This is a genomic window from Gordonia sp. VNK1 (genome assembly GCF_040049135.1).
Classification (GTDB): Bacteria; Actinomycetota; Actinomycetes; order Mycobacteriales; family Mycobacteriaceae; genus Gordonia; species Gordonia oleivorans.
The window spans coordinates 1-106093 of the sequence record NZ_JBDZDJ010000021.1 but is presented as its reverse complement, the minus strand read 5'-3'; the positions used below and the strand labels follow the sequence as shown (position 1 = coordinate 106093).

Here is a 106093-nt window from a genome sequence, read left to right as displayed (position 1 = left end):
GCGGCAACTCCAGATACTCCCGGACATAGGCTGTGATCTCAGCGATCGTGTAACCAGCACTAATACTCATGTTGTGAACCTCCTCCTCGGAAGTGACTCACACCCAGATTGGCATACAACGGACAGCGCTCTCCTCATCGTTGACAGCGCTCTCGTCGTCACTGACAGCGCCCTGGTCGTCACTGACAGCGCTCTCGTCGTCACTGACAGCGCCCTGGTCGTCACTGACAGCGCTCTCCGCATCGTTGACAGCGCCCGCAGACATCCGGGTGCGCCATCCCGCGGGGTACGGCGGGTGTCCGACGGGCGGTACGGTCATAGAACTTTCCGACACGCCGAGCTTCCCGACACGCCGCGCCCGCAGAGGAGTGATCACCGCCGATGACCGATCCGAGCCCGAATCCCACCCTCGTCTACGCCGACGATCTCTCCGTCGGCACCCGATACGAGTTCGACCCACATCACGTCACCGAGGCCGCCATCGTCGAGTACGCCTCGGCGTGGGACCCGCAGTCGTTCCACATCGACCGCGCCGCCGCCGATGCGGGCGCGTTCAGGGGCCTGATCGCCAGCGGAATCCACACCCTGGCCGTCGCACAGCGCCTGTCGGTCGACGCGGCGCTGCACACCTGGGAGGTGATCGCCGGACGTCGGCTCACCGAGGTGGAGTTCCTCGCCCCGGTCCGCCCCGACGACGATCTGGGCGGATTCCTCGAGATCGAGGGCGTCGACTTCGATGACCGTGGGCGCGCGCTGGTCACCCATCGATGCGATCTGATCAATCAGGCCAGCGTCACCGTGCTCCGGATACGCGTGCAGGCCTACGTTCGGGCGCGTCCGACGACCCGGTGATATGCCAGGATCGGTGAGGTGACCCGCCGCGACGACACCTCCACCGCGCAACATCGGCGGGACCTGGAGCGATTGCGCAGGGTCCGCGATCGGATCGACCGTGACTACGCGCAACCTCTCGACGTCGAGGCTCTCGCCCGGGGTGCGCACATGTCGGCCGGCCACCTGAGCCGCGAGTTCCGACGCGCTTACGGGGAGTCGCCGTATTCCTACCTGATGACCCGGCGGATCGAGCGGGCCATGTCCCTGCTCCGCCGCGGAGACGTGTCGGTCACCGAGTCCTGCTTCACCGTCGGTTGCTCATCGCTGGGTACCTTCAGCACCCGGTTCACCGAACTGGTCGGAATGTCACCGAGTGAGTACCGCCGGCGTGCCGCCGACCTCGCGGCCGGGGTATCCACCGAGGGCATCCCCGCATGTGTCGCCAAACAGGTCACCAAACCGATCAGGAATCGAGAAGTCCCCGGCCCCGCGAGTCACTAGCGTGAGCGACATGACCATCACCATCCACTACGCGTTCCTGCCACAGACCGATCCCGACGCCGCGTTGGGCTTCTACCGCGACACACTCGGATTCGAGGTCCGCAACGACGTCGGCTACCACGGCATGCGCTGGATCACCGTGGGCCCACCGAACCAACCGCAGACCTCGATCGTGTTGCAGCCACCGGCCGCCGACCCGGGTATCACCGACGACGAACGCCAGACCATCCTCGACCTGATCGCCAAGGGCACCTACGGCGCCGGCCTGACGTTGGCCACCGACGACCTCGACGGCCTCTTCGCCCGACTCGAGGCCGCCGGCGCCGAGGTGGTCCAGGAACCGATGGACCAGCCCTACGGCGTCCGTGATTGCGCATTCCGCGACCCGACCGGCAACCTCCTGCGCATCAATCAGGCATCCTGAATCCCACCCCCGAACAGACGGAGATCCGATGAGCCGGACGCCCCGCGCGTCGACACCCCATCCCGCCGACACCCACGACATCATTCGTGTGCACGGCGCCCGCGAGAACAATCTCCGGAACGTCGACGTCGAGATCCCCAAGCGCCGGCTGACCGTCTTCACCGGAGTGTCCGGGTCGGGGAAGAGTTCACTGGTCTTCGCGACGATCGCCGCCGAATCCCAGCGGATGATCAACGAGACCTACAGCGCGTTCGTGCAGGGGTTCATGCCGACGTTGGGTCGGCCCGACGTCGACGTGCTCGAGGGACTGACCACCGCGATCATCGTCGATCAGGAACGGATGGGCGCCAATCCGCGGTCGACCGTCGGCACCGCCACCGACGCCAACGCCATGCTGCGGATCCTGTTCAGCCGGTTGGGAACACCGACGATCGGTTCGCCGCAGGCTTTCTCGTTCAATGTCGCCTCGGTGTCCGGGGCGGGTGCGGTGGAGATCGAACGCGGTGGACGAAAGGTGAAGGAACGCAAGGAGTTCAGCGTCACCGGAGGCATGTGCCCGACGTGTGAGGGACGCGGCGATGTCTCCGACTTCGACCTCGGGGCACTCTACGACGACACGAAGTCCCTCAACGAGGGAGCCCTGACCATCCCGGGCTATTCGATGGACGGGTGGTACGGGCGGATCTATCGCGAGTCCGGGTTCTTCGACCCGGACAAACCCATCGCGAAGTTCACCAAGCGCCAACTCGACATCCTGCTGTACTCCGAACCCAAGCGGATCAAGGTCGAGGGCATCAACGTCACGTTCGAGGGTCTCATCCCGAAAATCCAGAAGTCGTTCCTCGCCAAGGACCGCGAGGCGATGCAGCCGCACATCCGTGCCTTCGTCGACCGTGCGATCACCTTCACCGTCTGTCCGGACTGCCAGGGCACCCGACTGAGCGAGTTGGCCCGATCCTCGACGATCGACGGCGTCAGCATCGCCGACGCCTGCGCCATGCAGATCACCGACCTGGCGCAGTGGGTGGGCGGACTCGACGAACCCGGTGTCGCACCGCTGCTGACCTCGCTGACCGAATTGCTCGACTCCTTCGTCGACATCGGCCTCGGCTACCTATCGCTGGACCGACCCTCGGGCACACTCTCGGGTGGAGAGTCGCAGCGCACCAAGCTGATCCGGCATCTCGGTTCATCGCTGACCGATGTGACCTACGTGTTCGACGAGCCGACGATCGGACTGCATCCGCACGACATCACCCGGATGAACGATCTGCTGATCCAGTTGCGCGACAAGGGCAACACCGTCCTGGTGGTCGAGCACAAACCCGAGGCGATCGCCATCGCCGACCACGTCGTCGACATCGGCCCCGGCGCCGGAAAGGACGGCGGCACCATCGTTTTCGAGGGCAGCGTCGAGGAGCTGCGCCACAGCGACACCCTCACCGGACGTCACCTCGACGACCGGTCGGCGTGCAAGGACGTGGTGCGCCAACCGACCGGCGCGGTCGAGATCCGCGGCGCCGACACCCACAACCTGCGAGAGGTCGACGTCGACATCCCGCTCGGCGTGCTCGTCGTGCTCACCGGTGTCGCGGGATCGGGCAAGAGTTCCCTCATCGGCGGTTCGGTCGCCTCCCGCGACGGCGTGGTCACCATCGACCAGGGCGCGATCAAGGGATCGCGACGCAGCAACCCGGCCACCTACACCGGCCTCCTCGAACCCATCCGGAAGGCCTTCGCCAAGGCCAACGGCGTCAAACCCGCACTCTTCAGCGCCAATTCCGAGGGTGCGTGTCCCAACTGCAAGGGGGCCGGCGTCGTCTACTCCGACCTCGCGATGATGGCCGGCGTGTCGACCATCTGCGAGGTCTGCGAGGGCAAGCGGTTCCTCGCCGAGGTCCTCGACTACACCTTCGGCGACCGCAACATCGACGAGGTACTCGGCATGTCGGTGGCCACGGCGCACACGTTCTTCGCCGACGGCGACGCGAAAGTTCCGGCCGCACACAAGATCCTGACGCGGCTGGTCGACGTGGGTCTGGGATACCTCACCATCGGGCAGCCGCTGACCACCTTGTCCGGTGGTGAACGGCAACGCCTGAAGCTCGCCTCCCAGATGGGGGACAAGGGCGACATCTACGTCCTCGACGAACCCACCTCGGGACTGCATCTCGCCGACGTCGAGGCGCTGCTGGGTCTCCTCGATCGGCTGGTCGATTCCGGGAAGTCGGTGATCGTGATCGAACACCACCAGGCGGTGATGGCCCACGCCGACTGGATCATCGACCTGGGCCCCGGCGCCGGCCACGACGGCGGGCAGGTCGTGTTCGAGGGCACCCCGGCCGATCTCGTCGCCGATCGATCCACCCTCACCGGCCGGCACCTGGCCGACTACGTCGGGGCCTGACCCGCAACCGGTCCGGCCGTCCGGTCAGCCCTGGGCGTCGATGATGGTGAGGACGAAAACGAGGGTGTCGCCGGCATCGATCCCGGCGTCGGCGTTGCCGGTCGTGTACCCGTCGGCCGGCGCGATCGCCACCGCGACCGTCGACCCGACCTTCTGTCCGCCGATGGCCTTGGCGAACCCGGGGATCACCCGGTCCAGCGAGAAACTGGCCGGCCTGCCGCGCTGATAGCTGCTGTCGAACTGGATGCCGGTCCGGCCGTTCACGCCGACATAGCTGACCTCGACGATCGCGGTCTGCGACACGGTCTCGCCGCTGCCCTCGGTGAGCACGTGCACCTGCGTTTGATCGACCGCGAACGGGGTGGTGACCTTGACGGTCGGTGGGGTGCTCGCGTTCTGCGATGCGGTCACCGTCACACTGCCGGTGGTCCCATCGAGGGTCCATGTCGCACCCGGTGCCGAGCTGCCGCCCCCGTTCGATCCGACGCCATCCGATCCGCCATCATCGGAGCCACACCCGCTCACCACCAGAACAGCGAGAACGGCCAGGATCCCGAGGACTCCACGTACTGTGCGCATGGTGCTCGACGCTACCGGGTGCGCACCGGCCGGCCGGTCGGCGGCACCCGCAGGCCGGTCAGCTCGACTGCACCAGCGACGCCAACTGTTCCACCTCGGCGACGCTGCCCGGCGAGACGAGCATCGTCGTCACGCCCGCCTTCTCCCAGATCGCGATCTGCTCGCGGACGTGGTCGCGGTCACCGACGATGGCCGAATCGTCGACCACCGCGTCGGGGATGATGTTCGCCGCCTCGTCCTTGCGTCCGGATCGGAACAGTGCGGTCACCTCGTCGACGACCTCGCCGTACCCCATGCGGCGATACACCTCGGCGTGGAAGTTGGTGTCCTCGCTGCCCATTCCGCCCATGTAGAGCGCCAGGAAGGGTTTGATCGCCGCGTAGGTGGCCGCCCGGTCGTCGGTGATCACGATCTGTGCGGTGGCACAGATCTCGAAGTCCGCGCGGCTGCGGCGGGCGCCCGCTCGCGCGAATCCCTCGTCGAGCCAGGCGTTGTAGGTGTCGGCCATGCGGGGTGTGTAGAACAGCGGCAGCCAGCCGTCGGCGATCTCGGCGGCCAGCGCGATGTTCTTCGGTCCCTCCGCGCCGAGCATCACCGGGATGTCGGCGCGCAACGGATGGGTGATCGGCTTGAGGGATTTGCCGAGTCCGGTCGAACCGGGACCGGTGTAGGGCAGCGAATAGTGCGGGCCGGCGCTCGCGACCGGCGCCTCACGGGCCCACACCTGCCGCATGATGTCGACGTATTCGCGGGTTCGGGCCAGCGGTTTCTCGAATTTCTGGCCGTACCAGCCCTCCACCACCTGCGGGCCGGACACACCGAGTCCGACGATGTGCCGGCCGCCGGAGAGATGATCGAGGGTCAGGGCCGCCATCGCGCACGCCGTCGGCGTGCGCGCCGACATCTGCAGCACCGACGTGCCCAGGCGTACCCGCTCGGTGGACGAACCCCACCACGCCAACGGCGTGTAGGCATCCGAACCCCAGGCCTCCGCGGTGAAGATCGCGTCGAACCCGGCGGATTCGGCCGCGGCCACCAGTTCCTTGTGGGCGGGCACGGGTTGCGCGCCCCAATACCCCAGTTGCAGACCGAGTTTCATTTCTCGCGGGTCCTTTCCTCGACCATCGGCGATGAGGCGATGCATCGAACCTATACCGCCCGGTCTACCAACCTCAAGGGATCGGCAGTCAATTCCTTTACCATGGGTGCGTCGCCGCCAAACGCCCCCGGCGGCAGCGCCGACCGAGGAGGGGATCGTCATGTCATTGCGTCACGCGATTCTGGCCGAGTTGATCAACGGCGAGGCGTCGGGCTACCAACTCGCCAAGACCTTCGATGTCGCGGTCGCGAGCTTCTGGTTCGCCACCCCGCAACAGTTGTACGCGGAGTTGCCCCGCCTCGAGGCCGCCGGCCTGATCAGCGGCCGCGAGGTCATCCAGCACCCTCGTCCCAACAAGCGGGTCTACGCGATCACCGACGACGGTAGGGAAGTGTTGCGGAGGTTCGTCGAGGGCGCCTCGAAACCGACCTTCATGCGTGATGAACTCCTCGTGCGTGTGCGGGCCTGCGACATCGGCGACACCCCCGCACTGATCGACGACCTGCGCGGACGCGCAGAGTCGGCACTGGCCAAGGCCCGTCTCATCGAGGGATTGTTGCGCAAGGTGCGCGGCGACGTCTCCGAAGATCGCTTTCTCGCCGAAAGTCCGTCCGTGGGACCGTATCTCACCGGACTGCGTGGCATCGCCTTCGAACGGGAGAACGCCGCATGGTGTCGACGCGCCGCCGACGTCCTGTCCACCCGGATGGCCGCGACGGCGCAGGCCGACCGGGCCGACACGCCCTGACTCAGCCCCGACTCCCGCCGGCGGCCGCCGCGGCCTCGGCTGCCTCGGCGCGGATCCGGTCGAACTGCGCGCCCATCGCCTCGGCCACCGCGGTGGCCCCGGACAGTGGACGCACCATCACCATCAGGTCATCGATCCGGCCATCGGCGTCGACGTGGATGAAGTCGCAGCCGGTGATCGATTTCCCGCTCACGGTGGCGGTGAACATCAACGCAGTGTCGGCGCCGCCGGCCGATCCGAACTCGCGGATGTAGCGGAAGTCCTCGAACACCCGCATCACGCCGCGCAGGATCGCCGCGGTGATCGCCTTGCCCTCGTACGGCGCGAACGCCACCGGACTGGTGAACACCACATCGTCGGCGAGCAACGCCTCGATGGCCGTCGTGTCGCCCCGTTCGACCGCCTCACGGAATTCCTTCATCGAACACTCCTGGTCATGAAACATCCATGGTCATGTAATTGAGTATGACGGAGATGGTAGACGGAATCGTTCGGGTGGGCAGCCGTTTGGCGGCCTTTCGCCGGGTTCGCCGGTGATCAGCCCGATGCGGATTCCGATCGGCGGTGATCGTCGAGGCGGCCGACGACGTCGACGAGGTCGGCGACCAACGGATCGGTGGCCGCTCGCCGTTCCCGCCACGCCGCCACCGTGCTGATGTGCGCCCTGCTGTGGCGCAGCGGAATCACCTGCACCGGCTCACCGGCAAACAGGCGGCCGGTCATTCCGTCACCCAAGGCGACGAGGGTGAACGCCTGCCCGGTCGCCACCAGATGCGCCAGACCCCCGAAGTTGCCGTCGCTCAGCGTGATCCGTTTGTGCACGCCGTGCCGGGTCAGCAGGTTGTCGAGGTTCGCGTAGATCTCCGGTGCCGCATCGTGATTGATCGAGGCGAACGGGATCTCGGCCAGTTCGGCCAGCGCGATCGTCTCCGGCGTGCCGTCGACGATCATCGAACCGACCGCCACCCCGACGGGCTGCCGATCGAGCAGCAGGGACTCCACACCGTCGGTGCCCACCGGCCCGTGGACGAGGACGAGGTCGGCGGCTCCGCCTCGTAGATCCCGCAGCAGCGGAGCGGTGCTGGCCGGTAGTAGTTGGGGACGGACGTCCGGATACCGTTGTGCCAGAACGTCGAGGAATGCGTCACGGATCGACGGCGACACCTCCGGGGCGATGCCGATGACCGCGCGGCGCTGCTGCCCGGTCTGCGCCGCCGCGAGAAGATCGGGAATCGCGTCGACCCGTTCGACGATGTCACCCGCCTGGGGGAGCAGCGCGCGTCCGGCGTCGGTCAACTCGACCCGACGGTGCGCGCGGATGAACAGATCCATGCCGAGTTCGCGTTCGAGATCCTTGATGCGCTGACTCAACGGCGACGCGGCCATGTGCAGTCGCGCCGCCGCCCGCGTGAAACTGCGTTCCTCGGCGACCGCGACGAAGTACCGCAGATGAAGCACATCCACAGCGATCACTGTAGGCCACCGCCACCGGCGGCTCTCCGCGTTCGCGACCGATTCGGTCATCGTGGGCTTCGCCGATCGATCCTGGTCACCGCCGACGGTCGGTCGATAGCCTGCCCACATGGCAGTACCCGACCCCACACGACCCATCCGCATCGCGAACTTCTCCGGATATCTCGGTGATCGCCCCACCGCCATCACCGAGGCACTCGACGGTGACCCGATCGACGTTCTGATGGGTGACTACCTCGCCGAGATCACCCTCGCCTCGTTGTCCGCGGCCTATATCCGCAACCCCGATCGCGGTTACGTCGAATACTTCGTGCGCCAGATTCGGCCACATCTGGCCACCATCGCCGATCGTGGGATCGCCGTGGTGACCAACGCCGGCGGATTCCATCCGGCCCGGCTCGCCCAGGTACTTCGCGACGAGATCGCCGCTGCCGGAGTCGCTCTCGAGGTCGCCTACATCGAGGGCGACAACATCCTCGGTGACCTCGCCGACCTGCGCGCCGGAGGCCATCTCCTCGATCACCTCGACAGCGGTGCGCCGTTGTCACAGTGGACGGCCGAGCCGATCGCGGCCAACGCCTACCTGGGCGGGTGGGGGATCGCCGCCGCACTGGAGGCCGGGGCCGACATCGTCGTGTGTGGCCGCGTCACCGACGCCTCGCTGACCCTCGGCCCGGCGGCGTGGTGGCATGGCTGGTCCACCGACGAGTGGGACGCACTCGCCGGGGCCGTGGTCGCCGGACACATCATCGAATGCGGATCCCACGCGGTGGGCGGTAACTTCTCCGGTTTCCTCGACATTCCCGATCGCCTGGTGCCCGGATTCCCGATCGCCGAGATCGCCGCCGACGGCTCCGCTGTCATCACCAAACACGCCCGGGATGGGGGAGCGGTCACCGTCGACACCGTCACCGCCCAGTTGGTCTATGAGATCCAGGGACCGGTCTACCTCAACCCGGATGTCACCGTTCGTCTCGATCATGTGCGCGTCGATGCGGTCGGGTCCGACCGCGTGGCCGTCACCGGTGCCGTCGGCTCGCCGCCGCCGCCGACCACCAAGGTGGCCCTGTTCGGCAAGGTCGGCCACAGCGTCGTCAACACGGTCTTCGTCACCTCGCCACACGTGGAGGAGAAGATCGCGCTGATCCGCGATCAACTGTCGCTGGATCTGCCCGACGGCGTCGAGATCGACCTCACGGCGATCGGTACGGCCGCCGATGATCCCGAATCACAGTGGGCCGCAACGGTGTCGTTGCGCGTGATGGCCACCGCCGACGATGCCGACACGCTCGGTGCCGCCGCTCTCGGTGCCCGACTGGGGAGCCTGTATCTGCAGGGAATCCCGGGCTATTTCCACGACGGGGCGGCCGGTCTGCACTCACGGCCGTCACCGCGGATCGACTACTGGCCCGGTGTCCTGGACCAGTCGGCGCTGCGCCATCGGGCCGTCGTCGGAGACGGCCGCACCGTCGACGCACCGCGACCGCCCGCATTCGAGATCGTCTCGCAGCCACAGCATCCCGAACCCTCGGGCGCGCCGCTGGCGGAGCGGGTGACCCGTGTCGCACTGGGTACCGTGGTCCATGCCCGCAGCGGCGACAAGGGCGGCAACTCGAATGTCGGTGTGTGGACCCCGGATCCGCGAGTGTGGCTGTGGCTGCGCCGATTCCTCGACACCGACGAGATCCGTCGCCTCATCCCGGAGACCAAGGACCTCGACATCGTCCGACACGAGTTCCCCGAGTTGCGGGCCGTGCACTTCGTCTTCCGCGGACTGCTCGGTACCGGCGGGTCGTCGAATCTGCGTGTCGATCAGGTCGGCAAGGCGATCGGCGAATACCTGCGGTCGCGCCAGGTCCTCCTTCCCGACGATCTGCTCAGCGCGGCCGCCGACGGCAACGACGTCGACGATGCCGAGGTGACCGCATGACGTCGCTGACCGAACGACTCCGCACCGCCGCGGCCACGCCGGCCACCGACGACATCTTCGATGCCGGTGCCGAATTCGAGGGCGTGCTGTCCGGGCTGGGCATGTCGCCCGCCGACACCGGTGGCGAGGTGAGGTTCATCGGTGCCGATCCGGTGGTGCCGAGCACCCTGCGACTCGGCGCGGCGGCGGGCATCGCGCTGGCCACCAAGTCCGCCGCGGTCGCCAAGCTCCACCGTCTGAGAGGTGGAGCCGGACAGGACATCTCGGTCGACCTGCGCAGCGCACCACACCGGCTGTGCCCGTTCTACGACCAGAAGTGGGAGTTGCTCAACGGGTATCCGCCGTCGACCCCGGCGAATCCGTCGAATGCGTTGGGATTCCGTTTCTACCGGACCGGCGACGATCGCTGGATGATGCCGCTCAATCCCTATCCCAAGATCAAGATCGGCGCCCAGCGACTCCTCGGTGTCCCCGACGATTCGCGGGCGGTCGCCGCCGCCATCGCCACCTGGAAGGGACGTGAACTCGAGGCTGCCGGCACCGAGGCCGGGGTGGTGATGCCGATGCTGCGCACCATCACCGAACTGCTCGACGAGCCCCACTACCGTGACGTCCTCGCCGATATGCCGTTGATCGAGATCACCCGCATCGGCGACGGTGACCCGATTCCGCTGTCCGGTGGGACCGACCAGCCCCTCGACGGCATCCGCGCGCTCGGGATGGGCCACGTCATCGCCGGTGCGGGCGTCGGGCGGTCGCTGGCGTTGCACGGCGCCGACGTCCTCAACATCTGGCGACCCAACGAACTCGAACACGACGCCACCTACGCCACCGCCAACGTCGGGGTCCGCTCATCGGTGATCGATCCGCGTTCGGAGTCGGGGAGCGCACTCCTCGGCGGTCTGGTGGCCGGCGCCGACGTCCTCTACGCCAACCGACGGCCGGGTTACCTCGCCGAGATCGGACTCGACGCCGCGACCGCCACCGCCGGGCACCGAGGTCTGATCCACGCGACGGCGTCCCTCAACGGCGAATCGGGACCGTGGAGCGATCAGGTGGGGTTCGATCAGACGGCGGGCAGCCTGGCCGGGATGATGCTGAGCGAGGGCGGCGGCGACACACCCTCGCTACCACCGATTCTCGTCGTCAACGATTACATCGTGTCGTGGTTGCTGGCCGCCGGGGTCACCGAGGCGCTGGCCCGTCGGGCAGAGCACGGCGGCAGTTATCGGGTGCATGTCTCGCTGACCCGGGCGGCGCTGTGGATCGTCGGCATGGGGGTCTTCGACCGCGGATACGCCCACGAGATCGCCGGTACCGACGCCGGCGGCGGTGCGCACCGCTACCTCGATCCGGAGACGTTCACCGCCGACACCGCACTCGGTGCCTATCAGGGCGTCACCGATCAGGTCCGGATGAGCGGCACGCCCGGTGCGTACCGCACCATCCTGGTGCCGCGGGGTTCCTGCCGCCCGGAGTGGCTGCCGATCTGAGTCCGGAGTCCGGTGCCGGTCGGTACGCCGGGTCAGTATGCCGAGGCGGGGCCCGTCGGGGTGATCCCGTGATGACGTTGTGCGACATCGGGATGCGCCCGGGTACGCGACTTCCACGCGTTCTCCCCGTAGGTGGCATAGATCGGGTTGGCCGGATCGGCTTCGACGCCGCGCGAGCGGGCGGCGAGTTCCGGAGGCAGGTCGATGATCGGTATCACCGCATCGAGGGCGGGATTGAGGAAGAACGGGATCGAGATGCGATCGGTTCCCGGTTTCGGTGCGCGCACCCGGTGACGGGTGGCTCGCAGATATCCTCCGGTCGCGACTTCGAGCAGTTCACCGACATTGACGATGAACGCGTCGGCCACCGGTGGCACATCGATCCACTCACCACCGGTGGTCTCGACCTGCAGTCCCGCCGATCCCGGCTCGACGAGCAGAAGCGTCAGGACACCCGAATCCTTGTGCGCCCCAACGCCTTGCTCACGTTCGGCGGTGCCCGGGTAGCGCACCACCTTCAGCAAGGTGGCGGGCGCGTGGGCGAACGCCTCGTCGAAGTGGTCCTCCGAGGCACCCAGCGACAACGACCACTGCCGCAGCAGCCGCAGCCCGACCTCGGACAGGGAGTCACTCCACGATCCGAACACCTCACGAAACCGCGAGGGTCGAGTCGGCCACAGATTCGGGCCCTGAAGGTTCCAATAGCCGTCCGCGTTGTCGATGACCGGTCGATCCGGACCCAGATCGATCTGTTCACGCCAGTCGATCCGCCCGTTGGTGAGTTCTCCGCCCAGTCGCGAGTAGCCGCGGAAATGCGGGCTGTCCAGCTGACTGATCTCGTCCTTCTCCGCATCGTCGAGGGCGAAGAACTCGCGGGCCACCGCCACCGCGGCCGACATCTGTTCGGCGGGTATCCCGTGGCCGATCAGGTAGAAGAATCCGTGCACATGCGTGGCCTCGCGCAGCGCGAGCCGAAACCCCTCCGGATCGGTGTCGGCGTCGGCGAGATCCAGGATCGGCAGCATGTGCTCCACTCTGGCACCGCCGTCGGAACCACGCCAGGCCGCCGACCCCTTCGACCCACCGCGGCGTCAACACCGCTTCACCGACAGCGCCCTGCCGATCGTTGACAGCGCTCTGTTCCTCACTGACAGCGCTCGTCACTCCACTCACAGCGCCCCTATCCTCACCGACGGCGCTCTGTGCGTCGTCGGCTTCTGTCATCGGGGCGCCGTCGACGTCCGGCTGAGCGCTGTCAATGCGGGCGAGAGCGCCGTCAACGCGGGCGAGAGCGCCGTCAACGTCCAGCAGAGCGCTGTCAACGACGTGCGCGGGCATCGCCCCCAGCCGATCGACCTGCGGATATCGCCATCGCTCCACACGTGCCACCGGGCGACGCGGGCGAGGCGACCCGGCCGTGGGACACTACCTCGGGTCCGAATGTCCCTGACGAAGTGTCCCTGAAGAAGTGACACCGACGAACTGTTTCCCGACGAACCCACGAGGCGGCCATGGAGAGTGTGCAACAGCCGGCGCTGGCGCAGGCGTGGGAGGCCAATCGCTCGATCCAGAAGTCGGCAGCCGTGCGCCTCTTCGCGGCCACCAACTCCGCCCTCTACGTCACCCTGATGGAGCGCCACCTCGACTTCGGCTCGCGACGGTCGGAGACAGACCTGGCGGTCCGCCTCGATCGCGACATCTCCGACCTCGGTCTCATCGACCAGCCCCAGGGACTCGACCTCATCAAACTGTGGGCCAAGAACGGGTGGCTGCACCGGATGCCCGATCCTGCGGTCACCGGGCAGAACCTGTGCCACCTGACGCCCGAGGCGCGCTCGGTCCTCGACTACACCCGCCGGCTTCGCCGTGAGGACTCGGTGGCCACCGGTGGGTCCATCAACGGCATCGCCGCGGGCCTGCGACGCGTCGCCGGACAGGTGAGCGACGACGCCGACGCACTGCGTGAGGACCTCACCCAACAGATCGAGGAACTCGACGCCGAACTGGCCGACCTCGATGCTGGTCGTCGGCGCGAGCCCGACCTGGCCGCCGCCGAGGACGAGGCCCGGGCCATCGCCTATCAGATGGAACAGATCATCTCCGACATCGGTCAGTACGGCAGCATGCTCGATCGCATCACCACCGCGCTGCTCGACGATCCCGGCGATTCCGACCTCGCCTACCGGGATCGGCAACGGCAGATGTTCGACGACTACGAATCGCTGCTGGAGTCGTCACAGAGCGCCTCGTACCACGCATTCACGACGATGATCGGCGACCCCGCACAACGCGCGAAGCTGATCGCCGACATCGACACCGTCATCGCCCGTCTCCCCGGTATCGATCCGGCGCTGCGGTCGGTGATGGACAACTTCTTCGTCCTCGTCACCCAGCAGATCGGTGAGGTCGGCCGGATCCGTCGGCGCTGCGCCCGCCGCATCCGCCGATTCGTCGCCTCCGGCACCCTCGAACAGAGCCGCGGCATCGCCCGCCAGCTCAACGACGCGTTGTCGACGGCGAACGAGTTGCTGTCGACATCGCTGTCGGATCGTCGCCTCGGCTACGAATTACCGCTGGCCACAACGTCATTGACCTCCATCGGTCGACTGGCGTTCGAGATCCGCAATCCCGAACCACCGATCCCGGCGCTCATCGCCGACGGACAGGCCGATCTCGACTCGTTCGTGTCGCTGGCCGGCCAGGTCGACACCGTCGAACTCACCGAGCGCGTCAACGACGCCCTGCACACCGGTCCGGTCACCCTCGCCGAGGCCATCGACTCGCTCGACGAACCGTATCTGGCCCATGTGATCGTGTTGTGGTCGTGGGCGTTGCGCCAGCCCGGGGCGTCGGCGTCATCCCCGTCCGCGTCCACGCCGACCTCGGTTCTCCGCTTCCGGTCGCTCGATGGCGACGACCGCTTCATCGAGGTACCGAGCCTCACCTTCACCGAACCGATTCCGACCGCGGAGGCCGACACCCTGTGACCGACAATCGCGACCACGGCACCGCCGTCGACCCTGCCACCACCGACGAGTTCCGCGGCTACGACGACCTGCCCGCCGTCGCCCGGACCGCCACCGTCGACGACAGCCCGAAGGTGCCGCGTTTCGACGGCGACCTCAGCGAGATGCCCGACCGCGCGTGCTGGGCGTTGCAGAACCTGGTGACCCGCCGCTACGTCAGCGCCGATCGCACCCCGCAGCTGTGGTCGTGGGTCCTCGAGTATCAGGATCGGCTGCGTGTGCGGCTGTCCGAACTCGATCTGCGCCTGCGGCTGGTCACCGAACTCGAGGTCGCCTTCGTCGAGCAGGTGGGCTATGACTCACGTTGGGGGAGAAGGCTTCTCAAACGAGAGACCATCCAGACCTATGATGCGATCCTGGCTCTGCATCTGGCCAAACACATGCGGGCCGCGCGCGAGGAACAGGTGCTGATCACCCACGAGGAGATCCACGAATTGTTCGCGGGCGTGTCGAATACGATCGACCGGGACCTGACACTGTTCGACAAGCGCATCGACAAGGCCATCGACAAACTCGAGGAACTCGAGTTCCTGCGTCGTCACCGCGACGACCCCGACACCTTCACCGTCAGCCCGGTGATCACCGCGGTGATGACCGCCTCGGTCATCACCGATCTGCAACACCAGTTCGAGGTGTTCATCGGTTCCGGCGAGGTCGGTGATGACGACGCGGAGGACACGCCGTCGGATCACGACGGCGCCGAGTCGGTGGATCTCGATGCCGACGATACCGACGACGAGGGGGATGACCAGTGGTGAGCAGCAGCGTCGACCAGTTCCACCTCTCCCGGCTGCAACTGATCAACTGGGGTGTCTTCGACGGGTACCACTCGATTCCGTTCAGCGTCAACGGGTCTCTGGTCACCGGCTCGTCCGGCAGCGGTAAGTCGTCACTGCTGGACGCGATCTCGCTGGCCTTCCTGCCCGATCATCGGCGCAACTTCAACGCCTCCGGGGACGCGACGGCCGCCGGTTCGGCCAGTGGCAAACGCACGGTCGGCAAGTACGTCCGCGGCGCGTGGGGTGAGCGCCGCGACGGGGTCAACTCCACCCGCGAGGTGATGTACCTGCGCGGCACGGGTCCGGCATGGGCGGCCATCGCCGTCACCTACACCTCCGATTCGGGTGCCGCGATCACCGGGCTGGTGCTCAAATGGCTTGCCGCGGGCAAGATGACCGATGCGCACAGCGCCTACTTCCTGACCGAGGGCGACGCCGACATCGTCGAGGCCTGCAACGAGTGGGCGCAGGGCAATCACAACGCCGCCCGACTCCGTGAGCGCGGCTGGCGCGGTGGTCCCGGGGAGGGCAAGTACCTCGCGTCCCTGTACTCGCTGATCGGCATCCGCGGATCCGATGCGGCCCAACAACTTCTCGGAAAGGCCAAGTCGCTCAAGAGCGTCGGTGGCCTGGCACAGTTCGTCCGCGAGTTCATGCTCGACGAGCCGACGAGCATCGTCGGCATCAAGGACGCTCTCGAGCAGATCGATCCGTTGGTCGACGCGCGTGAACTCCTCGACATCGCCCGGCGTAAACGCACCATTCTCGGCGACATCGAGGCGATCCAGGAACGTTATGCGACCGAGGCGGCGAAGTTCTCGGTGCTCGACACCATCGACACCGCCGCCGTACGCGCCTACCTGACCAATCTGCGAATCCGGCACGCACAACCGGAGATCGCCGACCTCGACGATCAGATCGAACGCCTCGACGGCGACCTCGAGGCGCTGACCGCCCAACACGATCAGCTACGGACCGATCATAGTCACCTGCTGTCCCGGATCGCTTCGAGCACAGCGGATCTCGCCCCGCTGTCCGAGCAGCTCACCGCCGCCCAGAAGGCCGCCAACGAGGTGTCGATCCGGTTCTCCTCGTATGAGGCCAAACTGTCCGCGCTCGACGTCGAGATCCCGGACACCGCAGAGGATTTCTGGGAATCACGCGAGTTCCTGATCGAGGAGGCCACCCGGATCGACGGGCTCCTCGACGCCGGAAAGGGGCACTACGCCGAGGTGCTCGCCCAGGAGGTGGCCGCCCGGACCCGGCGTGACGCCGCGAGGGACGAACTCACCCGCGTCGAGAACGCCGGTTCGGCCCTGCCGCGCTCCGAGCACGAGATGCGCCGGGTGATCGCCGACGCCCTGCAGGTCGACGACACCGAACTGCGCTACGTCGCCGAACTCGTCGAACTCGATCCCGATCAGGAACGGTGGCGACCCGCCGTCGAGAAGGTACTGCGCACCGCAGGATTACGACTCCTGGTGCCCGACAGGCACTTTCATGCCGCACTGCGTTTCGTCAACACCCACGACATGCGTGGCCGGATCCAGTTGCACCAGGTCCAGGCCCGGGAGGCCGGCGCCGCCGAGCCCGGTACGCTCGCCGCGACGCTGCGTCCGGTCGAGGACACCCATCCCAGTTCCGCGGAGGCCCTGACCATCCTCAACCGGTTGGGCAACTACGTCTGCGTCGACGATCCCGCCGAGTTCTCCCGGCACACCAAGGCGGTCACCGATCGCGGGCTGCGCAAGGATTCGGCCAGACTCGCCATCAAGGATGACCGTCAGACCCTGCGGGCATCGCAGTTCATCTTCGTCGGCAACGTCGATGCCAAACTCGCCGCCCTGCGCGACGAACTCGATCAGCACGAGAGCAACTACGAGTCGGCCCGCGCGGCGACCGCGTCGATCGAGGCCGACCGATCCGACAAACAACGGCGACGCGACGCGTATCGCAGTGTCTGCGAACAGTTCACCCAGTGGACCGAGATCGACGTGGAGTCGGCCGAGGACCGCGCCGAACGCCTGTCCGACCAGTACGAACTGCTGATGGAGGAGCATCCCGACGTCGAGGCCCTGCAACGCAAGGCCGAGGAGATCTGGGAACAGGTGCGCGCGGCGATCTCCAAGGCGGCGCTGGTGCGCGACCGCATCGCCACCCACGACGAGCGCCGCACCCAGTTGCTCGACCTCACCGATCGGCTCACGCCCGAACAGGTCGGTGAGGGCATCGAGGTGGCGCTCGACGGTTTCCGGGAGGAGTCACCGGCCATCCTCGACGTCCTCGCACCCGAGCCCTACCGCGCGGAACTGGTGAAGGCGGTCGGCCGGGACCGTGACCGCATGCGCGCCGATGCCCGGCGCTCCCGGGACGAACTCGCGCGGATCGTGCGGACCTACGACGAGGAGTTCCCCGACGCCATCCCGAACGACAGCGACGACCTCGACGAGCGGGTGTACGACTACGTGGCGATGTGCCGCCGCATCGATGAACGGGAACTCCCGTCGGCCTATGAACGGATGCGTCGACTGATCACCGAGCAGGCGCCGGGAGCGATCCTCAACCTGCACATGGCCGCCGACGCCGAGGAACGCCGCATCGTCGAACAGATCGAACGTGTCAACACCGGCCTCGGGGCCGTCGCGTTCAACCGCGGTACCCGGCTGCGTCTGCAGCCCGGGCGCAAACACCTCGCCGCCGCGGCCGAACTGACCGAGAAGGCCCGTCAGATCTCCCGGCGGTCGACCGCGGTCGCCTTCGGCGACGAGCAGGCGATCCTCGAGCAGTACGCCGACATCCTGCTGCTGCGCGAACGTCTCGCGGGCGCCACCCCGGAGGATCGCCAGTGGACCCGCGATGCCCTCGACGTGCGCAATCGTTTCGACTTCTACTGCGAGGAGCACGACGCCGCCACCGGCGAGACGATCCGGACCTACAGCAACGCCGGCGACAACTCCGGTGGTGAGCAGGAGAAACTGATGGCGTTCTGTCTGGCCGGAGCGCTCAGCTTCAACCTCGCGAGTCCCGACGGGGACGACAACCGGCCGATCTTCGCGCAGCTGATGCTCGACGAGGCGTTCTCCAAATCCGATCCGCAGTTCGCCCAGCAGGCTCTCTCGGCGTTCCGCAAGTTCGGGTTCCAGCTGATCATCGTGGCCACCGTGCAGAACACCAGCACCATCCAGCCCTACATCGACAACGTGATCATGGTGTCGAAGACCGAGACGGGTGGGCGGCCGGTCGCCACCGCGACCTCGACGTCGATCGGCGCGTTCACCGAACTGCGGCGGTCCTCGGGCCGCAACCGGCTGATCTGACACGGCTGACCTGACACAGGGCCGACCGACAAAACAGCCGACCGACGAAACGACAGAAGTGGGGGAAGACGAATCTTCCCCCACTTCGTGGGCCGGGATTGCGCTGGAGCGCCGGGCTCAGTGGCCGGTGCCGCGGTACTTGCGCCGGTACTCGTCGTAGAGGTCGGCGTTCTTCTCGCGTTCGAGCTTGTTGACGAGATCCGGATCGAGTCCGTGCTGGGTCAGCCGGAAACGTCGGTACACCCGGTTCAACGCGATCGAGAAGAAGATGTACGGGATGAGGATCGGCACCGTCATGTTGGCGCGCACCAGCCAATCGGCCGGTGTGAACAGCAGCGGGACGAGAACGACGATGCACGGGATCGCCCAGCGCGCGACCATCCGGGTCGCCGCGCCGGGGCCGGCGAGATCATTGGTCACCCAGTCGCGCATCGAATCGGGCAGGCGACCGCCGTAGCAATACTTCACGTACTGCCAGCCGTGCGGGCGCTCGGTGGCCGTGCTGGTCGTGGTGACCGTGGACGTCTTGCTCATCGGGATCTTCCTTGTCTCGGCTGGGGTGTATGGCTCTGGGGTGTACGGCTCGGGTGTCGGCTACCCGCGTACACCGGGCGATCCACCCGGCGCCGATAAGTAGTGCACGATTTAATTGTATTCACTTTGATGCGCAAGCGCTACCCCTGGTCGGCACGATCAGCGTGCGAGCGGACTGTAGAACACCAGTCCGTTGCCCTTGTTGTCGTAGACCACGGCGCGACGTTCATGCGCATCGTCGTAGGGACCCTTGACGATGCCGCCGCCACTCGCCTCGATGGCCTTGGCGGCCGCGTCGACGTCGTCGGTCTTGATCCCGACCACCACCTGTCCCGGGATCGGGTGATCGACCTCGGTGGCCAGCGCCAGGGTGACGGCCCCGCCGTTCAATGCCGCGAAATGCGCACCGTCACGGAACTTCAGCGCGAAACCCAGGGTCTCGCTGTAGAACTCGATGGATGCGTCGAGATCATCGGTCGACAGCACGATCATCTTGACCTCATGCTCACTCACCACTGACTCCTTTTCTCGCAGGCACCCCCAGCATAGGCCTCCGACTTCATTCGCAGGCACCTCCACCATAGGCCTCCGACGCGGGGACAGGAACCTCGCCTGTCCCCGGACCGGCGACGAGAAGCGCTGCCGGACATGGCTTGTCATTTCGATGCAATCGGCCCATGCGACGCGGGATGATGACGGGATCCCCGTGGTGGCTCTGTGCCCCACCAGCGAGCCCGTCACCGCGCCCACCACGAAACTGCAGTGCGCCGAGCAGTGCCGCCGCCGCGCCGGCGCGTTCGGGATGGCGTATCAATGCCAGGGCGGTGACGCTCGGCCGATCACACCCCACAACGCTGCGATGACCGCACAGCCGACGAGCAGCCGCCAGGCCATCTGTTCCCGCGGCCACGACCAGAAGCGCCGAACCGGCTACGAGAAACGCAGCACCACAGGCGATCTGGTGGAGCGCTCGGGAGAATCGCACCCACCGTGCACACGCCATCAGGCACAGACCGTCGACCGCGAACACCACCGCGAACTCCGAGGGGCTCAGTCCGTGCACCTCCTGGAATGCGAAGGGGGAGCCGGTGATGTAGGCGAACAGCGCCCCGAAACCGACGGCGCCGGTGGTGATGACCAGCAGGTACGGCCATCGCTGAGCAGCCGCCCATACGACGCCGAGGCGCCGGCCAGCACCCCGCCGGACACTCGGTGTCCCGGCGGCAGCGTTTCCGGGATCCACATCGCGGTGGCCACGACGAGGAGCGCACCGATGACGGCGAGCACGGCGAAGATCGTGCGCCACGAACCGACCAGCTGGATGGCGCTACCCAGCAGCGGGGCCAGTACCGGGCCGAGCCCTACGACGACGGTGAGCAGCGCAAAGACCGACACCAGTGCCGATCCCGAACACCGATCGGCCCACGATGGCCCGGGGGAGCGCCGGAAGGTAGAGATCGGTGGAGATCGGGCCGAATGCCGACAGCGCACCGAGAATCACCAGGACGCGCCTGCCGACACCGGACTCCGACTCGTCCGGATCGTCCCGCACAACCACGGCGGACGTTCAGTCCGCGGCCGGTGCGAGCAGCCGAACCCAACTGTCGACGAGTTCGGTGATCATCTGTTCCTCTTCGAGTTTCCAGTCGGAGCTGCCCCAGTTCTGGGCGACGTAGTCGAGTTCGGCGATGGCCAGGACGCCCCGGAAGTGGCGTTGGTGTTTCTCGAACCGGCCGGCCCGCTCGAGTCCCTCCTCGATGTCGGCCACGGCCTCCTCCATCCACCGTTCGACGATGTCACCGAGATCGGGATCTACCCCGGCCGCCTGCCGGGCGATGCGGATGATCGGCCGGATCTCCGGCCAGATGGTCACGCGTTCACGCATCCACGCCTCGATGCTGTCGCGAGTCCCCGCCGCCACCACCGCGACCAGATCGGTGGCGGTCGACCCGTGGTCATCGGACCGATCGCGCTGCAATGACTCGTTGAGCTGTTCGTCGACGAGGGCACTCATCAGATCGCTGCGGTTGGGGAAGTAGGCATAGAACGTCACCCGAGTGGTGCCGGCCGCCTTGGCGATGTCATCGACCGTGGTGGCTGCGTATCCCTTGGCCTGGAAGGTCTCCAGCGCGGCCGTCAGGAGTCGACGGCGGGTGAGTTGCTTCTGGGCCTCGCGCAGACTGGTCATGGGCATTACTGTATTGGCCCGGTGACCATCGGGGTCCTGGGCACGCGTCCTGCTCAGTCCACCGGCGCGGCCCCGCGAGGACGCGCACAGTCGACGCAGACGCGGAATCGGTGTCCGGGTCCCCGTCGAGACGCTCGGGTTCGCCGACGAAGGGAAGATCACCGACCGCCTTGAGTGACAGCCCGAACTGTTCGGTCCAGAAGTACGGCCGATGCACCAGCGCGGGCGCATCCGCGCCGAGCAGCAACGTCGTCGCGGCCACCTTCGCCTGTTCGATAGCGCTGTTCCACAACGGGATCCCCACCTGGTGACCGGTGGTGTCCAACGAGGAGATGCGCGAACTCGGCGATCTTCGATGCCGGCGAACTCGCCAACGCACTGCGTGACGCGGCGTCCGTCCCGGCCGCGCTGGCGCAGTATCAGGCCGTCCGCAAGCCCGGCACCGATGAGCTGCAACGTATTTCGCGGTCCGGCTGGACCGAGGGTGAACTCAACGACGCCTTCCCGGGTCAGAAGCCGGCAGCACAGTCGACATCCCAGACCGCGGGGGCATGAGCGATGACATTGCATCCCGAGATCGCCAAGGTGCTGGTGAACATGCCGGCACCGCCGCCGGGACGTTGAATCCCACGGCGGCGACGAGCCGCTGGTCGACGACCACAACTCGCTGCTGCCACCGGATGCCTTCCACCTGCCGGTCGGCCGTCCGGTCACCCATAAGGTGTTCCGCGACGCCGCCCACCCCTCGCGGTTGGTGTTGCCGTTCACCACGACCGGCCGAGAGTAGACGGCATACTGGGTCGGGTGTCGTTCTCCCTGATGCCGCCAACTGCCCGTCGCACACCACTGACCGCCCGCCTCGCAATGCTGTCGGCCGTCCTCGGGGCGCTGGCCCTGCTCTGGTCGGGGACCGCGGCCCCGGCACACGCAGAGTCGGGCACCGCCGGCCTCGACCCGGTCCTGGCGACCGCGTACGCGCAGGCCGCCGCGGCCGCACACGACGACGGGGTTCCGCTGCACATCACCTCCGGCGCCCGCACCCGGGCCGAGCAGCAGCAACTGTGGCGGGACGCGATCGGCACCTACGGCAGCCCCGAGGCGGCACGCCGCTGGGTGCTACCGCCGGATGAGTCCACCCACGTCGGCGGTCACGCGATCGACGTCGGGCCGCAGGCCGGGGCGGCCTGGCTCGAGCGCAACGGCAACCGGTGGGGGCTGTGCCGCACATTCGCCAACGAGTGGTGGCACTTCGAGGTCGCGACCATCCCGGGCACGCCATGTCCCCGGATGTGGCCGGACGCGGCTGCCCGCGCCGACGCGCACGGCAGGCACTGACCACGCTTGTTGACCCTGATCGCCCCCGAGTTCGGTGAGATTTGCCACCATGGAGAGATGCCAGAGCTGACGTACGAGGAGTTCGGCCGCCGCTTCTTCGAGGTGGCGGTCACCGAGGACCGCGTGGCCAGCGCATTCTCCACGCTGACGGGTGATTCCTTCGAGGTCGGACCGATCCCGTCGGGCCCCGGCGGTATCGCCAAGGTCCGCGCCCGGGTGCGCATTGACGAACCCCACATCGTGCGTGAGGTCTCCGACGTCATCACCTTTGCCGTCCAGATACCGCTGAGTATCCGATTGCTGGTCGATCTGAAGGTCGATCGCATCCGCTACGACGTCGACGGCTCGGTGGCCCTCGCCCTGACCGCTCGGGCGATCGAGCCATTGGAACTGCACATCGACGTCGCCGAACCACGTCCGCGGGACGTGACAGTGGGTGTGGCGGCCCGCAACCTGCGCGGCGAGATCATCCGGATGGTGGGCCAGGTCGACGACGAGATCCGCCGGTTCATCGCCGCCGACGTCGCCGTGCGCATCAACGATCCGGCCATCACCAAGGCACGCATCATCGACGTCGCCACCGAGCTGGGCCGCGCCTTCGAATCGATGTAGCCCCGCCACACCGACAGCGCCCGAACACGACGAAGGGCCGCCACCGGTGCTTGTCGCATCCGGCGACGACCCCTGATCGTTGTGACCGGCGGTCAGCCGCTGACGGCAGCCAAGGCGTCGTTGAACGTGGCGCTGGGGCGCATCACCTTGTCGGTCAGCTCGAAATCCGGTGCATAGTAGCCACCGATGTCGACGGCACCGCCCTGAGCGTCGTTCAGCTCGGCGACAATGGCGTCCTCGTTCTCGGCGAGCGACTTCGCCAGCGGCGCAAAGTGTTTCGCCAACTCGGCGTCGTCGGTCTGGTTGGCGAGTTCCTGCGCCCAGTACATGGCGAGATAGAACTGGCTTCCGCGGTTGTCGAGCTCACCGGTCGACCGCGACGGACCCTTGCTGTTCTCCAGGAGCTTGCCGGTGGCCGCGTCGAGCGTCTTGGCGAGAATCGTCGCCTTCGCATTGTCATTCTTGCGGCCCAGATCCTCCAGGCTCACCGCCAGCGCGAGGAACTCACCCAGTGAATCCCAGCGCAGGTGATTCTCTTCCAGCAGCTGCTTCACGTGCTTGGGCGCAGACCCACCGGCACCGGTCTCGTAGAGACCACCGCCGGCCATCAACGGCACGATCGACAGCATCTTGGCACTGGTGCCGAGTTCCAGGATGGGGAAGAGGTCGGTGAGGTAGTCACGCAGGATGTTGCCGGTTGCCGAGATGGTGTCCAGACCCCGGATCAGGCGTTCCATCGTGTACCGGATCGCGCGCACCTGCGACATGATCTGGATGTCGAGACCCTCGGTGTCATGATCCTTCAGGTAGGTCCGCACCTTGCCGATCAGCTCGTTCTCGTGCGGGCGGTACGGATCGAGCCAGAACACCACCGGCATGCCGGAATCACGGGAGCGGGTGACCGCGAGCTTCACCCAATCCCGGATCGGGGCGTCCTTGACGATGCACAGACGGAAGATGTCGCCCTCTTCGACATCCTGGGACAGCAGGATCTCGCCGGTGGCCACGTCGACGATGTTGGCGGAACCGGCCTCGGGGATCTCGAAGGTCTTGTCGTGGGAGCCGTACTCCTCGGCCTGCTGCGCCATCAGGCCGACGTTGGGGACCGTTCCCATCGTCGTCGGATCGAAGGCGCCGTTGGTCTTACAGAAGTTGACCATCTCCTGGTAGATCCGCGAGAAGGTGGATTCCGGGTTGACCGCCTTGGTGTCCTTGGGCCGGCCGTCGGCGCCGTACATCTTGCCACCGGCGCGGATCATCGCGGGCATCGACGCGTCGACGATGACATCGCTGGGGGAGTGGAAGTTGGAGATGCCGCGCGCCGAGTCGACCATCGCCAGCTCCGGGCGATGCTCGTGGCACTTGTGCAGGTCGTCGATGATCTCTTCCTTCTTCGACGCCGGCAGCGACTCGATCTTCGCGTACAGATCCGAGAGCCCGTTGTTGACGTTGACGCCGAGTTCGTCGAAGAGGTCACCGTGTTTGGCGAAGGCATCCTTGTAGAAGGTGCGCACGGCGTGGCCGAACACGATCGGGTGACTGACCCGCATCATCGTGGCCTTGACGTGCAGCGAGAACATCACGCCCGTCTTGTAGGCGTCCTCCATCTGCTCCTCGTAGAAGTCGATGAGGGCCTTCTTGCTCATGAACATGGCGTCGATGACGTCGCCGTCGGTGAGCGACACCTTCGGCTTGAGGACGATCGTCTCGCCGCCGGTGGTCACCAGTTCCATCTTGACGTCACGATCACCGTCGACGGTCATCGACTTCTCGCCGTGATAGAAGTCGCCGTGGCGCATGTGCGCGACGTGGGTGCGCGACGCCATCGACCAGTCACCCATCGAATGCGGGTGCTTCCGGGCGTACTCCTTGACCGCCTTCGGGGCGCGTCGATCCGAATTTCCCTCACGCAGAACGGGGTTGACGGCGCTACCCAGACACTTGGTGTAGCGGTCGCGGATCGCCTTCTCCTCGTCGGTCTTCGGGCTGCCCGGGAAGTCGGGGATCTTGTATCCCTTGGCCTGCAGTTCCTTGATCGCGGCCAGCAGCTGCGGCACCGACGCGGAGATGTTCGGCAGCTTGATGATGTTGGTGCTGGGGTCCTGGGTGAGCTTGCCCAGTTCGGCGAGGTTGTCGGGAACCTTCTGCTCGTCGGTGAGGTAGTCGGGGAACTCGGCCAGGATGCGGGCTGCGACGGAGATGTCAGACGTCGCGACGTTGATGTCGGCGGCATCGGCGAACGCTCGGATCACCGGCAGAAAAGCGTGGGTCGCCAGCATGGGCGCTTCGTCGGTCAGCGTGTAGATGATGGTCGGTTTTTCCGCGCTCATAATCCGCCTTACTCTCCAGTCGTGGTCACGCAGCACCGGGATTCGTGTTGTCTCGGCGCTACCAGTATCGCGGTCGCGGCGACATCGTGCGTGTTGATGCGTTGTCTTGCTGTCGCCGCATCCGCGGCCCGCGGGTCGGGGTCCTCTCCGAGCTTACGACCCCGGCTCCGGCCACCGACACGTCACACGGATCTGATCGGGCGACATGGATCACACCACCGGATGGGTTCTTCAGAAGCCGCAATCGCCCGCCCGTCGACGGCGCTCTTGCTCACATGGACGGCGCCCGTCTCCGCGTTCACAGCGCTCGGCGTCTCACTGACAGCGCTCGGCTTCTCATTGACAGCGCTCGATGTTGTGCGCCCAACACCCCAGCACGTTCCAGCCTCACCCCACCAGGCCTCGACACCTCCTCGGCTGGCGCCTCGTCGGGCTCGACCAGCGATTGAGAGAGCGCCGTCAACGTGGGACAGAGCGCCGTCAACGCGGGACACAGCGCTGTCCGACTACGGCCGCAGTCTCGCCGCCACCTCGTCGGCGAGCGCGAGGCTCGACGTCAGTCCGGGCGATTCGATACCGAACAGGTGGACCAGGCCCGGTACCCCGTGATCCGAGGGTCCCCGGACCGCGAAGTCCGCGTCCGGTTCACCGGGACCACTGATCTTGGGGCGGACGCCGGAGTAATCGGGGTGCAGTGCGTCGTCGGGGAGTCCGGGCCAGTACCACCGGATCTCTTCGGTGAATGCATCGACGCGGTGGGGATCGACGGACAAGTCGATGTGCGCGGGATCGACGTCCCCCAGCCACTCGACGTCAGGGCCGAATCGCGCCCGGCCGTCGAGGTCGAGCGTCAGGTGGATACCGAGGCCGCCGGCCACCGGCACCGGGTAGATCAGGTGGGTGAACGGCGCGGTGCCGTGGTCCAGGCCGAAGTAGTTGCCCTTGGCAAAACGGCGCGACGGGATCTGTCCGGGCGGGAACCCGTCCAGTGCGGCGGCGACATCCCACGCCCCCAGCCCGGCGCAGTTGACGAGCGTCGCGCACCGGACCCGGAATGAGTCGCCGAGTTCCACCGTGATCGTCGCGTCGGCGCCGATCTCGCCGGCGACGAGCGGGCTGTGCACGACCACCGACGCTCCGGCGTCCTCGGCGTCGCGGCGCAGCGCCTGCATCAAGCCGTGCCCGTCGACGATGCCCGTCGACGGGGACAGCACCGCCGCGACGGCCGACAGATCCGGTTCCATCTCGGCCAGTTCGGGACCCTCGACGAGACGGAGGTCGGTGACCCCGTTGGCGCGCGCGGCGGCGATGATGCGCTGCAGTTGCGGACGCTCATCCTCGGTGGCGGCCACGATCAACTTGCCGATGCGTCGGTTCGCCACCCCGGCCTCGGCGCAGTAGCGATAGAGCAGTTCGCGACCCGCGACGCATGCACGCGCCTTCAGGCTTCCGGCCGGATAGTGGATCCCGGCGTGGATGACCTCGGAGTTGCGGGAGCTGGTCTGGGTCCCGATGGCGTCCTCGGACTCGACGATCACCACCTCGCGACCGTCGCGCGCCAGTCGCCGCGCCACCGCCAGCCCGACGACGCCGGCGCCGACCACCACGCATTCGACCTCGTCTGTCACCTGATTCCCCTCGGATGCCGCGGCCCGCTCGTCCGCCCGCGGTCAGGATAGCGTCGCGACCTCCGGTCGAGCCGAATTCACGACGCGGCGTCGTCCTCGTCGATCCGGAAGCCCACCTTCAGGGTCACCTGCGTGTGGGCGATGGCGCCGTCGGCGACATGCCCACGGGTACCGACGACTTCGAACCAGTCGACGTTTCGTGTCGTCTTCGTCACGCGCGCAATGGCATTGGCGATCGCCGCATCGGTACCCTCCGCCGATGAACCGACAACTTCGATGACTCGGTATACATGTTCGCTCATACCGCGATTCTGACACCCACCCCATCGCACGCGTGCGGAGTTCGGCCATCCCCGTCCCGCCGGATCCGATGATGGGGCGCCGGGGTGATCCGGCCGATGCGATACAACTGATGAGTCCATCTCCCTGGCACCCAAGGACAGGTCCATGCAGTATCTCGGCTCACCCCTCGAACTCGCCCACGGTCGCGCGTGGCGCAACCGGGTCGCCCTCGCACCGCTGACCAACCTGCAGAGCAATGCCGACGGAACACTGTCCGACGACGAGTACCGCTGGCTGGTGCGCCGCGCCGAGGGTGGCTTCGGTCTGGTGATGACCTGCGCCGCGCACGTCAGTCCCGAGGGACAGACATTCCCCGGCCAACTCGGCATCTGCGACGACGCCCATCTCGACGGTCTGCGACGGCTGGCCACCGGTATCCGGTCGGCGGGGTCGGTGTCGGCGGTGCAGTTGCAGCACGGCGGTCGCCGCGCCGACGCGGAATTGTCCGGTCGGCCGGCGCTCGCACCGTGGGACGACCCGCAACGCGGGGTCACCGCGCTGACCACCGACCAGATCGAACGCGTGATCGCCGACTTCGCCGACGCCGCGGTACGGGCCGAACGGGCAGGCTTCGACGGCGTCGAGATCCACGGCGCCCACGGCTATCTGGTGGCCCAGTTCCTCGACGTCCGGCACAACCACCGCACCGACCGGTACGGAGGCTCGGCGGAGAATCGGTTCCGGATCGTGCACGACATCATCGCCGCGATCCGGGCGGAGACCTCGCCGGATCTGCAACTGGGACTTCGACTCTCGCCGGAGAGGTACGGAATCGTGCTCGACGAGGCCTGCGCGCTGGCCGGTGAGGTCCTGTCCGACCGTCATCTGGACTACCTTGATCTCTCACTGTGGGATGCGTTCAAACGTCCCTACGAGGAGCATCACCAGGACCGCCTCCTGATCGAGCACTTCGTCGACCTCCCACGTGGGTCGACGCGACTCGGCGTGGCCGGCAAGATCCTGGACGCACCGGGTGCACGTGAATGCCTGGAGCGCGGAGCCGATTTCGTGTTGATCGGAACCGGAGCCATCCTGCATCACGACTTTGCCCGCAACGTCGCCGCCGACGACGAGTTCCGGGCGATGGACACCCCGGTGCCCGAGCGTCATCTCGTCAACGAGTCGGTCGGTCCGCGGTTCGTCGACTATCTCGACGACCGGTGGGACGATTTCGTCATCCGCTAGATCCGTTGCCGCAGAACGGACCCCGATGCCGCGAGTCAGAGAACCGTTGCCGCCGAGCGCCCCAGCACACCGTGATCGCGCCGAAGCCACCGACCGAATGCCTCGCCGTCCATGTCCGTGGCATGCAGGCGGGGCAGCGCATGACGATCGTCCGACGATGTCGCCGGGGTCGACACACTTGTACAACCGACGCTGACATCGGTGCCACGCAACAGGTTTCGCGTCGGCGCATCGAAGCGGCCGAAGGGGAAGGCGAACTGGGTGACCGGCGCGTCGGCCAGTTCTGACACCGACCGGTTACCCGCGTCGATCTGGGCGTGCCGGTCCGGCAACGTCAGGTCGGTGAGCGAGACGTGGTCGAGAGTGTGACCACCGAGGGTGATCAACGGATGCCGGGCGAGCTCGGCGAACTGCTCACCGGTCACCGGAAGTCGTGAGCCGACACCGATCTCGGGCTCACCGGCCCACTCCAGGAGGTGGTCGACAGCCGCGTCCTGTTCGTCCGGACTCAGCACGACGATGGCATCCCACAGGGTACGAAAGAGCTGTTGCCGCCGGTTTCTCGGGTCTTCGGCATCGGCACGCCAGCCGGCGTTGTCGGCAACCCCGCCCCAACCGTCCGTCGAGGTGAACGTCTGCGGGCCGGTTCCGAACGGAACCTCGAGGATCTCGGGGAGAATGGCCGGACCGAGGATCGCCCGCTGCAACGCATCCCACCAGAACTCGCGCCTGCGGCCGACGGCGTTGCCCACCACGAAGATCGTCGCGGGTATGTCGTACTTCTCTAGAATCGGCAGTGCGACAAGGAGATTGTCGACGTAGCCGTCGTCGAAGGTCACCGCGAGCCGGGAACCGTCCCGCGTGTAGCCGTCCTCGTCGGCGAAGTCCGCGAGCGGCACCGCCGCACGCGCCTCGGCGAGGACGGCCATCTGATCGTCGAAGTGCTCGGGTGCGATACAGATCGCCCACGGGTCACACGTCTCGGTACAGATGCAGTGATACATCAGAATCCCGCCGCGCGGCCGCAACCGCCGAACTCGGCGCCTTACCGCCTCGGCCGCGGCTCTACTTCTCGACATAGATCACTGTCTCGGTGCCATCGCCCGATTCGACAATGTCCTCGCGGACGGCCATGCCGGCGAAGTGCGCAAGAAGCTCCTCACGCGGCAATTGCAGTGCGGGGATGGCCTTGTCGTTGTCGACGCGCATCTCGCTGTCCCCGAGGGGAACCGACAGCACGATCGCGAGTCGGTCGCCGGGGGAGGCCACCGCGTTGGCGATGATGCGCCGCCACCCCCAGTTGTGTTCGAGCACCCGCGGCAGCAGCACCCGTCCGGAACCCCCGACGTGGTCGGCGATGTCGGCGACGTCGACCTCGCCCCAGTTCTCGATGACCGGAGCAGTGTCGCCCGGATCCGCGTCGACCGAGCCGACGTCGGCGCTGAGGAACTCGGTCGCCGCCTGCAGTGCCGGGTCGTCGTCACCCGAGGCCGCCACCTCGGTGGCGGCTTCGACGGCGGGGGAGAGCACGGCCGGTTGCCGTTGTCCCACATCACCTTTGCGGGCCGCGATGGTGATGATGACCGGATACTCCGGGTCCACCACGTCGAGTTCGCTGCGGCGAAGTTCACGGTCGGCCATGCCGTAGAGAAAGGTGGTGGCCGACAACACGTTTCCGTGTGTTCGGACGTCGACGTTGCCCGGCGGGAAGGCCAGGCCGAACAGCCGGTTCGCCGAGAGTTCGGTGAACGACCAGTACCAGGTGGAGTTCCACACCGGATCGGCGATCTGGCTGATCCCCGGCGCGGTGCACAGCAGGACTCCGCCGGGTTTGAGGATCCGGTAGATCGTCCGGATCGCGGAGGGCAGATCGAAGATCATCTGCAACGTCTGCGTCAGGATGATGCAGTCGTAGGTATTACTCGGCACACTCGGCGCGTCGGTCAGGTCGTCGACGTAGGTGGCGCCGGGTTCATCGACCACGTTCAGCATGTCCGAGCGGGTCACCCCGCGGCCGAACCGCTCGGTGTAGGTGCGTTCCCCGACCTCGAGGACCGCGCCCGTGATGAGGTCGGCGCTGCGTTCCAGGAAGTTCTCGATGTAGTAGCGGTCAACAGGGCGCCCCCGCTCGAAGCCGTACTCGCGACAGATGGGCTGGGTGCGGCGGAGGTCTCCGAATCGCACCTTTCCGACCCGGGGGCGTTGCCGCCGCTCGGCCAGTATCCGGATCACTCGGCGATAGTTGCCCTCACCGAGCACGGACTGCGCCAGAGCACTCCGGTTGCGCTGCAGAACTGTCATGGACCTTCCGATTCGGTCTGCCGGTCACCTACTCGATCACATGATCAAGAAACTGTGTGCCAGGTGCGAGCTTGCTGTCAGTTAGGGTCACCTTATCTCACCGGTTCGCGGTCGCCGATCGGGGCCGCGCGCCGACAACCTTCGCGATCGACCCCCACCGTCACCGCACCCCTCTAATGTGTGAGCCAGGGCACACATCACGGTGTCCGCGTGTCACAGAGTCAGGGGAGTTCATTGACCACCAGCACCCAAACGTCGAGCGATCTGACGACCGAACCACTTCGGTCCCGCCGTAACCACTGGAACAACCAGGTGCACCGGCACGCCTTCATGACACCCGACCGCCCGGCTCTCCGATTCCAGGGTCAGACCACGACGTGGCGCGAACTCGACGAACGCAGTCGGGCCTTCGGCGCCGCGCTCAGCCGCAACGGCGTGCAGTTCGGTGACCGCATCCTGATGGCGCTGCTCAATCGCACCGAGTATGTCGAGGCGGTGCTCGGCGCCAACCTGATCGGCGCCATCCCGGTCCCGGTCAACATCCGGATGAGTCCGGCCGAGGTCGGCTTCCTGGTCACCAACAGCGGCGCCAAGGTGGTGGTCACCGAGACGCTGCTCGCCCCGCTCGCCGCCGCGGTCAACGCATCGATCGGCGGAATCGACACCACCATCGTCGTCGGAGGCAGCGACGATCCCGAGCATCTCGACTACGAGACGCTGCTCGCCGACGGGTCGGCCGACCTGCCCGAGGTCGACGTCCCCGAGGACACCGTCGCGCTCATCATGTACACCTCCGGGACAACCGGAAAACCCAAGGGCGCCATGCTGACCCACCAGAATCTGCAGGCGCAGGCGGTGACCACGATCAGTGCCGCCCAGGACCACACCGACGACGACGTCGCCTCGGTGGTACCGCCCATCTTCCACATCGCCGGTCTGGCGGCCTTCGCACCGGTCTTCTACCGGGGCGTGACCTCGGTGATCCACCCGCTGGGCGCCTTCGACCCCGACGACATGCTCGACACCCTCGAACGCGAGGGTGTCACGTCGGTGTTCATGGTTCCGGCCCAGTGGCAGGCGGTCTGCGCCGCACAACAGACCCGGCCGCGAAACCTGAAGTTGCGCACCATCAGTTGGGGTGCGGCGCCGGCCTCGGACACCGTGCTCAACGCCATGAGCGACAACTTCCCGCAGGCTCTGAACATGACGGCGTTCGGGCAGACCGAGATGTCACCGGTCACCTGCATCCTCGAAGGCAAGGACGCGCTGCGCAAGATCGGATCGATCGGCAAGGTCGTTCCCGCGGTGACCGCACGCATCGTCGATCCAATGATGAACGATGTCAAACAAGGCGAGGTCGGCGAGATCGTCTACCGGGGCCCGAACCTGATGAAGGGGTATTGGGAGAATCCGCAGGCCACCGCGGACGCCTTCCGCGGTGGGTGGTTCCACTCCGGAGACCTGGTGCGCGAGGACGAGGACGGCTTCCTCTACGTCGTCGACCGCGCCAAGGACATGATCATCTCCGGCGGTGAGAACGTCTACTGCGCCGAGGTCGAGAACGTCCTCTACGGCCATCCCCACATCTCCGAAGCCGCGGTGATCGGACGGGCGCATGAGAAGTGGGGAGAGGTACCGGTCGCGGTGGTGGTGTTGGCCGAGGGCATCGAGGATGTGACCCTCGACGCCATCGCCGGCTACCTCGACGAGAACTTGGCCCGTTTCAAACAGCCCAAGGATCTGATCATCGTCGACGAACTTCCCCGCAACGCCGGCGGCAAGGTGGTCAAGCCCCGCCTGCGAGAGAGCTACGGCAGCAAGGACATCGGCCTGAACCACTGACGGCCCGTCGAGTGGGCGCCCATCCCCGTCGAGTGGGCGCCCATTCCCGTCGAGTGGGCACGCCACCCGCCGGGCCGCGGACCTCAGCTGTAGTCGTAGAAGCCCTTGCCGGTCTTCTTGCCGAGGTATCCGGCCTCGACCATGCGGCGCAACAGCGGCGGCGGGGCCAGGTGCGACTCGCGGAACTCGTCGAACAGCGACTCGGCCACATCGAGCACCACGTCGAGGCCGACGGTGTCGCTCAGGGTCAGCGGGCCCATCGGATGCGCGCACCCGTTGACCATCCCGGCGTCGATGTCCTCCTTGGAGGCGTAGCCGCTCTCATACATCCGGATGGCGCTGACCAGATAGGGGATGAGCAGCGCATTGACGACGAATCCGCCGCGGTCACCGGCCGCGATGGTGGTCTTGCCGAGGTGGTCGCGGGCGTAGGCGGTGACGGTCTCGATCGCCTGAGGTGAGCTCGCGAGGCTGGAGATGATCTCGACGAGCGGCATCACCGGCACCGGGTTGAAGAAGTGGACGCCGACCACGCGGGAGGGGTCGGCGACGTCCTTGGCGATCCGGATGATCGGGATCGAGGAGGTGTTGGTCGCCAGGATCGCCTCCGGCGAGGTGACCTTGTCGAGTTCGGCGAAGAACCCGACCTTCAGCGATTCGATCTCGGGCAACGCCTCGATGACCAGTTCACGGTCGGCGAAGTCGGCAACCGAGGTCGTCAGGTGCAGCCGCGACAACGCCTGTGCGGCATCGTCTTCGGTGATCTTCGATTTGCTGACCGCGCGACCGAGTGACTTCTCGATACGACCGCGGGCACCGTCGGCGGCCTCTTGATCGCGTTCGAGGACCAGTACGTCGTCACCCGCCCGGATGGCAACCTCGGCTATTCCCGCGCCCATGGTGCCGCCGCCGACAACTCCGAGCTGTGTCATGTGAATCCTCCAGGTGATCGGTGATCGCTCGTGGTCAGCCTAGGACATCACGCGGAGCGAAGAGCGTCACACCCTTGACAACGTACAACAGATCGGTTGTATATTGGGGAGGTGACCGACACCGACGAGGACAGGGCCGATGCCCTGTTCCACGCGCTGTCCGACCGCACCCGCCGCGACATCCTGCGGCGCGTTCTGGCCGGGGAGCATTCGGTGTCGACACTCGCGGCCGCCTACGACATGAGCTTCGCGGCCGTCCAGAAACACGTGGCGGTCCTGCAACGCGCCGGACTGATCACCAAACGCCGCAGCGGCCGTGAACAACTCGCGTCCGGAGACGTCGACGCCGTGCGCGCCGTCGCCGACATGCTGACCGATCTCGAACACATCTGGCGCGGACGAATCGCCCGCATCGACGACCTGATCGCGGACGAATCACCGCACGCCACCAGCGATCACCGGCAATCACCACAACCGACACCCCCCACATCAGAAGAGGACTGACACCATGCCCGTCACCGACGTCACCCACGACCTCGACACCCGAACCCTCACCATCGCCGCGGAGTTCGCCGCCCCGCCGAGTCGCATCTGGCAGATCTACGCCGATCCGCGTCAGCTCGAAAAGATCTGGGGCCCACCCGAATACCCGGCGACAGTCGTCGATCACGACCTCACCGCAGGTGGCCGCGTTACTACATGACCGGTCCGGACGGTGGAAAGTTCGCCGGATACTGGCTCGTCGACACCGTCGACGAACCCCATGCCCTCACCTTCCGAGACGGATTCGCCAACGAGGACTTCACACCCATCGATTCCCTCCCGCTGTCGCGCAACACCTACACGTTCACCGAACGGGACGGGACCACCGTCGCCACCTACACCAGCACGTTCGACACCGCCGAGGGCCTCCAGAAGGTCTTGGACATGGGCGTCGTCGAGGGATCGACCGGAGCGATCAACCAGATCGACGGATTCATCGCGGCCTGAGCGCGGGCCCGGCGCACCCCGTCGACGGCCCCACGCATACCTCTACGCTGATCGTGGGGAACCATCACGTTCCTCACGATCAGCGCAGAGGAGTGAACCGATGACGACCATCGCGTATGTGATCGCCGGATCCGAGGCGACCGGCGGCGCCGGACTCCAGGCGGACCTGCGGACCTTCGCTCAACTGGGCACCTACGGCGTCGGCACGATCACCTGCATCGTGTCCTTCGATCCGAACAACGGGTGGGCCCACCGATTCGTACCCGTCGACGCATCGGTCATCGCCGACCAGATCGAGGCCGCCACCGTCACCCACGCACCCGATGTGGTGAAGATCGGCATGCTGGGCACGCCCACAACGATCGAGACCGTCGCCGGGGCACTGCGCAGTCGGACGTGGCGTCACGTCGTGGTCGACCCCGTCCTCATCTGCAAGGGGCAGGAACCGGGCGCTGCGCTCGACACCGACAATGCGCTGCGCGAGCAGATCCTGCCGCTGGCGACGGTGGTGACCCCCAACCTGTTCGAGGCCGCGACCCTGGCCGGCATGGACGAGCTGACCACGATCGACGACCTCGCCGAGGCGGCCCGTCGGATCGCCGATCAGGGCCCGCAGACCGTGATCGTCAAGGGTGGAGTCGGCCTGGCCGGCGACGACGCCGTCGACGTCGTGTGGAACGCCGGCGAGATCTCGGTGCTGCGCGCACCCAAGGTCGGCCAGGAGCGGGTGTCGGGAGCCGGATGCGTCTTCGCCGCCGCCACCACCGCCGAACTCGCCAAGGGTGCCGACGTCGTCGATGCGGTCGCCACCGCCAAGCAGTTCACCTATGCCGGGATCGTGAGCCGACTGTCCTCGTCGGCACCGTTCGACGCGGTGTGTCCGCGGCCGTGAGACGAGCCGCACCCGTCGACCTACAACCCCGTCGGGTAGAAGAACGCGCGGTAAGTGGTCAGGGTTCCTGAGAGGTTGGCGTCGTAGACGAGGTGTCCTCGGGCATCGAACTGGGAGATGTGGCCGGTCGTGCCCCAGCCCCCGAACACCGAACCGTCGGCGAGCGTCTGGGCGTTACCCATCGCCCACGCGGTCAGACGCTGCGGATGCTCCCACCGCGACACCAGGCGCACGACGCCGTGCGCGAAGTCCGGTCGCACGGTCAACACCGATGACCCTCCACCGACCGCGGGCACGGCCGCGTGATTGTCGAAGAGACGAATGGACCCGTCCGGCAGGAACTCGGCGTCGTGCTGATTGGCGAAGGTGGCGTTCGCTTCCACCCGAAGGGTGGAGTTGTTGCCGCCGAGCCGCCATCGGACCTGTCCGGTCGTCCCGTCGATCAGGTAGAGCGCCGACGTGTTGCGCGAGGAGATGAGATAGTTGCCCGAGCCGTCCGCGACGATGCTGTTGATGTGGAAGTAATCCAGTCCCTCGCCGGGTACCGGCCAGGGCGTCGTGTTGGCCGCCACCGGCACGTGCGCCAACGAACTCCAGCTGAATTCGGCACGCCCACTGTCGATGTCGATGATGTAGAAGCGAGAATCGATGACCCGCAAGGGAACTCCGTTGACCGAGGTGGCGACCGGCGCATAGCTGGTCACCGCGGCGCGGCCGTCGGCAAGGATGCGGAACTCGTGCAGATCACCGGAGGAACCCGCCGGTGTCCGGATGGTTCGCAGGACGCGGAAGTCGCGGTCGGCGATGTAGTAGCTCCCCGATCCGTGGCCGGGTTTGCTGGTTCCCTGCCACCACGTGTAGACGCGCTGTCCGCCATAGGACTGGATCTGGAAGTTCCCGGCCGATTGGCCGTCGGGGATGACATGCCGGGCCAGTAGTTTCCCGGCACGAGTGCGCACCTGCAGTTCGACCGGGGCGTGCGCCGAGTTGCCACCGACACGGGGGACCGCCGGGTTGTTGAGCAGGTCGTCGGGCGCCAGCAAGATGACCCCCGGCGTGCCCGGCCGCGAATCGAGGTTGACCCGATAAATGTCGGCGGCCGGTGCGGCGTGCACCGGGCCCACGACCACGGTCATCCCCACCACGACCGCACACAGCGCAACGGCCATGCGCCGCAACACAATTCTCATCATCGAGCGTGATGCTATCAAGCCCGGAATCCGGCACATCACGTTTCGGCTCGCACTGGGCGCAACCACTGATCGATGACGCCGATCAATACCACGAATCTCGGTCATTCTCACGCGGCGGCCGCGTCGCTAGCCTCGGGTTCACGCCCATGGTCACATCCCGCAACGCCCACCCCGATCAGCACGCCCCGCACGACGACGGAGGTGTGTACGAACGTCCGCCTCGCCCGCTCCCGACGCCGCGCCGGATCATCGCCGACTTCGGCACGAGTTACGCCACCAACGGCCTGATCGGCCTGATCTTCTCCGCGTCCGGACCGGTCGCCGTCATCCTGGCCGCCGGGGCCGCGGGTCACCTGGATCGGGCCGTGCTGTCGTCGTGGATCTTCGGCGTGTTCGCACTCAACGGTGCGTTGACGATCCTGGCCAGTTGGGTCTACCGCACACCCCTCGCGTTCGCGTGGACCATTCCCGGGACCGTCCTGGTCGGCTCCTCGCTGCAGCATCTGTCGTGGCCCGAGGTTCTGGGCGCCTTCGTGGTGACCAGCGTGCTGATCACCGCGATCGGCCTCACCGGGCAGGTTCGGCGGGTGATGTCGGCGTTGCCGCAACCGATCGTGATGGCCATGGTCGCCGGTGTCTTCATGCAATTCGGCATCAACATCTTCCGGTCGATGGACGACGATCCCGGGATCGCCGTGCCCATCGTCGTGGTGTTCGTGGTGCTGTTGGCCTACCGGCGGCTGGGACGATTCATCCCGCCGATCATCGGCGCACTGGTGGCCGGAGCCCTCGCCGTCGCGGTGAGCGGCCGATTCCATCTCACCGCCGCACCCACCACGTGGTTGGCCACGCCCGCACTGCAGGCTCCGCAGTTCAGCATCCAGGCCTGCCTGGAGTTGGTCATTCCGCTGGCCATCACCGTGATCGTCGTCCAGAACGGGCAGGGCACGGCCGTGCTCGAATCCGCCGGGCACCGCACCCCGGTCAACGTCGTCACCATCGCCTGCGGGGTGTTCTCCGGGTTGGCGGCCGCCGTCGGTGCCGTGTCGAGTTGCCTCGCCGGGCCGACCAACGCGTTGCTGGTCGCGGGTGGTCAGCGCGAACGCCAGTACACCGCGGCGCTGACCTTCGGGATCCTGGCCATCGTCGTCGGCCTCGCCGCACCGCTGTTCGTCGAGCTGATGCTCGCCACGCCTGCGGCGTTCGTGGCGGCGGTCGGCGGACTGGCGCTCCTCGGCGCACTTCAGAATGCGTTTCGCACCGCGTTCTCATCCCAGTGCACCCTGGGTGCGCTGGTCACCCTGCTGGTGACCATCTCCGGCGTCGACCTGCTGAACATCGGTGCGGCGTTCTGGGGTCTGCTCGCCGGACTGCTGGTGGCGTGGGCCGTCGAGCGCGAGGATGTGCGGCCGGCGCGCGCCGGCTGACCCCGACGCAGTACACCTCCGGCGCCCGGTGAGCACCCAGGCATTCCGCGTCAGGGGAGCCCGGCGCGCGCCATCACGAGATCTATCACGCCGCGTCGGCGTCACCGGTCTCGCCGACCGGGGCGCTGCGCACCGTGTCGACGCCCGTCACCGCCTCCGCGACCACCGGCACCATCCGCCGAGGAGCCCGGGTGTCGAGCAACGCGCTCGTGCGTCCGGACAGATCGGGCAGCTGCTTGGGACGGTAGCCGTCGTCGCCGATGATCCGTACCTCCACCGAGTTCGCTACGGCCGCGCGCGGGGCGATGGCGCGGGTGATCCGTCGTCCCCAGTACGCCTTCCACGAGCGCCTCATCGGCACGCACGCGGACTCCCGGGGCAGCGGTGTGCGCTGCCACGTCGACGCCGGGTCGATCTCGACGCCGTGCTGGGTCGCCTTGTCGAGCATCCACCCGAGGGTGATCGCATCCAGTCCGCCGGCCATCTGCCCACCGCCACCGACGTCGCAGTGCACGCCGGCGAACCACACCTGCTCAATGATCTGGTCCTCGCGTCCCCGAGACCACAGGGTCGGTGCGAACTGTTTGCGCCGCTCGTCGATCGCCAACGCGTGGTATCCAGCGTGCACGGCGGGATGTAGCGCGGTGTCGAGGAATCGGTACTTCCCGTCCTGCGAGCCGAAGAACGCACCCGGAATCCCCAAGGTGCCGACCGTATCCCACACGCCGACCATCTCGACGCGAGCGTCGACGAGGTCCGCCGGCCGATCGGCCCATGCTGATTTGCCGTCGCGGGCCCGATAAGCGCGGAAGGCGTTCGCCACCTGATCGGGGGTGGCGAGACCCTCGGGCAGACCGCAATAGGCGATCATCCCGCCGAGACTGCGCGCGGTGTACGCACCGCGGCTGAAACCGAACAGGTAGATCGAGTCGCCCGGCACGAAGCAGTTCGCGATCTTCTCGTAGCCCTCGCGGACGTTCTCCACCAGTCCGGCCCCGAATGCCCCGCCCCGCAACCGCGACAGAAAGCCACCGGCGCGCCCGACGCCCTCGTCGTAGAACGGTTGCTGCGCAGCGGATTTGATCAAGGTCTTGTAGAACCGATAGACGTTGGTGTCGGTCGCCGGACCATTCCAGGTACCGTCGCAGCAGTAGATGATCTTCTTGGCCATGACCGATCCTCGACTTCGGTGGTGTCTGCCGGCGACGTGCTCGTCGTCGTGCGACGAGCCTAGGAGCGTGACCGCAAGCGGCACATGAGTAGTCGACTACTCGATTCGCCGCGCCCCGCCCTCGTCAACGCACCCGGCGACCCCTCAACGACAGACCGCACCCTGCGACGCCGAGGCCACCAGCTTGGTGTACTTGGCCAGCACGCCGCGGGTATACCTCGGCGGCAGTGGAGTGAAATCGACTGCACGGGAGGCGAGTTCGTCGGGATCGACCAGAAGGTCGAGGGTACCCGCGCCGACGTCGAGCCGAATCCGGTCGCCGTCCCGCACGAAGGCGATGGGACCGCCGTCGACCGCCTCGGGGGCGACGTGGCCGACGCAGAGGCCGGTTGTCCCGCCGGAGAATCGTCCGTCGGTCATCAGGAGGACGTCCTTGCCCAGACCCGCCCCCTTGATGGCGCCGGTGATCGCGAGCATCTCGCGCATTCCCGGGCCGCCCTTGGGGCCCTCGTAGCGGATCACCACGACGTCGCCGGCGGCGATGGTGCCGTCCTCGAGCGCATCCATCGCCGATCGCTCCCGGTCGAAAACCCTTGCGGTGCCCTCGAAAACGTCCGAATCGAAGCCGGCCGACTTGACGACCGCACCCTCGGGGGCCAGCGATCCCTTCAGGATGGTGATCCCGCCCGTGGGATGAATCGGGGAGGACAAGGCGCGCAGCACCTTTCCGTCGGGGTCCGGCGGCGCGACCGCGGCCAGGTTCTGCGCCACCGTCTTTCCGGTCACGGTCAGGCAGTCCCCGTGCAGCAGGCCGGCATCGAGCAACGCCTTCATCACCACCGGCACTCCACCGATGCGGTCCACGTCGGTCATCACGTGCCGTCCGAAGGGCTTGACGTCGGCGAGGTGCGGTACCCGGGCGCCGATCCGGGCGAAGTCCTCCAGCGACAACTCGACGTCAGCCTCGTACGCGATCGCCAGCAGGTGCAGCACCGCATTGGTGGACCCGCCGAAGGCCATCACCACCGCGATCGCGTTCTCGAAGGCCTCCCGGGTCATGATGTCGCGGGCGGTGATCCCGCGACGCAACAACTCGACGACGGCCTCGCCGCTGGCGCGGGCATACCCGTCACGTCGACGATCCGGCGCCGGGGGAGCGGCGCTGCCCGGCAGCGACATCCCCATGGCCTCGGCCGCGCTCGCCATCGTGTTGGCCGTGTACATGCCGCCGCATGCACCCTCCCCCGGGCAGATGGAGCGTTCGATGGTGTCCACGTCGTCGCGGCTCATCAGCCCGCGGACGCACGCGCCGACCGCCTCGAAGGCATCGATGATGGTGACCTGGTGTTCCGAGCCGTCCGACAGGGTGGCGAACCCCGGCAGGGTCGATCCCGCGTAGAGGAAGACACTCGCCAGGTCGAGTCGGGCCGCGGCCATCAACATCCCCGGCAGCGACTTGTCGCACCCGGCGAGCAGCACCGATCCGTCGAGGCGTTCGGCGCTCATCACGGTCTCGACGCTGTCGGTGATCACCTCGCGCGACACCAGCGAGAAGTGCATGCCCTCATGACCCATGGAGATGCCGTCGGACACCGAGATGGTGCCGAACTGCAGCGGATACCCGCCGGCGGCGAACACGCCCTCCTTGACCGCGGTGGCCAGCCGGTCCAGGGACAGGTTGCACGGGGTGATCTCGTTCCACGACGACCCGACCCCGACCTGCGGTTTGACCCAGTCGTCGTCGCCCATGCCGACCGCGCGGAGCATGCCGCGTGCGGCGGTCTTCTCCAGTCCGTCGGTGACGTCGCGGCTACGGGGCTTGATGTCGACCTGGTCGTGGGGCTGGTGGCTCATGAAGGCCACCTTAGGCGTGGTGAAACGGCGTCGGGGGATCTTTGCTCCCCGACGACGGCGGCCCTCTCAGCGGTACCGCCACATCCGGCACACGATGACCCCCGGAGGCCGCCTCCACTGTCGCGAGTCGTGCTGTCCGACAACCGAAGTACCGATCCTTCTCCGACAGATCGCCGAGTTGCGCTGCGAGGCAACACCACAGCACCACCCCGGCGTCGATCGCGACCGGTTGAGCTGGGCCAGAACATCATTCACGATCGTGGGAGTTGAATCCGGCGTCAACTCGCCGATCCCATGCGCCAACCATCGATGGTGACAACGGCCATTGCTCGGAATATCCGGGGGCGCCGACACCCTCACCCACGACAGTGGCGAAGACCACATCGCCGACGCCGCCGGGTTCACATGTCCTGGTGCCGCCCGGATTCGCCGGTCATCGCCGCCCTCGAACACGACATCGCAGGTCGGCGTGTCCGCACCGTACTCGCGCGTACGGTAACGATCCGCAACAATCGACCGCGGGTTCGCCACCGGCGTCCCACTCCGCCGAACCGAGACACTCGACGCAGCGACGGTGCTACCGTCCGCCCCGAGTGCTGTGCGACCACCACGGTCCATCGGCCTGACGACGAAGAGAAGGGAGTCGGTGATGTTCGCTCGCATTGCCATCGTGAACCGAGGCGAAGCCGCCATGCGACTCATCCACGCCGTCCGCGGCCTGTCCGCCGAAACCGGACAGCCCATCGAGGTGGTCGCCCTGCACACCGATGTCGACAGCAACGCGACCTTCGTGCGCGAAGCCGACATCACCTACGACCTGGGCCCGGCGGCCGCACGCCCCTACCTGAACATGGACCTCCTCGAACGAGCTCTCCTCGAGACCGGCGCCGACGCGGCGTGGGTCGGCTGGGGCTTCGTCGCCGAGGACCCGGTCTTCGCCGAGCTCTGCGACCGCATCGGCGTGACCTTCGTCGGGCCGTCGGCCGAGGCGATGCGCAAACTGGGCGACAAGATCGGCGCCAAGCTCATCGCCGAAGAGGTCGGCGTCCCCGTCGCCCCGTGGAGCCGTGGTGGCGTCGACACCATCGACGAAGCCGTCGCGGCGGCCAAGGACATCGGATACCCGCTGATGCTCAAGGCGACCGCCGGCGGTGGCGGTCGAGGCATCCGCAAGGTCTCCGACGACGCCGAACTCCGCGACGCCTACGAGCGCACCCGCGACGAGGCCGCCCGCGCCTTCGGCAGCGGCGTGGTCTTCCTCGAGCGTCTGGTGACCGGCGCCCGCCACGTCGAGGTCCAGGTGATCGCCGACGGGCAGGGCACCGCATGGGCACTCGGCGTCCGCGACTGCTCGGTGCAGCGACGCAACCAGAAGATCATCGAGGAATCCGCCTCGCCGGTTCTCGCACCCGAGCAGGTCCTCGAGCTCAAGACCTCCGCCGAACGGCTGGCCGTGGCCGTCGGCTACCGCGGCGCGGCCACCGTCGAATTCCTCTATCATCCGGGCGAGCAGCTATTCGCCTTCCTGGAGGTCAACACCCGCCTGCAGGTGGAGCACCCGATCACCGAGGTCACCACCGGCTTCGACCTGGTGCGCGCACAGTTGCGGGTCGCCTCCGGTGAACGACTCGAGGGTGAACCGCCGGCCGAACGCGGACACGCCATCGAGGCCCGGCTCAACGCCGAGGATCCCGACCGTGACTTCGCCCCCGCCCCCGGCCGGATCGCGCGTCTGGACCTGCCCGCCGGTCCCGGCATCCGCGTCGACACCGGCGTCAGCGAGGGCGACACCATCCCCGCCGACTTCGACTCGATGATCGCCAAGATCATCGCCTACGGCCGCGACCGCGACGAGGCACTGGGTCGCCTGCGCCGCGCGATGGCCCAGACCCGCGTCATCATCGAGGGCGGCGCGACCAACAAGAGTTTCGTTCTCGAACTGCTCAACCAGCCCGAGGTGATCGACGGCAGCGCCGACACCGGCTGGATCGACCGGGTCCGCACCGAGGGCCGCCTCATAGCGTCGCGTCATTCCGCGGTCGCCCTCGCCGCCGCGGCCATCGACGCCTACGAGGAAGAGGAATCCCTCGAACGTCAGCGGCTGCTGTCCACCGCATCCGGCGGTCGGCCGCAGGTCCAGCACGACAGCGGCCGCCCGTTGGACCTGAAGCTGCGCGGCGTCGGTTACCGCGTCCGCGTGGCGCGCATCGGTGCCCATCGCTTCCGGGTCGGCATCGAGGCCGGCACAGAGTCGCGCACCGCCGACGTCGATCTCGAACGCTTCGACGCGCACGCCGCGCAGATCGTCCTCAACGGGGTCCGCTACCGCCTCGTCACCGACACCCACGGACCGATCCACCTCGTCGACGTCGACGGCGTGACCCACCGCGTCAGCCGCGACGAGGGTGGCGTGGTCCGATCGCCCGCACCCGCACTCGTCGTCGCCACCCCGCTGGAGGTCGGCGCCGAGGTGGAGGCCGGAGCCCCCGTCCTGGTGCTGGAGAGCATGAAGATGGAGACCGTGCTGCGGGCACCGATGCGGTCGCGGCTCAAGGAATGCCTGGTGTCGGTCGGTACGCAGGTGGAGACCGGTGTGCCGCTGCTGCGCCTGGAACCGCTCACCGACGACGAGGAAGAGGATTCGGTCGAGGCGGCCGAGGCCGCCGTCGACATCGAGTTGCCCGAAGGCCCCGCCGACCTGTCGGCGGAGGTACGCACCGCTCGTGGGCTCGAGGACCTGCGCAGCCTGCTGCTGGGCTACGACGTCGACCCGCACGACCGCACCCGCCTGCTCGACGATTACCGCTCGGCCCGGCGCGAGGCGATCGAGGACGCACGACGACCCATCGCCGACGAACTCGAGCTGATCACCGTGTTCTCCGATCTGGCCCGCCTGAGCCAGAACCGCCCGTCGGGTGAGGGGATCGGCGACGAACGCGTGCACAGCGCGCGGGAGAGCTTCCACACCTACCTGCAGAGCCTCGACGCCGAACGCGACGGGCTGCCCGAGGCCTTCCACGCCGCGCTGCGTCGCGCACTGGTGCACTACGGCATCGACGATCTGGAACGCACGCCGGAACTCGAGGCCGCGGTGTTCCGCATCTTCCTCGCCCTGCAGCGTCCCTCGGATTCGGTCACCGTCATCACCGCGCTGCTGCGGCAGTGGCTGAGCGAACCCGCGCCCCGCGACGAGCTCAGCGACACCGTCGGCGCGGCTCTCGACCGGCTGGTCGCCGCATCCAAGGTGCGCTTCCCGGCGATCGCCGACCTCGCCCGCGGAGTCGTCTACGCCTGGTACGGCCAGCCGCTGCTGCTGCGCAGCCGCGCGCGGGTGAACAACACCGTCCGCGATCAGCTGCGATACCTCGACACCAACCCCGACGCCGCCGATCGCGCCGAGCGGATCGCCGAGATGGTCGGCAGCACCGAACCCCTGGTTCGCCTGCTGGGTCAGCAGATGACCCGCGGCAAGGACGACAACTCCGTCCTGCTCGAGGTGCTCACCCGCCGGTACTACGGCAACAAGGGCCTGACCAACATTCGGGTCCAGCAGACCGGCGCGGCCGGCTTCGTGGTCGCCGAACGCGCCGGCTCGAGCCTGATCTCGACCGCCGTCGGATTCGACGAATTGGTCGGCGCGCTGGCCGGTTTGGCGGACATCGCCCGCGACAGCGTCTCCGTCGACGCCGACATCTACCTGCGGTGGGAACAACGACCCGACGACTTCGACGCCATGGCGAGCGCCCTCGAGGAGGTCATCGCCGGCAGCGGGTTGCCACCCCAGGTCCACCGCGTCACGACCACGGTCGCCGGCATCGACGGTGCCCGCATGCACCATCACTTCACCTTCCGCCCCTCGGCCACCGGCATGTCCGAGGAGCGCCTGATCCGCGGCCTGCATCCCTACATCGCCCAGCGCATGCAGATGGAGCGGTGGCGCAAGTTCGATCTCACCCGTGTCGCATCGGCCGACGACGAGGAGATCTACCTGTATCGCGCTGTCGCCAAGGACAATCCGTCCGACGAGCGGCTCGTCGCCTTCGCGCAGGTGCGCGACCTCACCGAGTTGCGCGACGACGAGGGCCACCTGCTCACGCTGCCGTCGGCCGAGGCCACCCTCGCCTCGTGTGTGGACTCGTTGCGACGGGCCCTGCGCGGCGCAGGCAGGAGCGCGGACACCAACCGCATCATCATGTACATCTGGCCGCCCATCGAGGCCGGCGACGACACCTTCCGGGTGATCGCCGACTACATCCGGGCGACCACCGTCGGCGTGGGACTCGAGGAGGTCCTGCTGATCGGGCGTCGTCGCGACGAGCAGACCGGCGAACTGTCCAAGGTCGCGGTGCGTCTGTCGGTCAACGCCACCGGCGGATTCGACGTCGTGGTGGGCGAACCCACCGACGAGCCGATCGCACCGGTCGACGCCTACCGTCAGAAGGTGCTGCGGGCCGCCAAGCGCAACACGGTGTACCCGTACGAACTGGCCGCGATGCTCGGCGACTTCGCCGAGTACGATCTCGACGCCGAGCAGACCCTGGTGCCGGTCGACCGGCCCGCGGGCCGCAACACCGCCGCGATGGTCGCCGGTGTCATCACCACCACGAGCGAGAAGTACCCCGAGGGGATCACCCGCGTCATCCTTCTCGGTGACCCAACCAAATCCCTTGGCGCACTGTCGGAACCGGAGTGCGCGCGAGTCATCGCGGCGCTCGATCTGGCCGAGCGGATGCAGGTCCCGCTGGAGTGGTTCGCCCTCTCGTCGGGTGCCCGGATCTCGATGGAGTCCGGCACCGAGAACATGGACTGGGTGGCCCGGGCGCTCAAGCGCGTCGTCGAGTTCACCCAGGACGGCGGCGAGATCAACATCGTCGTCGCCGGCATCAACGTCGGCGCCCAGCCGTACTGGAACGCCGAGGCGACCATGCTGATGCACACCAAGGGCATCCTGGTGATGACGCCGGATTCGGCGATGGTGCTCACCGGCAAGCAGTCACTGGACTTCTCCGGTGGCGTCTCGGCCGAGGACAACTTCGGCATCGGCGGTTACGACCGTGTGATGGGTCCCAACGGGCAGGCCCAGTACTGGGTACCCAACCTGACCGCGGCACGCGACCTGTTGATGTCGCATTACGACCACACCTACGTGGTTCCGGGGGAAGCCACACCGCGTCGGGCCATCACCGGCGACCCGATCGATCGCGACGTGTCGGATTATCCGCATGTCCTGGCCGGCAGCGACTTCACCACGGTCGGTCAGATCTTCTCCCCGCTGACCAACCCGGATCGCAAGAAGCCGTTCGACATTCGTACCGTGATGCGGGCCCTCGCCGATCAGGACCATGCGGTCCTCGAACGCTGGGCCGGCATGGCCGACGCCGAGACCGCCGTCGTGTGCGACGTGCACCTCGGCGGAATCCCGGTGTGCCTCTTGGGTATCGAGTCCCGCGAGGTGCAGCGTCGCGGATACACACCCACCGACGGACCCGACACCTACACCGCGGGCACCTTGTTCCCGCAGTCGTCGAAGAAGGCGGCCCGCGCGATCAACGTGGCCAGCGGCAACCGTCCGCTGGTGGTCCTGGCGAACCTGTCCGGATTCGACGGCTCGCCCGAGTCGCTGCGCAAACTGCAGTTGGAGTACGGGGCCGAGATCGGTCGCGCGATCGTGAACTTCAAGGGCCCCATCGTGTTCTGCGTGATCTCGCGCTATCACGGCGGCGCGTTCGTGGTGTTCTCCAAGGCCCTCAACCCGAACATGACGGTCCTGGCGATCGAGGGGTCGTTCGCCTCGGTGCTCGGCGGAGCTCCCGCCGCCGCGGTGGTCTTCGCCGGCGAGGTGGCCAAGCGCACCGCGTCCGATCCGCGGGTCCGTGATCTCGAGGCCCGCGTGGCCGAGGCATCCGGCACCGACCGGACCAACCTCGGGGCGGAACTCACCGACATCCGGCAGTCGGTACGGGCGGAGAAGATCAGCGAACTCGCCGCGGAGTTCGACTCGGTGCACAGCATCCAGCGCGCCGTCGAGGTCGGCTCGGTGGACGCGGTGATCAAGGCCGCCGAACTGCGGCCGCAGATCATCGGCGCCATCAACGGCAGCACCGCCTGGTCGAACCAGAACACCCAGGTGGGCGTCTCGTAACGCATCGCCCCACCGGACCGCCCCGCACCGATCGGCACGATCGCTGCGGGGCGGTCCCGTCTGTACCCGCATTGACAGCACCCGCCCCAACGTTGACAGCGCTCACCACTCCGTTGACAGCGCCCGCCCCGTCGTTGACAGCGCTCACCACTCCGTTGACAGCGCCCGACATCACCTCCAAAACGCGCAAAGACACAGATCTACGATCTAGTCTCAACCCATGCACTGTGTGATTGTGGGCGGGGGACTGGCCGGACTGGCCTCGGCGGTCTGGCTGACCGAGGCCGGACATCGGGTGACGCTGCTCGAGCGTCGCGGATCGTTGGGTGGGCGCACCATCGCGATGCCGGTGGCCGCGGTCGACGATGTACCCGACAACGGACAGCACGTGTTCGCCAGCGGCTACGAGCATCTGATGCGCTACCTCGACAGCGTCGGCACCCGGCAGTATGTGGAGTTCCCCGGCCAGATGACCATTCGGATGCCGGGTGGTGCGACGCGGCGTTCGGCCTTCGCCGGCATCGCCGGGGCACGGGCCGCGCTCGGCGACCTGCCCGGGGTGACCGGCCTCGACCGCCTCCGCACGATGCGAGCCCAGACCACACTGATCCGTCACGTCCTGCGCCAACCCGACTGGCTCGACGACATCACCGCCGACGAGTGGTTTCGGCGCATCGGCATGCCCCAGTCGGCGCGCGACGCCCTGTGGGATGGCATCGTCATCGGCCTGACCGGTGACAAACCCGAGATCTCCTCGGCCAAGGTCCCCGCCGATCTGCTGGTGACCGGAATCCGACAGGCACGCAAGACCCGCACCCCGATCTCCATCGGGTATCCGACCGTGGACCTCGACACCCTGTTCATCGACGGTGCGCAGAAAGTGTTCGCCGACAACGGCGTCGAGGTCCGCCACCGCGCGGTGGCCGCGTCGATCGATGTCGCCGACGGGGCGGTCGCCGGGGTGACACTGACCGACGGGGAACACATCGCGGCCGACGCCGTCATCTGCGCCGTCCCCGTGTGGAACATTCGCGGGCTGCTCGACAAGGTTCCCGGGCATGAGCAGATCTATGCCGCGGCAGAGCAGCTCACACCGGTACCGATCGTCAGCGTCAACCTCTACCTCGACCGGCCGATCGGCATGACGGATTGGGGCGAGATCCTGCTGGGCGGCGAAGGTGTCCTCGAACAGGTGTGGGACCGACAACGCATGCACGGCCGGAATCCGCAACGCGCACACCTGTATTCGACGACGGTGTCGGCGGCCTACGATCTCACGACGAAGTCCAATGCGGCGATCACCGACATCCAGATGCAGATGTTGCGTCGGTACTTCCCGGAGGCGACGGACGCGCAGGTGATCCACAGTCACGTCGTGCGCATGCCGAAATCCACCTTCGCACAACGGCCCGGGACCGCCGGGATCCGGCCGGATCAGCGCACCGCGGTGCGGGGACTGGCACTGGCGGGGGACTGGACTCGCACCGATTGGACCACCACCATGGAAGGTGCGTGCCAGAGTGCGGCGCGTGCGGTCGAGGTGATCCTGCAGAGCAGCAAGGGAGATCGAGGATGAGTCATCAGGTCGCGGGTGCACGCGATGTCCGGTCCGAGGACGCCTTCGACACCGTCCGGGTCGCGGAATGGTTGCGTACCCACGCATCCGACCCGACGGGTCTCGACCACACACCGGAGGTCAAGCAATTCTCCGGCGGCGCATCGAATCTCACGTTTCTACTGACCTACCCCGACCGTGAACTGATCCTGCGTCACGGACCCCGCGGCACCAAGGCCCGCGGCGCCCACGACATGAGCCGCGAATACCGCATCCAGTCGAAACTGGCTGCGGTGCTGCCCTACATCGCACCGATGGTCGCCTTCTGCGACGACGAGGAGATCCTCGGCGCCGACTTCTACGTGATGGGCAAGATCGACGGCGTCATCCCGGGAAAGGAATGGCCGGCCGACGTCCCCCTGTCCGCCGAGCAGGCCTGGGCGTTGTGCCTGAACTTCATCGACGTTCTGGTCGAACTGCATTCGGTCGACCCCGAACGCGCCGGACTCGCCGATCTCGGCAAGGGCGCCGGGTATGTGCGCCGACAGGTGGAGGGATGGTCGACGCGGTTCCGCAACGCGCGCACCGACGACGTCCCGGACTACGAGGCGGCCATGGCGTGGCTGGCCGACAACCAACCCGATGACGTCGCCAACTGCGTCATCCACAACGACTACAAGCTCGACAACGTGGTGCTCGCCGACGACGACGTGACCCGGGTGATCGGCATCCTCGACTGGGAGATGGCCACTCTCGGTGATCCGCTGATGGATGTCGCCGGTTCGATGGCGTACTGGGTCCAGGCCGACGACGACGATCAGATGCAGATGATGCGGCGGGTTCCGACGCATCTGCCGGGTATGATCACCCGCGCCGAGTTCGTCGACATCTATTGCGAACGAATGGGTTTCGCGATGTCACCGGAGCGGTGGCGCTGGTATGAGGCGTTCGGGTACTTCCGCCAGGCCGTGATCGCGCAGCAGATCTACTACCGCTACTACCACGGGCAGACCACCAACGCGGCCTTCAAACTGTTGGGGCACGCGGTCGGTATGGTCGAGCAACGCATCACGGCCGTGACGGGATCCTGATCGCACTCACCTCGTCGGACGACATCGCGTCGCCGCGGCGGAGGCTCATTCACCTCAACCGGTCTACTCTTCCGCTGCCGCGCAATAGAAGCCACCCCAGTAAAAGCCACCCAGGAGAAGTAACCCAGAAGAAGACGCTCAGCGGCCCGACGTGAAGAAGTCGTAGGCCGATTCGGCGTGCTGCGCATCGTCGATTCCGTCCACCTCGTGCTGACGGTCCGCGCGCAGTCCGATGGTGTACTTGAGCGCCAGCCCGATCACCCCGGTCACCACGACGGCATACGCGAACACCGCGACCACCGCCACCGCCTGCCGCCACAGTTGATCCACCCCGCCGCCGTAGAACAGGCCGTCCACGCCGGCCGGCGCGGTCGACGACGCCACCAGTCCGATCATCAGCATGCCGACGACTCCGCTGACGAAGTGCACGCCGACGACGTCGAGCGAATCATCGTAGCGCCAGCGGAATTTCAGTTCGATCGCGTACGAGCTGACCGCCCCGGCCACCGCTCCCACGGCCAGCGCGCCGATCGGCGTGACCGCCGAACAGGAGGGGGTGATCGCCACGAGACCGGCGACGACGCCGGACGCGGCACCGAACGACGTCGGCCGGCCGTGCCGAACCTGTTCGACGACCAGCCATGACACCATCGATGCCGCGCCCGCGCCGAGGGTGTTGACGGCGACGATCGCTGCCGCACCGTTGGCCGCGAGGACCGAACCGGCGTTGAAGCCGAACCATCCGAACCACAACAGTCCGGCGCCCAGCATGACGAACGGCAGATTGTGAGGTCGCATCGGATCTTTCGGCCACCCCCGCCGACGGCCGAGGAGTAAGGCGAGGACGAGCGCGGAGGCGCCCGAGTTGATCTCGACCGCGGTTCCGCCGGCGAAGTCGATCGCCTTGAGGTGCGACACGATCCAGCCGCCGTGTTCCTCGGTGAGGCCGGGTGCACTGAACACCCAGTGGGCAATCGGGATGTAGACCAGCACCGACCACACCGCGGCGAAGAGCAACCACGCGACGAACCGCATACGGTCGGCGACCGCACCCGCGATCAGGGCGACGGTCACCATCGCGAAACCGGCCTGGAAGGCGACGAACAGGATCGCGGGAATCGTTCCGACGAGCGGTATCTCGCTGTCGGCGTTGGTGCCGAAGGTGTGTTCCAGGCCGGGGAAGGACGCGAAGCTGCCGATCAGTCCGCCGTGGTCGGTACCGAACGCCAACGAGTACCCGACGACCACCCAGATGATCCACACGATGGGGATGGCCGACAGGCACATCATCATCATGTTGAGCACACTCTTGGATCGCACCATGCCGCCGTAGAACAGCGCGAGGGCCGGTGTCATCAGCAGGACGAGCGCAAACGCCACCAGCATCCAGGCGGTGTCCGCACCATCGGGGATTCCGTATGTCGGGAACATCGACACCCTTCGTCGTAGGAGAGTGTCGGAAGTCTAACGGCTTGCCGCGACCGCAGCCGAGGCGAACTTCCCTGCCGCACACGCGAACCCGACGAATCGGGCATATCGCCCACGAGACACTCTCCGCCCGGCCGGGATGCTCAATCGGGATCGACGAACCGGGCTGGGCGACGGGCCATCCCGGCGGCCACCGCCTCGAGCTGATTCGGTGAGCCCATCAGCCCGACCTGCAGCTCGCTTTCGAGCAGGAGGGCCGCGGCCGGGTCGTTGCCGGTCCAGGTGCGTTCGTACAACTGCTTCGCGGCGCGGACGGCGTGGGGTGATTTCGCCGCGATCTCGTGGGCGAGGGTCAGCGCCGCGTCGAGGGGATCGTCGGACACCCCGGTGACCAACCCCAGTCGGTGCGCCTCGGTACCGGACAGGATGCGGCCGGTGAAGGTCAACTCCTTGGCCACGTCCAGCGGAACGAGGCGGGGAAGGGTCGCGGTGATGCCCATGTCCGGCACGAGTCCCCACTTGATCTCCATGATCGACAACCGGGCGTCGGGCGCCGCGTAGCGGATGTCGGCGCCGAGCGCGATCTGCAGTCCACCGCCGAAACAGTTCCCGGTGATCGCCGCGATGACCGGCGCCGGCACCCGCGCCCAGTCCACCGCGACCCGTTGCGGCCGGTTGGCCACCTGTCCGTCCTCACGATCCAGCAGCGAGCTCCCCAGGCCTGCACCGCCCAGGGCGGAGACGTCGAGGCCGGAGCAGAAGCTCTTGCCGTCGCCGTGGATCACCACGGCACGAACGGCGTTGTCGGAGGCCATCGTTGCCGCGGCATCGACGAGAGCGTCGAACATGGCGTCGTCGAGGGCGTTGTGCTTCTCGGCCCGATTGAGGGTGAGAACGGCGACTCCCGCCTCGTCGACGGTCGTCAGGATTCGCGATTTGTCCATCGGGTATGCCTCTCGGGTTGATTTCTCAGAACTATCACGGATGAGTCGGCGCGTCACCGATCTACCATGTCCGCACAGACCACCGCACGGTCGGCGGTGCGATGCGGTGTCGTGAACGACGAAAGGTCATGGTCATGGACTCCTCCGGAGCATGGGACACCGCCGCACTACGACAGATCGCTGCCGCACACGAGCTCCGGATCTCGACACCCCGCGCGGACGGCACCATGCGCACCGACGTCCCCATCTGGGTGGTCGAGGTCGACGGCTCGGTGTTCGTGCGGACGTGGCATCGGCGCGACACCGGCTGGTTCGGGGCCGCCGTGCGGACCGGCACGGCCCTGCTCCGCATCGCCGACTGGGAGCGGGAGGTGGCCGTCGCCGATGTGGGCGCCGCCGATGCCGGGACACGGACCGCCGTCGATGCGGCCTACCGGAGCAAGTACGGGGTGTCCGACGATCCCACGGTCAGCGGAATGGTCACCGATGACGCTGCGGCGTCGACGCTCCGGTTGTCACCGCCGCCATCAGCTGACCCCGCCCACCACGGAGGGCAGTGACCATGCCCGAGGACGAACCGGTTTTCCACCTGCCGCCGGACCTGGTCCTGCTCGGCCCGCTCGCCCGATTCGGGCCGGGCGATGATCCCGAGACCGTCGCCGGTCCCGGTGCACCATCGGCGACATCCTTCGCCCGGCTCGGTGGTTGGCAGTCGATGTATCACGCACGCATCGGCCCGTCCGCGACCACCGCGGTGGCCGAGCCCGCGGTGGCCCGCGGGCGACCCTCGACCCCGGCCGCGCGCGAACCCGCCGCCGGACCCCACGTCGACGTCACCGTCGGTGAAGGGCAGAGTGCGGCCGTGCTGATCGACGACGGTGGCGTTCTGCGCTGGATCACCCCGTCCAACGGCGACGGCGCCTCACGCACCCTGACCTTCGAGCTACCGGCCCCACGTGCACGCACCGCATCGGCAGGATCGGCCACCACGGTGGGGCGCGCATCGGAAGTGCTGTCGTGCTCCGTCTTCCGGTTCCCGCTGAGCTCGGCGATCGGCGGTGTCGTGACGATCGCCGAGTCGTTGTTCACCAGAACCCGCCTGGTGCACGTCAACTCGGCACACGATCCCGATTGGCCGACACTGGGGAAGGTACCGCCACCACCAGACGGTCAACCGACCCGAATCCTGCTGCTGGTCCACGGAATCTTCGTGACGACGCGGTTCACCTTCCGCTCGCTCACCGAATTCGACGCGGGCACAGCCTTTCTGAATGACTGCATGTCCCGCTACCACCTGGTGCTCGGCTTCGATCACCGCACTCTCAGCGTGGACCCGAAGGTCAATGCCGTCGAATTGCTGGCCGCCCTCAAGGGACTCGGGTACGAGGACATCGTCCTGGACGTGATCGCCCACAGCCGCGGGTCGTTGGTGACCCGGAGCCTGTTGGAGAGCGTGGCGACACCTGCGGACCGCGTCCGGGTTCGCACGCTCATCATGGTCGGCGGCCCGAATGCCGGTACGCCACTGGGCAATCCCGACTGGTGGCGGCTGCTCATCGATCTGTTCACCAACCTCGTCGCCGGCCACGGTTTCAGCGTGGGCCCCAGCACCGCAACCGGCCACCCACCGGCGGACGACGCACCCGACGGATGTCGTCCGATCGCCGAGATGATCAAGGCCGTCGTCAGTGCCGGTAACTCAGGCCCCGCCATCCCGGGCCTTGCGGCGATGGCCCCCGACAGCCCCTACCTCGCCGAGCTGAACGGCCCGTCCGCGTCGACCGGCGCCACGCTGTTCTCCGTCACCACGGATTTCGAACCATTCCAAGCGGATCCACCGTTCTCGGGGCCCGAACTCGCGTTCTGGACCGCCCTCGACACCCTCGCCGACGCCGCCTTCACGAGCCGCGACGTCGGAGAGACCAACGACCTCGCTGTCGGTGTGCGATCGATGAGCATGGTGGACAACACCCCGCTGCCGGAGACCTTCCATCTGCCGCCGATCACCGGCATCAACCACCTCACCTACTTCGCCGACGCCGACGTCGTCGCGCGACTGCGTTCGTGGTTGGAACGCGACACCCACTGAGTCGGCACATCCCACCCACATCGCCGATGCCGTGGCGATACCATGGGCCATGCCGTATACCCTCGCCGAGGGCATGGTGTTCACCACACCGGAACCCCTCGGCGTCACCGACACCCTGCTGGCCGACTTCGCCGAGGTTGTCGGCCACGGCACGGCACCGTCGGGGATGCCGGTCATCCATCAGATCATGGCGATCCTCGCGCGAGAGGCGATAGTGGCGGGCGCGGTCCCGGCCGACGGCCTCGTCCTCACCGCGGAATCGCTTCGGGTACACCGTCCACCACGCTCCGGCGACGTTCTCGGCGGGCGCCTGACCATCGAGTCGGTGCGGCGGCGGGCCGGCGCCGTCTCGACCCGGGTGCGCGGCGAGATCCTTGCCGCCACCGCGGAGACGATCGCGGAATCGTTGGCCACCTTGACCTTCCGTGACGACGACGATGGGGCCGGCCGATGACGGGGGACACCACGACGCCCGAACCCTCCGACGCGGAGCCGCTGTGGGAGGCGATCGAGCCCATCACCCGGGACCGGGTGGCCCGCTACGCGGAGGTCTCCGGCGATGGCAACGCGATCCACCTGTCCGACGACGCGGCCCGTGCGGCGGGGCTACCCGCACCCATCGCACACGGCTACCTCATCCTGGCCATCGTGATGCGTCACGCGGAGCGGTGGGCTGCCGACCACGGCGCCCGGATCACCGGATGCGACACGCGCTTTGTCCGACCGGTGTATCTCGGAGATGCCCCGGTGGAGCTGCACCTCACCGGCCACCGGAAGAGTCCCGGGCTCATCGCCGCGTCCGCCACGGTGGCCGATACGGACGGACGGGCGCAGGCGATCCTGCGTCCGATCAGGATCGCCTACGAGCCGTCCGGCCGTTGATCGGTCACAAGTGCGTGACCGAGAGCCCGCCGTCGTGGAACTGCGACCGCAGACGCTTCTTGTCGAACTTGCCGACGCTGGTCTTGGGCACCTCGTTGACGATGGTCCACTGCTCCGGCAGCTGCCACTTGGCGACCTTGTCGGACAAGAACTCCCGCAACGAGTCGGGGGTGGCGTCGGAACCCTCGCGCAGCACCACGGCCACCAGGGGCCGCTCATCCCACTTGGGATCGGGCACGCCGATGACGGCCGCCTCGATGACGTCGGGATGTCCCATGACCGCGTTCTCCAGATCCACCGACGAGATCCACTCACCGCCGGACTTGATGATGTCCTTGGTGCGGTCGGTGAGGGTGAGGTAGCCGTCGGGCGTGATGGTGCCGACGTCGCCGGTGCGCAGCCAGCCGTCCTGGAACTTCTCCGGCGCATCCACGCCGTAGTAGGAGCCGGTGATCCACGGTCCACGCACCTCGAGTTCGCCGATGCTCTTGCCGTCGCTGGGTACCGGCTCACCGAGGTCGTCGACGAGACGTGCCTGCACCGAGGCGGGGAACCGTCCCTGGGTGTAGCGGTAGGCCCACCGCTCCTTGCCGGTCGCACCGGCCGGCGGCCGGGCCACCGATCCGAGCGGTGAGGTCTCGGTCATACCCCAGGCGTGCAGCACCTGAACGTCGTGATCCTCCTCGAAGGTGTGCATCAGCGACGGCGGCACCGCCGAACCGCCGATGAGGACGTCGTGCATGCACGAGATGTCCTGCGGATGCTGCTCCAGGTACTGGTGCAGGCCCTGCCAGATCGTCGGAACGGCAGCGGCGAACGTCGGCTGCTCCGCGGCGATCAGCGCGGCGAGCGGCTCGGGCTGCAGGAAACGATCCGGCATGATCAGCGAAGCGCCGATCATGAACGCCGCGTACGGCAACCCCCACGACATCGCATGGAACTGGGGGACCACCGCGAGTGCGCGGTCACCCTGCTTGAGGGCCGGACCGTCGGTCATGCACACCTGCATGGAGTGCAGGTAGATCGAACGATGGGAGTACGCAACACCTTTCGGGTCACCCGTGGTCCCCGAGGTGTAGCACATCGCGGCCGCCGAACGTTCGTCGACCTCGGGCCAGTCGAAGTCGGTCGGCTGGTCGGCGATCAACGCCTCGTACGAGTGGACCTGCACTCCCTCGGGAGCGTCGACGCCGTCCGTGGAATCACCGGTGACGATGACGTGCTTGACGGTGGTCAGTTGCGGCAGTTGCGGATTGAGCAGCGGTAGCAGCGTCGGGTCGACGATGACGATGTGATCCTCGGCGTGATTGGCGACGTGCACCAGTTGTTCGGGGAACAGCCGGATGTTGAGCGTGTGCAGTACCGCCCCCATCGCCGGAACGGCCAGATAGGCCTCGAGGTGTTCGGCGTTGTTCCACATGAAGGTGGCGACCCGCTCGTCACCGTTGACCCCGAGACCCCGCAGCGCGTGTGCCAGCGCAGCGCATCGGCGACCGACATCGGCGTAACTGCGTCGACGCGCCCCCTCGCCGGTCCAGGTGACGACCTCGGCCGTGCCATGCACGCTGCTTCCGTGCCGGAGCAACTGGGCAATGGACAATGGGACGTCTTGCATGGTGCTCAACATCTGATCACTCCTCGATCCTCGATCCGCTCAACCGCATTCTCGCAAACGGCCAATCACAGCGTCCCATCCGCCCCCCGCCGACGCGGCCGAATCCTCCGAAACGGACAGCGGGCGGTCGGGCTCGCCCGCAGCCCCGTGGTGATAGCGTGACGCTTCCATCAACGGCGACCTCGGGGGAATCGATGAGCAATCCGACACCGGGCGAGCAGCCGGGCGGAGGGCATCCGGAATGGACCCCGACCCCGCTCGGCCACTCGACCTCGCCCGAGCCCGATTGGCAGCCACCGGGATACGGTGCCGGATCGCCACCGCAGTTCGCCTGGCCGGAGGCCGCCGGTCCCGGGTCGTCGGGCGGCGGTCCGCCCGGCGGCAGCGGCAGGGCACTGGCCATCATCATCGGCGTCATCGTTCTGGTTGTCACGGCGATCGTCGGGGTGGGCGTGGTGGCCGCCCATCTGTTCACCGGTGAGGGCGGGGAAGCCGCACCGGCCCCGTCCTCGTCACACACCACCTCGGTCGCGCTGAGTACACCGCCGCCGCCGACGTGCCCGGGAGCGGTCACCACGGCGGCGACACCGTCGGGATGGCAGCCCGTGGCCGGCAAACGTGGCCTGTCCTACGACGTTCCGGGCAACTGGCAGGTGCTGGGCTGCGGCACCCTCGTCGGCTGGGAAAAGCGCTGCGACGACGGGCCGTTCGGTTATTGCGCCATCAGGACGATGGGTGGCGCCGCCGAGTTGGAGGTTTCGCGGTGCCCCAACAATTCCGCGGGCCTGTCGGGGACGCCCGCCGCCTCTGGCACCGACGACATCACCACCGCGGTGTCCGACGAGGCCGCACTCGTCGCCGACATCTACACCTCCGACTCCGGGGTGGTACCGACCGTGACGTTGAGCGGGCCGCGCCCACTCACCGTCTCGGGCGCACCCGCGGTTCAGATCGTTGCGACGGTCACCGGGATCGAGACCTCGGCGTGCGTGGGTCCGAGCGCGATCCACAGCATTGTGGCCACCACGGTCCCCGGCCAGTCCGGCACCGTGCTCTTCGTCATCTCACTTCCGCAGGGTGGACCCGATGCCGCCGATCCGTCCCTGATCGACACGATGGTGGGCACGCTCCGTCGCAGCTCGTGATCGACCGTCGGTCCCTCAGGTCGTCCCGGGCAGTCGTGGTGGACGCCCCTGTTCGTGTCGTCCGGCATGGCCGGCCGCATCGGGTTCGGCCCCGTCCCGCGCAGCCCCAACCGGCGCATCGGAGCCCTGCCCATCTGAGCCCTGCCCATCGGAACCCGAAGACTCGGCCGGGTTGTCGAATGTCACGTCGATCGCCTGAAAACCCTTGCTGCGCTGGGCTCGAGCCTGCGCCGAGTAGGCTGCCTCGTCACCGGGCATCAGGATGACGTTGTCGGTGAACGGGGTCAGCAAGGATCGCGGATACAGTTTGTCGACCCACACCGTGTTGAGTTCCAGACAGATCACCACCATCACCGCGGTGATGTAGAGAAATGCGAGCAGACCCAGGACGACGGCGAAGACGCCGTTGATGGCACTGGCCCGGGCGATCACCCGCTGTACGTACACCGCGCCGAAGGTCTGCATCAGTTGCCATCCGAGTGCGGCGATGAGGGCTCCGGGCAGAACGTCGCGGACACTCACGTGCCGGGCGGTACCGAACCGGAACCCCACGACAAAGACCGCGGCGTAGAGGATCACCGGACCGATGACCGCCAGGAAAAGACCGCTCCCACCGAGGTCGAGAGTTGCGGTCACGCCGTTGAGCACGGTCAGGCCGATGACCGCGAGTCCGACCGTCGACAGCAGCATCGCACCTCGGATCCGCACTCGGATCGGATCGGGCCGATCGTTGCGTGGCACCGCCCAGATGACATTCATCGCATTCTGGATCGCCACCGACACCCCGAGCGCACCGTAGACGGCGCTCACCACACCGATGATCACCGCGGTGGCACTGCCACCGAGGTGCCCGGTGTCGCCGAGTTGATCACCGACCACCGGAATCTGCGACAGCGCCGAGTCGACGATGCGCGCCTGAAGTTCCGGATCGTCTTCGAGGACGAAGCCGAGGATGGAGGTGAAGACCAGCAGAAGTGGGAACAGCGAGATGAAGCCGTAGTAGGTGATCAGCGCGGCCAGGTACCCACCCTGATCGTCGAAGAACTTGTAGGCGACGCCCAGTGGGAACCCACTCCATGGGTGTCGACGCTGAAAACCGTCGACACGATCTGCCATCGACATCGACGCCACCTTCTCCTCGAACCGGGGTGGCCCCGGTGGCCGCGGCCCCTGCCATCCACGTGCGTGCTGGTCAACGCACTGCGGATTCTACGTGGCCACGGTCGGCCGTCGGCGGTGCCGCTCGACCTCGGGTGCGTTCGAACAACTCCACGCTTGGCCACCAACCCCCCGCAGATCAGCAGCAGGGCGACAACCCCGACGGAGGCGGTCTCCACCCCGCTGGTCGGCAACTCGATCGCATCAGGTTGTGGATCTACCGCCTCACCGCCGCATGATCCGCGCCAGGTTCTTGCTCTCCATCCAGCGTTGCTCGATGGGCCGCATCGCGTCGGTCTCGATGAGCGCGGGGTAGGAGGTCAGATCGGTGAACTGGAGCCTGCCGGACTGGAATCCGATCATGGCGCTCGCCCGGCCCCCTGACTCGAGTTGTTCGGAGAGGAACTCGACGCATCGCGCGGTCAGGCTGGTGGCGTGGATGCGGTCGAACGGCGACGGATCCCCACCCTCCTGAACATGGCCCAGCACCGCCTGGCGGGCATCGAACAGTTCACCGCCCTCCTTCTCGAAGAGTGAGGTGATGAACCAGGTGTTGTACACCGAGTCGGCACCTTCGCTGCGGATGATCAGACCGAATCGTCGTCCGGACCGGAAGCCCTCGGCCATCGAATGGATGTCGGCGGTCAGGTCGTCGATGGTGATCCCGTCCTCGGGCATGTAGATCCGCTCGGCACCCGACGCGATTCCCGACAGCAACGCCAGATAACCGCTGTCGCGGCCCATCACCTCGACGACGGCCACCCGGCGGGTGGCGACCGCGGACTGACGGATCTTGTCGACGTCGGAGACGATGCTGTTCAGCGCGGTGTCACTGCCGATGCTGAGTTCGGTTCCGGGGACGTCGTTGTTGATCGTCATCGGCAGGCAGACGATCGGGATGTCCAGCGCCGAGAACTCCTGTCGATGACGGTGCAGTTCGTAGGCGGATTGGTAGCCCGCCCAGCCGCCGGCCACCAGCAGACCGTCGATGCGATGGGCGGCGATCTGCTCGGCGATCTGCCCGATCGCCTCGCCTTCGGGCACATAGCGATTGGTGCCGAGTTCGGCGCCACCGTCGGACACCCAGCCACTGACGTCCATCCAGCCCATCTCCTGGACCTGACCACGCCGCAGACCGCGGAAGCCGTTGCGCACCGCGAGGACGCTGTACCCGCGGTCCAGACCGAGCCGGACCGCCGCACGCACGGCGGTGTTCATTCCGGGTGCCGGTCCGCCACCGTGGACGATGGCGAGGCGGAAGCGTCGGCGGCCCGCCTGGGTGGGTCGCGCGGCGGCCTGCTGCATCGTCTGCAGGATGCGATGGGATTGGCGAAAACTGCCGCCGCGCAACAACATCGCACCGTCGTAGTCGTTTGACTTGATCCGGTCGGCGACCGCGCGTGTCTGTTCCACGCATTCCATCAGCGGGGAGGTGACCACACGGTTGCCGCGAAGACCGACCAGTTGCGCGGGGGCGTGCGGTTCATCGGCGAGGAGTCGCTCAACGGCGGCGTATCCCAGCCGCGTCGCGAGATAGCGGTCGAAGGCGCTCGGCGCACCGCCACGCTGCACGTGGCCCAGCGTGGTGATGCGGGTGTCCTCGCCGAGTTCGTCCTCGAGGAGTTTCCTGATCTGTTCGGCGGTGATCGGGTTGCCGTCGCGGTCCTGGGCTCCCTCGGCGACGACGACGACCGACTGGCGTCGGCCGATCTGCCGACCGGTCCGGATGTCGCGGCACATCCGGTCGGCCCACCCGTCGGCCGGCGGCTGCTCGGGGATCAGCACCCAGTTGGCAGCGGTGGCCAGGGAGGCCATCAGCGCGAGGTACCCGCAGTTGCGCCCCATCACCTCGACGACGAACGAGCGCTGGTGACTCGAGGCCGTGCTGCGCAGGGCGTCCATCGCCTCGACGATGCGGTGCAGTGCCGTGTCGGCGCCGATGGTCATGTCGGTGCCGGACATGTCGTTGTCGATGGAGCCGACCAGGCCCACCAGACGCAGGAAGGGATGCGCGCCGGCGACGTCGGCGGAGATCTCACCGGAGGTGACGAGCTCATCGAGCAGCTCCGCCCATTCCGCCCGAAACATGTTGGCACCGGTGAGACTTCCGTCGCCGCCGATGACCACCAACGCGTCGATGCCGCGCTGGAGCATGTTGTGGGCGGCCGCGCGGCGCCCCTCACGGGTGCGGAACTCCTGCGAGCGCGCGGTACCGATCTCGGTGCCACCCTTGGCCAGGATGCCGTCGGTGTCGGCGTTCTCCATCCGCCGGATGAACTCGCCACCGTGGACCAGACCCTGGTATCCCTCGTGAACGGCATAGGCGTCGATGCCGTGATGCAGCGCGGTCCGGATCACGGCCCGGACCGCCGGGTTCATCCCGGAGGCGTCGCCGCCACTGGTGAGGACGCCGATGCTCGTCGGCGCGGAGCAGAGCTCAGACATGTCGCGAACCCGCCGTCGGCCGGCCCTCGCGTGAGTCGCTGATCGTCAGTGAGTCTCTGATTGTCATGGGCACCCCGTGTCCTCGCGTTCTGACGGCTCTGTGATTGCGGGTCTTCGGCTATGAGCATTGCCGTCCGGCATCCACCCCGCAACCGATTCGCGCCGGTCTGTCGCGCAGGGCGGCCTACGCCGCCGTCGGCGGGAGCGGATTCTGCAGCGTCACTGGCTCACTCGTTCGTCGCCCGGACTTTCGGACGCACGCAGGGTCGCCCGCGTGTCGCCGGCGCGTGGTTCGTCGGCGCACGATTCGCCCGTGGCGCCGCACATCACCCGCACGGGCCTGCGCAGCGGGGCCGGACGAACGCCACGACCGACCACAACAGGATCACCGCCCGAATTCCCACGCCGAGGTTGACCCCGAGGGGCGGCATGCGCCCTGTCCGATGCCCTATCGGATCAGGCGGTCAGGTCCCGCATCTTGACCGACGGATCCGCCAGCGCGTCGGGGTCGACGTGCGCGCCTCTGCGGATGAGCTTCTTACCCCCGTTGAAATCGGCGGGGGCGTTGACGGCCTCCACCGCGACGACGTTGCCCGCCGGTTGGATGTGGAAGAACGAGACCGCGTTCTTGCCCGGCGTCGCGCGGGTGATCACCCGGACATCTGGTGTCGTCAGTCCGGCGATCTTGAGTTTGAGATCGAACTGATCCGACCAGAACCACGGCACCTCATGCTCCTCGGGATCCTGACCGAGGATCGCCGCCACCGCGTGCCGGGCGTGTTCGGTTGCGGCAGGGATGGATTCGAGGCGCCGCAGACCGTGATGCCCGGCGACCGGGCGCCGCGCCAGGTCGCCGATGGCGAAGATGTCGGGGTTGCTGGTCCGTCCGTATTCGTCGGTGATCACTCCGTCGTCGTACTCCAGACCCGCCGTTCGGGGCAGTACCTCGTCGGGGGCGGCACCGATTCCGACCAGCAGCGTGCGGCACTCGACGACGCTGCCGTCGTCCAGGTTGACCCCGGTCACCTCGGAGCCCTCGATCCGCAGGTCCGACACCGAGCGCCCGGTGATGATCGTCGTTCCCCGCTCACGGTGGTAGTCGGTGAGCATCGCCGAAAGTTCGCGGCTGGCGACGCGGGCGAGGATGCGCTCCTCCCGTTCGATGACCGTCACGTGCAGGCCGCGGCTGCGGGCGACAGCTGCGACCTCCATGCCCACGTAGCCGCCGCCGACGATCGCGAGTTCGCCGCCACGGGCGAGCGACCGGTTGAGCGTGTCCGCGTCATCGAGGGTCCGCAACGTCATCACCGAGGTGGTTCCCTCCGGTGTGCCCGGCAGTGCGCGCGGGTGCGATCCGGTCGCCAGGACCAGCGTGTCGTACCCGATCTCGGTGCCGTCGGCGAGGATCACCGTCTTGCCGGCCGCACGGATCTGAACGGCTCGTGACCGGGTGCGGATGTCGATCCGGTTGTCGGTGTAGAACTCGGCCGGCCGCAGCAACTGCTGCACCGACGGCGCGTCGAACTTCTTCGACAGCGGCGGCCGGTGATAGGGGAGGTGCGCTTCATCGCCGATCATGGTGATCGACCCGGTGAAGCCGGACTGACGCAGCAGCGCGGCCAGTCCGGCACCGCCGTGTCCCGCGCCGATGATGACGACCCGCTGATCGGTGTTGATGGTCATGGTCCCACGGTAGAACGTGGTGTCTTACCGGGTGAACGAGAGGTGGATGGTGCCGCTCTCGGCCACCTCGGTCGTCACCGTGTGGGTCACGTCGAGCGCGGGCAGCTCATCCCACAGCCGGGTTCCGCGGCCCAGCACGATTGGGGCGACCATCAGATGGAGCTCGTCGACGAGGCCGGCCCGCAGGAACTCCCGGATGGTCTCCACGCCTCCGCCGACGCGGACGTCGGCACCGTCGGCGGCTGCCGACGCCTCGGCCAGTACGTCGTCGATGGCGCCACTGCGGAAGTGGAATGTGGTGCCGCCGGTCATCGGGATCGATGCCCGGGGCGCACTGTGGGTGAGCACGTAGACCGGGGTGCCGAACGGCGGTTCGTCACCCCACCAGCCCTGCCAGGCCGGATCGTCGGGAAACGTATGGAGCCCGAACATCGCCGCACCCATGATCTCGGCACCGATCCCCTCGAAATGCGCTGCAGCGTACGCATCGTCGACGCCGGTTGTGCCGGCGCCGCCGGTGTCGCCGAAGACCCGCTCGTGGAATGTGCGCGTCGCCGAGTACGCCGCGGTCAGCCGCCCCCAGTCCGCACCCATCGGATCGTCCGGGGAGAGGCCGGCGGTGGCGGTGCGGCCGTCGAGCGAGGTGAACATGTCGACGCGGACACGCGTCATGGTGGCGTCCTTTCTCTCGCTACGAGGTATCACTCTGACTGTGTCGCAGCCGAATCCATCCACATGATCTGCCACGAGTGACCATCGAGATCACTGTAGCTGCGCCCGTACATGAAGCCGTGATCCTCGGTGTCGCCGGGCGTGGCCCCCGCGGCGATGGCCGCGTCGACCAACTCGTCGACAGACGTACGACTGTCGGCGTCAAGGCAGACAACGCACTCCTTTGTCACGGTCGCATCGGCCGTGTGGACGGGGTGAAACGTGTCGAAGAAGTCCCGCTGCAGCAGCATTGCCACCATGTTGTCCCCGAGGACGACAGAGATCGCCCTGCCGTCGGAGAAGTTCTCGTTGAAGGAGTATCCGAGTTCACCGAAGAAGGCACGCGAGCGCGCCACGTCGGCCACCGGAAGATTGACGAAGATGGTGGTGTGCACGATTCACTCCTGAGGTCTGCGATGTCTGCCGTCCGACACCGTCGCAGTACAGACCACGAGGCAATCGGAAAGTCATCGCCGCGCAGCCGCTCCACACACCAGCTACCCGACACCCCGCTTGTCGCCCCGCCACACGATGCGGGCCAGTTCGTCACGATCGGCGACATCGAGTTTGATACACGCCCGGTACACGTGTCCCTCGACGGTGCGGACCGACACCGTCAGGCGATCGGCGATCTCACGATTGCTCAGGCCCTGTGACACCAGCGCCGCGATCTCGCGTTCACGCGGTGTGACCGGCAATGGCCGCGCGGCCGTTCTGGTGGCCGGGGTCGTCGCGCCATCACACCTCCTGGACAGCAGCAGTGCCCGGGCGCTGGACTCGGTGCTCTGCCGCCGATGCCCGGCCCGGTCATGCAGCGACACCGCCTGCGCCGCGGCGTCGGCCGCCGACAACAGCAGTCCGGCCTGCTCGAAGGCGTGACTGACGTCGTCGAGCGCGTCGGGGTCGGCGTCGGCGACCGCCACCGCGTGGCGTGCGAACAACGGCGCGAGCACTCCCTGCACCCGGGGCGCAACCTGCACGAGTCGTTCGGCCATGGTGCGATCACCGAAGCGCGCCGCGTGATGCAGGGCTTCCGCCTCGACGGCGTACTGACCGACCTCGTGCGCGAGATCGGCTGCGCCGTGCGCGAATTCGATGGCGGTTCGTTCCCCACCGCGTGCGGCGGCCAGCCAGGCGCGGGAGATCAACCGTTGCGGATCGTGGATCGCTTCGTGCGGACCCACATGCTCGTCGGCCTCGGTGAGCACCCGGTCGGCGTCGCCCACCGCACCCAGTGCCGCGTAGGCACGTGCCAGTAGCAGTCGCGCCGGGAGTTTCCACGGCAGCGAGTTGTCGGCGTTGAGTGCTGCCAGCGCTTGTTCGAGTGCACCGATCGCCTCCCGGAAAGACCCCCGATAACAGGAGACGAGGCCGGCCATGATCTTCGCTATCGCCCACCCGACGAATTGGCCTGCGTTGGAGAATTCGGCGTACTCGATCGCCCGTTGCTCGGCGAGGTCGATGCGGCCGGTGGTGGCCAGGGCCAGCACGTCGCCGTAGCGCACCATCACCTTGATCATGCCGTCGGTGGCCTTGTGTTCGGGACGGCACCGATCGGCGATCGCCTCGAAATCGCGGCCACGGCCGGCGACCGGCATCGCCAGTCCCGCCGCGAAGGCCGCGAAATCGACTGCCTGCCCGGGGGATTCCGGGTCGGCCAGCACCCGTTCGGCGCTGTCGATACCCTCCGCGATCCGGTTGGCGTGCACCGCCATCGCCGATCCGGTCGCCTCGACCATCAAGCACAGCGCCGGATACCGCACCCTCGACCGCAGCAGATCGAGCAGGCGCGCGCTCTGGTCGACGTCGCCGAGCGACCAGAACAACAGGCTGATGCGCGGCACGCCCCACTGGACGAGTTCGAGTTCATCGAGGGTGTCCGGGTCGAAGGCGGCGAGCACCTCGTTGGCCTCGACGATCTTGCCCTGCCACAGGAGGGCCCTCGACAGCACGTCCACGGCGCGCAGACCTCCGCCGTTCTCGGTCGCAGCTCGCGCAAGGCGTTCTCCCAGAGGAAGATTGGTCAGCGCCACCGCATCCTTCGCGGCCGAGATCAGCAGCTTGACGTCGAGCTGGTGGCCACCGTCGACGCACAGTCGCGCCAGGCGGATCCGGTCGGCGGCCGTGCCGGTCGGCCGTTCGCGCAGAACCTCGACGATCCGGGCGCGGAGGCGTCGACCGGCGATCGTCCCGATGCGCCGCCTGATCACATCGCCGTAGAGCGGGTGGGCGAACCGCGCATTCTCCACCACACCGTCGCGGGTGATGCGGATCAGACCACGGACCTCCGCGGTGTCGACGGCGTCCTCGCTCGACAGTGAGATGAGGGTGTCGATGTCGAGGGGTTCGGACAGCGCAAGGAGTTTCAGCGCGTCGACGACGTGATCGCCCGCGGCATCGATGCGGTCGTCGAGCAGCGCCACCAGCCCCGAGGGGACCGCGGTAGGGCCGCGTAGTTGCCAGACGCCGTTGACCTCGGCGAGGTTTCCGGCGTCCAACGCACCCTCGACCATGTTGCGCAGGAACAGCGGATTGCCGTTCGACGACTCCCACATGACGTCGGCGCTGAGTCCCTCGAGGGTCCCGCCGAGGACCTTCTCCACCAGCGACGTGCACTCGTCCTTGCGCAACGGCTCCAGCTCGATCCGCGTGAGGTAACCATCCTTCCAGAGCGAGGTGATGGCGTCGGGTACCGCCTCACCGGACCGCACGGTCACGATGATCCGCGCGGCCCGTTCCACCGCGAGTTGATGCAGCAGAGTCGCCGAGAGCTGGTCGAGCAGGTGCGCATCGTCGATACCCAGAACCGTATCCGGTTGCGCCACAAGAGATTGCCGTGCGGCGCCGAGCGCGGCCACCGGATCACGCGATCCCGTCTGCTCGACCCACGGGGCGAACGCCCCCAACGGGATGGCCTTCGACGATTCGGTGCACGCGGCCCACAGGACCGGTCCGCCGAGGTCGGCCGAGACGGTGCGGGCCAAAGTCGTCTTGCCCACCCCGGCGGCACCGATGAGTACGACCCCACTCCCGTCGGCACTGGTCAGAGCCGATCGGATGGTGTGCTGCTCGGTGGGCCGACCGAGCAGCTGCCAACGGCCGCCCATGGGGCTTGAGTATAGGGTCCGCGAGGGGCGGCCGTGCTGGCGTTTGCCGCGATATGTGGGCGGGCCGGCAGCACCCGGGCGAGGTCGGTCGTCCGGGTCGTCACGGGGAACGGCGACGGTCATTCGGGCAGGTCGGACTCGGTCGCCGGCTCGAACCGCGGCGCGTTATTGACCTGATGACGGAAGTTGCTCGACGCCTCGTACACCCGCTTCTTGAGCCGGTTGATCGATCCCAGCGGACGGTGGGCGGCCAGTCCGTTCCAGGAGTTGTAGGACAGCACGTCGTCGCCGAATGCCCGCCGCTCCGGGGTGTAGGGGTCCTGGACGGGATAGTGGATCGTCGCCACCGGGATGTATGGGGATTCGACCTGATTCCAGTGGGCGGTGGCGTCCTCGATCGGCATCGTGTCGATATTCGTGCACAACTGCACCTCGAGCCGGTAGTCGGCACTGTGGTTGGCGAAGAAGTCGATGACCATCTCGCGGAAGGCGTTGATGCCCGGGCGGTCGTCGACCGGCTGACCCATCAGCGCACGGACCTCCGGTGAGGCGGGCACACACCGCAGCTTCGCGATGTACGGGCCGTGCAGCTGCGGGGCGGATGTGTAGAACTCGTCGCCCAGGATGTGTGTGTTCGGCCGAACGAACACCGCGAGGGTCTCGGGAAGACGCCGGCCTCCGACAACGCCGAGTGCGGTGCTGAGCCCCTTCAGGACCGGGTCCGGCAGCCGTGCCAGGGTCACCGCCGTGACCATTCCGAGCCGGCTGTACTTGTGCGCGTCGGCGAACAGGAACTCCTCGTGGGTGACCATGATGAAGTCCTGGGTGGTGGCGGTGTCGTCCGGCAGTGCACGCGGAGCATTCGGGTCCACGCCGACGAGCTTCATTCCGAGCCCCCGCACACCCTGAACCTGATCGCTGCGGATGGCGCCCGACGTACTCGACAGGCGCGAGATGACCGGGTACTTGCGCGGGGTGGCGAAGACGCCCTGCGCGAGTTCGTTGGGCAGGTCGGGAAGCACCTCGAGAGTGCCGCGCAGAATGCCATGGCTCTTCGCGTGCGCGTCGCGGACGCCGCACTTGTACTTCCGGAAGGCGTATTCGTTGTTGCCGTGCAGCGCGCGGACGATCCGCTCGATGTCACGCTCCTCGTCCTCGCGGGGTTGTTCCATCTCCGGGACGAAGACGACGGGGGTCGGGGTGGTCGGCATCGCGGGGGTCTCCGCGGATGGGGCGATGTCGGTCATGATGGCCGGTCCTCGGGTTGTGGTTACGGAACATTCCAGGGCGCGAACGGATTCGGGACATCCCGCAGGGCCGGCGCGAGAGTGGGGAAGTGGCGCAACAACACCGACCGCATGGAGTTGTCCCGGATCCACGCCATCCCGACCTCTGTGTAGACCTCGGAGGTGAAGTCCTCGGTGAGGAAGCGGTCGCAGGTCAGCCGTCGCGACGCCATCAGGATGAAGATACGGAAGGCCGTGTCGCTGAAGCCGAATCCTGCGGGTCTCGGTTCCGCGTAGAGCCCGATCATCAGATCGAGCCGTTCGATGTCGCCGTACACCGACTCCAACTCGTCGGCGATCCGACGATCACCGGTGAGATCCATGAAGTCTTTCTTGGGCTTGAGACGCAACTGCCGACGGAATTCGTTGTAGCGCGGCACCCCGCGCTCACGGACACGCACCAGATCGATGGTGGCCAGGTCGATCGGCGGACCGACCGGACGCCTGAGGTTCTGGAGCGTGACGGGATAGTTGTGCAGATCGAGCGCGCCGGGATTGGCGGTGCCGAACGTGTAGAGGAGATCGGCCATCGGGGCGTCGGCGAGCCGGGTGCGGACATCGGGCATGACGAGATCGGAGAGCGTGCGGGTGACGATCACCTCGTCGTCGGCGAGTGCGCGGATGGTCACCTCGTCGGGCATCAGCGGATGCATGCGATAGATCGCCACGAACTCTTCGGTGAGGGAGAAGGCGACGTCATTGAAGTCCGTGCGGGATCCGGGGATGCCGCTGAGCACCTCGTTGCCGAAGACGTGCCCGTAGCGCCGTGCAACACCTTCGCCGAGGACGCCGAACCAGTTGCCGCGCAACGCCGCCACGGTCGTGGGGTGGGCGATGATCGCCGGCGTCCAGTCCACCGTGTGGATCTTGGCCATCAGTGCGCAGTTGATCAACCGGGCCACGGTGTATCGCCGCTCGGGGTCCATCTGCGGGTACGCCGCCGCCAGACGGGTGCAGATGGCGTTGTGTTCGCGCAGGAACAGCGAGTGGATGAGAGCCAGACCCACCCAGAAGTTGGGGGCCGAACCGTTGGGATCCAGAAGCGCGTCGGTGGCGGCGGGCGGGAGACCGGTCTCGTCGAGGTCGATCCGGCCGTCGGGCAAACGGATCGCGTTCGAGTAGGCCGGATTGTCACCGTAGATCTGGGAACCGTCCCACCAGAAGGTGGTGATGGATTCGTATGCGGGGCCGAAACCCGGGCCGGCCGGCGGGAGCACCGGGGTGCGCGGAATGCTGATCGGCTCATCACCCACCGGATCGCCCGGGGGCCGCTCGATCTCCCAGCATTCGGTGGCCTCCGCGGCCGGAATCGTCCGGTGGTTGAACCAGTCGTGGACCTCGAACTGAATCCACGCCGCAGCGAGAAGGTTCAGCGTCGTCGCCGGGGTGAAGTCGTCACCTCGGTCGAGTAGACGCATGCTGACCAGGCGCGGATTGGGCTGCAGCACATCCGCGTCGGAGCCCGGTTGGACGTAGCCGGGCATGTTGCGGCCGAATCGGCTGCCCACCGAGCCCATGGCCGGGTCGGTGGTGGCGTTGTAGGTTCCCAGGACCGTCCGTCCGGCACGATCGGCCTCGGTTGCCGGCGGTAGCGCCGGGCCCGGGTGGGGGCCGGTGTCGACGAGGTTCTTGGCCCGCAACTGACTGCGCAATCCGAGCAGAACGGCCAGCCCCGGCCACCTGCCCACCCGCTCCCATCCGATGTGACGGTCGACGTACTCGGCCACGCCGGCCAGACGCCGGGTGATGGCGGGTCGTCCGTCGGGTGACGCCTGCGGCGGTGCGCCCTGCAGCGCGGTGGTCGAGGCGGTCACACCAGGGATTCCGGGCATCAGCAGTCTCCGTGGCGGGAAAGCTCCGCCGGTCGTCGGGTTCATCTTCGTACGCGTCGGTGCCCGACCAGCATGAAGCCATCGGTGAACGGGTACACGAGTAATCGACTACTCGATCCCCGGCACATCACCCCTCGGATTGCGGCTCGCACCTCTCGGTTCCGACGCTGCATCCACCTGAGAGGTACGTCGGAGGTGCCCGTTCGTGTGGTTTGTCCGGTTCTGACGTCCGATTTCGGCCGCGACGACCCCGATTGAGGTAGCGCCGTACTCGTGCCCTCGGGCGTGTCGATGGCAACGATGGGACATAACCGGCGCGGCTGAAGACCTCGGTGCGCAGTGAGCGTCATGTACATGGAGGGTGGCCTGTGATCGCACCGATCGAGATCAAGACGAACATCGACACCGGGGTCGGCGAGGCGTTGCGGGTCCTGGGGTGTCCGCAGCGGCCCACGGAACGTCGCGACATCTGGTTTGCCGAAGCGCGGTCGACGGTCGAGCACACTCCTCTTCCGCTGCTGTCGAGCAATCTCATCATCAAGATGCGCAGCGGTGACCAGGATGACATCACGGTCCGGCTACGCCCGTGTCCGCCGGACCGACTGGTCGGCAAGTGGGTCGCCCCGTTCGCCGACGACAATCTGATGTACCGCCTCACCGGCGACTGGTGCGGCTCACATCGCGCGATGGCGGCGTCGGTGGTGAGTCGACGGAACCCCGGTTCGGTGGGAACCGCCGTTGCCGACGGGATCGATCCGGCACATCTCCTCGATTCTGCGCAGCGTCAGTTTCTCGTGACCTGCACACCCGCAGGCGTACCCATCGACCACCTGATGCGGCTGGGGCCGATCGACTCATCGCGATGGTCGGGGATATCGCTGGACGGGGTCGGGATCGAGGTAGAGCGTTGGGCCGTGCCCGAGGTGGATCTGCTCGAGATCTCCGCAATGGTGCAGCCACGACCGGGGGAGTCGGCGGGTGAGTTGGAAATGCGCTCTGCGACAATCCAATTGGCGATCCGAACAGCTCTGGACAACCGCGGTCTGATACCTTCACCGACCGATGTCAAGACCCGTCGGATGCTCTGTGCACTCGCTCGGTCACGTGCCTGAAACCCACGTCCGCGGGACGGGCCCGCGTCCACCGGCAGCTGATCGCGAGACGCTATGCCGTAGATCCGAGTCACTTGGTGACTCGGATCTACGGCGTTATTGCAGTCGACGCGGTCGGCTAGCATCGGTCCGGTGACTTGGGGAGCACGGCAGATCATCCAGTTCGGTGGCGTGTCGAACGAGCCAGTGCACGGCGCCTCACCGGCACGAGTGGTGGAGCTTCGGTCTGCGCTCCTCGGCGATCGGGTGATACGACGGATCGGCACCGCCGACGACGAGCACCTCGTCAACGGGGTGGAGGTCGCAGGTGACCGGGTGGTGGGCTACCAGGCACGCGGCATTGCCGGATACCCGGAGTGGGCATTGGCCCACCACCCCGATGACCGCGACGACATCCTCGCGGGTGCCAACCTGCTGCATTCGGCCAGTCCCTTCGAATGGCGCAAGTGGGAACGGGGTGCACCCCCCGCCGTGGTCGCGTTGGCAACCGAAGAGCGGGCCCGAGTACAGGACCCTGCGTGGGCCGGACACGGCGATGGCGGCCAGATGTCATATTTCACCGATGCTCGCGTCGGTGAGCGTTCGGCCGGAGTGGAACCAGATCTCCCGCGGCTTGTCGCCGCGTACCAGGAGTTTGCCTTGCGCGGCCAGCTGGACAGCGCGGACCTCTTACCCTTACGACGCAGCCTGACCGCCATGCCCGCGCCGGCCGATACGGATTCCTTCTGCGTAGATACCTTCTGCGCGGTACTGACGGCAATGGTCGGTAGTGGCTACGCCCCGCATGTGGGGATGCTCGCCGACATCGCTGAAGTGGCCGAACAATGCGGTATCGATCCGGACGACCATCTTGATCGGTTTCTGTTCGGCATTCTCGACCTCCCGGGAACCTGCGACGCCTCGTCACCGTTCTGGACACGGGTCGCGGACCGGGTGACCGCCGGCGTGGACGGCAACGAGCTCTGGGCCGAAGCGTTACTCCGGGTGCGCCCCCGACGAATCGGTCCGAGCGACTGGGCCGATTACCTCATCGCGGTCGGTGCCGACGCCGCTCTCCTCGATGGACGCGTCGACGCGGGTGAATGGCTGGCGGCCCAGACATACCGACTTCTCGACCGCGGCTTCGACGATGACACGGGAGGTGGCCTGGTGCGTCTCGTCGAGAAGGTCATCGCAGCCCGGGATTCTGGACGAATCGAGGTGCACCGGACAGTGGTGGGCACCCCATCGACCTGCGCCATATCGGCGGGACTCTATGATGCTCTTCTGGCGGCCGGGCTGGAGCTCGAAGGCCGCGTCACCGGGCTCACCGAACCGGCCACACATTTCGGACGCGACCTGCGTTTCTACGCGGCGACCCATAGTTTCACCGCAAACATCGACGGCACGGGCAGAGCGCTCATGCGGGCGGTGACCCGCGAGCCGGAGCTGTTGACCGCCGCGGGTGTCGCCGAACTCTGTCGTCGCTACACCAACGAACTCGCGAACCGTTTGACCACAACCGGTTCCGTTCGTCAGATCGTCGAGACCCTCGGCAAGGTTGCCCAGATTCCCGCACCGCTCATGAGCCGGGCGCTCGCCTCGGCGGTGGCCGCCCTTGCTCCCGTTTCCCTGCTGAGCCAAGCAATTCGATGCGGTCTCCCCTCGGAGTACGGGTGGACGATGTTCGAAGATCTGGTCGAGCCGACGCCCGCCCCTACCAGGCCGGGGACATTCGCATCCAGTCGATTCGATGACCGGGAAGCGATTCCGGCGTGGGCAGATGCCTGGCCGGCCGTCGGCGTCCGCAGCGGCAGTCGTTTCGTCTTCGTCGACGGCGATGACGTTGTCGCCGAATGTGCTGGCCTGCCCTGGAACTCACGCTTCCTCACTCTTGTCGATGGCGAGGTGGTGCAGACCGATGGCGATGTCGCCACATGGAGTCCGTCGGGGCGGCGGGCCCACGTGACCTACGACAGCCAATCTTTTGATGGCAATCGTCACGCCGCGAGTACGGGCGCGTCCTGGGTGATGCCGGACGGACGACGGGTTTGGTCGACGACATCGGTTGTCGCGCCGGATATGCCGGCTCTGGTGGTGCTGCGTGAGCCATTTCCCGTCCTCGTCGACGAGGAGGGAAACGCGTGGGTGGTACCGGATTCGTCCGACGTGAACCGACATCAGTTCCGTCCATTCAGCGGAAGCGAACACCTGACGCCCCCGGACGTGATCGGACTCTTTCCGTCGGCACTGCCCGGCGAACGGTTACGCCCCGAGTACTGCACCGCCCGGCCGGTGACTCCCACGACCCGTCATTCGCCGGTCAATACACACAATGAGAGGCATTATCTGGCGGTGTTCTGCGACTCGACCGAACAACGCTGGCGGGTTGTGGAAGGTGACGGCACGTCGATCACCATCGACCTACCGCGTCACATCACTCCGACGTCGGTGATGCGCGTTCCCGAGAGCGGGAGCCACCGGTGGGTTCTCACGGGTTCGCGCATCTACGACGCGGACGGTGGCGACCTGATCTGGGACACCCGCAAACTGGTTGACGGCGAATTATCCTATCGGGCAGCACAACCCGCCCACGAGTGGCTCTGCCACCTGCGGCCCATGTGGTGGCATCAGCTGACCGTGCGAGACTCCGTGACCTCAGATCGGATGCGCGGATTCACCGACGAGGACGCCCAGCAGCTACTGGCCGCCGGTGACGATCATCTGGGTCCCACGATCGAGCGGGTGCTGCCGGGTGCCCCCGTCCCCATCGTCGCGGACCTGACAGAGCTCGTGCACCAGGCCCGGGCGATCGCCGAACGGAGGTCGGATGTCCTCGAACGATGAGGTCAGCTCGAGCACCGGGGATTCTCTGTGGGTGACCGTCGGCGAGACAGAACTGTCCCTGAAGGACGGTGAGGTCGTGGCACGGCGGTTGGACGGCACCGCACTTCCCTCGGTACCGGAGGCCGTGTACGGCACACCCGAGTACACACAGCTGCGTGAACTGGGGGACCTGCTGGTGCGACACGACTCGCACTCCCACGCCGAGGTACAGCGATGGGTGAGTACCGGAATGCCGGTGCGCACACTACTTCTCGGTGAATTATGGCCGGACCCGACCTGGCGACGCTGGTTACGCAACCTGGCCGTCGTACCGATACGCGACGTCACGACACCAGTCGATGCCGACGACCCGCCATCCGCCGGTTTTCTCCACCGCGTCGTACCCGACCCACATAGCGACGAGACCGCAGTGATCGAGGTGCTCGCACCACTGGACACCATGGTGTCCGTACGGTGCGAGAACGTCGTGTTCCCCCATCCGGCAACACTGGGTGCGGAACTCGACCAGTTGCGACGCTTCGCCGAGGACACCGGTATCGAACAACCCGTCGAGCAGATTCACCGGATGACGTTTCGTTACCGCCCCGACGACCGGGCCTATGTGAACCTCGACTTTCAGGGACGAGAATTCCGCGACAAGCATGCGGTGTCGGACGCCGCTCTCGCCCACGGTTTTCGCGTCCACGACGGTCGTGTGGTGACCAGGATCGTCGCGGACGGAGCGGTCTACGAGGCACATCTGCTGTTCGACGACGAGTACGGCGTCACCACCGACACTCTCAGGTGGCTCTGCCATGACGAGGTGGTTCGAATCCATCACCTGCCCGCTGCGGTCTACAGCGAAGGCGTCCGGATGGCGACGCTCGTCTGCGAGCGTGCCCGGTAGCGACGCGTACACCGGGGGCAGCCCGCATCCGAGGCCGAGAGCTGTGAGTACGGCCTATCCGGTGGTGAACTCCCGAATCGCCCCGGCAACCCCTTTCGGGTCGGTCAGATTCGCGAAGTGACTCTGCCCCGGGAAGACCACCGAGGTGGCATTCGGAATCGACGCCGGCCGGTCGCGACAAGGACATGGTCAACCGGGGTGGTGAGAAGGCCTCCGCCGAGGAGATGGAGAACGTCGCCTACCGACTTGCCGGCGTCGAGACGGCCGCTGCCATCGCCACGCCGGATCTGGTTCTCGGTGAACGGCTCTGCCGGTATCTGACGGTGGCTGTATCTGACGGAGGCCGAGGGACATTCGGTGTCACTCGACGATGTCAGCCGGTCGATGCAGGCCGCCGGGGTGGCACGGTTCAAGATCCCCGAACGTCTGGTCGTCGTCGACAAGATGCCCACCACCAAGATCGACAAGAAGACGATGCGGGACGACATTCGAATGCGACTCGATCGCGACAAGGCATGATCTACCCGCGCGGGGAGCAGTTCCCACTGATCAACCGAATCAACGGCTGCCGCGCGACTCGCCGGGCACCTGCCCGATTACCCTGCCCGATCACCCGGCCACGGTCGGCTTGCCGAGCGTGTCCATCGGTCGGCCGGTAGAGCGAACCGAGCGGTCGCCTCGTGGGTGGACACCGCGGCGGTCAACGTCAGCGGGTCGCGGTAACGCACCGCGGTGAGCTACACCCGGCCCGGGTGGTGCGGAGCGGCGGTGCGAACCGGACGCGCACGCGTCAGCATCCACGACGAAACCGTGAACGTGGTGCCGGAACCATCCAGCACATGTCAAAAGACTCTGCCGCTATGTGATGTCGACCGGGGATACTGGACGCTGTGAGCAGTAACACCACCCGGATGACTCAATCGGACATGTTCTCCTGGCGGATGGAGCACAACCCGGTCCTGCGTTCCACGGTCGTCGTGGTTCTCCTGCTCGATGTCTCACCGGACTGGGACCGACTCGTCGCGACGGCCGAACGGGCAGCCCAGGTACTACCGGCGATGCGCCGCAAGCTGGTACCCGACGTGGGTCTCGCACCGCCCCGGTGGATCGAAGACCCGGATTTCGACCTCCGCTGGCACCTCCGTCGTCTCGCCGCCCCGCATCCCAAGGATCTGCGCGGGGTTCTCGAGGTGGCCCGGACCAAGGCCATGACCGCATTTGATCCGGCACGCCCGATGTGGGAGTACACGCTGCTCGACGGTCTCGAACGCGACGGGGCCGCGGCCGTGGTGATGAAGTTTCACCACTCGATGACCGACGGCGTCGGCGCGGTCCGCATCGCGGCGGAGATCATGGACTTCGAACGGTCCGGAACCCCACGGGAACCGGCGCCCGACAGCGTCGCCCGTGCCGCCGACCCGTCGATACTCGACACCGTCGGCTGGTACGCATCCTCGGCCACAGTGGTGGTGCGCGCGTCCGTGGTCGGGGCGGCACGTCTGGGCACCCGCATGCTCTTCCAACCGATCCGGGCGGTCCGCGATGTCGGGGTGACCCTCGCCTCGATCGCCCGCGTCGTCGAACCGGTGCTCCGCACGCAGTCGCCGGTGATGACCGAGCGCAGCACACGGCGCCACCTCGCGACCCTGAACGTTCCGGTCGACGGATTGGCGGCGGCCGCCGAGAAGGGCGGGGGAACCCTCAACGACGCCTTCCTCGCCGGCATCGTGCTCGGCATGCGTGAGTATCACCGCCGGCACGACTCGGATGTCGATCGTCTGCGGATCACCATGCCGGTCAACCTGCGGCCCGACGACGACGAGACGATCGGCGGCAACCAGATCACGTTGTTGCGCTTCGTGATTCCCTCCGACATTCCCGAACCCGCCAAGCTGATCGGTCGCATCCACGAGATCGTCGCCAACTGGCGGCTGGAGCCGGCGGTCCCGCTGGCCCAGCCCATCGCCGGTGCCCTCAACGTGCTGCCGTCCTCCGCGGTCGGCGCGATGCTCGAACATGTCGACTTCCTCGCCTCCGACGTACCCGGTTCGCCCGTCTCGCTGTACATGGCGGGCGCCAAGATCATCAAGCAGTACGCCTTCGGCCCGACGATCGGGGCAGCGTTCAACGTGACGTTGCTGTCGTATGTGGGGGAGTGCTGCCTGGGCATCGACGTCGACGACGCCGCCGTCCCGGATCTCGATGTCCTCGTCGACAGTCTCGGCGTCGGGTTCGACGAGGTGTGCACCCCCTGAGCTCCACAATCGTGGTGTGACCAGCGCGGCGCCGCGATGAGTATCGCGCTCCGGTGCAGTCTGACTTTCATGGGCACACTCATCTACGGCTTCACCGTGTCGGTCGACGGCTACATCGCCGATGCGCACGGAAACATCGACTGGTCCGATCCGAACGAGGAACTGCATCAGTACTGGAACGATTTCGAACGCGAGACCAGCCTGGCGTTCTACGGACGGCGACTCTACGACCTCATGGCCGACTACTGGCCGACCGCCGACGACGACCCCGAGGCGTCACCCATCATCGTCGACTTCGCCCGCATCTGGCGCGCCATGCCCAAGGTGGTCTTCTCCCACACCCTGGAGTCCGTCGACTGGAACTCGCGCCTGGAACGCGGCGACCCGGTCGAGGTGGTCACCAGACTGAAGGCCGAGACCGACGGCCAGTTGGAGATCGCCGGCGCGACCCTGGCCGCACCGGTGATCCGGGCCGGACTGGTGGACGAGTATCGACTCGTGATCGCGCCCACGGCAATCGGCGGCGGTCTGCCGTTCTTTCCGATGCTGCCATCGTGGATGTCGTTGCGACTGTTGGAGAATCGCACCTTCCCGGGTGGCACCGTCCTGCTGCGCTACGCGGCACAGCGTGACTGACGTACCCTCACGCGCCTATCGGCACCAATTCGAAGACCGGGTGTCGATCCGCTTCGGCGGCGAATTTCTCCAGCGGCGCATCGGGTTTCGCGACGAAGTAATCGCGCGGCGGACCGGTGATCCGGAGATACTCCTTCAGGATCGGGGCGGCCTCCTCGGGTGCGGTGACCTCGCGCACCGCCCACTCCTGGTTCTCGCCGCGCCGGGTGATGCGTACCGTTCCGGCCGCGCGCGCATTGTGCACCCATCCGACGGGGCCGTAGGGCGCGACGAGCCATCGCGAGCCGTCTCGTTCGACGAGGCTGACCGGGTGACTGTGCTGTTTCCCGGTCTTCCGTCCGCGGGTGGTCATCATGTAGGTGTGCGGTACCAATCCCCACCGCACCGGCACGGGCATTACCTTCTCGCCGACCCTGCGTATCGGCGTCATGCGGAATCTCTTGACCTCACCCATGCTCCGATTGTCGCGCCCACCCGAACAGGAAGGGTAGAGACGTTGGACTCGAACTCCGGACATTCAGTGCTTCGCCGTACCGGAGACATCGGTGAGATCGACGGAGATGACGAGTTCGGCAGTTCATGGCGACCACGTTCGGTATGAATGGTGGATGACCCCCAAAGAGACCGACCCACACACCGAGGACACAGGCACCGGGCCGGAAGGCGCGGATTCCGACGTGCAATCAGATCCCGCTTCCGGCGAGACATCCGGCGACTGGACCGGCGAGGGCGGCGCGACCGACGACGGTCCGGCCACAGACACCGACTGACAATTCGGGGCATCTTCTGCCTTGATGGCAGTTTCTGCCACATTTTGCTAGGGTGTGGGACATGGGCACCGTCCCCACCTTGCGTGAACAACGCCAGCAGCAGACGTCGGTCGATATCTCCGACGCCGCGTTGGACCTGTTTGCCCGGCGCAGCTACACGGAGACCACCATCCCCGAGATCGCCGCGGCCGCACACGTTTCGGTACGCACATTCCATCGCTATTTCCCCACCAAGGAAGATGTGATCGCCCCGGCACTCGACGCCGGCTGGCGATCCTACGTGGACGCCCTCGCGGCGCGCCCGCGCGAGGAGAACCTCATCGACGGGCTGGTCGGCGCACTACAGACGGCACTCGACGAACCATCCGGCCGGCGCCACCGCACCTTCCTACGGACACTCCCGACGTCGCCGGCGCTCGCATCCGCGTGGCTCAGCGTGCACGACCGTTGTTGTGACGCACTACGCCCGGTGCTCGCCGGTCGGATCGACCTCGATCCGGCCGACCTGCGCGCACACTTCGCCGCCGCCTGCGTCGTGACCGCCAACCGACTGGCCGTCGAGAGCTGGGCCCGAGATCCACAGGTGGCGATCGACGACACGGTGCGGAACCTGCTGTCCGCTGCCGGGCCACTCATCAACCCCGCGATCGGCAGTCGTCGGTCCAGACGAAAGGTGTAGACAATGACAAGCGCAGGACGAGTGGCGGGCGAGGTCGCCTTCATCACCGGAGCAGCGCGTGGCCAGGGGCGGGCCGAGGCCGTCGCGCTGGCCGAGGAGGGCGCGGACGTCATTCTCTGTGACGTCTGCGCACCCGCCACCGACACCGACTATCCGGCCGCAACCCCCGAGGACCTGGCCGAAACCGTTGCGCTCGTGGAGAAGACCGGACGTAGCGCAGTGCACGCCGAGGTCGACGTCCGGGATCTCGACGCCATGGTCGAGTTGGTGACGCGTGGTGTCGATCAACTGGGACGGCTCGACATCGTGGTGGCGAACGCCGGGGTCGTCAGCTGGGGACGATTCTGGGAGATGTCGGTGGACCGGTGGCGCGACATGATCGACATCAACCTCACCGGCGTGTTCAACACGCTGCGCGCCGCCGCGCCGACCATGATCGACCTCGGCAACGGCGGCTCGATCATCGCGACCAGTTCCGTGGCCGGCATCAAGTCACTGCCCGGCCAAAGTCATTACAGCGCAGCCAAACACGGCGTCGTCGGGCTGGTCAAGTCGGCCGCGATCGAGTTGGCACCCTACCGGATCCGCGTCAACTCGATACACCCGTGGGGCGTCAACACCCCGATGGGTGCCCAAGGCCCCGAAGGTGCGAAGGTGTTCGCGGACAATCCTTCCTACGCGGCGGCAATGGGTCAGTACTGGTTCGATCCGCCGATCTCGGAGCCCGAGGACATCGCCAACACCGTGCTCTTCCTGGCCGGTGACGAGTCGCGGACGATCACCGGGATTCAGCTCCCCATCGATCACGGGGCGACCAAGATCTGACTCGCCACCCGCCGACGAGCGACGTCAGGCGGGTTCCAGCGACCGCGTGGCCTTCGCCAACGCCGCGAGGGTTCGCAGGACCGACTCACGTTTCGCACTCAGGTCCGACACCTTGGCCTTGCCGCTGAGACCCGGATCGTTCTGCGCGACGGCGAGGCGTTCCTCGATCTCGGCGAGTTGCGCCAGCAACTTCTCGGCCCGATGCGCGAGTTCTGCGCGGTCCGGACCGGAGACGTTCGAGGATCGAGCCGTCGCCGACGCGGCGGTCCGCGCCGGGCCGCTGCTCGTCCTTCCCGCAGCCTGCGTTCGGGCGGCCGAGCCGGCGGCGACCACGCCACGCTGCCCGGATCGGGACTTTCCACGCCGTGGCGGCTCGGTGCGGGTACGGGTCAGCTCCGCCCGCGCCTCGCGAGCCGCGACACGGTGCGCGCGCTCCTCCTCGTCGTCGGACTCCAATGATCCACCCAACGGCCGCAGACCATAGAAGTCGACGAACTCGCGAGCCTCGGCGATGGTCTGTTCGGCGGTCCGGCAACGCGCGCATCGCGGTTCGTTGCGGAAGTAGGCGAGGTCGTCGGTCGACGAGCACCACACGCATTCACGCAGGGTGATGTCAGTCATAGGAGCGTCGGCAGTGGGGAGAGGCACGGGCGAACAGAGTACGCCACAGCGCATTTCGTGGCACAGGGGGGTTGGTGGTTGAGCACTCGTGCGAGACGGTCACCGAGCGTCCGGGGGCATCCGTGGTGAGCGCGACGTCGGAGACCGTGCGAGGCGAGCCGTCGCCTGGTTGACCCACAATGCGGCTTCATGCGGCCAACCCAATTCTGGAAACGGGTGTTGCCAAATATGCGCAAGGCTGCGACACTGGGCGTGAGAATCACAGCAGGTCGAACCCTGGAGGAGCCTTGACCTCGACAGTTGATACATCGTCTTCCATCGCCCGCGCATTTGAGCCCGCAATCGAATCCCCAGATGAAGTAGCGCTGCCCCTGACCGGGGAGATACCCGGCGATCTGCGCGGCACCTTGTATCGCAACGGCCCGGCACGGTTCGAAGCCGGTGGATTCCGCGCCGAGCATCCGTTTGACGGAGACGGCTTGCTATCCAAGTTCGTCATCGACAATGGCGAGGTGCGGTTTCGTTCACGGTACGTGCGAACCCCGAAGTTTCGCGCCGAAGAACGGAACGATGGTGCAAGAATTCGTGGACTCTACAGTCAAGCAAAGGGTTTTCGCGCGAACGTCGGACGCGGTCCATCCGACAATGCCAACACCCACGCCGTCCTGCACGCGCACCGCCTTCTTGCACTCAGCGACGTCGGCCGGCCATGGGAAATCGACCCCGACGATCTCAGCACACGGGGACGATGCGACTACGACGGGAAACTTCCGTTGCTGTCCCGCTTTTCGCCACACCCCAAGATCGACCCGGTCACCGGAGAGCTCTTCAACTTTGGCCTCGACCTGAGTATTGGGGCCAGGTTTCCGGCAGCCCTCCGCTGTTACCGCGTCGACCGATCCGGCCGGATGCATGGTGTGGGTCGTGTCCCGCTCCGCGATGTCATAGTGCAGCACGATTTCGCGATCACCGAGAACTACCTCGTCTTCGCTCTCGCGCCGCTGACCGTCGACCCGGTGCGAGCGGCGTTGGCAATGATCGGCCACGGTACACACGGCGACGCAGCCGACTACCGTCCCGAACGTGGCATGCGGATTGTGCTCGTTTCCCGGCACGGGGCCGCAACCGTGTCATAGAATGCGAACCCTTCCTGTACGTGCACGTCGACAACGCCTACGACGACGGAAATGACGTGATACTGGATGTGGTACAACATGATTCGCTGGAGTTTCTGACCAGCGAATTGAAGAACTTCCGCCAAGGCCTGCCACCGATCGGACGTCCGGCTCGAATCCGAATCAGCAAAGCCGGCCGTGTGGAACGTGAGATCGTGGGCGAATTCGAGTCCGTCGAATTCCCGATGCACGACGAACGCCGCACCGGCCGACAGCATCGATACAGCTACTTTGCCGCCTACACCCCGGAAACCGACGGGGCGATAGTCAAATTCGACCACACCACTGGCACAGAACGCCGGCACACCTTCACCGGTCAGGAGTTTCCCGGAGAGCCCGTCTTTGTGCCGCGGTCCGCCAAGTCCGACGAGGACGACGGCTGGCTACTTGCACTCACCTACCTCGCCGCCGAGCACCGCACCGCGCTGGTCATCCTTGACGCGGCAGATATCGAGCGCGAACCACTTGCCGTCGCTCGCCTGGACGGGCATGTGTTCCCCGGTTTCCACGGCAGTTTCACCGACCGCGTCTGACAGCCGATTCGCCACCACCGAGTCCCAGCCCCTTGGTCTCGAACACTTCGGAAGGATGACCCTCATGGGCGCACACGAACCCATATCGGATTACGCGGGCCCACCGCAGTGGTCCCACGCCGACTACATCGCGTCACTGTTGCCAGAGAGAATCCCGATACACGCGACGCCACTCACCGTCGAGCAGACGCGCATGCGAATTCCGCGCCACCGGCATCGGCACACGACTGCCGACAACCCACCGACTCTCGCTGCAGCTCTGGACTTCTGGGCACTGTCGACGGCAGCACCGAACGTGGCGATGCAGATGGCGTGGCCGGAGATCGGTCGCGGCGTCATCGAAAGTCCGGTGGAGTCCGGTGCCTTGACGAAGCATCCCTGGAAGCGACTTCGGACCACCGCGTCGTATCTGGCCGTCGCAATCCTGGGCACCGAGGCGGAAAAACGCGAGATGCGGGAGGCGGTCAACGCGGCCCACCGTCAGGTGCGTTCGCAACCGGGCGCCAAGGTGAAATACAACGCCTTCGACCGCAGGGCGCAACTGTGGGTCGCGGCATGCCTTTATGTCGGGTTCGAGGATGCGTATCAGTTGCTGCACGGCAGGATGACTGCCGAGCAGTTGGAATCGTTCTATGCGAGCGGTTCGACACTGGGGACCACGCTGCAGGTGCCCGAGGACATGTGGCCCACAACGCGTGCGGACTTCGACGATTATTGGAATGCGGCGTGCGCGAGGGTCGCCTTGGATGATGAGGTCCGGGCCTACGTCGACGACCTTCTCCACCTGCGAATGCTCCGCTGGTACATGCGAATTCCGCTCAGCGGGCTGATGCAGTTCCTGTGCGCGGGATACCTGGCACCGCATTTTCGGGAGGCCATGGGAATCGAGTGGAGCACGACAGACCAACGCCGCTTCGACAACCTCTTCTTGTTCGTCGGGTTCGTCAATCGATTCATGCCGCATTTCTCGCGCGATGTCGGCCACAAACAGATGGACTACGTGCGTTGGCGGATTCGCCGAAAGGCGCCGTTGGTGTGACCGCGATCGTGACGCCGCCGGTCACGCAGACGCAACCCCTGCGGGTTTCCGCTCCCGTGGCCTCAGGATGCCTCGCCGGCATCCGCGGGGTCCGCGGTGAGCGGAACGTCGGAGACCGTGCGAAGCGTGCCGTCGTCCCCGGGTTGCTCGAACACCGCGCGCGCCGAGCGGCCGAGGAAGCCGGCGGTCGCGATGGTGTTTCCGAAGATCGGACCGTTGACCTTGGCCCAGGACATCGGCAACGGGGGAGCGCCGGCGTGCCGGGCCCACCGACGGGTCACACGTGCCAGGAGAGTCGACCAGCCCGCGATGAACATCGGTTTCACGTACGGCGGTACCGCGTTGTGCACCGGGGAGCAGACGAGTTGGTAGACGGCCGATCTCACCGGTTCGCCGAAGTCGACGCGCGCGGCGTAGCTGTGGTGGACATCGCCGGACAGGACGGTGATGGTCGACGGTGCGACGTCCGGCAGCGACGCACTGCCGCGGATCGCCCTGGTGAGTCGCTCGAAGGAGGCACTGAAGGCGGGCCAGTGTTCGAGGTCGGCACCCTGGCGAATCCGCTCGGCCAACCGACCACGCCACCCGGACCGGTGTGCGGCGATCTCGTTCACCGTCTCGACGTCACCGAGAACCGGAGGCAGCAGCCACGGCAGAGACGTTGCGATCATCAGGTGATCGACCGCCTCCGGCGAGTCGGTCAGCTGGGCCTCGAACCACTCGAATTCTTGGTCGCTCAACATCTTTCGGTCGCCCTCGGCGAGAATCCGGCCGTTGCGGGAATCGACGACGATCAGTCGGGCACGACCCAGGTCCCAACGGAAGCTGAACCGAAGTCCCTTGCGCCCATCGGATTCGGTGTCGGCGCGGTCGGCGAGGTCGACCAACCGCGACCAGCAGTCCCCGTCGATGTCGAGGACGTCCTGATAGTCGGGGTCGGTGGCGAGGACAGCCGGATCGAGGTTCCCGATATGTTGAAACACCCAGTACGACACCAGACCCGCCCGAATCCGTTCGCGCCACCACGGTTGCCGGTTGATCTGTTCCTGCCACGCGGCCGACGTGTTCCAGTCGTCTCGGATGTCGTGGTCGTCGAAGATCATCGCCGTCGGCACGGTCGAGAGAATCCACCGGATCTCCGGATCGCCCCACGTGTGGCGGTAGAGACTGGCGTACTCGTCGAAGCTGACCACCTCGTCGTCGGGGAGGTCGGTGCTGGGTCGCCGGCCGGCCAGATTGCGACGGGCGCGGGGAGTCAGTTCGTCGGCGTAGACCTGATCACCGAGCAGGAGCAGCGCATCCGGCCACTGCTCATGTGCCAGGCCGGCGAGGCGAGTCGCATAGGAGTCGAGTGCGTCGATCCCCAGCTTCTTGTCGAGGTTCGGGTCGTCGGTCCGAGGAAACCGGCATGACCCGAACACCACACGGTTTCTGGTGGCCGACGCGGGACCGCGCGTCCGGATGATGCTGGGCGGGAACTCGGAGTCGGGTTCCGGCCACACCTGCCGGCCGTTCACCGCCACCTGGTAGGCGTTCACCGTGTCGGGCTCGAGTCCATCGACGAGGACAAGAGCGAAATGCGACCCGTGGACCTCGAATGTCCGCGCTGCGCAGCTCAGCACCTCGACCTCGGCCGCGCGATCTGTCTGCACCCAGATCAGCGCCGACGTCTCGTCGACGTGACGCAGGACCGGTCCGAGCACGAGTGACACGGGACCAGCCTAGGTGCGGTTGCTGTGAAGTTCCGGCACCGGGAATCTCCTCGTCCGACGCGCGGTCGGGCGCGGGTCTTCCGAGTGCGGGAAACTCAGAGCCCGGTGGGGTAGGTCTCGGGGTGCCGGTCTGCGAGCCACTGGCTGGTCGGCTCGAGCGGTTCGAGTGCGTGGGTCCGGTCGAAGTGGATCATCGCGTCGTATTGATCGGCCGGACGCACGTGGTAGTAGTGACTCTGGCGTTCGGTCTCGGGTCGATAGATCACACCGATCGCACGGGCCAACCGCACCGCCTCCAGCGCGGGCGCCGCGTCCTCGTCGTCCATGCGGATCAGGAACGACGGTGTGCCCACCTCGTGGCAGACCTCCTCGAAACTGCTCGCCAGAGCCGGGCGGACGCGTTTGTGATACGCGATACCGCCCCAATCGTCGGCGGCGGTGACGGAGCCGCTGTAGGTGGAGAATCCGATGAGGCGGGAACTGTCGGGGTGGCGCTCTCGCATCAACTGTCCGAGGGTCAGCTGCCCCTCGGCGCCGACCTCGGTGGCTCGGGCGTCGCCGACGTGGGAATTGTGTGCCCACACCACCACCTTGCCGGGATGTCCGATCGCGCCGCGACTGTCGTCCAGGTGGCTCAGCAGCGCATCCAGGGTCTGGGCCATGTGCTCGTCGCGGACGTTCCATGAGGTCACGCGGCCGTGAAACATCTTGCGGTAGTACAACTCCGAATTCCGTACTGCTTGCGCGTTCTGGCGGGCGGAGAACAGTTCGTCGGCGGCGGCCAATCCGTCTCGGCTGAGGTATTCCAACGCACTCTCGTTCAGGTCGACGAGTTGGTCGATCACTTCCCGCTCACAGGAGGGCCCGGCCCCGAAGGCCGCCGCGTATCCGTAGGCCTGGCCGTCTTCGGGACCGGTGTGGTCGAAGCACTCGTAGCGCGCTCGGGCGCGTTGCGCCGCAGCGGGATCCACGGTGTCCAGGTAGGTGATCACCTCGTGCATGGAGCGGTGCAGGCTGTAGAGATCGAGCCCGTAGAACCCGACGCGTTCCGGGGCCGACCTGCGGATGTTGTGGTCGTGGAGCCAGTCGACGAACTCGCGGACGACGACGTTGCGCCACATCCAGGCGGGAAACCGCTCGAACCCCGAAAGGGCCTCGTCGGCCGAAGCGTCCGATCCCAATCCACGAACCCACCGGTTGACGCGGTAGGCGTCGGGCCAGTCCGCCTCGGCCGCGACCGCGGTGAAACCCTTGTTCTCGATGAGCCATCGGGTCATCTGGGCGCGGGCGGCATAGAACTCGTGCGTGCCGTGTGAGGACTCGCCGATGAGCACGATGCGGGCGTCCCCGACGAGTTCGTCGAGGACCGAGGCCGGCGGGACACCGTCGACGCAGTCGACAGCGACCCGGGTGATCACTTCGGCGTCGGTTTCCTCGACGGTCGTCGGCGGCGCGGTTGTCGGCGTCGCCAGCAGTGTCCGCACCTCCTCGTCATCGGTCTGCCGAAAATCCCAATACGAATCACCGACTGCCAGAAAGGGAGTCGGCATGGCGGCGCAGACAACATCATCGGCGAGGGCGGCCAGCTCCCGGCAGGTCGATTCCGGCGCGGCCGGTACCGCAACGACGATCCGGGCCGGTTCGGATTCACGCAGTGCGAGCACGGCGGCCTGCATGCTCGATCCGGTGGCCAGACCGTCGTCGACCAGAATCACTGTCTTGTCGGTGACGTCCACCGGTGGTCGCGAACCCCGATAGGCGGCCTCGCGTCGCTGCAGTTCACGGGTCTCGCTCTCGACGACGGTGCGCACCTGCTCGGGCGTCAGTCGCAGGCCGCGAACCACGTCGTCGTTGAGCACGATCCGGCCCCCGGCCGCGATGGCACCCATCGCGAACTCCGGGCGCGACGGGATGCCCAGTTTGCGCACGATGAACGCGTCGAGCGGCGCGTGCAGGGCGGTGGCGACCTCGAACGCCACCGGCACACCTCCGCGGGCGAGCCCGAGGACGATGACGTCCGGTGTGCCTCGATAGTCTGAGAGCAGTTGGCCGAGAACGCGTCCCGCCTCCCGACGGTCACGGAACAAATGGTCGCGGTCTCGACGCGTCGTCGATCTTGCCCCAGTCATCCCTGGCCTCCGACTCGCTCGTAGGTTTCGCCGTGGACGACACCATTGTGAGCCGTCGTCGGCGTGGGCACCAGAGCCGAACGTCACGCAGTGAGCACCAGGTTGTCGGCGGCGGCGTGCCTTGGCGGCTAACCTCTGCCGCAGCGACCCGCCCACAGCGCGACCACGTCGTATGGCTGCCTGCCGGCATGCGGAACCGAACCGCTGCATCTACGTTCGAAAGGGGAGCGAGGTCCAGAACAGGCGCCTCATCGTGCGCGATCCGGGAGAAAGCGACATCGAGGATGCCGGAAATAGACGTCGGGATCGACTCACAGCTCGAGCCGGAAGGTGCGTGGCGGTTGGCATCGGATCTGGAGAGGTTTTCCGAGTGGATGACGATCTTCGGAGGGTGGAAGGGCGAGGTTCCCGAGTCCATCCGCGAGGGGACGACAGTGGCATCGCTGATCAAGGTCAAGGGATTCCGGAATGTCATCCACTGGACCGTCACCGAGTACGAGGAACCCTCGGTGATCGCCCTGTCCGGTCACGGCCGCGGTGCGGTCCGCGTTGCTCTGTCGATGACGGTGACCCCGATCAACGACGGAAGCCACTTCGACTTGAGTGCAGACATCGGGGGCGGCGTGCTCAACGGTCCTATCGGGCGTTTGGTGGCCCGCGTGTTGCACTCCGACGTCCACACGTCGATCGAGAACCTCGCCGCGCTCCGATGAGGGTGACGCTGATCTGGGCCCAACAGGCTTCGTGGGCGATGGCCATGCCGCCGCGCCACCTCAGGGGATGTCCGCCACTTCGAACGCAATGACAACGATCGACCTCCCAAACCGTGGCCTTCGGGTCGTCAAGAAACCTCACTGTTCCGCCTACCAGGGGCCCGCGGACCCCGCCATCGAACAGAAACTCATTCGCCGGTCAGGGCAGACGTGCGGAGCACGATCTTGCCGGTGGTGTGGCCGTCCTCGACGGCCCGGTGGGCCGGGTCGGCGGCGAGGCCTGCGATGGCCTCGATCCACGCCCGTTCGGTGTGGACATGGGTGGCAGCGAGCCGTACTCCGATATTCTCCGCCTGCTCGGCAAGCGTGCCGGAGCCGGCGCCGAGAGCGATCAGCACGCCGCCGGGCCGTACCGCACGCAGTGCGGCTTCGCGAGAGCCAGGGGCTAGGACCAGGGCGACGTCGACAGCTGTGAACGTCCGACCAGGCGAGTCATTGACGGCATCGCCTTACCCACGGCGCAGGAGGATAGACACACTCCACCGTGCCGCCGCGCGTTACTTGAGTAGCACAGGTGCTACCATGGCGCCATGAGCAGTGACACCGTAGGGCTTCGCGAACTGCGTCAAGACGCATCGGAATTGGTGCGTCGGGTTGAAGCGGGCGCCGAGATCGTCATCACCGTGTCTGGTCGCCCCAGTGCCCGGCTTGTTCCGGCGACCCCACACATCTGGCGGGAGTGGGCCGACGTGCAGCAGCTATTCGCCGGTTCCGCGGACCCAGCCTGGGCTGATGATCGTGACGTGCTTGATCACACGATCGCAGATCCGTGGGAACGTCGTTGAGAGGCATCCTCGACACGAGTGTGATCGTTGCGACTGATGTCAAACCGATCCCGGGATCACTTGCGCTGAGCTCTATCACCCTCGCGGAAATGCACTTTGGCGTACTGGTGGCCAAGACGGGCGCCGTCCGCGCCGAGCGACTGCGTCGATTGTTGTTGGTCGAGAGGATGTTTGACGCATTGCCCGTTGACGACGCTGTGTCCGCAAGTTACGGAATCGTCGCCGCAGCTGTTGTTGCGGCCGGTCGACAACCGCGTGCGCGGTCGATGGATCTGCTGATCGCCGCAACGGCGCACGCCCACGCCGCCCGCCTCTACACCCGCAATGCATCGGACTTCGTTGGACTCGATGACCTGGTCGACGTGATCGAGGTCTGACAGAGGGGCAATCCCGTCTGTAAGTATCGGAGGGTGGCAACTCGGCGCATTGGTCCCAGTAATCGCTGGACCGGGCAGTTGCCAGTCGTAGTGCTGACCACCGGGGCTGAGGTTGCAGTAAAGAGTGCGTCCTTGCGCATCGGCGGCTGGCACCTCGCGATCTAGGACACGGCCACAGCTCGAATTCACTGAGACCGCCAGCCAGGGCACCGCTGACGCAATTCGTATGCGGGGGCGCGGAGCGCCCTGCGGTGTTTCGGGTTCGATGCCCGAAGCACCGGACCCGCCCCGCCTGCGCGGGATGGGTCCGGCCGCGAGTCAGGCGTGGCCGCCTCCTCGGTGGTGTCGGTGGTCTCGCTGCGGGGGCGGTGGTCTTGGATTTCGGGGTAGGGCACGGTGTGGCGGATCAGGCGGCCGCCGAACGGCGCCGGCGTCTCAACGCTGACGGTCTTCTTGTTGGTGCGTAGCACGGGCGTCCATCCGTGGTGGCGGATCTTGACGAGGTCACCGGCGGTGATGGTGTCGGGGCTGCAGTCGCCGGTCTTGCCGTCGGCGATCTGGGCGGCGCGAACGCCTTTCCAGTGGGTGATGTTCGCGGCGCGTTCGGCCATGCGGGCGATGAGGCGTTCGCGGTATTCGCCGGTCGCGGCGGTGGTCTTCTCCACGTGTTTGACGCCTCGGCCGTCGGTGAACAGGGTTCGGGTGTGTCCATCGAGGGCGCGTTGATCGGCGCGCTGCTCGGCTTCGAGCTTGTCGATGCGGTTCGCCACGGTGACCGGGTTGTAGCGCAGTTCGGTGGTGCGGGAGGCGGCTTCGGCGCGCTGGGCAGCATGGTCGGCCTCGCGGTCGGCGGCCACGGCTTTACCGAGCGCGTTGTGCGCGCAGTCGATCGCGCGGCGGTGCCGGCCCTCGCTGTGATGGCCGACCTTGACCGGCTCGCCTCCCGGGGGCAGCGCGGCCGTGGCGCGCTGTTCGGCGGTCCATGCAGCCTCGGCGTCGGCGGCGCGGCGGTCGGCCTTGTTCTCGAGTGCGGCGACCCGGTCGGCTTGACGGGCGGCGCGGTCGGCTTCGACCTGGGCGGGGTCGCGGTGGGTGCGGTCAATCTCGACGGTGACGGTATGGCCGGCCTCGTCGAGGGCGCGGGCGGCGCGGTTGATCTTGTACTCGTTGGGCTGGCGGTCACGGCTGGACTGGATCCCCATCAGCCCGAGCGAGCGGAACCAGTGAAACCCGTTGGCTTTCAAGATTTCATAGGTGCCATCGCCTCGAACCATGCCGTCGGCGAGGGTGCCGTCGGCGGCGGTGTGGGTGATCGTGATCTCGGTCATGGGGTTAGGAGTCCTTTCCTCGGTGGTTGGGTGTGGTGGGCGTGGTCAGCGGTGCAGGGCGAAGTCGTGGACTTTCACCTGGCGGGGGGCGTCGATGCCGTCCAGGTCGGGCAGGGTGGCGGTGCGGTGTCCGGCGGCGTGGCGGCCGGTGAGGGTGAAACCGTGCTCACCGGGGGTGACCGGGGCGAGGTACCAGCTGGTGCCGGACGGGCTGCCGAGCAGACCGGGCACGTACTTGGTGTGAGACGTGCCGGTGTGGGCGTTGACGGTGGTCACCTCGGTTGCCCAGGTCACCGACACGAGCGCGAACAGCGGCGCGTCGAGGTCAGTGACCGGCTCACTGGTGCCGGTGGTGAGTGGTTCGACCGGCGTGCCGGGGCCGGGGTGTCCGGGGAAGGCGTCGACGCGGCCGATGATGTGGGCGAGGGCGCCGTCGCTGAGGGTCGTGGGGATGGTGGTCAGTGCGGCGCGGCTGGTGGTCATGGTGTTGTGCTCCTTCGCGTTTGGGTGTGCGGGGTTGGTCAGTGGTGAGTGTGGAGGTCGCGGCGGGCGGCGGCGCGGTCCTGGCGGTTGGCTTGGCGCTTGGCGGCGCGGATGGTGTGGCGGTTCTGGTGGGTGCGGCTGGTGTTGGTGAAGACGTCGCGCTGGGTGCCGTTGCGGGTCGGGCGTGCCATCGTGGGTTCCTCCTGCGGCCGGGTGGTTTGTTTGACACCTGCCATCTCGTCGCCGGCGGGAGGTCGGTGCAAGGGTGTTCACAGCGAAAAAGTCATCCGGGGCGCAGCCCTGTAACCCGTAGGGCGGATTAGTTTTTCGCGGCCCTTGTCGCCGGGCCGACCAGAGGTACGAGAATGGAAGGGGGCAACAAACCCCTGCCCGTGCGGCGAAGCCGCACACTCCTGGTTCCGGGACGCAGTCCCGGTCCTGTCAGGGTGGCGCAGCCGAGAGCGAAGAGGTGCCGCACAGTCGTACTGCCAGCAGTCAGGCTCGACGCGACCACACCGGACGCACGTGGCAGGGAGGTGATTGTGCGGGAGCGACGCGGGTCCGGGAGGGCTTGGTGTCGCGGCAGCACTAGTAGTTGCGGTCTGTGTTCGTCATACTCTCCACATGCCGCTCACCTGGGGAGATTGGCTTCGCTTCATTGTGACGCCTCTAGTTATCGCCGCAATTACCGCCATTGTTGCGACCCGAAATGCCAAAAAGACACCGCATGAGCGCCTAAAGAATCTCGTAGAAATTCACAAGAACATGCCAGCTGGATTGGATTTAGAGAACGTCGTGGAAGGCGCGATCGCTCGCGAGCTTGTCGACTTCGACCGTCGGCTGGCGGCCGATCAGCGAGGACTCTGGGCGGGTATAAGGGAACGGTTAGCGCAGCTACGCAGCGAAACTGTTGTCACGGTGATCGGCGGCGTAGGAGCCCTTGCGGCGTACGCCACCGGCCTGATGGAGCAGGTTGATTCGTGGGGCACCGCGATCATTGGACTGACCACGATTCTAGTCTCGTCGATCGGACTCTTCGCGGCCGTTCGCGCAAGCTTGAAAAGTGAGCGGTCTTCGTTGAATAGCGACCGCGCTACGGCGGAGATTAAGGCGCATTTTCCACGGCTGTTACTGCAAGAAGTCTCAAGAGACGGGGAATTGTCTATTTCATCGGGTGACTATCGGCTCAAATTGGCCGAGAGACTGGCGGATATGGGCATATTCGAGAAGGTGATTGTCCCGCGGGAGCCAGTCGCTAAGGAGCAGCTGTTCACGTTTGTTCTGACGGAGGATGGGAAGCGGGTGTGGAACTCAGCGTTTGCTGACCTGGAGCGTGAGCACCTCGCGCATTGGGAGGACATCGCGGCGGAGAACAGGCAGGAAGAGGGGGACGACGACCCCGGGCGCGAAGCGCCCGGGGTCGTCGTCCCGGGCTAGGCCGTGCCGTAGATGGGTGCGGTGGTGAGGATGAGGCATTCGCGGTTGTCGTCGTCGGCGACGATGATGGCGTGGCGGTGGGTGAGGAGTTCGGCGAGTCCGAGTGCCCAGTCGCTCATTTTGAGGTCGAGCATGTTGGCGATGTCGATGAGTGCCGGCAGGTTGTCGGCGCTGACGCTGTCGAGGACGTTGGTGGCTCGGATGATCTCGCGGGCGGCCGGGGTGACGTCGATGTTGGTGATGGTCCAGGCCATGGTGACTCCTTCGTTGTGTGGTCCGCCCGGTGTTGGGTCGACGTGCGCGCTGCTGTGGTGACCACCCCCCTGAGTAGGTCTTTGACTCCCGGTGGTGATGCTGTGCGGCCGCCAGGCCGCTCCGTCGTGCCTCCCGGCCGGGGCCGCCGAGCGGGCGGCCCCGACGCTGGGTTTAGGCGGCGTCTTCGGTGTCGGTGAGGGTGTCGGGGTCGAGTGCTGCGGCGATCTGGCGGGCGGTGGCCAGGACGCGGGCGGCGGTGTCGACGATGATGTCGGTGTTGCCTTCGGACCATCCGGCGATGTAGCCGATGCTGTAATCGCTGGTGTCGACTCCGAGCATTCCGGCGGCGACGTAGGCGACGGATTCGGCTTCGACTTCGCAGCGGCCGCGGTGGGCGATGTAGTCGGCGGTGTCGATGTCGGCGTGCATGAGGGCGTGGGCGGTCTCGTGTAGCGCGGTCTTGGCGGCCTGGGCGGCGGTGAGGTCGGCGGCGATGACGATGCGGCGGGTTCCGTCGGTGGTGGTGTAGCCGTTCGTGCCGGTCTCGGGGATCTGTTCGCGGCTGACGGTCCAGCCCTGGGCGGTGATGTAGTCGACGGTGCGGCTGTAGATGTCGGCGGGGTCGTCACCGATGAGGGTGTGGGCGGGGCTGGCGAGGTCGACCCAGACCCGGGCCTTGGGGTTCTTTTTGCGCATCCAGTCGGCGACCTCGGTGATGGGGTCGGTCTGGGCGATGTCGAACACGGACAGGATTGGGTAGGTGGCGACCTTGCGTTCGGTGTCGTCGCCGGTCTCGGGGTCGGTGTCAGTGATCTTGCGGGAACTGAAACCGCGGATCCGGATCGCCTTTTCTCCCTTGCGGACGTGGCGTCCGAGTTCGAGCCATTTGTTGTATCCGGCGACCTGGGAGGCGTCGGGGCGCTGGGCGATGATCAGTAACAGGTTGTTGAGGCTGTAGGCGTGGAACTTGGTGGCGTAGTCGAGGAACGCGGCCCACTCGCCGGTGTTGGTGAGCGCGGCGACTTTGTCGGTGATGGTGGCGTGCAGCTGCGTGGCGAGTTCGCGGCGTGCGGCGGCTCGGTCTTCGCGGCTAATGGTGGCGGTACGGGCCATGGTGGTTGCCTCCCTGCGGTGTGGGCCTCGGCGGGCCGGTGCTTTGCGTGACACCTGCCATGTCTTTGCCGGCGGGAGGTCGGGGCAAGGGTGTTCACAGCGACAAAGTTGCCCGGACCGAAGGTCTGAAACCCGTAGGGCGGGCCAGTTTTTCGCGGCCCTTGTCGCCGTGCCGACCAGAGGTAAGACAATGGTGGGGGTCAGCAAAGCAACCCCGATGCGGTTGGGTGGCGGCGTAGCCGCTTCCGATCAGGTGGCGGCGCAGCCGCCAGAGGCAGCACCGTCGGTGCGAGCGCCGGTTACCGTGACGGTTGTGGGTAGCCCAGCTGACGAATCGCTCGACGTCGACGACGACGAGTATCCGTTGTGCTCGTTCTGCGGTCGCGAGAGGCCGGTGTGGCTGCACGACTTGGACCCGGACAAGACGAGGTTCCGCAAGTACGGCAAGGGCCACACCCTGAGTACCTGGTGGGCGCTGTGTCAGGTGTGTGAGGACGCGTATCAGTCCGGGGACGAGGACCGGGCGGTGGGACGCATGATGGTGCTCGACAGCGAGTGGAACATCGACTGGCACATGGCCGAACGCACCGGGACCACCTTCGATCTTGTGGAGAGCGTTCGCAAGCCGTTGCGGGTGTGCCGTGCGGCCGATCGTGGTCGGCGCCGCATTCGCAGGCGCGGGGACACCGAGAACTCGTGACGGCACAAACGCCGAGCCGGGGCCGCCGTGGTGGCGACCCGGGCCCGCTGCCGGGTTAGGCGATCCAGCGTCCCGGGGTGATCTGGGTCTCGAGTCCGCCGAGCTTGGCGGCGAAGGCGGCGGCGTCGGCGAGGATGGGCCAGGGCTCGGTGAGTACCCGCTGCCAGGCGGCCCAGTCGGTGTCGTCGCCGATGATGGTGGCGGCCAGGTCGGGGTGGCGGCTCTCGGCGATCATCGTGGCGAGCTCGCGAGCTGCCCCGGCCCGGCGGGCCGTGGTTCGGCCGGCGGCGATGAGGTGCAGGCCGGCGTCGTGGATGGGGTCGGCGGTCTCGGGGTTGGTGGCGACGAGGTCGGCGGCGGCCCAGAGCAGATCGGCGGGGCTGCCGACGGCCGCGGCGGTGTCCACGGTGTGAGCGATGTAATCCATGAGGAGGTCCCTTCGTTGTGGTCCGGCCGGTGTGGCGGACGTCGAGAGACCTGTGCTGACCGGACGAGGGTGGGCTGTCAACCCCGGAGAGGCAGGCGCGCCGGAAGCCACTTTCGGTTGCGAGCGCAGCGAGTGCGGGTTACCGAAAGTGGTTGGAGCGCACGGGCGGAGCGTAGCGGAGAACGGGCGATAGCCGCCTGGTGTGGGTTGACAGTTCGGGCCCCCGGTCGGTCACACTTGGTCGACGTGCGCGCGCAATAGGTGACCACCCACCTGACTGGGAATCTCCCCGGGTCGGGGGCGCAGCGCAGCGGAGCCACCGGGCCGGGACAATGCTGTGCGGCCGTCAGGTCGCTCCGCTGTGCCCCTCGGGCTGGTCGGTCAGCCGGTGGTCGTGCGGCAGGTTCGGCATTCCCACTGCCCGTTAATGAGGGCGCACTTTCGGCGTTCCTCGCACAGCCAGCAGGTTTGTCCGGGCTTCTCCTGTTCGTCGGCCTGGATCGCGCGGTGTTGCTCGGCGGCGGCGTCGATGCGTAGTTGTTCCTGGGCGCGGTAGGCCAGGGCGACGTCGTGGTCGCGGGCGGTTTGGACGTCGGCGGTCATCGGCTGGCCGCCGGGGTTGTGGCGCAGGAAGGGGCCGAAGTCGCGGCGGCACTGTCCGCAGGGGTGGCCTTGGGTGTCGGTGGGGTTGGCGCAGCCTGGGAGGGCGCAGCGGGGGAGCAGTTCGCCGGTGATGGTCACGATGTTTCCTCGAGGTGGCGGGTGTGAGCGTGGCCGGGGGCGGTGGGCCGCGACCGTGAAGGTTCGCGGCCCACCGCACAGCTGGTCTAGTCGAGTGGCACGTCGGCTGCCTGCTTGTCACCGGCGATGACCTGCTCGACGTCGGAGAGGGTGTAGCCGGTCACCTCCACGAGGAAGTGCAGGTAGCCAGCGCGGGCGCTGACCTGGCTGCCGCCGAGGTAGTGGCGGTCACCGACGTTGCGCCAGGCGTCTTTCCACATGTGCGCTTCCCGCGATGCCAGGGCGATGCCGAGTCCGATGATCTGGGCGCGGTCGGCGGTGGTGGCCTGCTCGATCAATTCGGCGGGGTCGCCGCCGAGGATCGTGGCCGCGATCTCGGCGGCGTTGCCCTGGCTGCTGTTCGCGCCGAACATGTCGTGATGGGCGCGCATCGCGGTCGCGATGAATTTCGCGACCGTCGGGGCGCTGCCCTTGGGCAGGGTCTTGCGGGCCAGCCATGCGGTCAGCTTCTCGATCCGCACCTCGCGGGCGGTGAGGCTGGCGGCGTTGAGGACCCGCACCCGGCGGCGTTCCTGCTTGCGTGCCTCCTTCTCAGCGGGGTCCTCCTCGGCGGGGGTGGTCGTGGCCGAGCTGGTCGCCGTGCTGCCGCTGTAGGTGCGGAAGCTCATCCCGAGGTCACGGAACTCGTTGACGTACCAGGTGGTTTCGATCGACCGGTTCTCGTGGCGGGTGAGGGCACGAGGGTCGTGCAATCCCTCGTCGGGCTGGGCGTCGGCGGGGGTGTCCTCCTCTGTGAGGTCCCAGTCGATCAGGTCCTCGTCGATGGTGTTGCCCTCGGCGTCGGTCCACCATTCGGTCACGTCGGCCCACACGTAGGCGAGGCGCTGGTCGGTTGGCACGTCGTCGACCTGTGCGGGCGTGCCGTCGGCGGTGACGAGGCGTTCCAGACGGGCGCGGGTGTGCCGGTAGTCGGGTTCGCGGGTGACGGTCTCGATGCCGTCGGCGGTGTAGATCGCGACCTGGGCCAGTACCTCGGCCCGCTGGTCGGCGTTGTCGGCCAACAGTTTGGCCTGATGCTCAAACACACCGGATGCGGCGGCGTCAAGGAGCCATTGCTGCGCTTCGGGGTCGTGGTCGTAGGCCGCGACGGTCGCGGACTGCTCCAACGTCAGCGCTGCGCCCCGCTCGATCAAATCCAGGGTCGTTTCGGACTTCGCCAGCGCGAGGGTGGCGTCCACGTCCTTCTTCTTCGTGCGAGTGGCCTTGGCGATCTTCGTCGCCGACATCCCGGCAAGCGCGAGTTGTTCGATTGCGGCCACGCGGTCACGGTTGCGGAGGCCTTCGCGCTCGAAACTGGCCAGCTGCTCCACGATTCGATCCACCGTCAGGGCCTTGTCGTCGGCGTCGGTCGCGACCGGGACCACGTAGACCGGAACGGTGGGAAGGGCGTTCTTACGCGCGGCCAGGGTCCGGCGCTGCCCGTCGCGCACCCGGACCTCGCCGTCGACCTCGACAGCGAGGATGGGTTGGCGCACGCCGTCGCGGATCGAATCGACGAACTCGGCGGTCAGGGTGGCCTCGGCCTCGGTGCGAATGTTGGTGTCGATGACCAGATCGGCCGGGTTGAGGTGGCGCAGCTCGCCCGTCGCGGTGACGGTCTCGGTGGTGGTGTTGTGTGTCATGGGGTTTCTCCCTTACTGTGGTGGGTGAGACCCCGGCCAGCTTGACCCTGGCCGGGTTTTCTTTTGTCCGCGTACCGGATTGCGACGCGGAAGCTTCTTTTACAGGTCGCCGATCTCTTCCCAGTGGGCGATCGCGTCGGCGGCGGCGAGGGCGGGGGACAGGTCGTTGTTGTATGCGTCTTTCCAGCCGAAATCGGGCAGGTCGCGGTGGCTGAATCCGTTGGTGCGTCTGCGGATTGCTCGGTCGACTCCGTACATCCACACGGCGAATTCGCGGTCGCCGTCGGCCTCGGTGAGGCGGTTCGGTTCGTGCTGGGCGATCTGGTCGGCGGCGGCGTCGACGTTGGCGGGGTCCTTGGTGGCGATCCAGGCGTTCATGTCGGTGGGTCCTTTCGGGTTGTTGTGCGGGTTAGTCGTGGGTGAAGGTGCGGCCTGCGCCGAGTTGGTCGATTCCGCAGCATTCGCAGAGCCAGTAGCCGGGTGGGTCGATGTCGTCGGCCTGGGTCAGGTAACCGTGATCGGCCATGAACGCCAGGACCTGGGCGGTGCTCTCGGTGTTGAGGGCGGTCATGTCTCCGTAGGCGACGGCGACCGCGCAGCTGTTGCACAGCTGGTAGGCGGTGGTGGTGGCGCTGGTCATGGTGACCCCTCCCGTTGTGAGTGCTGGTTTGCGTTTGCACTGGCCATCTCTTTGCCGGAGGGAGTGGGCTGCAAGGGAGGAAGTGAAAAAGTCATCCGGGCCGTAGGCCTGCAAACCCGTAGGGCGGGTTAGTTTTTCACGCCCTTGCGGGCCGCGAGTGGAGGTAAGAGAATGCGGCAGGGCAACGCAAACCAACTCAGCCCGAAGGGCTCAGGGCGCGGCGTAGCCGCTCCGATGAGGTGACGGCGCAGCCGGCAGACAAACCGCAACCGGTCGGGGCCGGCGACCTCGTCTCGGGAGGTCGGGCACACCGGACGCACAAGGCAGTCGGGGTGATTGTGCGGGAGCGACGCGGGCCGCGGTAGGGCTCGGTGTCGCGGCAGCACAACGTCGTCTTTGAAAGTGGGCGCATCTCGTGGCGCTCACGCCCTCGTGGTGGGTGCGGCGGCGGATGCCGAGTCGATCAGTACTGACGTAGAAGACACGGCGGGTGGCCTCGAAGCTCAGTGCGGATACCTGGCCTACCCAGACTCCGATGAGATCGTGACACCGGACGGCAAAGTGAACCGCCCCGGGTTTGTCGGAGGCTCTCGAATCTGTGAAGGATGGAGAGCATGGCAGCACCACGGAAGTACAGCGTTGAGCTGAAGGAGCGGGCGACGCGGATGGCGGTGGAGGCCCGCAAGGACCCAGCCACGCGACCAGGGGCGCTCAAACGGATCGGCGATCAACTCGGTGTGCACCCGGAGGCGCTTCGCACCTGGGTCAAGCAGGCCGAGATCGATGGCGGGGACCGCCCGGGGACCACGACCAGCGAGGCTGAGCGGATCGCGCAGCTGGAACGGGAGAACCGGGAGTTGCGGCGGGCGAACACCATCTTGAAGCAGGCATCGGCTTTCTTTGCGGCGGAGATGTGCGCCACGAGGCGCTGGGTATATCGAGAGGTGGTGAGAGACCGTCTCTTTTGGGTCGTCGCAGCGGCCTGATGAAGCTGGGGGCAGCCTGATCCGGGGAGCGCCGGGAAGGGTGGCAAGCGGCCCCGACAAAGGCGAGTCGTGCTGGTACTGCCAGACGGTGCGGGCTCGTCGAGCAAGGTCAGAAGGTACAGCGTGAGCGAACCAGTGATGGACGCCCCGTAACCGCGAAGCCGGCTCCAACCTGGCGGATCTGGGCCGGTCTGCAGTGCTCGACATCCTCTATCTCCGAGGGTTTCGTCTCCGAGGCCGTGTATTTCGGGCGGTGAGGAGGCCACGGTGAAGGTCTGCGGCGTAGCCGTGGCGATGCTGCCGGGGTAAAGCTGGGTGCCTCCCTGACCGATCGATTTCCTGGTGAACGTGGGAACCGACCTGTGTGTGGCCCGTCGTGGCGAGCATCCGGCTCGTCGTGGTGGAAGGCCCGTGTCCGGCTGACAGGTGCAGGTTGGGGCAGAGGTCTCGTAGTAGTCGCGGGTGGTGACGTGCCCGTCTCGGCGGCCGTGAGAGACGGCTACAGGGCGAAGGGGACCAGCGAAAGACGCAGTGGCAGTAGTGGAATGTCAGGAGGAGTGGTCGACGGTGAATACCGACGAACTGGAGTCCGCGCTGGTGCAGGCGGAACGCCGGGTACTGAAGATCCAGACCAAACTGCATCGTTGGGCACGCGATGATCCGCATCGCAGGTTCGACGATCTGTTCAATGTTGTTGCCGATCGCGCGTTTCTGTTGGTGGCGTGGAATCGGGTGAGCGGGAACAAGGGTGCCGCAACTGCTGGGGTGGATGGGCGTACCGCGTCCAGCGTCGCGCAGGTGCAGGGCGTTGAGGAGTTCCTTGACGGATTGCGGTCTGGTCTGAAGGACCGCAGTTTCCGGCCGGTGCCGGTCCGTGAGCGGATGATCCCCAAGAGTGGCGGTAAGTTGCGCCGACTGGGTATCCCCACGATCGCTGACCGGGTGGTCCAGGCATCGTTGAAGCTGGTGTTGGAGCCGATCTTCGAAGCGGATCTTCTGCCGTGTTCTTACGGGTTCCGTCCGAAGCGCCGGGCTCATGACGCGGTGGCCGAGGTGCGTACCTCGCGACCCGACCTCGCTGTTACGAGTGGGTTGTTGAGGGAGACATCAAGGCATGTTTCGACGAGATCGACCACACGGCCCTGATGGGCCGGGTGCGTCGACGTGTCGGCGACAAACGCGTCCTGGCCGTGGTGAAGGCATTTCTGAAGGCGGGCATCCTCACCGAGGACAAGTTGCTGGAAGACACCACCGCCGGTACCCCGCAGGGTGGGATTCTCTCACCGCTGCTGGCGAATATCGCCTTGTCGGTGCTCGACGAGTACATCGCCGGGCTCGCGGGCGGGCCGAATACCGGCAAGGCCGAGCGGGCGGCACGCCTGCGCCACGGCCTGCCGAATTTCAAGCTCGTCCGCTACGCCGATGACTGGTGCCTGATGATTCGGGGCACCAGGGCCGATGCCGAGCAGTTCCGAGAGGACATCGCCGCCGTGCTGGCGACGATGGGGCTGCGTCTGTCACCGGACAAAACCCTGATCACCCACATCGGGCGACGGGTTGGATTTCCTCGGGTGGCGCATCCAGCGACATCGCAAACGAGGAACCAACCGGCACTACGTGTATGTCTATCCGTCCAAGAAGGCCGTGGTGGCCGCGTGCCGGAAGATCAAGACGTTGTGCAGACAGATCGGGGTCGGCCAACCGCTCGATGTCCTGTTACGCCGCGTGAACGCGAGTGTGCGGGGATGGGCGGGGTATTTCCGGGCCGGGGTGTCCTCGGCGGTCTTCTCGTACATCAGCCACTACCTGTGGCAGACGGTGTGGAGATGGTTACGCCGCAAACACCCGAAAACGACTTGGACGCAACTCCGCCGCCGCTATTGCGGCGGCGGATGGTGGCCCGCTGGGGAGGAACGGGAACTGATCGATCTGGAGAAGATCGGCACCACCCGATACCGCTACCGCGGTTCGGTGATCCCTTCACCCTGGCCAGAACCTGTCGACACGGTGAACGCCGATGCCACAACGGCTCTCGTGGAGAGCCCGGTGCATTGAAAGGTGCACGCCGGGTTCGGGAAGCGGTCCGGGGAGACGGAAATGCCGCAAGGCATTCACCGCGCCCCGGGCCGACTTTCATCGACCGCCCACAGCGTTGATCGTGGAGTTCGTCGCCGCTTTCCGCGACGAACACGGAGTCGATCCGATCTGCGCGGCCCTGCGCGACACGGCCGCCCAGATCGCTCCGTCCACAGTCCGAGCCCATCTGAGCTCTCGACGAGTCGAGGCGCCACGGGTGGTCCGTGACCGCGAGATCCTCGGTGAGATCCGCACCGTGCATGCCGACAATCTCGGCGTCTACGGTGCCCGCAAAGTCCACGCCGAACTACGCAGAAAGGGTATCGGCGTGGCCCGGTGCACCGTCGAGCGGTTGATGAAAGCTGATGGGCTGCAGGGGATAACGAGATCCAAGACGCGGAAGACCACGCACAGCGAGGGGGCCGAAACTCCGCAGCCGGCCGATCGTGTCGAACGGCAGTTCACCGCGGCGGCGCCCAACGCGCTGTGGGTGGCGGACCTGACCTACATCCGCACACACTCGGGGTGGGTGTATGCCGCGTTCATCCTCGACGTCTTCTCAAGGATGGTCGTGGGCTGGCAGGTCTCGACCACCATGCACACCGACCTCGCGCTCGACGCCTTGGATATGGGGTTGTGGGCGCGGTCGCGTGCCGGCCAGGGCGTGGCCGGGCTGATTCACCACTCCGACCGCGGAGTGCAGTATCGAGCCATCCGCTACACCGAACGTCTCGCCGAAGCAGACGCAGTGACTTCTGTTGGCTCCAAGGGTGATTGCCTGTTGACCGGCTAATCCGGAGCCCGGGGCTACGGTGAAACAGACACGCCGACAACGGAAGATACTTGACCGGGGTTGACGGTGGCGTTACACCTGTCTCATGACGGATCGGCAGTTGCTGCATCTGGAATCTGGCACTGAGGTTGCCTGGCAGTTGGCCGGTGACCATGCCGGAAGGTACGTGGTGGTCAATGATTACCTCGGCTATCTGGCCGACCGAAACTACTCGGCGCGCACGTTACGGGCCTACGGCTACGACCTGCTGGCGTTCTGCCGGTGGCTCGACGAGTCCGATATCACGTTGGAATCAGTAACCACGACAACGCTTCTCGACTTCATGCGGTTCTGCCGAGAGACGTCGATTCCGGGTCGTCCAGCAAATGTGTTGTCGATGACCGGGCAACGGCTCGATCGGTACTCACCGACCACGATCAATCATCGACTCGCGGCGCTGACGGGCTTGTTCACCTATCGCAGCATCACCGATCCTGACCTGGTCAATCCGGTCCCGAGTGGGCGTGAAGCACGCCGCGTCACCGCCGAAGAACGCAACGCCCTGCTCGGCCATCTGGTCAAGCCGAAGAGGCGGTCAGCGTTGCGGCTGCGCGAACCGCGTCGGCTACCCCGGGCACTGGATCGTCGTGAGACCGCAGATCTGGTGGCGAGCCTGCACACCTGGCGGGACCGGTCGTTGGCCGGGTTGATGTTGTTGTCGGGGTTACGCTCGTGCGAGTTGCTCACCCTGGAGGTGACCGATGTCGATATCGGCGCCCGCTGGGTACGGGTACTCGGCAAGGGCGGCAAGGAACGCCGGGTGCCGCTCGATGTCGAGGTGGCCGGCCTGATTCACACCTACGTCCTGACCGAGCGGCCCGAATCATCCAATACCCGTCTGTTTCTGGTGGCGAAGGGACCGCACCGGGGTCAGCCGTTGACCGCGGCTGGACTACGCACGATCTTCCGCTACCACCGCCTCAAATCCGGAGTGGCCGCCGGCCACCCACACGCACTGCGTCATACCTTCGGCACCGCGATGGCCGAAGCCGGAGTCGATCTGGCGGTGATGCAAGCGCTGCTCGGCCACGCTCACGTCGATACCACAGCCCGCTATATCCATTTGACCCCAACACATGTCAAGGCAGAGTTCGATGCAGCACGCACACGACTTCGCACCCAGACCTGAGACACCGGCAGAGGTCCAGACTGCCTACCTCGCCCATCTGCGGCGGCGTGGCCGCGGCAACCCGGCCTACACCCAAGCGGCACGCTCCTTCCTCAAGCGCTGGCCCACGGTCGCCGACTGGGCCGAGGAACCTCTCGAGAAACGCCTGGCCGCAAACTGCTCCACCCGCCCGTTCATCACGTTCTTGATGGTCAGCGGGCGCCTGGCACCCGGATACGATTATCTGGTGTACCGCAAACTCAGCAGTATCTGGCTGGAACTCGCGGTCAGTCCACTCAACGCTGACCTTCAGAGATTTGTCAGTGCGGCAAAGGAATTGGGATTCACCGACCGAGTCGCATCGGCGATCGCCTCACAAATCATCGCGCGGTTGCTCATCCAGTCCCAGCGCCCGTTGACCGACCTGTACGAGGACGACCTCGCCGACCTCCTGCACGCTTGCACACTGCGCGAAGAACACACCGGACGCGGCGCGAAACACTACCGCAGCACCCTGCACAGTGCCCGCCAGATCCTGTTCCATCTCGGCATCCTCGACTCCGAAGCACCACCGGCGACGACCGCACACAGCCTCGAGGATCGGATGGCCGAGGTGCCCACAGCACTGCGCCCGGCGTTCGTGGGCTACCTCAACCGCAAGTACGCCACCTGCGCGCCGAAGACCGTCAGCAGCATCGCGACCCGACTCGCGCACTTCGGCCGATTCCTGGCCGTCACCGACCCCGATCTGACCTCGCTGGCCCACCTCGATCGTCGACGCCATATCGAGCCGTATCTGGCGTCGTTGCCCACCACCCTCAACAGTGTCACCGGTGCACCCATCACCGTGGCCGACCGCATCCGACGCGTGCACGCGGTCGGCCATTTCCTGGCCGAGATCACCGAGTGGGGATGGGATGACGCGCCAGCGCGCAAGCTGATCTTCCGCAGCGACCTGCCTCGCCCGCAACGGTTTCTGCCACGCTATCTACCCGTAGATGCCGATCGCAAGCTTGCTGCAGCGCTGGCGGATTCGCCGTATCGTCTGGCCGCAGACGCCCTGCTGTTGGCGCGGGCGTGTGGGTTGCGGATCGGGGAACTGCTCGACCTCGAACTCGACTGCATCCACGAGATCCCGGGGCAAGGGTCGTGGCTGAAAGTGCCACTGGGCAAACTCGACTCCGAACGCATGGTACCCATCGACGACGAAGTCCTCACCCTCGTCGACCGCATCACCGCCACCCGCACTCACGGCCGGCCACTACGTCACCCCCGCACCGGAGCACCCGCCGACTTCTTGTTCACCCACCACGGAAAACGACTCTCCCAGAACGCACTACGCGCTGAGCTCAACCGGGCGGCAGCGACCGCCGGGCTCGACCACATCACCCCACATCAACTGCGCCACACCTATGCCACCGCCCTGATCAACGCCGGGGTTTCCCTACAAGCGCTCATGGCGCTGCTCGGACACGTCTCCACCCAGATGAGCCTGCGCTACGCGCACCTGTTCGACTCCACCGTCCGCACCGAATACGAACGAGCCCTCGACCTCGCCAAAAGCCAGATCGGCCCGCTCGCCGCCGACCGACCGCAACTACCGATCACCGACATCACCGGATCCGACTGGAAGCAGGCCCCGGCCATCAAATCGCGGCTGGCCGGCGGCTACTGCCTGCGGGCACCCGCCCAGGGAACCTGCCCGTATGCCAACATCTGTGAACATTGTCCCAGCTTCCACACCGACGCAACCCATCTCGGAGTCCTTGCCGCGCAACGCGTTGATGCGCAACAGCTCGCCGAGGATGCCCAGTCCCGCGGCTGGGTCGACGAGGCCCGCCGCCACCAACAACTCGTCGCCCGCCTCGACATCCTCATCGCCGAGGCCGGCACCGAGACCGCATGAGCAGCAAAGCGCTGGCCGAGGTTGAACGAACCTGCGCCGAACTCGCCGCCACAGGCCAACCCATCACCTTCACCGCAGTCGCTGCCCGCACCAAGATCGGTCGCGCGACCCTCTACCGCAACACCGAAATGCGCGCCGTCATCGACGAACACCGCACCCGACAGACCGACGCCCGCACACTCACCGGCCTCGCCACCGAAGTTGCGCACCTGCGAACGATCGTCGAGAGCCTCGCCGGCACCGTCGCCCAGCACGACGAACAACTCCGACGGCAACGCCGCAAACCAGATCGACAATGAACCATCGGCCGATCGTTGCCGCAGGCTCGACCACGATTAGCCGGTCAATCGTACGACAATGCGATGGCCGAGGCGTTCAACTCGTTGTTCAAGGCCGAGTGTATCCGTAACCCAGTCATGCGCCCTCGCGGTGGCTGGGGCGGTGTCGGCGAGGTCGAGATCGCCGTCGCCGAGTACATCGACTGGTTCAACCACCGCCGCCTGCACGGCGAGATCGGGCACGTCCCACCCGTCGAGTACGAGACCACCTACTGGTCGACCCACACAGTCACCAGCTACCGTGAGAACCCGGTCCCGGCAGTCGCTGGAACCAAGTAAACGAGCCCCCAGCAAACCCGGGGCGATTCGCCCCGGCCGTGCATGGTCGGAAGAACGTGCTGAGCGTCGACGAACTCCAGCCAGGCGGGGGCGCCTAGGTGTCTGCGTTGCCGTTCTTCCATTGTGGCCACGGGATGTTCCAATCGCCGA

General features: G+C 66.8%; 93 protein-coding genes and 5 pseudogenes. 53 read left to right on the top strand and 45 right to left on the bottom strand.

Going from position 1 to position 106093, the window contains the following annotated elements:
* The 5 genes from ABLE94_RS21115 to ABLE94_RS21095 form a co-directional block, all read left to right on the top strand.
* Positions 1–385 (top strand): hypothetical protein (locus ABLE94_RS21115; protein WP_348809751.1); only part of this gene is annotated, 385 nt, incomplete at its 5' end.
* On the top strand, positions 382–852 hold the full coding sequence (locus ABLE94_RS21110; RefSeq protein WP_348806831.1) for a MaoC/PaaZ C-terminal domain-containing protein: 471 nt from the start codon (positions 382–384) through the stop codon (positions 850–852). The genes ABLE94_RS21115 and ABLE94_RS21110, both read left to right, overlap by 4 nt.
* 18 nt (positions 853–870) lie before the next feature.
* The gene (locus ABLE94_RS21105; RefSeq protein ID WP_348806832.1) at positions 871–1335 is read left to right on the top strand and encodes a helix-turn-helix transcriptional regulator; all 465 of its coding nucleotides are present in this window, start codon (positions 871–873) and stop codon (positions 1333–1335) included.
* Between the two features lie 10 nt (positions 1336–1345).
* The gene (locus ABLE94_RS21100) at positions 1346–1759 is read left to right on the top strand and encodes a VOC family protein (protein ID WP_348806833.1); all 414 of its coding nucleotides are present in this window, start codon (positions 1346–1348) and stop codon (positions 1757–1759) included.
* Between the two features lie 28 nt (positions 1760–1787).
* Positions 1788–4166 carry an ATP-binding cassette domain-containing protein gene (locus ABLE94_RS21095; RefSeq protein ID WP_348806834.1) on the top strand — a complete coding sequence of 793 codons (2379 nt, stop codon included), beginning with the start codon at positions 1788–1790 and terminating at the stop codon, positions 4164–4166.
* Between the two features lie 24 nt (positions 4167–4190).
* On the opposite strand, the gene ABLE94_RS21090 is transcribed toward ABLE94_RS21095, so the two are convergent.
* Together ABLE94_RS21090 and ABLE94_RS21085 are read right to left on the bottom strand one after the other, a co-directional pair.
* A complete protein-coding gene (locus ABLE94_RS21090) occupies positions 4191–4745 on the bottom strand; it encodes an FKBP-type peptidyl-prolyl cis-trans isomerase (protein ID WP_348806835.1) in 555 nt (184 codons plus the stop codon).
* A gap of 58 nt (positions 4746–4803) precedes the next feature.
* Complete coding sequence (locus ABLE94_RS21085) at positions 4804–5844, bottom strand: LLM class F420-dependent oxidoreductase (protein ID WP_348806836.1); 1041 nt, start codon at positions 5842–5844, stop codon at positions 4804–4806.
* Positions 5845–6004: 160 nt separating this feature from the next.
* Here ABLE94_RS21085 and ABLE94_RS21080 point away from each other — a divergent pair, with 160 nt between their 5' ends.
* The gene (locus ABLE94_RS21080; RefSeq protein ID WP_348806837.1) at positions 6005–6592 is read left to right on the top strand and encodes a PadR family transcriptional regulator; all 588 of its coding nucleotides are present in this window, start codon (positions 6005–6007) and stop codon (positions 6590–6592) included.
* Position 6593: 1 nt separating this feature from the next.
* Here ABLE94_RS21080 and ABLE94_RS21075 read toward each other — a convergent pair whose 3' ends face one another.
* Both ABLE94_RS21075 and ABLE94_RS21070 read right to left on the bottom strand, forming a co-directional pair.
* Entirely contained in the window at positions 6594–7013 is a 420-nt protein-coding gene (locus tag ABLE94_RS21075; protein WP_348806838.1) for a nuclear transport factor 2 family protein, read from the bottom strand.
* 116 nt (positions 7014–7129) lie between these two features.
* Positions 7130–8056, bottom strand: a complete 927-nt coding sequence (locus tag ABLE94_RS21070) for a LysR family transcriptional regulator (RefSeq protein WP_348806839.1) — start codon at positions 8054–8056, stop codon at positions 7130–7132.
* Between the two features lie 118 nt (positions 8057–8174).
* Here ABLE94_RS21070 and ABLE94_RS21065 point away from each other — a divergent pair, with 118 nt between their 5' ends.
* Together ABLE94_RS21065 and ABLE94_RS21060 are read left to right on the top strand one after the other, a co-directional pair.
* Entirely contained in the window at positions 8175–9995 is a 1821-nt protein-coding gene (locus ABLE94_RS21065) for an acyclic terpene utilization AtuA family protein (protein ID WP_348806840.1), read from the top strand.
* Positions 9992–11488, top strand: coding sequence for a CoA transferase (locus ABLE94_RS21060; protein ID WP_348806841.1), 1497 nt, complete (start codon positions 9992–9994; stop codon positions 11486–11488). The genes ABLE94_RS21065 and ABLE94_RS21060 overlap by 4 nt, the downstream gene beginning before the upstream one ends.
* 32 nt (positions 11489–11520) lie before the next feature.
* Here the strand turns inward: ABLE94_RS21060 and ABLE94_RS21055 are convergent, their stop codons facing one another.
* Positions 11521–12513, bottom strand: coding sequence for an isopenicillin N synthase family dioxygenase (locus ABLE94_RS21055; RefSeq protein ID WP_348806842.1), 993 nt, complete (start codon positions 12511–12513; stop codon positions 11521–11523).
* Between the two features lie 486 nt (positions 12514–12999).
* On the opposite strand from ABLE94_RS21055, the gene ABLE94_RS21050 reads away from it, so the two are divergent.
* From ABLE94_RS21050 to ABLE94_RS21040, 3 genes are read left to right on the top strand one after another with little or no spacing between them, the layout of a single operon-like run.
* The gene (locus ABLE94_RS21050) at positions 13000–14475 is read left to right on the top strand and encodes a DUF3375 domain-containing protein (RefSeq protein WP_348806843.1); all 1476 of its coding nucleotides are present in this window, start codon (positions 13000–13002) and stop codon (positions 14473–14475) included.
* The gene (locus ABLE94_RS21045) at positions 14472–15272 is read left to right on the top strand and encodes a DUF4194 domain-containing protein (protein ID WP_348806844.1); all 801 of its coding nucleotides are present in this window, start codon (positions 14472–14474) and stop codon (positions 15270–15272) included. Before ABLE94_RS21050 ends, ABLE94_RS21045 begins: the two co-directional genes overlap by 4 nt.
* On the top strand, positions 15269–18610 hold the full coding sequence (locus ABLE94_RS21040) for an ATP-binding protein (RefSeq protein WP_348806845.1): 3342 nt from the start codon (positions 15269–15271) through the stop codon (positions 18608–18610). Before ABLE94_RS21045 ends, ABLE94_RS21040 begins: the two co-directional genes overlap by 4 nt.
* Positions 18611–18727: 117 nt before the next feature.
* On the opposite strand, the gene ABLE94_RS21035 is transcribed toward ABLE94_RS21040, so the two are convergent.
* The 5 genes and pseudogenes from ABLE94_RS21035 to ABLE94_RS21015 form a co-directional block, all read right to left on the bottom strand.
* Entirely contained in the window at positions 18728–19144 is a 417-nt protein-coding gene (locus ABLE94_RS21035) for a DUF5313 domain-containing protein (protein ID WP_348806846.1), read from the bottom strand.
* A gap of 159 nt (positions 19145–19303) precedes the next feature.
* Complete coding sequence (locus ABLE94_RS21030; RefSeq protein ID WP_348806847.1) at positions 19304–19657, bottom strand: VOC family protein; 354 nt, start codon at positions 19655–19657, stop codon at positions 19304–19306.
* Positions 19658–19703: 46 nt separating this feature from the next.
* Positions 19704–20387, bottom strand: a complete 684-nt coding sequence (locus ABLE94_RS21025; RefSeq protein ID WP_348806913.1) for an MFS transporter — start codon at positions 20385–20387, stop codon at positions 19704–19706.
* 8 nt (positions 20388–20395) lie between these two features.
* A pseudogene (locus tag ABLE94_RS21020) lies at positions 20396–20539 on the bottom strand (Bcr/CflA family drug resistance efflux transporter); the annotation flags it as partial.
* Positions 20540–20711: 172 nt separating this feature from the next.
* Entirely contained in the window at positions 20712–21332 is a 621-nt protein-coding gene (locus ABLE94_RS21015; protein ID WP_348806848.1) for a TetR/AcrR family transcriptional regulator, read from the bottom strand.
* Between the two features lie 640 nt (positions 21333–21972).
* Between ABLE94_RS21015 and ABLE94_RS21010 the strand changes: the two are divergent.
* From ABLE94_RS21010 to ABLE94_RS21000, 3 genes and pseudogenes are all read left to right on the top strand, one after another.
* A pseudogene (locus ABLE94_RS21010) lies at positions 21973–22119 on the top strand (X-Pro dipeptidyl-peptidase domain-containing protein); the annotation flags it as partial.
* A 77-nt stretch (positions 22120–22196) separates the two neighbouring features.
* Positions 22197–22667 carry a M15 family metallopeptidase gene (locus tag ABLE94_RS21005; RefSeq protein ID WP_348806910.1) on the top strand — a complete coding sequence of 157 codons (471 nt, stop codon included), beginning with the start codon at positions 22197–22199 and terminating at the stop codon, positions 22665–22667.
* Between the two features lie 57 nt (positions 22668–22724).
* Positions 22725–23279, top strand: a complete 555-nt coding sequence (locus tag ABLE94_RS21000) for a hypothetical protein (protein WP_348806850.1) — start codon at positions 22725–22727, stop codon at positions 23277–23279.
* A gap of 92 nt (positions 23280–23371) precedes the next feature.
* On the opposite strand, the gene ABLE94_RS20995 is transcribed toward ABLE94_RS21000, so the two are convergent.
* The 3 genes from ABLE94_RS20995 to ABLE94_RS20985 all read right to left on the bottom strand — a co-directional run bounded on the left by ABLE94_RS20995 (position 23372) and on the right by ABLE94_RS20985 (position 27539).
* The gene (locus tag ABLE94_RS20995; protein WP_348809750.1) at positions 23372–25609 is read right to left on the bottom strand and encodes an NADP-dependent isocitrate dehydrogenase; all 2238 of its coding nucleotides are present in this window, start codon (positions 25607–25609) and stop codon (positions 23372–23374) included.
* A gap of 506 nt (positions 25610–26115) precedes the next feature.
* Positions 26116–27237, bottom strand: coding sequence for an NAD(P)/FAD-dependent oxidoreductase (locus ABLE94_RS20990; protein ID WP_348809749.1), 1122 nt, complete (start codon positions 27235–27237; stop codon positions 26116–26118).
* A 77-nt stretch (positions 27238–27314) separates the two neighbouring features.
* Positions 27315–27539, bottom strand: coding sequence for a dodecin (locus ABLE94_RS20985; RefSeq protein WP_348809748.1), 225 nt, complete (start codon positions 27537–27539; stop codon positions 27315–27317).
* A gap of 145 nt (positions 27540–27684) precedes the next feature.
* Here ABLE94_RS20985 and ABLE94_RS20980 point away from each other — a divergent pair, with 145 nt between their 5' ends.
* Positions 27685–28764: an NADH:flavin oxidoreductase gene (locus ABLE94_RS20980; protein WP_348809747.1), complete on the top strand. Its 1080-nt coding sequence runs from the start codon at positions 27685–27687 to the stop codon at positions 28762–28764.
* A gap of 35 nt (positions 28765–28799) precedes the next feature.
* Here ABLE94_RS20980 and ABLE94_RS20975 read toward each other — a convergent pair whose 3' ends face one another.
* Both ABLE94_RS20975 and ABLE94_RS20970 read right to left on the bottom strand, forming a co-directional pair.
* Positions 28800–29768: a polysaccharide deacetylase family protein gene (locus ABLE94_RS20975; RefSeq protein ID WP_348809746.1), complete on the bottom strand. Its 969-nt coding sequence runs from the start codon at positions 29766–29768 to the stop codon at positions 28800–28802.
* 61 nt (positions 29769–29829) lie between these two features.
* On the bottom strand, positions 29830–31065 hold the full coding sequence (locus ABLE94_RS20970) for a methyltransferase domain-containing protein (protein WP_348809745.1): 1236 nt from the start codon (positions 31063–31065) through the stop codon (positions 29830–29832).
* Between the two features lie 234 nt (positions 31066–31299).
* Here ABLE94_RS20970 and fadD5 point away from each other — a divergent pair, with 234 nt between their 5' ends.
* On the top strand, positions 31300–32907 hold the full coding sequence (gene fadD5 / locus ABLE94_RS20965) for a fatty-acid--CoA ligase FadD5 (RefSeq protein ID WP_348809744.1): 1608 nt from the start codon (positions 31300–31302) through the stop codon (positions 32905–32907).
* Between the two features lie 83 nt (positions 32908–32990).
* Here fadD5 and ABLE94_RS20960 read toward each other — a convergent pair whose 3' ends face one another.
* Positions 32991–33839, bottom strand: a complete 849-nt coding sequence (locus ABLE94_RS20960) for a 3-hydroxybutyryl-CoA dehydrogenase (protein ID WP_348809743.1) — start codon at positions 33837–33839, stop codon at positions 32991–32993.
* A 111-nt stretch (positions 33840–33950) separates the two neighbouring features.
* Here ABLE94_RS20960 and ABLE94_RS20955 point away from each other — a divergent pair, with 111 nt between their 5' ends.
* The 3 genes and pseudogenes from ABLE94_RS20955 to ABLE94_RS20945 all read left to right on the top strand — a co-directional run bounded on the left by ABLE94_RS20955 (position 33951) and on the right by ABLE94_RS20945 (position 35721).
* Positions 33951–34343, top strand: a complete 393-nt coding sequence (locus tag ABLE94_RS20955) for an ArsR/SmtB family transcription factor (RefSeq protein ID WP_348809742.1) — start codon at positions 33951–33953, stop codon at positions 34341–34343.
* Positions 34344–34347: 4 nt separating this feature from the next.
* A pseudogene (locus tag ABLE94_RS20950) lies at positions 34348–34829 on the top strand (SRPBCC family protein).
* Positions 34830–34929: 100 nt separating this feature from the next.
* Positions 34930–35721, top strand: a complete 792-nt coding sequence (locus ABLE94_RS20945) for a hydroxymethylpyrimidine/phosphomethylpyrimidine kinase (RefSeq protein ID WP_348809741.1) — start codon at positions 34930–34932, stop codon at positions 35719–35721.
* Positions 35722–35741: 20 nt separating this feature from the next.
* Here the strand turns inward: ABLE94_RS20945 and ABLE94_RS20940 are convergent, their stop codons facing one another.
* Positions 35742–36914, bottom strand: coding sequence for an arylsulfotransferase family protein (locus ABLE94_RS20940; protein WP_348806862.1), 1173 nt, complete (start codon positions 36912–36914; stop codon positions 35742–35744).
* 146 nt (positions 36915–37060) lie between these two features.
* On the opposite strand from ABLE94_RS20940, the gene ABLE94_RS20935 reads away from it, so the two are divergent.
* Positions 37061–38341, top strand: coding sequence for a benzoate/H(+) symporter BenE family transporter (locus ABLE94_RS20935; protein ID WP_348809740.1), 1281 nt, complete (start codon positions 37061–37063; stop codon positions 38339–38341).
* Positions 38342–38426: 85 nt separating this feature from the next.
* Here ABLE94_RS20935 and ABLE94_RS20930 read toward each other — a convergent pair whose 3' ends face one another.
* A complete protein-coding gene (locus ABLE94_RS20930; RefSeq protein ID WP_348809739.1) occupies positions 38427–39512 on the bottom strand; it encodes a T6SS phospholipase effector Tle1-like catalytic domain-containing protein in 1086 nt (361 codons plus the stop codon).
* 144 nt (positions 39513–39656) lie between these two features.
* Entirely contained in the window at positions 39657–41366 is a 1710-nt protein-coding gene (gene ilvD / locus ABLE94_RS20925; protein WP_348809738.1) for a dihydroxy-acid dehydratase, read from the bottom strand.
* A 649-nt stretch (positions 41367–42015) separates the two neighbouring features.
* Between ilvD and ABLE94_RS20920 the strand changes: the two genes are divergently transcribed.
* The 3 genes from ABLE94_RS20920 (at position 42016) to ABLE94_RS20910 (ending at position 50154) form a co-directional block, all read left to right on the top strand.
* On the top strand, positions 42016–47508 hold the full coding sequence (locus ABLE94_RS20920) for an ATP-binding protein (protein WP_348809737.1): 5493 nt from the start codon (positions 42016–42018) through the stop codon (positions 47506–47508).
* A gap of 220 nt (positions 47509–47728) precedes the next feature.
* On the top strand, positions 47729–49084 hold the full coding sequence (locus tag ABLE94_RS20915; protein WP_348809736.1) for a hydroxysqualene dehydroxylase: 1356 nt from the start codon (positions 47729–47731) through the stop codon (positions 49082–49084).
* Positions 49081–50154: a phosphotransferase family protein gene (locus ABLE94_RS20910; RefSeq protein WP_348809735.1), complete on the top strand. Its 1074-nt coding sequence runs from the start codon at positions 49081–49083 to the stop codon at positions 50152–50154. Before ABLE94_RS20915 ends, ABLE94_RS20910 begins: the two co-directional genes overlap by 4 nt.
* 138 nt (positions 50155–50292) lie before the next feature.
* On the opposite strand, the gene ABLE94_RS20905 is transcribed toward ABLE94_RS20910, so the two are convergent.
* Both ABLE94_RS20905 and ABLE94_RS20900 read right to left on the bottom strand, forming a co-directional pair.
* Positions 50293–51585 carry an ammonium transporter gene (locus tag ABLE94_RS20905; protein WP_348809734.1) on the bottom strand — a complete coding sequence of 431 codons (1293 nt, stop codon included), beginning with the start codon at positions 51583–51585 and terminating at the stop codon, positions 50293–50295.
* A 140-nt stretch (positions 51586–51725) separates the two neighbouring features.
* Complete coding sequence (locus ABLE94_RS20900) at positions 51726–52526, bottom strand: crotonase/enoyl-CoA hydratase family protein (RefSeq protein ID WP_348809733.1); 801 nt, start codon at positions 52524–52526, stop codon at positions 51726–51728.
* A gap of 134 nt (positions 52527–52660) precedes the next feature.
* On the opposite strand from ABLE94_RS20900, the gene ABLE94_RS20895 reads away from it, so the two are divergent.
* Genes ABLE94_RS20895 through ABLE94_RS20880 form a run of 4 tightly spaced genes read left to right on the top strand, consistent with a single transcriptional unit; the run spans position 52661 to position 55497 of the window.
* Entirely contained in the window at positions 52661–53086 is a 426-nt protein-coding gene (locus ABLE94_RS20895; protein ID WP_348809732.1) for a DUF2255 family protein, read from the top strand.
* 2 nt (positions 53087–53088) lie between these two features.
* Positions 53089–54615, top strand: coding sequence for an esterase/lipase family protein (locus tag ABLE94_RS20890; protein ID WP_348809731.1), 1527 nt, complete (start codon positions 53089–53091; stop codon positions 54613–54615).
* A 49-nt stretch (positions 54616–54664) separates the two neighbouring features.
* On the top strand, positions 54665–55069 hold the full coding sequence (locus ABLE94_RS20885) for a hotdog family protein (RefSeq protein ID WP_348806874.1): 405 nt from the start codon (positions 54665–54667) through the stop codon (positions 55067–55069).
* Complete coding sequence (locus tag ABLE94_RS20880; protein WP_348806875.1) at positions 55066–55497, top strand: MaoC family dehydratase; 432 nt, start codon at positions 55066–55068, stop codon at positions 55495–55497. Before ABLE94_RS20885 ends, ABLE94_RS20880 begins: the two co-directional genes overlap by 4 nt.
* Before the next feature lie 4 nt (positions 55498–55501).
* On the opposite strand, the gene ABLE94_RS20875 is transcribed toward ABLE94_RS20880, so the two are convergent.
* The gene (locus tag ABLE94_RS20875) at positions 55502–57124 is read right to left on the bottom strand and encodes a long-chain fatty acid--CoA ligase (RefSeq protein WP_348809730.1); all 1623 of its coding nucleotides are present in this window, start codon (positions 57122–57124) and stop codon (positions 55502–55504) included.
* 146 nt (positions 57125–57270) lie between these two features.
* Between ABLE94_RS20875 and ABLE94_RS20870 the strand changes: the two genes are divergently transcribed.
* On the top strand, positions 57271–58257 hold the full coding sequence (locus tag ABLE94_RS20870) for a DUF8017 domain-containing protein (RefSeq protein ID WP_348809729.1): 987 nt from the start codon (positions 57271–57273) through the stop codon (positions 58255–58257).
* A gap of 15 nt (positions 58258–58272) precedes the next feature.
* Here ABLE94_RS20870 and ABLE94_RS20865 read toward each other — a convergent pair whose 3' ends face one another.
* The 8 genes from ABLE94_RS20865 to ABLE94_RS20830 all read right to left on the bottom strand — a co-directional run bounded on the left by ABLE94_RS20865 (position 58273) and on the right by ABLE94_RS20830 (position 70479).
* Entirely contained in the window at positions 58273–59379 is a 1107-nt protein-coding gene (locus tag ABLE94_RS20865; protein ID WP_348809728.1) for a YihY/virulence factor BrkB family protein, read from the bottom strand.
* Between the two features lie 261 nt (positions 59380–59640).
* Positions 59641–61860: a 6-phosphofructokinase gene (locus ABLE94_RS20860; RefSeq protein WP_348809727.1), complete on the bottom strand. Its 2220-nt coding sequence runs from the start codon at positions 61858–61860 to the stop codon at positions 59641–59643.
* Between the two features lie 456 nt (positions 61861–62316).
* Positions 62317–63543: an NAD(P)/FAD-dependent oxidoreductase gene (locus ABLE94_RS20855; RefSeq protein WP_348806880.1), complete on the bottom strand. Its 1227-nt coding sequence runs from the start codon at positions 63541–63543 to the stop codon at positions 62317–62319.
* Positions 63544–63567: 24 nt separating this feature from the next.
* Positions 63568–64215, bottom strand: a complete 648-nt coding sequence (locus tag ABLE94_RS20850; RefSeq protein ID WP_348806881.1) for a dihydrofolate reductase family protein — start codon at positions 64213–64215, stop codon at positions 63568–63570.
* 29 nt (positions 64216–64244) lie between these two features.
* Complete coding sequence (locus ABLE94_RS20845; protein WP_348806882.1) at positions 64245–64649, bottom strand: VOC family protein; 405 nt, start codon at positions 64647–64649, stop codon at positions 64245–64247.
* A 102-nt stretch (positions 64650–64751) separates the two neighbouring features.
* Positions 64752–67361, bottom strand: a complete 2610-nt coding sequence (locus ABLE94_RS20840; protein WP_348806883.1) for a LuxR C-terminal-related transcriptional regulator — start codon at positions 67359–67361, stop codon at positions 64752–64754.
* A gap of 119 nt (positions 67362–67480) precedes the next feature.
* A complete protein-coding gene (locus ABLE94_RS20835) occupies positions 67481–68572 on the bottom strand; it encodes a catalase family protein (protein WP_348806911.1) in 1092 nt (363 codons plus the stop codon).
* 59 nt (positions 68573–68631) lie between these two features.
* Entirely contained in the window at positions 68632–70479 is a 1848-nt protein-coding gene (locus ABLE94_RS20830) for a peroxidase family protein (RefSeq protein ID WP_348806884.1), read from the bottom strand.
* Between the two features lie 368 nt (positions 70480–70847).
* Between ABLE94_RS20830 and ABLE94_RS20825 the strand changes: the two genes are divergently transcribed.
* The 6 genes from ABLE94_RS20825 to ABLE94_RS20800 all read left to right on the top strand — a co-directional run bounded on the left by ABLE94_RS20825 (position 70848) and on the right by ABLE94_RS20800 (position 78194).
* A complete protein-coding gene (locus ABLE94_RS20825; protein WP_348806885.1) occupies positions 70848–71591 on the top strand; it encodes a hypothetical protein in 744 nt (247 codons plus the stop codon).
* A gap of 132 nt (positions 71592–71723) precedes the next feature.
* Complete coding sequence (locus ABLE94_RS20820) at positions 71724–74417, top strand: hypothetical protein (RefSeq protein ID WP_348806886.1); 2694 nt, start codon at positions 71724–71726, stop codon at positions 74415–74417.
* On the top strand, positions 74401–75303 hold the full coding sequence (locus ABLE94_RS20815; RefSeq protein ID WP_348806887.1) for a DUF4132 domain-containing protein: 903 nt from the start codon (positions 74401–74403) through the stop codon (positions 75301–75303). The genes ABLE94_RS20820 and ABLE94_RS20815 overlap by 17 nt, the downstream gene beginning before the upstream one ends.
* Before the next feature lie 357 nt (positions 75304–75660).
* Positions 75661–75822: a hypothetical protein gene (locus ABLE94_RS20810; protein ID WP_348806888.1), complete on the top strand. Its 162-nt coding sequence runs from the start codon at positions 75661–75663 to the stop codon at positions 75820–75822.
* 371 nt (positions 75823–76193) lie between these two features.
* Complete coding sequence (locus ABLE94_RS20805; RefSeq protein WP_348806889.1) at positions 76194–77558, top strand: wax ester/triacylglycerol synthase domain-containing protein; 1365 nt, start codon at positions 76194–76196, stop codon at positions 77556–77558.
* Positions 77559–77627: 69 nt separating this feature from the next.
* Entirely contained in the window at positions 77628–78194 is a 567-nt protein-coding gene (locus ABLE94_RS20800) for a dihydrofolate reductase family protein (RefSeq protein WP_348806890.1), read from the top strand.
* A 7-nt stretch (positions 78195–78201) separates the two neighbouring features.
* Here the strand turns inward: ABLE94_RS20800 and ABLE94_RS20795 are convergent, their stop codons facing one another.
* The gene (locus ABLE94_RS20795; protein WP_348806891.1) at positions 78202–78648 is read right to left on the bottom strand and encodes a nitroreductase family deazaflavin-dependent oxidoreductase; all 447 of its coding nucleotides are present in this window, start codon (positions 78646–78648) and stop codon (positions 78202–78204) included.
* A gap of 154 nt (positions 78649–78802) precedes the next feature.
* On the opposite strand from ABLE94_RS20795, the gene ABLE94_RS20790 reads away from it, so the two are divergent.
* From ABLE94_RS20790 to ABLE94_RS20780, 3 genes are all read left to right on the top strand, one after another.
* Positions 78803–78964 carry a hypothetical protein gene (locus ABLE94_RS20790; protein ID WP_348806892.1) on the top strand — a complete coding sequence of 54 codons (162 nt, stop codon included), beginning with the start codon at positions 78803–78805 and terminating at the stop codon, positions 78962–78964.
* Positions 78965–79025: 61 nt separating this feature from the next.
* The gene (locus ABLE94_RS20785) at positions 79026–79643 is read left to right on the top strand and encodes a TetR family transcriptional regulator (RefSeq protein WP_348806893.1); all 618 of its coding nucleotides are present in this window, start codon (positions 79026–79028) and stop codon (positions 79641–79643) included.
* A gap of 3 nt (positions 79644–79646) precedes the next feature.
* Positions 79647–80468: a mycofactocin-coupled SDR family oxidoreductase gene (locus tag ABLE94_RS20780; RefSeq protein ID WP_348806894.1), complete on the top strand. Its 822-nt coding sequence runs from the start codon at positions 79647–79649 to the stop codon at positions 80466–80468.
* A 24-nt stretch (positions 80469–80492) separates the two neighbouring features.
* Here ABLE94_RS20780 and ABLE94_RS20775 read toward each other — a convergent pair whose 3' ends face one another.
* Positions 80493–81089, bottom strand: coding sequence for a hypothetical protein (locus ABLE94_RS20775; protein ID WP_348806895.1), 597 nt, complete (start codon positions 81087–81089; stop codon positions 80493–80495).
* Between the two features lie 287 nt (positions 81090–81376).
* Here ABLE94_RS20775 and ABLE94_RS20770 point away from each other — a divergent pair, with 287 nt between their 5' ends.
* The 3 genes from ABLE94_RS20770 (at position 81377) to ABLE94_RS20760 (ending at position 83836) form a co-directional block, all read left to right on the top strand.
* Positions 81377–82225: a carotenoid oxygenase family protein gene (locus ABLE94_RS20770; protein WP_348806896.1), complete on the top strand. Its 849-nt coding sequence runs from the start codon at positions 81377–81379 to the stop codon at positions 82223–82225.
* Between the two features lie 20 nt (positions 82226–82245).
* Positions 82246–82797 (top strand): carotenoid oxygenase family protein, encoded by a 552-nt coding sequence (locus ABLE94_RS20765; protein WP_348806897.1) that lies wholly within the window; start codon positions 82246–82248, stop codon positions 82795–82797.
* A gap of 193 nt (positions 82798–82990) precedes the next feature.
* On the top strand, positions 82991–83836 hold the full coding sequence (locus ABLE94_RS20760) for an oxygenase MpaB family protein (protein ID WP_348806898.1): 846 nt from the start codon (positions 82991–82993) through the stop codon (positions 83834–83836).
* 62 nt (positions 83837–83898) lie between these two features.
* On the opposite strand, the gene ABLE94_RS20755 is transcribed toward ABLE94_RS20760, so the two are convergent.
* Complete coding sequence (locus ABLE94_RS20755) at positions 83899–85548, bottom strand: alkaline phosphatase D family protein (RefSeq protein ID WP_348806899.1); 1650 nt, start codon at positions 85546–85548, stop codon at positions 83899–83901.
* A gap of 95 nt (positions 85549–85643) precedes the next feature.
* On the bottom strand, positions 85644–87677 hold the full coding sequence (locus ABLE94_RS20750) for an erythromycin esterase family protein (protein ID WP_348806900.1): 2034 nt from the start codon (positions 87675–87677) through the stop codon (positions 85644–85646).
* 284 nt (positions 87678–87961) lie between these two features.
* Between ABLE94_RS20750 and ABLE94_RS20745 the strand changes: the two genes are divergently transcribed.
* Positions 87962–88390, top strand: a complete 429-nt coding sequence (locus ABLE94_RS20745) for a type II toxin-antitoxin system Rv0910 family toxin (RefSeq protein WP_348809753.1) — start codon at positions 87962–87964, stop codon at positions 88388–88390.
* A 188-nt stretch (positions 88391–88578) separates the two neighbouring features.
* Here the strand turns inward: ABLE94_RS20745 and ABLE94_RS20740 are convergent, their stop codons facing one another.
* Complete coding sequence (locus ABLE94_RS20740; protein ID WP_348806901.1) at positions 88579–88788, bottom strand: hypothetical protein; 210 nt, start codon at positions 88786–88788, stop codon at positions 88579–88581.
* 192 nt (positions 88789–88980) lie between these two features.
* Here ABLE94_RS20740 and ABLE94_RS20735 point away from each other — a divergent pair, with 192 nt between their 5' ends.
* Together ABLE94_RS20735 and ABLE94_RS20730 are read left to right on the top strand one after the other, a co-directional pair.
* A complete protein-coding gene (locus ABLE94_RS20735; protein WP_348806902.1) occupies positions 88981–89235 on the top strand; it encodes a type II toxin-antitoxin system Phd/YefM family antitoxin in 255 nt (84 codons plus the stop codon).
* Positions 89220–89612, top strand: coding sequence for a PIN domain-containing protein (locus tag ABLE94_RS20730; protein WP_348809726.1), 393 nt, complete (start codon positions 89220–89222; stop codon positions 89610–89612). The genes ABLE94_RS20735 and ABLE94_RS20730 overlap by 16 nt, the downstream gene beginning before the upstream one ends.
* Before the next feature lie 185 nt (positions 89613–89797).
* Here ABLE94_RS20730 and ABLE94_RS20725 read toward each other — a convergent pair whose 3' ends face one another.
* From ABLE94_RS20725 to ABLE94_RS20715, 3 genes are read right to left on the bottom strand one after another with little or no spacing between them, the layout of a single operon-like run.
* Positions 89798–90940, bottom strand: coding sequence for a DUF3560 domain-containing protein (locus tag ABLE94_RS20725; protein ID WP_348806904.1), 1143 nt, complete (start codon positions 90938–90940; stop codon positions 89798–89800).
* Positions 90941–90985: 45 nt separating this feature from the next.
* Positions 90986–91423 carry a hypothetical protein gene (locus ABLE94_RS20720; protein ID WP_348806905.1) on the bottom strand — a complete coding sequence of 146 codons (438 nt, stop codon included), beginning with the start codon at positions 91421–91423 and terminating at the stop codon, positions 90986–90988.
* 38 nt (positions 91424–91461) lie between these two features.
* A complete protein-coding gene (locus ABLE94_RS20715; protein WP_348806906.1) occupies positions 91462–91614 on the bottom strand; it encodes a hypothetical protein in 153 nt (50 codons plus the stop codon).
* A 433-nt stretch (positions 91615–92047) separates the two neighbouring features.
* Between ABLE94_RS20715 and ABLE94_RS20710 the strand changes: the two genes are divergently transcribed.
* The gene (locus tag ABLE94_RS20710; protein ID WP_348806907.1) at positions 92048–92860 is read left to right on the top strand and encodes a hypothetical protein; all 813 of its coding nucleotides are present in this window, start codon (positions 92048–92050) and stop codon (positions 92858–92860) included.
* Here the strand turns inward: ABLE94_RS20710 and ABLE94_RS20705 are convergent.
* Together ABLE94_RS20705 and ABLE94_RS20700 are read right to left on the bottom strand one after the other, a co-directional pair.
* Positions 92857–93114 (bottom strand): hypothetical protein, encoded by a 258-nt coding sequence (locus ABLE94_RS20705; RefSeq protein WP_348806908.1) that lies wholly within the window; start codon positions 93112–93114, stop codon positions 92857–92859. The genes ABLE94_RS20710 and ABLE94_RS20705 overlap by 4 nt on opposite strands.
* A 172-nt stretch (positions 93115–93286) precedes the next feature.
* Entirely contained in the window at positions 93287–94228 is a 942-nt protein-coding gene (locus ABLE94_RS20700) for an ArdC-like ssDNA-binding domain-containing protein (protein WP_348809725.1), read from the bottom strand.
* A gap of 313 nt (positions 94229–94541) precedes the next feature.
* Between ABLE94_RS20700 and ABLE94_RS20695 the strand changes: the two genes are divergently transcribed.
* Positions 94542–94928 carry a hypothetical protein gene (locus tag ABLE94_RS20695; RefSeq protein ID WP_348807641.1) on the top strand — a complete coding sequence of 129 codons (387 nt, stop codon included), beginning with the start codon at positions 94542–94544 and terminating at the stop codon, positions 94926–94928.
* Between the two features lie 55 nt (positions 94929–94983).
* On the opposite strand, the gene ABLE94_RS20690 is transcribed toward ABLE94_RS20695, so the two are convergent.
* The 5 genes from ABLE94_RS20690 to ABLE94_RS20670 all read right to left on the bottom strand — a co-directional run bounded on the left by ABLE94_RS20690 (position 94984) and on the right by ABLE94_RS20670 (position 98418).
* A complete protein-coding gene (locus ABLE94_RS20690; RefSeq protein WP_348807642.1) occupies positions 94984–95355 on the bottom strand; it encodes a hypothetical protein in 372 nt (123 codons plus the stop codon).
* 381 nt (positions 95356–95736) lie between these two features.
* Entirely contained in the window at positions 95737–96096 is a 360-nt protein-coding gene (locus ABLE94_RS20685; RefSeq protein WP_182155034.1) for a hypothetical protein, read from the bottom strand.
* Positions 96097–96182: 86 nt separating this feature from the next.
* Positions 96183–97778: a ParB/Srx family N-terminal domain-containing protein gene (locus ABLE94_RS20680; RefSeq protein ID WP_182155036.1), complete on the bottom strand. Its 1596-nt coding sequence runs from the start codon at positions 97776–97778 to the stop codon at positions 96183–96185.
* A 99-nt stretch (positions 97779–97877) separates the two neighbouring features.
* Positions 97878–98156 (bottom strand): hypothetical protein, encoded by a 279-nt coding sequence (locus ABLE94_RS20675; protein ID WP_068970855.1) that lies wholly within the window; start codon positions 98154–98156, stop codon positions 97878–97880.
* A 31-nt stretch (positions 98157–98187) separates the two neighbouring features.
* Positions 98188–98418: a hypothetical protein gene (locus ABLE94_RS20670; protein ID WP_068970854.1), complete on the bottom strand. Its 231-nt coding sequence runs from the start codon at positions 98416–98418 to the stop codon at positions 98188–98190.
* Positions 98419–99023: 605 nt separating this feature from the next.
* Here ABLE94_RS20670 and ABLE94_RS20665 point away from each other — a divergent pair.
* The 8 genes and pseudogenes from ABLE94_RS20665 to ABLE94_RS20625 all read left to right on the top strand — a co-directional run.
* Positions 99024–99326: pseudogene (locus ABLE94_RS20665) on the top strand (transposase); the annotation flags it as partial.
* 837 nt (positions 99327–100163) lie between these two features.
* Positions 100164–100888, top strand: a pseudogene (locus ABLE94_RS26535) (reverse transcriptase domain-containing protein); the annotation flags it as partial.
* 133 nt (positions 100889–101021) lie between these two features.
* Positions 101022–101459, top strand: coding sequence for a group II intron maturase-specific domain-containing protein (locus ABLE94_RS26530; RefSeq protein ID WP_348809752.1), 438 nt, complete (start codon positions 101022–101024; stop codon positions 101457–101459).
* Positions 101460–101562: 103 nt separating this feature from the next.
* Entirely contained in the window at positions 101563–102273 is a 711-nt protein-coding gene (locus ABLE94_RS20645; protein WP_348807645.1) for an IS3 family transposase, read from the top strand.
* Positions 102274–102358: 85 nt separating this feature from the next.
* Positions 102359–103441 carry a tyrosine-type recombinase/integrase gene (locus ABLE94_RS20640; protein ID WP_240862866.1) on the top strand — a complete coding sequence of 361 codons (1083 nt, stop codon included), beginning with the start codon at positions 102359–102361 and terminating at the stop codon, positions 103439–103441.
* Positions 103407–105326, top strand: coding sequence for a tyrosine-type recombinase/integrase (locus tag ABLE94_RS20635; RefSeq protein ID WP_348807655.1), 1920 nt, complete (start codon positions 103407–103409; stop codon positions 105324–105326). The genes ABLE94_RS20640 and ABLE94_RS20635 overlap by 35 nt, the downstream gene beginning before the upstream one ends.
* The gene (locus ABLE94_RS20630) at positions 105323–105625 is read left to right on the top strand and encodes a DUF6262 family protein (RefSeq protein ID WP_240862873.1); all 303 of its coding nucleotides are present in this window, start codon (positions 105323–105325) and stop codon (positions 105623–105625) included. Before ABLE94_RS20635 ends, ABLE94_RS20630 begins: the two co-directional genes overlap by 4 nt.
* A gap of 15 nt (positions 105626–105640) precedes the next feature.
* A complete protein-coding gene (locus tag ABLE94_RS20625; protein WP_348809724.1) occupies positions 105641–105943 on the top strand; it encodes an integrase core domain-containing protein in 303 nt (100 codons plus the stop codon).
* The last annotated feature ends 150 nt before the right edge of the window (positions 105944–106093 follow it).

Coding starts and splice junctions, on each gene's coding strand:
- ABLE94_RS21110 (WP_348806831.1), top strand. CDS start 382: ATGACCGATCCGAGCCCGAATCCCACCCTCGTCTACGCCGACGATCTC.
- ABLE94_RS21100 (WP_348806833.1), top strand. CDS start 1,346: ATGACCATCACCATCCACTACGCGTTCCTGCCACAGACCGATCCCGAC.
- ABLE94_RS21095 (WP_348806834.1), top strand. CDS start 1,788: ATGAGCCGGACGCCCCGCGCGTCGACACCCCATCCCGCCGACACCCAC.
- ABLE94_RS21090 (WP_348806835.1), bottom strand. CDS start 4,745: ATGCGCACAGTACGTGGAGTCCTCGGGATCCTGGCCGTTCTCGCTGTT.
- ABLE94_RS21085 (WP_348806836.1), bottom strand. CDS start 5,844: ATGAAACTCGGTCTGCAACTGGGGTATTGGGGCGCGCAACCCGTGCCC.
- ABLE94_RS21080 (WP_348806837.1), top strand. CDS start 6,005: ATGTCATTGCGTCACGCGATTCTGGCCGAGTTGATCAACGGCGAGGCG.
- ABLE94_RS21075 (WP_348806838.1), bottom strand. CDS start 7,013: ATGAAGGAATTCCGTGAGGCGGTCGAACGGGGCGACACGACGGCCATC.
- ABLE94_RS21065 (WP_348806840.1), top strand. CDS start 8,175: ATGGCAGTACCCGACCCCACACGACCCATCCGCATCGCGAACTTCTCC.
- ABLE94_RS21060 (WP_348806841.1), top strand. CDS start 9,992: ATGACGTCGCTGACCGAACGACTCCGCACCGCCGCGGCCACGCCGGCC.
- ABLE94_RS21055 (WP_348806842.1), bottom strand. CDS start 12,513: ATGCTGCCGATCCTGGATCTCGCCGACGCCGACACCGATCCGGAGGGG.
- ABLE94_RS21050 (WP_348806843.1), top strand. CDS start 13,000: ATGGAGAGTGTGCAACAGCCGGCGCTGGCGCAGGCGTGGGAGGCCAAT.
- ABLE94_RS21035 (WP_348806846.1), bottom strand. CDS start 19,144: ATGAGCAAGACGTCCACGGTCACCACGACCAGCACGGCCACCGAGCGC.
- ABLE94_RS21015 (WP_348806848.1), bottom strand. CDS start 21,332: ATGACCAGTCTGCGCGAGGCCCAGAAGCAACTCACCCGCCGTCGACTC.
- ABLE94_RS21005 (WP_348806910.1), top strand. CDS start 22,197: ATGCTGTCGGCCGTCCTCGGGGCGCTGGCCCTGCTCTGGTCGGGGACC.
- ABLE94_RS21000 (WP_348806850.1), top strand. CDS start 22,725: ATGCCAGAGCTGACGTACGAGGAGTTCGGCCGCCGCTTCTTCGAGGTG.
- ABLE94_RS20995 (WP_348809750.1), bottom strand. CDS start 25,609: ATGAGCGCGGAAAAACCGACCATCATCTACACGCTGACCGACGAAGCG.
- ABLE94_RS20985 (WP_348809748.1), bottom strand. CDS start 27,539: ATGAGCGAACATGTATACCGAGTCATCGAAGTTGTCGGTTCATCGGCG.
- ABLE94_RS20980 (WP_348809747.1), top strand. CDS start 27,685: ATGCAGTATCTCGGCTCACCCCTCGAACTCGCCCACGGTCGCGCGTGG.
- ABLE94_RS20975 (WP_348809746.1), bottom strand. CDS start 29,768: ATGTATCACTGCATCTGTACCGAGACGTGTGACCCGTGGGCGATCTGT.
- ABLE94_RS20970 (WP_348809745.1), bottom strand. CDS start 31,065: ATGACAGTTCTGCAGCGCAACCGGAGTGCTCTGGCGCAGTCCGTGCTC.
- ABLE94_RS20960 (WP_348809743.1), bottom strand. CDS start 33,839: ATGACACAGCTCGGAGTTGTCGGCGGCGGCACCATGGGCGCGGGAATA.
- ABLE94_RS20945 (WP_348809741.1), top strand. CDS start 34,930: ATGACGACCATCGCGTATGTGATCGCCGGATCCGAGGCGACCGGCGGC.
- ABLE94_RS20940 (WP_348806862.1), bottom strand. CDS start 36,914: ATGATGAGAATTGTGTTGCGGCGCATGGCCGTTGCGCTGTGTGCGGTC.
- ABLE94_RS20935 (WP_348809740.1), top strand. CDS start 37,061: ATGGTCACATCCCGCAACGCCCACCCCGATCAGCACGCCCCGCACGAC.
- ABLE94_RS20930 (WP_348809739.1), bottom strand. CDS start 39,512: ATGGCCAAGAAGATCATCTACTGCTGCGACGGTACCTGGAATGGTCCG.
- ilvD (WP_348809738.1), bottom strand. CDS start 41,366: ATGAGCCACCAGCCCCACGACCAGGTCGACATCAAGCCCCGTAGCCGC.
- ABLE94_RS20920 (WP_348809737.1), top strand. CDS start 42,016: ATGTTCGCTCGCATTGCCATCGTGAACCGAGGCGAAGCCGCCATGCGA.
- ABLE94_RS20915 (WP_348809736.1), top strand. CDS start 47,729: ATGCACTGTGTGATTGTGGGCGGGGGACTGGCCGGACTGGCCTCGGCG.
- ABLE94_RS20910 (WP_348809735.1), top strand. CDS start 49,081: ATGAGTCATCAGGTCGCGGGTGCACGCGATGTCCGGTCCGAGGACGCC.
- ABLE94_RS20905 (WP_348809734.1), bottom strand. CDS start 51,585: ATGTTCCCGACATACGGAATCCCCGATGGTGCGGACACCGCCTGGATG.
- ABLE94_RS20900 (WP_348809733.1), bottom strand. CDS start 52,526: ATGGACAAATCGCGAATCCTGACGACCGTCGACGAGGCGGGAGTCGCC.
- ABLE94_RS20895 (WP_348809732.1), top strand. CDS start 52,661: ATGGACTCCTCCGGAGCATGGGACACCGCCGCACTACGACAGATCGCT.
- ABLE94_RS20890 (WP_348809731.1), top strand. CDS start 53,089: ATGCCCGAGGACGAACCGGTTTTCCACCTGCCGCCGGACCTGGTCCTG.
- ABLE94_RS20885 (WP_348806874.1), top strand. CDS start 54,665: ATGCCGTATACCCTCGCCGAGGGCATGGTGTTCACCACACCGGAACCC.
- ABLE94_RS20880 (WP_348806875.1), top strand. CDS start 55,066: ATGACGGGGGACACCACGACGCCCGAACCCTCCGACGCGGAGCCGCTG.
- ABLE94_RS20875 (WP_348809730.1), bottom strand. CDS start 57,124: ATGTTGAGCACCATGCAAGACGTCCCATTGTCCATTGCCCAGTTGCTC.
- ABLE94_RS20865 (WP_348809728.1), bottom strand. CDS start 59,379: ATGTCGATGGCAGATCGTGTCGACGGTTTTCAGCGTCGACACCCATGG.
- ABLE94_RS20860 (WP_348809727.1), bottom strand. CDS start 61,860: ATGTCTGAGCTCTGCTCCGCGCCGACGAGCATCGGCGTCCTCACCAGT.
- ABLE94_RS20855 (WP_348806880.1), bottom strand. CDS start 63,543: ATGACCATCAACACCGATCAGCGGGTCGTCATCATCGGCGCGGGACAC.
- ABLE94_RS20850 (WP_348806881.1), bottom strand. CDS start 64,215: ATGACGCGTGTCCGCGTCGACATGTTCACCTCGCTCGACGGCCGCACC.
- ABLE94_RS20840 (WP_348806883.1), bottom strand. CDS start 67,361: ATGGGCGGCCGTTGGCAGCTGCTCGGTCGGCCCACCGAGCAGCACACC.
- ABLE94_RS20835 (WP_348806911.1), bottom strand. CDS start 68,572: ATGCCGACCACCCCGACCCCCGTCGTCTTCGTCCCGGAGATGGAACAA.
- ABLE94_RS20830 (WP_348806884.1), bottom strand. CDS start 70,479: ATGCCCGGAATCCCTGGTGTGACCGCCTCGACCACCGCGCTGCAGGGC.
- ABLE94_RS20815 (WP_348806887.1), top strand. CDS start 74,401: ATGTCCTCGAACGATGAGGTCAGCTCGAGCACCGGGGATTCTCTGTGG.
- ABLE94_RS20800 (WP_348806890.1), top strand. CDS start 77,628: ATGGGCACACTCATCTACGGCTTCACCGTGTCGGTCGACGGCTACATC.
- ABLE94_RS20795 (WP_348806891.1), bottom strand. CDS start 78,648: ATGGGTGAGGTCAAGAGATTCCGCATGACGCCGATACGCAGGGTCGGC.
- ABLE94_RS20790 (WP_348806892.1), top strand. CDS start 78,803: ATGACCCCCAAAGAGACCGACCCACACACCGAGGACACAGGCACCGGG.
- ABLE94_RS20785 (WP_348806893.1), top strand. CDS start 79,026: ATGGGCACCGTCCCCACCTTGCGTGAACAACGCCAGCAGCAGACGTCG.
- ABLE94_RS20780 (WP_348806894.1), top strand. CDS start 79,647: ATGACAAGCGCAGGACGAGTGGCGGGCGAGGTCGCCTTCATCACCGGA.
- ABLE94_RS20775 (WP_348806895.1), bottom strand. CDS start 81,089: ATGACTGACATCACCCTGCGTGAATGCGTGTGGTGCTCGTCGACCGAC.
- ABLE94_RS20760 (WP_348806898.1), top strand. CDS start 82,991: ATGCGAATTCCGCGCCACCGGCATCGGCACACGACTGCCGACAACCCA.
- ABLE94_RS20750 (WP_348806900.1), bottom strand. CDS start 87,677: ATGACTGGGGCAAGATCGACGACGCGTCGAGACCGCGACCATTTGTTC.
- ABLE94_RS20745 (WP_348809753.1), top strand. CDS start 87,962: ATGCCGGAAATAGACGTCGGGATCGACTCACAGCTCGAGCCGGAAGGT.
- ABLE94_RS20735 (WP_348806902.1), top strand. CDS start 88,981: ATGAGCAGTGACACCGTAGGGCTTCGCGAACTGCGTCAAGACGCATCG.
- ABLE94_RS20725 (WP_348806904.1), bottom strand. CDS start 90,940: ATGACCGAGATCACGATCACCCACACCGCCGCCGACGGCACCCTCGCC.
- ABLE94_RS20720 (WP_348806905.1), bottom strand. CDS start 91,423: ATGACCACCAGCCGCGCCGCACTGACCACCATCCCCACGACCCTCAGC.
- ABLE94_RS20715 (WP_348806906.1), bottom strand. CDS start 91,614: ATGGCACGCCCGACCCGCAACGGCACCCAGCGCGACGTCTTCACCAAC.
- ABLE94_RS20710 (WP_348806907.1), top strand. CDS start 92,048: ATGCCGCTCACCTGGGGAGATTGGCTTCGCTTCATTGTGACGCCTCTA.
- ABLE94_RS20705 (WP_348806908.1), bottom strand. CDS start 93,114: ATGGCCTGGACCATCACCAACATCGACGTCACCCCGGCCGCCCGCGAG.
- ABLE94_RS20700 (WP_348809725.1), bottom strand. CDS start 94,228: ATGGCCCGTACCGCCACCATTAGCCGCGAAGACCGAGCCGCCGCACGC.
- ABLE94_RS20690 (WP_348807642.1), bottom strand. CDS start 95,355: ATGGATTACATCGCTCACACCGTGGACACCGCCGCGGCCGTCGGCAGC.
- ABLE94_RS20680 (WP_182155036.1), bottom strand. CDS start 97,778: ATGACACACAACACCACCACCGAGACCGTCACCGCGACGGGCGAGCTG.
- ABLE94_RS20675 (WP_068970855.1), bottom strand. CDS start 98,156: ATGAACGCCTGGATCGCCACCAAGGACCCCGCCAACGTCGACGCCGCC.
- ABLE94_RS20670 (WP_068970854.1), bottom strand. CDS start 98,418: ATGACCAGCGCCACCACCACCGCCTACCAGCTGTGCAACAGCTGCGCG.
- ABLE94_RS20640 (WP_240862866.1), top strand. CDS start 102,359: ATGACGGATCGGCAGTTGCTGCATCTGGAATCTGGCACTGAGGTTGCC.
- ABLE94_RS20635 (WP_348807655.1), top strand. CDS start 103,407: ATGCAGCACGCACACGACTTCGCACCCAGACCTGAGACACCGGCAGAG.
- ABLE94_RS20630 (WP_240862873.1), top strand. CDS start 105,323: ATGAGCAGCAAAGCGCTGGCCGAGGTTGAACGAACCTGCGCCGAACTC.